Genomic DNA, 112,164 nt, shown 5'->3' with positions numbered 1-112,164 from the left:
GGGCACACCGATTCCGGAATTGTCTGGGTGGCGGTACGCACGGAGATGCCGCGCGTGACCGCCGCCATGTGGGATTGGTGGTTCGGGTGGCATCTGGCCGAATCCGCCCGGTACAAGCTGTGGCATCCGGATGCGCACATGTACGCGGAGGTCGCGGCCGACCGGACGGGAGGGGCGATGCCGGACCGGCAGCGGTATGTCGGCAACATCTCCTACGTCGATGAATACATCGGCCCGAAGTTGCAGCAGCTCGCCATCGCCTTCCACGATCCGGTCGCCTACGGGTTCACCGTCCCCGACGACCACACCGTGGTGCTCGGACGGGTCGGCAGCAGCGTCGCGCCCGTCGACCTGGGCTGGCTGGCCCACCAGGTCCGCCCCGTCGCCGGTGGATGCGAGATGCGCAGCCGCTTCTATCTGCGCATCTACGGAGTCCACACCCTGGATCCGGTGCACACCGCGCGTGCGGTGCAGCGCGGTGCCGCCGCCGACGTAGACGACCTCGTACCAGGACTCGGCCTCGCTCGTGATCTGCTGTTGCACTGCGGGCAGGAGATGAACCATCTGGCTCGTTTCCTGCCCGAGCTGTACCACGAATTCGCTTGACGGATTCGGCAGTCACAATGGTGGAGTGCCGGATTCGCAGATCTGCCCCGCCGTCGCCGCGCTGATCCGCTGGCAGGACAGCGGTGGCGTCTGGCGCGTGCTGGGCAGGCGCGGCACGCACGTGACCATCGGATTGTTCGAATGCACCGGCGGAGACGAGGTGGACCGCATCGTCTCCGCGGACCCGGCCCTGCGGGCGTTCGTCGGGCAGCGCGGCAGCAGCGAGGACTGAACCCGCCGGTTCGGCGCCATTTTCCGGCCGCAGGGACTACGGTGTGCGCGGCAGCGCATCGATTCCCCCTACAGCTGCGGCGAAAGGCGGCGCGATGGCCGGTACCGGTGAGGCGAATCGCCCCCTGGCCGAGCGATATCCGGGCACCGAGCCGGTCGATTGGCGCGGTCTCACGGTCCATCCGATGTACTCGCAGCGCCTGGGAGCGGAACCGACGGTGGTGCGGTTGTCGCTGCGCGCCGCGGCGCCCCCGTCGGGATTGCTGGGCCTGGGCATCGGGTTGTCGGTGATCGACGGCTCTGTGATGGTGCGCGGAAGCAGGCTGGCGGGCGTCGATGTGTGGAGCGATGCCCTCGCCGAGGGGATCGATCTACGCCTGTCGGGAACCGGCCCGGCGGCCGCCTACACCCTCACCCCGGTGTGGATGACGGCCGCGGGCGCGGTCGAATCATGGACGGGCAACTACGGACTCGTCATCGAACGCGGCTCGGGTGCGACCATGGTGCTGCGCTGCAGTACCGGTGTCGGCGAACCCGATTTCGGCGAATTGGTGGTGGCGGTTACCGCCACCGTCGACGCCGCCGGCGATCAGGACCGGTTCCGGTCCGCGCTCTACCACCTCGGCGTGGAGGCGCACACTCGCGGCGACCTCGACCAGGCCCGGCGGCTGTGGCGGCAGGCGGCCGATCTCGGGCATACCGGAGCGGCCTACGATCTCGGCGTACTCGGTTATCGCACACGCGAATTCGACGAGGCGCAACGCTGGTGGCGTGTCGCGGCCGAGCAGGGCGACCCGCGCGCGATGGCCGGTCTCGCGGAAGTGCTCGAACGCCGGGGTGATTCGGATGCGGCCCGCCGGTGGCGTGCACAGGCTCAGGACGGCTGAATCCCCAGTAGCTGCCCCGCACCCAGCACCAGCGCCGCGAAAGTCAGCAGGCCGAACACGAGGACCCACAGCCGCGCGGGAATGCGGGTGAGCCAGGCCAGCTGATCGGCATCGGATCCGTCGCCGCGCACCGACACCTGCCACAGTTCGATCACCGCGCGCACGCCGCCGAACAGCAGGAACCACGTGACCACATAACCGAAGACACCCTGCCACACCGCGGTTCCGTACCAGGACACCGCGAAGGCGGCCCCGCCCACGCAGATCACGGCGAGGAAGCCGAACAGGTTGCGGATCACCACGATCAGCACCACCAGCGCCGCGATGAGGATCCACAGCATCATCGTCTGGCGTCCGGTGCCGAGCAGGATCGCGAATCCCAGCCCCACCGCCGAAGGGGCCGGATAACCGGCCAGAGTGGTCAGCACCATCCCGAAACCTCTTGGCTTGCCGCGAGATACGGTCACCCCCGAGGTGTCCGAATGCAGCCGGATACCGCTGAGGGTGCGGCCCGTGCAGATCGCCACCACCGCGTGGCCGATTTCGTGGGCGATCGTCACACAGGTCCGCAGCACTCGCCACACCGGCCGGTAGAGCACAACCACCAGCGCCGCCGCTGCCGTCGCCAGCACCACCCATACCGGCGGCTGCGGAGAGATCGTCGTCAATTTATCGGTTACCGACGACACCGCATCGGCCGTTCGAGACAGCTGCACCGCCGTAGGGTAGCGGTCCGTCCGATTCGGCCGGATACGACGGGGTATTCGGCCGGTGAACGCTTAGGCTTGCGGTCGAATTGCCGGGATCGGCCCGGCACGCGGCCTCGACGAGGAGACCAGATGACACCCAGGGCCCATCGCAGCATCGCCGCGCTGTTCGGCACCATCGCAGCGGCCGCGGTGACCGCGGGCCTGCTGAGTGGATGCTCGGACGTGCAGCGCGCGATCAACAAGGGTGGCGACACCCCGTGCAGCGACTACGTCAAACAGGACGCCGACACCAAGCGGGTCACGATCACCAAATTCGTGAAACAGCAGACGAACAACGATCACGAGCCCGCCGGCACCCAGGTCGACGCCACCATGGCGGCGGTGGACTTCCTGTGCGCCAACCAGCGCAACGCCGACACACCGATCAAGAACGCGAATCTGACCGGAATCTTCTTCAACCAGTAGGTGCGCGCCGGGTCGGTCACCGGGGGCTCCGGTGACCGACCCGGTGTCGCTCAGCGTCCCGGTAGGTAGCGGAAGCTGCGCGCGAGCGTCATCAGCAACGCCTGCCACTTCGACTGCGGAATCCCCAGCGGCGCATCCAGATTCATTCCGCGGGTGACGACCACCGTCTGCGGTTCGGTGAACTTCAGCAGGCCGTCGGGGCCGTGGCGCCGACCGACACCGGAGATGCCCATACCTCCCATCGGTGCGCCGGTGCTCCCCCACGCCGGTGCGTAACCTTCGTCGACACAGACGGTTCCGGTGCGCAGCCGGGCCGCGATGGCCTGCCCCTCGGACGCGCTGCTCGCCCATACGCTGGCGTTGAGCCCGTATTCGGTGTCGTTGGCGCGGGCGATCGCCTCCTCGACATCGGCGACCGGATAGATCGAGACCAGCGGGCCGAAGGTCTCGTTGCGGCCGCATTCCATCTCGTCGGTGACCTTGCTCAGGACGGTCGGCTCGAAGAACAGCGGCCCCAGATCGGGGCGCGCGTTGCCGCCGGCGAGAATTTCGGCGCCCTTGGACGTGGCATCGGCGACATGCTTGGTGACGGTCTCGAGCTGCGCCGGTGAGATCAGGCTGCCGATATCGGTCGAGAAGTCGTAGGCCGCACCGAGTTTCGCGGCGCCGACCGCCTTGACGAACTTCTCGCTGAACTGCGCCGCGATCGACTCGTCGACGTAGATCCGCTCGATCGAGATGCACAGCTGGCCGGCGTTGGAGAAGCAGGCACGCACGGCCGCCTTGGCGACCTTGTCCAGATTCGCGCCGCGGGCCACGATCATCGGGTTCTTACCGCCGAGCTCGGCGGAGAATCCGATCAGCCGCTTGCCGCACTGCTGGGCCAGTTCGCGCCCGGTGGCCGAGGAGCCGGTGAACATCAGGTAGTCGCACCGGTCGACGATCGCGGTGCCGACCACGCCGCCCGGGCCCGGAATCACCTGCAGCACATCGCGGGGCAGACCCGCGCGCAGCAGCAACTCCACGCTGGCCAGCGACGAGTACGGTGTCTGGCTGTCGGGTTTGACCACGACCGCGTTGCCGGCCAGTAGCGCCGGGATCGAATCGCCGATCGACAGCACCATCGGATAGTTCCACGGCGCGATGACGCCGACCACACCCTTGGGCTGGGTGCGTACCTGCGCGCGGTTGAGCACCGGGAACGCACCGGGCACCGAATGCGGTGCCAGCAATTTCGGCGCGACGCGCGAGAAGTAGCGGGCCGCGAACATCATGCCCAGAATTTCTTCCTGCGCCGCCCACCGGGCCTTGCCGGTTTCGGCCTGGATCACGTCCATCAGGTATTCGCGCTCGCTGATGATCAGTTCGCGGAAGCGTTCCAGCACCGCCGCCCGTTCCTTGGGCGTGCGTTTCGCCCATTCCGCCTGCGCGGCGCGGGCGCGGGTGAACGCGGCGCTCACATCATCGGCGGTACCCACCGGCACCTCGCCCAGCGGCTGCCCGGTGAACGTCTCGGCGATGGTCTTGTTCGCGTGTTCACGGGAACCGTCGACGGACGCGAACGCCCGCAGACGCTCGAACACCGCAGCTTCCGGCACGGGCATCGTCGCCTCCTACTTGTGAGTAATGTAACCCTCCGATACACATAATCTACCGCGCGCTGCGCGGGAATATCTCCGCCCTGGGACGGATATTGTGCGACGCCCTCGAGCCCGACGGCTCACAGGGTCAGCAAGGCCTTGACGGCGCGGCGTTCGTCCTGGCCCGGTGGCCTTCGACGGCGTCCCCGAGCGGAAGCGTGAGGTCGAAGACCTTGCCCGGGTCGATGGTGCGGTCCCGGATCAGCCGGATCAGTTCGGGCAGGAAGCGCCGCCCCGGGGCGGGTTCACCATGCAGGTGCTTCCTCGCCGCTCGAGGCCAGGATCATCGGGGTGTCTTTCCGCCGGCGCGCTGGAAATGCGAACGACAGCGGTGGACGGCCGATGGGGAGGATTATCCGGGCCAACCGTCATCGCGCAGCCATCATCACCAGGTCGCGGTATGGCAGCGTGACAATTGGCAATGTATCGATACTCAGCTCGAGCTCGACCTGCTCGAGGTGCGCGGCTGCGTCGTGCGGGTCGCTCGCGCAGACCTCGGTTTCGACGAATTCGCCCGCGCCGATGACACTGTCGAGAGCGACCACTGTGTCCTCGCGATCGGGATAGCGGAATACGTACCGATTCTTCTCCACGACCGCGAGTTCTCGCATCCCGACAGCCTCGAGCAGCGCGCGTGCCGCGTCGCTGTCCGCGACTCCCGCGAGAGCGACATTGATTTCCCGTTTGGCGATGATGTGGCTCGCGCCGTGAGTGCCGGAATTCGACGGCGGTTTGTAGGTGATCTCGCAGAAGTCGCCACGGCGGCGTACTCGAAGGCATTCGACGGTCTGCATGTAATCCACATCGGGCCTGCTGTAGTAGACGTCGGTCTCGGTGACTCGGGCGTTCTCGCAGTAGCCCAGCGCGATGAGCCGGTCGCGCAGGGCGGGAGCGTCGGTCAGGACGCGTTTGCGCTCGACCTCGATCAAATGCATTGGGGTTCAGCCTTTCCAATGGATGGCAGTATGCAGCCGGGCGACGTTGGGCTTGGAGCACAGCTGTTGCAGCGTGGCCAGCGCTCGTTGCATGGTGTGGATGTCGTGGGTCGGGATGTTTTGAAACAAGATCAGCTGTTTCGCGTCGACCAGAGGGTTCGCAAGCCGCTTGGCGAGAAAACGATTGTAGTAGAGGCGATCTCGCGTGAACACGTCCTCGACGGAGACCGGCATCAACACCGTGTCTTGATCCGGCCGACCTTCCAGCGAGTTCACGGCGAACGCGGTGAGTAGGTCGTCTGCGGTCAGGTACGCGTAGGTCTCGTGGCCTTCGCGTGCCAGCCATCCACGCCATGTCGGTTCACATCGGGAGTCGGCGAGTTCGGCACCAGAGAGGAATGCCATGAGAGCAGCGTCGGTGACCGCATCGAAGATGTCGCCGTCGATCACGTAATGGTCGCTGTACCGCTCACTGACCGCGAGCAGCGCGTCCGGATGCGGTGAGACCATTTCCGAGTCCGTGAGGGTGTAGTGAACGCGCTTGTGACCGGAACGGAAATCAACCCAGTCCACCGACAACTCGCCGTCCAGTATCGGCGTGAACCCGAGTATCCCGGACCTCCAGACATGGTCGCGCAGGGTGATGTAGTGGCGCTGCACCTCCCGGAACACCCCAACCGGTGCCTCGATGACGGCGCATACGTGGGTGTCGAGTTCTGCGACGGGCACTATCCGCGAGTTCTGTCGCGCGACGACCTCGTCGTCGTGGTGATGGTAGGGATGCGCGCCTTCGACGAGGTAATGAGGTACGAACATCCGCAGGAACTGCAGCCAGGATTGCGAGCTGTAGCAATGCACGACACGTTCGTGCAGGGTCGGCGCGTCGACGGCATAAACGTCGCGGTAGACGAAGAATCCGTAATGCCGGATCACGGTCGGCAGCACCCGCATCATCGTGTGAAGCCCCGTGTACGCACCCCCATAGGAGTACACCTCGTGCATGAGCGCCGAGGCGCTGATCACATCTACAGGGTCGGCGATCAGTGTAGAAAGGTCCTTCGCCCAGCCTTGGACAAGATGACAGGTGCCCACAGCCGCGAATGCTTCCATGGCTTCTCCCAGCGAATGTGATGTCACCCCAGGGGCCTCGATCAACGTGAGCCGTGCCCGACTGTCGGCGGTGAGTCTCGAGGCAAGGTATCGCACGGCTGCGCCCCCACCAGGTCCGATTTCGACCAGGTCAGGTTCGGCCGTCTGCAGACGTGTGATGGCATGGTGGACGAGTGCGCCTTTCTCGTCGCCGTGATCGTTCGCGGCGATGTCGAGGTAACCAGCATCCGATTTCTGTTGATGGGCAAACGTATTCACTGTAGGCATCGGTTCTTCCTGAACTGAGAATTGTGCAGGGGAATCTCTCAGCGGAGCTACGGCTCCTGGGGCCTGGATTCGTGGCGGTCGCGTTCGCTCCATTCATCGAGCCCTTGCGCGACGCGGATCAGCAGCGCTGCGGACGCCAGCGTGGTTGGGTAGCGCTGGAACCCGGATTCACCGGGCTCGCGGCGTGGAAGCTGCTCGGTCATCGCGACGGCCCCTCGGCTTCCAACCGTGCCAACCTGTCAGCGGTTTCGGAGCCGGCACCAGGGGCACGACGCTGCGGCATGTCGATCACGGAGGACGAGTCCGAACGATTGCGGTATGCGCCGAGACACGTTGGGGTGCAGAAGACACGACCGTCCGCGCGAAGCGGTTCGCCGGGGATCTCGAGGGCGCACCAGTCGCACCAGTCGTCGGCGGTTGTGGCGTTCACGCCGTCACCTCCGATGCCCACGACAGGGCTGCCAGGTACTGGGGGCATCGCGCCCCGTGATCGGCATGAACTGTCAGAACGCGACGAGCCTCTTCCAGACTGTTGATCGGAGCAAGGCAGTCTTCGCAGAACCGGTGGATGATGTCCGACTGCGGGAGCTGATGCGCGACACTCGGGCTCACCGGATGCCCCCGATGAGGGGCACACGCGGGTGAATGCGACCTGCGTCGACCAGGACCATCCAGGCCGCGTCTTTGCGCGCACAATCACCACGGCGGCACTCGCGGTGGAGTTGCATCTCCAGGTGCGCTTGGGCCTCGGTGAACAGCATCAGCGGTGCGTGGTGTGGATACTCCGGATCCTGCGGGTTGTCGCAGGCAAATGTGGTGGGACGCGGTCGTGCCGGCATGAGGTAGGCAGCGGCGGCCAGCCCTATCCGTACGGCGGCGAGACCGCCGATCAAGAGCGATGTCGTCAGCATCGGAACCTTCGGTTTGTGTGTCGGCCGGATGGACTCTCCCGATGCCTGGCCCGCCGACCAATTCGAAGTTATAAACTCGATCGGTGCCGGAAACCCCTGTGGGGCTGAGGCATTGGGCATCGGAAGCTGGAACCAAGCGTGGCTCGGGGAATTCCGCGACAGAAGGTGCACGCGGTACATGGCGGTATACGCTGGGTTCACGGTGGTATACGCACCCAGCACCGAGGGGCCAGGATTGGGTATGCATGTCACGTGGACAGGTGCCGACGCAACCGCGTTGCGGAAAGCCCTGGGACTCCCCCAGAAGCGATTCGCCGACCGGCTCGGGATTCATGTACAGACAGTGAAAAAATGGGCCAGCCGAGGGACAACAATCCGACTGGACGAGTTTTACGCGGGTCTGATGACGACACTGCTCGACGGCGCTACCCCGGAACAACGCGGGCACTTCTATGCGAGACGGCCAACAGGTCGCAACGCCTGAACCTGGCGTTGCCGAAAAGAGTCTGGATGTCGCCGAGTGGGATCCGACATCGTGGAGTACCGATTGCGCCACCGTGACGGCAGAACTCACCAGGAGAGATTTGATGTTGGACCGACGCCAGGCAACCCGCGCCCTGATCGGCGTGGTGGTCGGTGCGAAGCTGATCGAACCGCTGGAACAGTGGCTACAGCGCGTAAGCGACGAGCCGGTGGCCGCTATCGGCCGCGGCAATATCGGCCTTCAAGAGGTCGAGCAGCTGGAGAACGCGGCGCAGATGTTTCGCGAGTGGGACGACCAATTCGGCGGCGGGTTGCGCCGCAAGGCCGTGATCGGTCAATTGAGCGAGGTCAATGAACTGCTGCAAGACAGCCATCCAGCAGAGATCCGGCGCCGACTGCGGCGTGTATTGGCCTTGCTTGCCGAAACGGCAGCGACGATGTCCTGGGATTCAGGGCTGCAGACGGCGGCGCAGGAGTACTACATGCTGGCCGTGGGGGCGGCGAAAGCTGCGGGCGATCCAGCTCTGTGCGCGAACGCGATGGCAGGCATGGCCAGACAGCTCCTGTCTCTGGACCATTACGGCACAGTGTCCAGGCGCAGGAACCTCGTACATCAGCGCGCGATGGATGCGCTGGAGATAATCCGGCTGGCGCAGGACGAATTCGGTGATGTGGTGACGCCAAGGGTGCAGGCGATGCTTTACGCCCGCGAGGCGTGGGCGTACGGGAAACTCGAACGACCGTCGGCGTTCCGCCGGACATGCGATAAGGCCTATCGGGCATTTGCCCGCGCCGACACTGCCAGTGATCCGTACTGGATTCGGTACTTCGATGCGGCCGAGCTTTCTGGGACGTTGGGCGGAAGGCTGCTCGAGATGGCTCGCCACGACTCGTGTTTCGCTGCGGAGGCCGCGTGTGAAATCGAGCGTGCGATCGAGTTGAGGGTGCCAGGGCGGTTGCGCAGCTCGGCTCTGGACAAACTGGGGATCGTGGAGGCGCGCCTACTCCAGGGCGAGTTGGACGAGGCGGCACGGCTCGGGCACGAGGCTTTGAACATGGTTGAGCAGACCGCGTCCGATCGCGTTCGAAAGAAGCTGTGGAACGTGTACGGCCGCACCGACCAACTCGCGGGGGTACGGTGCGTCGCCGAGCTGAGGGATCGAGTGCGTCCACTGATCATCGACACGGTGTAGAAATCTTGCATGGTTCGAATCGGTGTCACCGGACATATGGACATCACTGACGACACACGGCGTCTGGTGTACGGGGAGATCACCAGCCTGCTGGCTCGCTACGATGATGTGACGGGCATCAGTTGTATTGCGAGGGGCGCTGATTCCGTATTTGCCGAGGCGGTTTTGGACTCGGGCGGCCAGCTCGAGGTGGTGATACCGTCGCGAAACTATCGCGAGAAGAAGGTCAAACCCGACCATGCGCCGGTGTTCGATGAGCTGTCCAAGCGCGCCGAAGTGGTGAGCGTGATGCCGTTCGATGACACAGGACCGGAAGCGTATGGGGCCGCCAATGAGGCCGTGGTGGGGACATGCGATCGTCTCGTGGCGGTGTGGGACGGTCAGCCTGGCGAGCGCAGCGGAACTGGTTCTGTGGTGAAGTTCGCGCGGGAGAGAGGTGTGCCGGTGGACGTGGTGTGGCCCGAAGGCGCACGGCGCGTAGGCCGGTAGCCGAGCCGAGCAGCCCGCCCGCCGATTCGCTGAGCCTGCTAGCCAGCTGGACGGCCACCCATCTGGGTGCCGCGCCGAGTTCTTCGCTGCCCTCCGACCCGCGCTGACGTACTTCCGGTCGTTCCCGCTGTCTCGGCCGCGTTCCGATGCGATCATGGAGCCGTTCGGGGCGGCAGATCGGCGACGACCGGAGGCGGTTCATGGCGGCTCGGCGGGTGGCGCGGGCTGCGGCTGCGCCGCTGAGCGCCTGGGGCTTCGTCGTCCGGTTCGGCATCGTCAGCTTGCTGGCCGATTTCGTGTACGAAGGGGCGCGGTCGATCACCGGACCGCTCCTCGGGTCGCTGGGGGCGTCCGGGTTCGTCGTGGGCGTGGTGACCGGGGTGGGTGAGGCGGCCGCGCTGGTGCTGCGTCTGGTGTCCGGCCCGCTCACCGACCGGACCAGACGGTTCTGGGGGTGGACCATCTCGGGGTATGCGCTCACCGTGGTCAGCGTCCCGCTGCTGGGTGTGGCGGGGGTGTTGTGGGTTGCGGCCGCCTTGGTGATCGCGGAACGGGTCGGCAAGGCGGTGCGCAGCCCGGCCAAGGACACGTTGCTCTCACATGCGACCGCGGTCACCGGGCGTGGTCGGGGCTTCGCCGTCCACGAGGCGCTCGATCAGGTCGGCGCGGTCGCCGGGCCGCTGACCGTCGCGGCGATTCTCGCCGCCACCGGCGACGGTTTCACTCCCGCCCTCACGATGCTCGCGATACCGGGTGCGGCGACGCTGCTGTTGTTGGTGCGCATCCGCATTCGCGTCCCCGATCCGGCGCGATACGAACCGGCCGCGGCACCTCGGTCCGGAATCGCGAGAGTTCCCCTGCCCCGCCGGTTTTGGCTGTATTGCCTGTTCACCGCCGTCTCGATGGTCGGCGCGACCACCTACGGCGTGCTGTCGCTGCATATGGTGGCGGCCGGGGTGTTCACGACGGCGACGGTGCCGGTGGTCTATGCCGCGGCCATGGCCGCCGACGCCCTGGCCGCGCTCGCATCCGGCTGGCTGTATGACCGCGTAGGCGCGAAAACGCTCCTCGTTCTACCGGTTTCGACGGCGCTGGTGCCGGTCTTCGGTTTCGCGGGTGGCGTGGGCGCTGTGCTGGCGGGTGCACTGCTGTGGGGTGCGACGGTCGGTGTACAGGAATCCACGCTGCGCGCCGTGGTGGCCGATCTGGTTCCGGCCGATCGCCGCGCCACCGCCTACGGCATCTACGCCGCCGTCCTCGGCGCCGCCACCGCCGCCGGCGGCGCGATCACCGGATTCCTCTCCGACACATCGTATTCGGCATTGATCGCCACCGTCGTCGTGGTCGAGTGCGCGGCCGTGGTCGTCCTGTCCGCCCTCGCCGCCCGCCGCCGCCCAGCGGCGGGCCGGTGACAGAACACGCTGGCTCACTGCGGTATTCGAGCGCAGATATACCTAACACTGTTCAAACGTGTGACTTGCCACAATGTCTCGACGGCGGTCATCTTCGCCACACTTGATAATCCGCCCCTGAACTGCAAACTCATACCGGGCCGCAAAAGTCAATATAGGTCTCGCTCAGTGGCATCCGCCCTGAAGTTTGAAACATCGCCCGTTATGTTGTGCCGATGTTGAGAGCGAGGCTCGGTATCCGAACCCGCATCCTGGCCATCGCCGTGATTCCGAGCTTGACGTTGCTCGGAATCGGTGTGGGCACAGCGGGTTATCTGGTACGGGAGGGGCAGCACGCCAAGGACTGGGCATCGATCCTGGGCAATGCCAATGTGCACACTCGCGAGATGATCGCCGCGGTCGAACAGGAACGGATGCTGTCGCTGTGGCATCTGGCCGGTGAGCACGGCGACCCCGCCGCTCTCGGCGCGGCGCGCACGCGAGTGGACAACGCCCTACAGGCCCTGGCCGCCACCGAGAACAAACTGATGACCAGCGGTTCGAATCCGATGGGTGACGACACCGGCGGATTCGAAACCCTCAAGAAGCAACTTCCGGCCATTCGCGGCGGGATCGACGCGGGCGCGCTGCCGATTCCCGAAACCTACGCCATCTACAACCGCATTCTGGATGCCGTCGTCGTCGGCACCAATCTCACCATCCCGACCGCGCCCGACGCCGCGGTCGCCCAGCAGCTCGCCGGCGGTCTGCGCACGCTGCACGCGATGGAGGGCATGTCGCGCAGCGCCGCCCTGACCGCGGCCGAACTCAACGGCCAGATCCTGGCCGGGCAGATGCGCGACGACTATCGTAACCTGGTCGGCTACTACCGCACCGAACTCCCCCAGCTCGCCGCGGATCTCACCGGGCCCCCTGCGGACAAGATCAAGACCGTCATCGCCTCCCCGGCCTGGCAGCAGCTGGCCGCGATGGAGGACTACCTCATCCATCCGCCGGCGCCCAGCAAGAATGGCGAATTGCCGCCGCCACCGATGAGTTTCGCCGATTGGCGCACCTCGGCCGAACAACTCGGCGACCAGCTGCTCGCCGCCTGGCAGTATCAGAACGACCACGCCAACCAGACCGCCGTCGACGACGGCGACCGCACCGCGACCAACTCGCTGTGGGCCGGCGCCGGCGTGCTGGCGATCGCGATCATCGCCTTCCTGCTCTCGCTGTGGCTGGCCAACCGATTGATCGGGCGGCTCAAGCGGCTGCGCACCGAAACCCTCGCGCTGGCCGAGGTGCGTCTGCCCGAAACGATGCGCCGCCTGAGCGAGGGCGAGAACGTCGATCCCGAGATCGAGGCGGCCCGGCTGGACTTCGGTCACGACGAGATCGGTTCGGTGGCCAACGCGTTCAACCGCGCCCACACCGCGGCCGTCGCCGCCGCGGTCACCGAGGCGCGCACCCGTGAGGGTGTGCGCGCGGTATTCCTCAACATCGCGCACCGCAGCCAGATCGTGGTGCACCGCCAGCTCGAGATTCTCGACGAAGCCGAACAGCGCCAGGAGGATCCGGCGCTGCTCGAGACCTTCTTCCGGCTCGACCACCTGGCCACTCGCGAACGCCGCAACGCCGAGAATCTGATCATCCTCGGCGGCGGCGAACCCGGCCGGCAGTGGCGGCGCCCGGTGCCGCTGGTCGAGCTGGTACGCAGTGCGATCGGTGAAACCCTCGACTACGCGCGGGTTCGCGCGCATCGGATGCCGCAGGTGTTCATCGTCGGCAACGTGGTCGCCGACCTCATCCACCTGCTCGCCGAGCTGGTCGACAACGCCACCTCGTTCTCCCCGCCGCAATCGCGGGTCGAGGTGAGCAGCAACGTGGTCGGCAAGGGCGTGGCGATCGAGATCAGCGATCAGGGCATGGGCATGCCCGCCGACGAACTCGAACGCGCCAACGAGATGCTGCGCAACCCACCGGATTTCGGTGTGGCCACACTGTCGGCCAATTCGCGCCTGGGCCTGTTCGTGGTCGCCCAGCTGGGTGCTCGCCACGGCATCACCGTGCGGCTGTCGGAATCCGACTACGGCGGCATCCGCGCCATCGTGCTGGTGCCGACCGCCGTCGTCGCCGCCGATGCGCCGCTGGCCGACCATCTGCCCGAACGCTTCGCCGGCCGCCGTCCCGAGCCCGCGATGACCGGTGAGATGCCGGCCATCCCCGCGGCCGAAACGACCTCGGCCGCAACGTCGCTGGCGACCCTGTCGCCGCCGCAACCGCAGGCCTGGTCCGATTACCCGCGCACCGACAGCGCGCCACGCACCGACGACCGGAGCTGGGCCGACACCCCGGCCCGGCGCGAGGCTCCGCCGCGCCACGAGCTGCCCGCGACGCCCACCGACCAACCGGCCCGTCGCAGTCCGCAGCGCCCGTCCTACACTGGCAGCGATGCTCGCCCACCGTTGCCCCGCCGTCGCCGACAGGCCAGTCTGGCACCGGAATTGGCGCACGACCCCCAACCCGACGCTGCGTCCCCGCAGCGGCCGCGCTCGGCGGAACAGGCACGAGACCTGATGTCCGCCATCGAGAACGGAACCAGGCAGGGGCGGCGATCGCAGCCCGGCCCCACCCCGGACGAACAGGAAGGCGAAGGTGACTTCTTCCAACGCAGGTGATCTGAACTGGCTGCTCGACGATCTGGTCGATCGCCTGGCCGGGGTGCGCTACGCGGTGGTGCATTCCACCGACGGGCTGCTGCTGGGCCGATCCACGTCGATGAGCCGCGAGGACGCCGAACACTTCGGCGCCATGTCGGCCACGCTGTACGGGCTGGCGCGCAGCGCCGGAAACCGGTTCGACGGGGGCGGCGTACGCCAGGCCGTCATCGAACTCGACCGTGCGGTACTGTTCGTCACCGCGGCCGGTGACAACGCATGTATCGCATTGCAGGCCAACGAGAACGCGAATCTGGGTATGGTGGCCTACGAAATGAATCTGACCGTGCAGCGAGTCGGTGGTTACCTGTCCACCGATCCGCGTAACGGTCTGGCCGAGCACGTGGAGCATAGATTGTCATGACGCGCTTCGGTCAACCGTGGTTCGACGATGCGGCCGGCCCTCTGGTCCGACCGTACGCCGTGACGCGGGGCCGCACCATGGGGGCGGGACACGATCTGGACATGCTCACCCTGGTGGTGACCGTGTCACCGGGTCCGCCGCTGCGGCGCGTCGAACCCGAATACGCGGAAATCGTTCGGCTGTGCCGGACTCCGCAATCGGTAGCCGAAGTCTCGGCGAGACTCAAGCTACCGTTGGCGGTGACCAAGATCCTCGTCGGTGATCTCATCGGCGAGGGTTTGCTGAATTTCCGGGCCCCCGCCCGGACCGACACCGATACCGGCGGGACCGGCGAACTGAACATTTTGCGAGCAGTACTCGATGGAATCCGAAAGCTGTAGAACACCGTGCCTGATATTTCGTCCTCGGCCGACCTGGCTGCCTCGGTCAAAATCCTCGTAGCCGGCGGTTTCGGCGTCGGGAAGACCACCATGGTGTCCTCGATCAGCGAGATCACGCCGCTGCGCACCGAGGAATTGATCACCGAATTGTCCACCGGCATCGACGATCTGTCGGGCGTGGAGGGCAAGACCACCACCACCGTGGCGCTGGACTTCGGTCGCATCACCATCGACCAGAACCTGGTGCTGTACCTGTTCGGCACACCCGGCCAGGACAGATTCTGGTTCCTGTGGGACGAATTGGCGCGCGGCGCTCTCGGCGCGGTGGTCATCGCCGACACCCGCCGGCTCGAGAACTCCTTCGCCGCCATCGATTTCTTCGAACGGCGCGGACTCTCGTTCGCGGTCGCGGTGAACTGCTTCGACAACGCCCCGGTCTACACCACCGAGGAGGTGCGCGACGCGCTCGATCTCGACGCCCACATTCCCGTGGTGCTCTGCGATGCGCGCGACCGCAGCTCCTGCAAGACGGTGCTGATGACGCTGGTCGAACATCTCATCGCGCGAGCCACCAGCTCGGTGGCCTGAGCGTTCCGAGCGTCGGATCGGCGCGGCCGCTCAGCGGGCGGCCGCGACCGGATCCAGCTCGGCGAAGCTGCCGATCCACCGATGCGGCGGCTGCGGCGCATTCGGCTCCCCGGCACGGGTGACGCCGACCGCTTGCCAGCCCGCGGCCACCGCGGCATCCAACTCGTCGGGATGGTCGGACAGGAACAGGATCTCCGCCGCCGGCACGCCGATCGCCGCCGCGATGCGGCGGTAGGACTGCTCCTCGCGCTTCGGCCCGGCATTGGCCAGGTCGAACCAGCCGCTGATCAGCGACGCCAGCTCGCCCCCGCGCGCATACGCGAACCAATCCTGTTGATTGCGTACCGAACCCGACGAATACACCCACAGGGTGAGTCCGGCGCCGTGCCAGGCACGCAGCGCCACGGGTGCGTCGGGGAAGAACTCGCCGAACAGGGCGCCCTCCCGGAATCCCCGTGCGCAGATCACCCCCTGCGCGGTCTTCAGCGGCGCCGCCTTGACGTCGGAATCGAGCCAGCCGCACAAGATGCCGGCGATCTCGTCGAGACCGGCGTCGGGCCGCCCGGCCAGGTCACGGGTCTGCTCGATCACGGTCTTCGCGGTGCCGTCGGAGTCCTCCGCCAGCCACTGCGGCAGTCGGCGGCGGGTGTAGCCGTACAGATCTTCGCGGACCGAGCTGGTGGGGCTGGTGGTGCCCTCGATATCCACGACGACCGCCCGGATCGGCCGTGCCCGGCTGTCGTCTCGATGCTCGTCGCTCATGCGGCGACGAGCTCGTCCAGCGTCGGAAAGCCCTGTGCGATGGGATCGCCGGTGAAATCGCCGATCCAGCCGTCGGCCTCTTCGAAGAACCGGATCGCCACGAAGTCCGGCCGGGTTCCCATATCGAACCAGTGTCGCGTCCCCGCGGGCACCGACACCAGATCACCGCCCTCGCACACGACCGCGACCACCTCCGGTTCCAGGTGCAGATAGAAGCAGCCGCGACCGGAGACGAAGAAGCGCACCTCGTCCTCGGCGTGGCGATGCTCGGACAGGAACTTCTGCCGCGCCGCGCGCGCCTGTTCGGGCCACTGCGGATCGCTGTCGTCGGGATGCAACCGGGCCAGATCGATGTGGCGGTAGCGGCCGTCGGCGTTGAGATCGCCGATGCGATCCCGGTAGTGGCCGAGGATCTCCTCGGACGCGATGTCGGCGGTCACGGCCTGAGCGGGCCAGCGGTCGAAAACGATTCCGCGCGTGGCGAGCTCGGCCGCGATGCGGTCCGGGTCGGTGGTGTGCAGGCGCGCGTCGGCCGGATCGGTATCGGCCGCGATATGCAACAGGGTCATTGCGGTTGCTCCTCGAGAATGCGATCGGTGGAGATGTCGCGGCGCCCGGTGAGCGACACCAGTTCGCACAGGGCTTCCAGGCATTCCGCGCGGTCGCGGGCCTGCGCGAGATCGGCGCCCCAGGCGGTGATGCCGTGCCCGGCGATGAACAGCACCGGCGGGGCCGCCGGATGTGCACGCAGATACCGGTCGATCTCCGCGCCGATCAGCGACACGTCGGCGTGGTTGGGAAATACCGGAATGTCGATGGTGTCGCCGGAGCGCAGACCCTTGATCAGTTCGAAACCGGTGAACCGCATCGGGTTCGGGGCGCCGACGGAGGCCGCGGTCGCTCGCGGTGAATGTACGTGCACCACCGCCGCGGCCTCGGTCGTGCGGTAGATCGCGGTGTGGATCGCGGTCTCCGCGGAGGGACGGCGGTCTCCGGCGATCGGTTCGGAGTTCTCGATCCGCACCCGGACCATATCCGCGGCGGTCAACTCGCCTTTGGACAGGCCGCTGCCGGTGACAACCGCGGTGGAATCCGGGGCCGTATTCGATGCCACGCCGGAAGCGCCGTCACGGACGGAGATGTTGCCGGCGGTGCCCGGCATCCAGCCGCGGGCGTAGAGGTCGCGCGCCAGGGTCGCGATCGCGGCGGCGTTCGGCGAATCGGCGGGGTCCTGGGCACCGGAATCGGCGGCGCGGGGATCGGGGGGCACGATCGCCTGCGCCGCAAGCGGATTCGCCTCGTCGATCAGGCCGTTCTCGGTGACCACGGCCGTCACCAGTTCGGGCGGTGTGACGTCGAAGGCCGGGTTGAAGACCGCGGTGCCCTCGGGGGCGGCCGCGTAGTCACCGACGTGGGTGATCTCGGCCGACCCGCGCTGTTCGACGACGATGCCGGCGCCGGTCGCGGTCGCCGCGTCGCGCGTGGATTCGGGGGCCACCACGATGAACGGGATGCCGTGATGGCGAGCGGCCAGTGCCAGTCCGTATGTGCCGATCTTGTTGGCCACCGAGCCGTCGGCGGTGATGCGGTCCGCTCCGACGATCACGCAGTCCACCTGCCCGGTCGCCATCGCCCAAGCGGCGGCGGAGTCGACCGTGAGCCGATGCGGAATGCCGGCCTCGGCCAGTTCCCAGGTGGTCAGGCGCGCGCCCTGCAGCAGCGGGCGGGTTTCGTCGACCAGGACGCTGTCGATCACGCCGCGCGCGTGCAGCACCCGCAGCGCTCCGATCGCCGTGCCGAACGCGGTGGTGGCCAGGCGGCCGGTGTTGCAGTGGGTGAGCATCCGCAGGGGACGGTCCGGGCACAGCCGTTGCACCAGGTCGGCGGCGTGTTCGGCGGCGGCCCGGTTGACCCGGCCGTCTTCGGCGAGCAGAGCCTGCGCCTCCGCGAGCACCCCCGCCGCGCCGCCGTCGTCGAATTTCGCCAGGGCTCGTCGCACGCCCCAGGACAGATTCACCGCGGTGGGTCGGGCGGCCTCGATCCGGACGGCCTCGGCTCGGACCTGTTCGGGATCGCCGGGATGGGCGAGCGCGGCGAGGGCGACTCCGAAAGCGCCGGTCACGCCGATCGCGGGGGCGCCGCGCACGGCCAGGGTCGCGATCGCGTCGATCACCTGGTCGACCGTCGTCAGCCGCAGCGTGCGCACCTCGTGCGGCAGCGCGCGCTGATCGATCGTCACCACGGCACCGTCGACCCACGTGATCGAACTTTCACCCATTCCGCGCACAACCCTCACCACTCGACCCTGCTACCCCTCAAACGGTAGCGAATCAGAGGCCATCGGCCCGCACCAGGTTTACCCTCGCCCGGATCCGATCCCCTGGCTGCCGGCGGCGGTCGTGAGCACGCCCGACAACGGCAGTGTGTGCAAACGTGCACCGCGTGCACGGCGGCAGGGGGTCCGACTCCGCTGTGGCGCTCGTCGCGAACCGTCGCCATCCGGAATGTGCGTGCAGCGAGTGGCCGTGTGTACCCGTCGGTGCGCACCGCAGTGACGGCGTCGGCAACCGCCCGGCGCGGACCGCAGTGACAACGTCTGCGGGACACCTCGGCGGTACGCGCCGGCGGCGCGACCCAGTGCTGCCGGCACGCCGATCTCGCCGGGCGCACTCGTCGGCCCCGGGTGATGCAGTCGGCGGCATCACGGTCGACCGGCCCCGAACCTCCCGTCCGCCGACCTCGCTCGAAGATGCTGCCGGTCAGTGTTTTCCGTCGCCGTATGGGCGAAATGTCGTGCCGTTACCGCAGTTCCGGAGCGGTTTTCCACAGTCGGCGTGTCATCCACAACAATCGGTGGACAAGCGTGAACAGCGGTTGTTCCACATCGCCGAAGCTGCCGCGGTTCCAAGACCTCAAGCGCGTCCGAATGCGAGTGTGACGTTGTGTCCTCCGAAGCCGAAGGAATTGCTCAACGCCTGTGAGATTCGCTGTGGACGAGCGATCCCGTGCACGATGTCGAGTTCCACGCCGGGGTCCGGATTGTCGAAATTCAGTGTGGGAGGCACGGTCTGGTCGCGCAGTGTGCACAGGGTGAGGATGGCCTCGAGCGCACCCACCGCACCGATGGAATGGCCGAGCGCGGATTTCGGCGCGTACACCGAGGCGTGCTCGGCCACGGCCGCAATGGCATTGGCCTCCGAGGCATCACCGATCGGTGTCGAGGTGGCGTGCGCGTCGATGTGGTCGATATCGGCAGCGGTCAGCTCCGCGGTGGCGATGGCCTTGCGCATCGCCCGGGCCGCGCCCGCGCCGTCGGGGTCGGTGCCGGTGATGTGGTAGCCGTCGGAAGTGATTCCCGCGCCGAGAATTCGGCCGTGCACGGTGGCCCCGCGGGCCCGGGCGAACTCCTCCGATTCCAGAACCAGCAGCGCCCCCGCCTCTCCGAAGACGAACCCGTCGCGATCGCGGTCGAACGGCCGTGAGGCCAGGCCGGGTTCGTCGTTGCGGGTACTCATCGCCCGCATCATGGCGAAGCTGGCGATCGGGATCGCTTCGATATATCCCTCCACGCCACCGGCGATCACCACGTCGGCCTCCCCCGTGCGAATCAGCCGCCACGCGTGCGCGATCGCTTCGGCACCCGACGAACACGCCGAGGTCGGCGCGTAAACGCCTGCCTTCGCGCCGAATTCGAGCCCCACCCGGGCGGCCGGCCCGTTCGGCATCACCATCGGCACCGTCAGCGGCGGCACCTTGCGATATCCGCCCTCGCGCATCGCGTCGACCGCCGTGAGAAAGGCATCGCCGCCGCCGAGTCCGGTGCCGACGGCCACCGCCAGGCGTTCGGCGTCGACCTCCGGTGTCCCCGCCTCCGACCAGACCTGGCGGCCCAGTACCAGCGCCAGCTGCTGCACATAGGAGTGCCGGCGCTGTTCGATGCGGGTCAGGTGAGCGCCCGGATGTTCGGTAAGCCGCCCGCCGATCCGCACGGGCAGGTCGTACCGCGTCACGAACTCGTCGGTGAGCGGGCCGATCCCGCTCTTGCCCGCCAGCAGTGCCGACCAGGTGCTGTCGAGGTCGGGGCCGAGGCAGGTGGTGGCGGCCATGGCGGTGACGACGACGCTCCGCGACGTTTGTGTAGCAGTCGTTACACTCATGCGGATATGAATACCCGTAGCGACCGCTACAGTCAACATGTGCCTCGACCACTCGACCAGGCCCGGCGCGCGGAGCTGCTCGCCGGGGTGATCGCCTATATCGGCGAATACGGGTTGACCGAACTGTCGCTGCGTCCGCTGGCGGAATATCTCGGAACCAGCTCGCGCATGTTGATCCACTATTTCGGGACCAAGGAGCAGATGCTGATCGCGGCGCTCGAGACCCAGCGCCCCGATATCGCGGGCATGTTCGCCGACGTTCCCGATCTGCCGGCCCTGCGCCGCCGCCTCATCGAATCGTTCAGCGTCAACATCACGACCGAATGGGTGTCCAGCACGCGGGTGCTGTTGCAGGTGATGGGGGTGGCCGCGGTGCCCGGCAGCCCGTTCCGTTCCTACGGCGAGGACGCCGTGCACGTGCTGGTTACCGCACTCACCGATGTGCTGAGAAGCTTCGACCCCACCGTCGCCGATCCGGAATCGACCGCCACTCTGCTCGTTTCGGGCGTGCGTGGGTTGCTGCAGGATCGGTTCGTCACCGGCGACACCGCCCGCGTGTCACGTGCGGCGCGGTTATTGATCACCCAATCGCTCACACTGCCCGAACCCGGCGCCGGCCGATGAGCGGGCCCGCGGTATCGCTGATGGAACAAGTTTCAGTATTGTTGCCGCCATGGCTTTCGTGATCGATGACACCGTGGAGATCGACGCACCCGCCGAGGTGGTGTGGAAGGTGCTGAGCGACCTGGGCAGCTACGGTGAATGGAACCCGTTCGTCGCCGAATGCCGCAGCACGCTCGAACCCGGCGACCCGATCGAGATGCATGTGCGGCTGGGTTCGCCGAAGCCGCGCAAGCAGGTCGAATACGTCCGAACCCACACCCCCGGAACCGAATTCAGCTACAGCATGAAACCGGTACCGCTGGGCATCCTGCACAGCCTGCGCTCGCACACCGTGACGCCGCTCGACAACGGGCGTACCCGGTACCGGTCGCATTTCGAACTGGGCGGCCTGCTGGGGCCGGTTGTGACGCTGGCGCTCGGCAAGGCGCTGCATTCCGGTTTCGGCGGCATGACCGCGGCGGTCAAGCAGCGCGCGGAATCGCTGCGCTGAGCATCGATGCGCGCAGCGTCGCGGGCGGTCGACTTCTGGGGCCGGGCGCTCAGGCCTCGAACGGGATCGTGTTGCCCGCGGCGTCACGGTTGCCGCGACCGGCGTCGATCGCGCTGACGAGTTCGGAGACGTCGATCCAGGTGCGGGCGGGTTCGCCATCGAGATTGCCGATGTGATACCAGGTTTCGGTATCCCGATAGCGAACCAGTCCCCTGCCCTGCTCGTCGACGGTGACATCGAGTTCGCCGGACACCGTCCCTTCCTCGTCGGTCATGACGGCGGCCTTCCCGGTGATTTCGATGATGTCGCCTATGTGAACTCTCCTCGGTGGAGGCAGTCGTCGACCGCGGTGCGCAATGCGGTCTGTTCCGCCGTGTCGATGGTCAAACCGTATTTTACCTTGATGCGAATGTAGCGCTGAACGTACTCGCACCGGAACACGCCGGGTGGCAGATAATTCGCCGCATCCTGGTCACCCTTGGACCGGTTGGCCGACGGGTCGGAGGCGACCAGATTGATCGCGTCGTTGGCGATATTGCGGCGCGTATCGGTATCGGCGGATTGCGCGCCGGAACGCCAGGCCTCGGCCAGCGGGACGATATGTTCGGCGTCGACTCCGGCGGGGTCGGTGATCCATTTGTAGGGCTTGAGTTTTCCGGTCTTGGCGTCGAGTACGCCGTAGCGGTCGCGCCAGCCGCCGTCCTTGCCGAGAGTCAGTTTGCAGGTCGCGGCGTCGAGGGTCACCGATCCGGTGGCATCGCGCAGCATCATCACATCGCGGGTGGTGCATTTGGCGTACTGGGCGTATTTGTCGCCGAATCCGTGTTCGGGAGTGTTCTGATCCCAATGCGGGAATTGTTCGCGGCTGTACCCGGTCATCGGCGCTTCCGTTGCGACCACGAGTTTGCCCAGCAGGGCGTTGACTTCTTTACCGGAAAAGGTCGCGGCGGCAGCGGAATCGGGTTTCGGATCGTTCTTCTTGCCGGTGTCGTCGATGAAGCTGTACACCACGGCCAGCACTACGGCGAGGAGGACGGGCGCCACGATCGCGGCCAACCGGCGCATACCGGGAGAGGATATCTTCACCACCGCGCCCCGATCGTGTCGCCGGTCGCGCACCGGGGGCCGCGGAATGCCCGGGGCCGGAAAGCGGTGCCTTCGAGCGCAGTCCGAGCAAACTTCCGGACGGTGGGGTTCTGATCAACTTGCCGGCCGCATTCGTGCCGTTCACCATATGTACTTCTCATCGCGCATACAGAGTGTCAACCGGCACCGGCAAACCGCAAGTGCACCAGTTGCTTCCGTAGCCGCTTCGATATGGAGTCCAGGCCGGAGAGAACTGTCCGGCAGGGCGCGGCGGGCTCTGCCGGACAGGCTTGTTCAGCTGTTGAGCTTGTTCAGCCGCTCGCAGGCCTCGAGGTATTCCTCCATCAGGCGCTGCATGACGTCGGAGGTCCGCTCGACCTTGTTCATCATGCCGACGACCTGGCCGACGGGGTTGAAGTTGACGTCCTTGGCCGCCTCGGGATAGCGGTGGCCGCGCTTGACGCCGTCGAGGGCGACCATCATCTGCAGCGGCATGCCCAGCGGATCCGGGGTGTCCGACCGCTCCCACGCCTCGGTCCAGTCGTTGCGCAGCATGCGGGCCGGCTTACCCGTCCACGCCCGCGACCGGACGGTGTCGTGGCTGGTGGCATCGATGTAGGTCTGCATCTGCGCGGGCGGCACATTGGCCTCCTCGACGGTCAGCCAGATCGAACCGGTCCACGCACCCGCGGCGCCCATCGCCATGGCGGCGGCGACCTGGCGGCCGTTGCCGATACCACCGGCGGCGAGCACCGGCAGATCGCCGACGGCGTCGATCACCTGCGGCCACAGCACGAGAGAGGAGATCTCACCGCAGTGGCCGCCGCCCTCGGTGCCCTGGCAGACCACGAAGTCCAGGCCGGCGCGCTTGTGGTTGAGCGCATGCTTGACCGAGCCGCACAGTGCGCCGATCAAACGGCCGGAGTCCTGGACCTTCTTGATGATGTCGTCGGGCGGGGTGCCTAGCGCGTTGGCCACCAGCTTCGCCTTGGGGTGTTTCAGGATGACGTCGACCTGCGGACCGGCCGTGGTGGCGGTCCAGCCCAGCAGCTGCTCGTGATGTTCGTCCTCGGGCAGCTTCGGGACGCCGTGGTCGGCGAGGATCTTCTCGGCGAAATCCCGGTGGCCCTGCGGAACCAGTTTGGCCAGTTCGGCTTCCAGCTGCGCGGGGCTCAGCCCATCGATGCCCTTGCCCTCGTACTTGGACGGGATGACGAGGTCGACGCCGTACACGCCGTGCACATGTTCATCGAGCCAGGCCAGCTCGACCTCCAGCTCCTCGGCGGTGAAACCGACCGCCCCCAGGACGCCGAGCCCGCCGGCGTTGCTCACCGCGGCGGCCACGTCGCGGCAATGGGTGAAAGCGAAGATGGGGACATCGATGCCCAGTCGTTCGCAGATCTCGGTATGCATGGCGGGGTGACTCCTCTGGTCTTCCGGCGCTGGAACTTCGCCACAACACTAGAACACGTTTCATATTCAGACTAGTGACTCATCGGTCAGGAATCGAGAGCTGAGCCGAAAATGCCGGTCGACGGCGGTTACACGCCGTTGTCGAGGAGGGGGTCATCGACCCGTTTTCGTCATTCAGTGTGGGCAACATGTTCTAGTTGGTGGTTGATCGACCGCTATGTCGAGTCTGCGCCATCCAGACGCGCGGCAACCTTTGCCGACCGGCCGGTTCCGCCTGCGCCGCCCGGAGACGTGGAATGCTCGTGCCATGGATGTGATCGGGCCGGGGGTGTGCCGGTGACCTACGAATCGGAATTGGATCCGGCCGCGGTGGAGATCGGCGGGTTCTTCCCGCACCCTCCGGCACTGGTGTGGCGGGCGCTGACCGAACCGGATCTGGTCGAACGCTGGCTGATGCGGTCGATCGGGCTCGAACCGGTGGTGGGCACACATTTCATCTTCGCCGTCCCGACCGAGCCGAGCACGGAGATCGCGTGTGAGGTGCTGGCGGCCCGCGCGGGTGAGCAACTGACCTACACCTGGATCGACCTGCGGGCGAAGTTTCCCGCCCGGTGGGTGGTCGACTGGGTGCTCGAGGCGCAGGGGCGTGGGACGCGAGTGTTGTTGACGCAGACCGGTTTCGACATCGGCGATCGGCGGCAGAAGATGGCCCGCAACGCGATGGAGCGGGGATGGCGGGGCACCTTGAACCGGCTGCACGAGGTGCTCGACGAGGTCGAATCCTGACCCGGTCGAATTGTGTGCTCTGCCGGGTGAACGCTCAGCGCCGCGGCGGCGCGGGCTCCATGTGCACCACCTTGGTGGTGGTCATCTCGTCGAGAAGTTCGGGGCCGTAACCGAATCCGGTGCCGGACGTGCCGCGCGGTTGTGCCGCGCCGCCGGGTGCGCCACCGAAGACCGAGTTGATCTTCACCGTGCCCACCGGCAGTGTGCGCCAGGCCTGTTGCATATGTTCCATCGAGTCGGTCAGGACCGTCGCCGCCAAGCCGTAGTCGTCGCGGCATGCCGCATCGAGGCCCGTCGCGAAATCCGCGACCACCTGGACGGGTGCGATCGGCCCGAAGGTCTCCTCGCGGACGACGCGCATTCCGGGGCGGCAGTCGGTGAGCACCGTCGCCGGATAGGTCGTGCCGGGTCCCTCGGGAATGTGCCCGCCGACCAGCGCTTTCGCGCCCGCTGAGAGCGCCTCCCGCACGTGCGCGTGCACCTGCGTACGCAACCGCTCGTCGACCAGCGGTTGCGGATCGAGATTCCACCGCCGCGCCTGTTCGCACAGTGCCGAAACGAACTGCTCGGCGACATCGCGATGCACGTAGATCCGCTCGACGGAGACGCAGATCTGCCCGGCGTTGGCGAAGGCGCCCAGTGCGGCCTGCTCGGCGGCCCATACCGGGTCCACATCGGCGTCGACGATCAGCGGATCGTTGCCACCGTTCTCCAACAGCACTTTCGCGCCCGTGCGCGCACCGGCCGTGGCGATGGTGCGCCCGGTGGCGGTGCCGCCGACGTGGGCCACCACATCCACGCCGGGCAGCCCGGCCAGTGCCGCGCCCACCCGTCCGTCGCCGCGCACGGTCTGCAATACGCCGTCGGGGCAGTGCGTCTCGAGCAGTCGCCCGAACAGCTCACCGGTTCGGGGGCACCGTTCACTGGGCTTGTGCACCACCGCGTTTCCGGTGGCGAGCGCGGCACCGACCAGCCCCGCCGCGATGGCGACCGGATCGTTCCACGGTGTCAGGGCGACCACCACGCCGCGCGGCTGCGCGATCATGAAATCCGTTGCGTCCCAACTGCCCTGCAGAGTGTGGCCGCGATGGACCTGCCCCAGCTCGGCGTACTGGTCGAGCGTGCCGGCGCCGGCCAGCACCCCCTCCCGGCCCGAGGCCGCCGGGCGGCCGGTCTCGGCTTCGAGGGTGGCGGCGAGCTCGTCCGCGTGCTCGCGCAACGCGGCAGCCCCGGCGCGCAGCGCCTCGGCTCGGCTCGCCGCGGGCGTGCGGGCCCAGCTCGACTGTGCGGTGTGCGCGGCGTCCACGATGGTCATCAGGTCCAGGTTTCCCGTCACCGACTCGGCCTCGATGCGGGTCGCGTTGTCGATCTCGGTCATGGGCGTGGAGTACCCCGGCGTTCTCCGGCAAACTTCTCGGCACCGGGGTGTTGCCCAATGCCTCGGCCACCTCGGTCATCACCTGCCGCACGGCGCTGTTGCGACGACGCTGCGAATTCGGGCATTCGGTGGCCGCCAAGCCGGCGGCGGATTCCGCCCTTGGCCACATAGTCGAATCGCATCTCCTTCCCCGAGACCCGGACCTGTTCGCGCAACAGCGTGGCCACGCTGCGGGTGCCGTTCTCCTCGGCGTATTCCTCACCGCCGATGCGGAAGACGCCGCGGTCGAGCAGGCCGATCGCGACGGCCTCCACGCGGCGCCGATCCGAGCCGGAACGCCGCAGCTCGGCGCCGACCTGCTCGCGCAGGCTCGGTAGCTGTGCCGCCACCCCGAGCATGCGGTCGACTTCTCCTCGTCGCGTTCTCGCCGCCACTGTTCGTGATACAGGTACTGCCGCCGCCCCGCCGCGTCCACCCCGACCGCTTGAATGTGCCCGTGGGCGTGCGGGCAGATCCACACCTTCCGCCAGGCCGGCGGGATCACCAGGTCGTCGATGCGTTGCATCGCTTCGGGATCGGTGACCGCGACGCCGTTCTCGTCGACATAAGCGAAGCCCTTGCCCCGCCGGACCCGGCCTATTCCGGCACCGTAGGGCGTGCTGCGCCGCAACCGCATCACGACACTCCTCTCGTCCCGCGCATCGCGCGATACCCGCGCGGGACGCGATCATGCGAGTTCGGTGGAACCGCGGTCGCCGCCGCGGGGCGCCGGTGGCTCTTGTTCGAGCGTGCGGACGAGAGCCGCGGCGAGCAGAGCGACCGTCCGATCGTCGTCATTCATCAAGGGCCGCAACGTATTCAGTGCGAGGGAGCCGGGCAGCTCGGCCAGCGCCTGGGTGAGCCGGAGCCGCACCGGTGAACCCGGCGGGTGCGCGGCCAGCTCGCCGGCCAGTGCATTCAGAATGTGATCGGCCCATTTCGCGTCCCGGGCCAGCGATCCCAGGAGTTCGGCCGCCTCGACATCGTTCGGGCCCTCGATCACGGTGGCGACGAGTTCCGGAACCGCTCGGGTCTCCCCGCGCGCGCCGAGGGCGAGGGCGGAGATCCTGCGGACGGTCGGGTCCGCGTCGGTGAGCGCGTCCAGCAGCACCGCGCCGGCCTCCTCCCCGGGTATCTCGGCGAGTGCCGAGGCCGCCCGCCGCCGGACCTCGACATCGGCGGAGTCCAGGCCGGAGGCCACGTGCAGCACGCCCTCCGCTCCGGCCCGGGCGAGCGCCCACCGCAGCGCTCCGGCGACATAGGGATCGGATTCGGTGAGCACCGCCTCGGCGAGCAGTTCGGCCGGCATCTCCTCGGCCGGGGCGAGGACGGCCTGCTGCCGCCGGGCGGCATCGGACGACCCCAGTCCACGCAGGAGCTCGACGATGCGCAGCGCGTCCTGCCAGCCGGAGGGTTCGGCCGCCTCGACCGCACGCAGCCGTTCGAGCAGCTCCCGGTCCCGGCTCAGCCGCTCTTCGGTCGCCCGCACGAGGTCGCCGACCAGTGCGGACGGTGTGAAGCCGGGGTCGTCGAGGGCGCGCCCGATCTGAGTCAGGGACAAGCCCAGCGACCGCAGACCCTCGACATGGAAGATCCGACGGATGTCCTCGACGGAATATTCGCGATAGCCGCCGACGGTGCGGCCGGTCGGCCGCACCAGCCCCAGGGAGTCGTAGTGCCGGAGCATGCGGGCGCTCACTCCCGAGTAACGGGCCACCTCGCCGATCAGCACGCGGTCGACTCCTCCCGGTCCGGTCCGAGCGCACGAACCCGTCTGGCCTGGTCGATCGCGAGGTCGAAACCGGCGTCCGGATCGTGCAGCAGGACTTCGGTGGCGCGCGCGTGTGCCCGCACCACCGGATCCGGGTTCGTCATCGCCGACCGCAGGACCGGCTCGACGAGCTCGCCCAAGGCGACCAGGGCGCGGCTCAGACTCAGCCGCACCTCGCGGTCACCGCGGCCGAACTGGGTCGCCAACGTCTGCGCCAGTACGTCCTTGTCGGCGTCGGGCACCAGGACGACGGCGGCCCGCCACGCACTGCGCGCGACGTCGTCGTCGGCGTCCTGCAACAACGACCGCGTGATCGCGGGCCAGGCGCTGCGGTCCCCGATCTTGGACAGGGTATGCAGCGCCTGGCTGCGTGCCTGGGGACGGTCCGAACCCAGTTGCGCACGCAGCTTCGGAACCGTCACCGCAGCCGGAAACCGGGTGAGCGCCCAGGTGAGCATGTCGCGCACGAAGAAGTCCGGCTCGATCGCGCACCGCTCGACCAGCGCATCGACGGCGTCGGCCGCGGGACGGGTGCCGAGCGCGAGCGCCGCCTCGAGCCGTGTCGACGAGTTGTCCGCCGCCAGCGCGTCGCGTAGTCGCATGTTCTGTGGGTTCCTGTGTGTCGAAGTCATCGGGACCACCTCCGGCAGTCAAGTGAAGACCTTGTCACGATGGCAAGGTCAAGTACACGCACCGGACCGAGAGAAGAAGAGGCAACAGACCATGAGCGGACGCACGCCCAGCCAGTGGGAAGAGATCACTGCGGCCGATCCGGCACATTCGACGTGGTACGTGGAGCGCTTCCGGGCGATGGCGGCCGAGGGCGCGGACATCGTGGGCGAAGCGCGCCTGATCGATGCGATGGTCGGGCGCGGTAGCCGGATTCTGGACGCCGGATGCGGGCCGGGGCGGCTGGGCGGCTACCTGTATCGCGCCGGACATGTCGTGGTCGGAGTCGACGTCGACCCGGTGTTGATCGCCGCGGCGGAACAGGACCATCCCGGTCCGACCTGGCTGGTCGGTGACCTCGCCGAACTGGATCTGCCCCGTCGCGGGATCGAAGCCGGCTTCGATGTGATCGTGTGCGCGGGCAACGTGATGACGTTCCTGGCGCCCTCCACCCGAGGCGCGGTGCTGTCCGGTTTCGCTCGCCATCTGGCGCCGGCCGGGCGAGTGGTGGTCGGGTTCGGCGCCGACCGCGGTTACGACTTCCCGCAATTCCTGGCCGACGCCGAAGACGCCGGACTCCGGGTGGATCTGCGGCTTTCGACGTGGGATCTGCGCCCGTTCACCGACGACTCCGGCTTTCTGGTGGCGGTGTTCTCGCGCGCGGAGTGAGACCGAGCCTGCCCGGTTCGCGACGCACGACGCTGTAGAGTTCGACCGACACACTCGCGGAGGAGTTCGCCATGACCCACACAGTGGACTTCACGACGGTATCGACCGAAGGCCTCGAATCTTCCCCGGTCGCGGACGCATTGGCCGGCCTGCGCGCCAACGAGGCCCGATACTTCAAGAACAAGTACGACCACGTCTTCACCGTGGAGCCGGCCAAGGAGGCCCAGTCGACCGTCGACTGGGTCAGCCGGATCCTCGAGGACGAACGCGGCATCGTCATCGCCTCCCGTCCGCTCGAGGCCACGGCCTTCGAAGCGGACGGCATCCGCTTCGCCTACGTCTTCTACGAAAGCGGCCTGTCGATCAACGTCATGTATTCGATCGACGATTCCGGTAAGCGAGCGGTGGGTTTCAAGCTGTCCGACGGGATGGAAATCCCCACGGAACTCTCGTCTTTCAAGTTCGCGAGGCAGAAGTCGAAGCTGGCGGGCACGATCCGCGGCTCCTACTTCGTCATCAAGAACCAGTACTGATTCGCGGTCAGGCCAGGCGGACATCCGCCGTGGCAAGGCCGAAAACCTTGCGGCCCGCCGACTTCGCGACGATGACGACGACCGCCGTCCTGTTCTCGGGATCGATCGACTTGATGCGGCCCGTGAACTCCACCGTGCCGGCGGCGTCGGCCTCGATAACGGTGTAATTCGACAGCCTGACACCGTATCTGATCACCGCGCCCGGGTCACCGAGCCATCCGGTGACGAAGCCGGCCCCCAAACCCATCGTGAGCATGCCGTGCGCGATCACGTCGGGAAGTCCCGCGAGCGCGGCGATCTCGGCATGCCAGTGGATGGGATTCGCATCCCCGGAGACCCCGGCGTAATTCACCAGATCACCGCGCGTCAGGTTCACCGACCGCGCGGGAAGTTCGGCACCGACGGTGATGTCCTCGAATCGAAGCGCGGTATGCGGGGTGCGCGTGCGTGAGACAGGCGAAAGGCGCACCGCGGCACCGGAATCCGGGTCTGCCGACGGCACGTTCACCTCCGCGGCAGCGGTCGTGATCCGGGGAATGGTGTCGAGACCGCTCATGACGACGCGTTCGATCGTCTCGCTGATCTCGGCGCCGACGTCCGCACCGGTGAGGCCGAGGACGGTCGTGTGCATGATCTGCGCGATGTCACCGAATCCGTCGGTGAAGGTGTTGGTGATGGTGAGCAGATCCCTGCCCCCGATACGACGCACCGAGGACAATTCCACATCGCTGACCAAGCGGTCGCCGGTGAGCACCGGCTTGTACATCTCGAATACCTGGTCCGTCTGCACGACCACGTCGTAGCCGTTCATGACGTCCTCCAGCAGCCGGCGATTGGCCAGCATCGCGACGGTGGAGATGAAGGTGGTCGGCGCGATGAGCCCGGCGTATCCGAGCCCACGGGCGGCGTCCTCGCTCCAGTGTGCCGGGTGGAAGTCCTGTACCGCTCGCGCGTACTCGCGGATCTTCTCCCGCCCCACCTCGTAGAAGTCGTCCGTGCGATAGCGATGCCCCACCAGCCCGGTCACATCGAACGTCGCCTCCACCAAGGCCTCTCCTCCATTCGGATCACGTCGACACTCGCACCGGCAGCACCGGATTCACGAGTGCGACATCACCTTCTCACACGACACCGGCTTCGGCGCGCGGCGCGAAGCTCACTCGGTAGACCTCGTCGGGCGGTCGGTCGACGGCGCAGCAAGGTCCGCACCCGTGCGGCCTCGCGGGTGAGGTGGTCACGCTCCGGCACGCTGGTGGCGGCGGCCGATGCCGCGGCGTACAGGTCGGCTGCCCGCCCGCACCGGGCGCCGCGGACAACTCACCGGCCAGTTCGAGCGCCCACTCGATGATCGACTACTCGCCGGGGTCTGCAGTCGTGCGGCGAAGTCTTCCATGTATTGCATGGGCGGTGATCTCCTCCGGGGCCCACTGATCCATCGGTACGTCGTTGACCGCCGCGGGCGCACCCCGATAGTGCTCGAGCAGTGGGTATTCGGGCATCATCGTCTCCTCGGTGGGCACGGCACGGAACCGGCCGTGGTGGTCAGGCCCGCTGACGTTCGGCCCGCTGCCGGACCAGTTCCTCGACCGCACTGGGCAGAGTGTTGTCGAAGTCGATGAGCTTCACCCAGGTCGGGGTGATGACGATCCGGACCATGCCGTCGTAGAGCGAGCGGACTTCCGCCTCCCACTCCACGCGCTGTTCGGGGGTCATCTCGTAGCTGCCGTTCATCTGCAGGTATTCCTCGGGGATGCCGTCGACGACGTCGAGTTCGGCATGTCCGCGCAGAAGAAGGATCTTCGGCGGATGAACCTCGGTGTCGATCGTCAGCGCGACCTGAGGATTGTGCCGCAGCGAGTGCAGTTTCGGGGCGTTCTTCGTCGTGCAGAGCACGATCTGCGAGCCGTTCCAGGTGAACGCGATCGGGACGTTGCGCGGGGTGCCGTCCTTGGCGACGTACGCCAGACGCAGCAGGTCGCGGGCCAGCAACTCCCGGCTGATCGGGCGGTCGAGGATTTCGGTGATCTCGTGCTGTTCCATGACTGTCGCTCCTGTGTCGGTGTGGTCGAGCGCGCCGTTCTCGGTCGCTCGTATCTCTGGGACGGAGCCGGTTCGGCGTTCTCGACATCGGTGGCGAATGTTTGACGAAATCTTTTCGAGGCGTCCGTTGCATCCGAGTCGGTCGATCCCGTGCGTTCCGATGCTCGCACGCCTGGGACGGAGCCGCCCGAGACCGTAGGCGGCGCCACGAGAGTGGTCTAGCATCGAACATGTGTTCGCATCGGATGAGGGGGCGGAGGAAGGGGGCCGTCAGGGGCGGGCGGCGATTTTGCATGCCGACCTGGATTCGTTCTACGCGTCGGTCGAGCAGCGGGACGCACCGGAGTTGCGGGGAAAGCCGGTGATCGTCGGGGGCGGGGTGGTGCTGGCGGCCAGTTACGAGGCGAAGGCGTACGGGGTGCGGACGCCGATGAATGCGCGGCAGGCGTTGCGGCTGTGTCCGCATGCGGTGGTGGTGCCGCCGCGGATGTCCGCCTATGCGCAGGCGAGCCGGGCCGTATTCGAGATCTTCCGCGACACCACGCCGGAGGTCGAGGGCATCTCCATCGACGAGGCCTTTCTCGATGTCGCTGGGCTACATCGCATTTCGGGCGCCCCGATCGATATCGCGGCCGGATTGCGGGCGCGGGTGCGGGCCGAGGTCGGACTGCCCATCTCGGTCGGCGTGGCGCGAAGCAAATTCCTCGCCAAAGTGGCCAGTGCGGTCTGCAAACCCGACGGCCTGCTGCTGGTGCATCCCGAGGCCGAACTCGAATTCCTGCATCCGCTGCCGGTCGAACGGCTCTGGGGGGTGGGTGAGGTGACCGCCCGGACATTGCACGAACACGGCATCACCCGGATCGGGCAACTGGCCGATACCGACCCGATGGAGTTGTGTGGTCTGCTCGGTCGCGCCGCCGGCCGGCATCTGCACGCCCTGGCCTGGGCACGCGATCCGCGCCGGGTCGACACCGGTCGCCGGCGCCGATCGATCGGTGCGCAACGCGCGCTGGGGAACCGGCCTCGCACCGATGCCGAGATCGAGGCCTACCTGCACGGCCTGGCGGATCGGCTCGGGCACCGGTTGCGGGCGGCACGACGGATCTGCCGAACCGTGGTGCTGCGCTTACGGTTCGCCGATTTCGGTCGCGCGACCCGTTCGCACACCCTGCCGACCGCCACCGACGATGGGGCGACGATCCTGCAGGCCGCCCGCACTCTGCTCGGCGCCGCTCGCCCCCTGATCGAGGAACGCGGCATCACCCTCATCGGCCTCGCCCTGACGAACCTGCAGAATACGGATCCACGGCAGCTGATGCTGCCGTTGGACGCCCGCCCGGACACCACGCTCGACGCGGCACTGGATGCGGTGCGCGACCGCTTCGGCGCCGGAACCGTCACCCGGGCCGCACTGCTCGGGCGCGGTGAGGGCTTGTCGGTGCCGCTGCTCCCCGACTGATTCGCCGGGCCACGGTCACTGCGCCGGTAGCAGTCCGCGCGCCACCAGATCATCGAACAACACCTGGTCGACAGGCGGCACCGCGGCCCGGTCGGCGTAGGTGAACCAGGCGATTTCGGCGATTTCACTGCTCGGCTCGATGGTGCCGGCGTAGTCCGCGGTGTAACAGCTCATTCGCACCGAAACCTCGGTGGTGCCGGGCAATTCGGCCTCGTAGGTGCCGACGTGGGCCACCGATTCCGGAATCAGCACCACGGTGAGCTCCTCGGAGATCTCCCGGATCAGCGTCTGCCGATCGGTCTCCTCGCCCTCGCGCTTGCCGCCGGGAATGTAGAACTCGTCCTTGCCGTCCGGGCGGGCGCACAGGATCCGGCCGTCCTCGATCAGCACCCATGCCACGGTATCGATGAGGCGTCGTGACGATTCGATCCGCATCCGCGCAGCCTACCCGGGTGTACCCGACCACCCGAGCGTCGGACGACGCCTCCGCGGCCGCGTGATAGACAGAGCTGAACGCAGTGATCGGAAGGTGTGGTGCGATGCCGGACAGTACGCAGCCGACGGGTCCGGTGGATCTGATCGCGCAACGCTTCCGCCGCGGCAGCGCCGCCGGCGAGCATCGCGATGGGGCCCGCCTGGCCCTGGTCATCGAGGGTGGCTCGGCCCGCGGTGTCTATTCGCACGGCATGGTGACCGGTCTGGAAGAACTCGGGGTGCTGCGGTGTTTCGACGCGGTCTACGGCGCCTCGGCCGGCGCGCTGAACGGGGCGTGGCTGCTGTGCGGGCGAGCGGCGCGGGCGCGGCGCGCCTGGCATTCCGATGTGGTGCGGCGGGTGATCTCCCCGGCCCGGGCGTTGCGCGGCGGTCGGGTCGTGGACACCCGATATCTGGTGCACACCGTGTACGAGCGCGTCGTCCCGATGGATTTCGCGGCGATCCTCGGCAATGCGGTCACCTTCCACCCGATCGGCACCGATATCGCCGACGGCAGCGCCGTCGATCTGCGCCCACACATCAGCGATATCCCCACCCTGCAGCGCGCGCTGCGCGCCAGCACCTGCATGCCGGTTCTGGCCGGACGTCCCGTGGCGGTGGGCGACGGGCGCTACGTCGACGCCGGACTGTCCGAATCGGTGCCGATCACCACCGCCCGCGCCCAGGGCGCCACCCACATCGTGGTGCTGCGCACCCGGCGGGCCGATGAGAAGCCCAGCGTCCCTTCGGATTTCGAACGGCGCGTGGTCGCGCAGGTGCTCGGCGCTTCGGGCCCGAAAGTGGCCGAGAGCTGGTTCGCCCGCGCCGCGCAGTTCGCAGCCGACGAGCACCGCATGACGGCCGACCCGTCGATTCTCCAGATCCGCCCACCCCTGGGCGCGCCAACGATCGGCCGGGTCGCCCGCGATTCCGCGGTTCTGTTGCGCGCCTTGGACCTGGGGCGCGCGGCAACCTTGGCGGCGCTCGGCGGCGCGCTCGAATCCGCGGGAAACGTGGCAACCTGAGTCGGCGCAACTGTCGAATCCACCCGAATCCCGGCAACGACCTGCGGCAACTCCCCTTGCGGATCGAGCCGGCTTACCTGTTCCGGGGCCAAGTCGGGGTTCCGGTAGCAACTGCCGAAAAAACAACGGATATGGCGTAGCCGCGGTGGGCCGAGGCTGAATCACGGGTTCGGTCTGCGGTGATCGCTGGTTGCTGGTTGGGTTGGCTCCCAACGTTATTGGTTGGTGCCGGAGCTCAGGATTCGTGGCAACGCGGGTGTTCGCGGATGGGGATTTGGCGCGGCTGCGGGAGTTCCCGGAGATCAGCCGCGAGGAGCTGTTTCGGTACTTCACCCTGTCGCCGGCCGATGCCGCCTTCATCGATCCCGGGCGTGGTCGCGGTCCGGCCGATCGGCTCGGGATTGCGATCGCGTTGTGCACGCTGCCGTAGTTGGGTTCGGGCCCGATCGCGTGGTGACCGCCCCGCGGGTGGCGGTGGCGCGGCTGGCCGAGCAGTTGAAGTTCCATCCCACCGAGTCGGGTGATCCGACCAGGCCCGGTGAGCATGGTCGAACGCATCGCCCACGCCCGTGCGCAGGCCCAGCGCGAGACCTACGACCGTCTGGCCCCCGAGTTCACTCCGGCCCGCTGCGTCGAGCTGGACGCGGCTGCTGGTCACCGATGCGTCGCTGGGGGGGTCACGCCGCCGCGGTGGTCCTGCGGCGAACGAGATAGATCGCGGCGCCGAGCACAACGACCGCGCTGCCGGTGAGCACCGACAGCGCTGGCAGCGTGCAGGCGAGGACCAGGCAGCCGACCAACCCGACCACGGGGATGAGCCGCGCTGGCCGGCCCTCGGATGGGGTCAGTGTCCAGGCGGCCGCGTTGGCGATCGCGTAGTAGAGCAGTACGCCGAAGGACGAGAACCCGATCGCGGCACGGACATCGGTGGTTGCGGCGGCGATGGCGACGATCGCGCCGACTGCCAGTTCAGCGCGATGCGGCACGGCGAATCGGGGATGGACCGCTGCCAGGGCGTGCGGTAGATGCCGGTCGCGGGCCATCGCCAGCGTCGTGCGCGAGACTCCGAGGATCAAGGCGAGCAGCGAACCGAGCGCGGCGATCACGGCTCCGATGCGCACCACCGGCTCGAGCCAGCCGACACCGGCAGCCGCCACCACGCTCGACAGCGGAGCGATCGTTTCCGACAATCCTTGCGGCCCGAGCACACTCAGTGCCGCGACAAGCACAACCGCGTACACGAGCAAAGTGATTCCCAAGGCGAGCGGAATCGCGCGGGGAATCGTGCGAGCGGGGTCGCGGACCTCCTCACCGAGGGTGGCGATCCGCGCGTATCCGGCAAAGGCGAAGAACAGCAGTCCCGCTGCCTGCAACACCCCGACAACGGTGATGTCCGAACCCCATTGCAGCCGTGCGGCATCGGCGGTGCCGCAGGTGGAGGACGCGACCACCACCGCGGCGAGCACGGCCAGCACGATCGACACGATCACCCGGGTCAGCAGGGCCGACTTCTGTACACCGCGATAGTTGACCGCGGTCAGCGCGATGACCGCCGCGGCGGCGACGGCGTGGGCCTGCTGCGGCCACGCGTACGCGCCGACAGTCAAGGCCATCGCCGCACATGACGCGGTCTTGCCGACCACGAAACACCATCCGGCCAGATATCCCCAGAACGCGCCGAGCCGTTCGCGCCCATACACATACGTGCCACCCGAGGCCGGATAACGTGCGGCCAACCGCGCCGAAGAGGTCGCATTGCAGTACGCCACCACCGCCGCGACCGCGAGCCCGAGCAACAGGCCCGAGCCCGCTGCCCGCGCCGCCGGACCCAGGGCGGCGAAGATCCCCGCCCCGATCATGGCGCCGAGCCCGATCACGACAGCATCGCTCAGCCCCAAGCTGCGACGCAGCTCCTCCGTCGCGACCGACCCCGATTTCCTGGACACCATGCTCCTGACGCAGACCGATTCGTAAATACATCAAATACAGTTGATGTAATCGCTGCTATCCTCAGCCTATGACGTCGACCCGTCAAGCGGTCCCACCGTTTGTTCATCTCGCCGCGCACCCGCTGCGCTGGCAGTTGCTGACCGAGCTGTCGGACAGCGACTATCGCGTGCGAGAGCTGGTGGCCCGCGTGGGCGAGCCACAGAATCTGATCTCCTACCACCTGCGACTACTACGCGACGGTGGCCTCGTCACCGCCACGCGCAGCAGTCACGACGGCCGAGACAGCTACTACCACCTGGACCTGGACCACAGCGCCGAGCTGCTCGCCGGAGCCGGGACAGTACTGCACCCGGCCTTGCGAATGACGCCCGCGCCCACCGCATTCGAACCCGCGACGCCGTTCGCGGTGCTGTTCGTCTGCACCGGCAACAGCGCCCGCTCCGCGATCGCCGAAGAGCTGTTGCGCTTGCGCACGGGCGGCCGAGTCGAGGTGTTCAGCGCCGGAAGCAATCCGAAGCCGGTCATGCATACCGACACGGTGCGAGTGCTGCGGCAAGAGTACGGCATCGACCTGGCCGGCCGCCTTCCCCGCCGCCTCGACACCCTCGCCGATCATCGCTTCGATGCGGTGATCACCCTATGCGACAAGGCCCGGGAGGTCTGTCCGGACTTCGGTGACGACCCTCGATGGATCCACTGGAGCATCCCCGACCCGGCGGCCTCACACGGCAGCGACGACGACACGTACCCGAGGTTTCAAGCCACGGCCGCCGAAATCGACACCCGCATCCGCTATCTGCTGCCGACTCTCACGAAAAGGACTGCCTGATGACACCATCCACCACCGAATACGCCAGCGTCCGCTACCTCGTCGATGACGTCCAGGCAGCGGCCGACTTCTACACCGGCCACCTCGGTTTCACCCTGCACACCTACGCCATCCCCGCTTTCGCCGACGTCGTCCGAGGTCCACTGCGCCTATTGCTTTCGGGCCCAGCCAGTTCCGGCGCACGCGCCACCCCCGCTGACGCCGCCGGACCAGGCGCCAATCGCATCCACCTCGTCGTCGCCGACCTCGACGCCGAGATCGAACGCCTCCGCGCCAGCGACATCGAATTCCGCAGCGACCTGGTCAGCGGCCCAGGCGGCCGCCAAATTCTGCTCGCCGACCCCGCCGGCAACCTGATCGAACTGTTCCAACCGGCCACCGCGGTCAGCAGCACGCCGCGGTGATCGGTCCGGCAGGCGACGCCGTATTACCTTCCTGTGATCGCGCACCCAGTGCACTACTTGGTGGCAAAACGTGTGCTGTCCCGGTCAACTCGGTCGCACCTTCGACGGATATCTGCTCATGCCTGCGGGTTCAACAGCGTCGCCCGAATGCCTGCTATACCCCGGATAACGGGCTGTTATCCGGGGCAACCCAGGCGAAGGCGGGGGGATGGCGGCGAAGGTGACCCGGCTGCGAACCCGCCGGCACGGACTCTGCGCTGCGCGGCCGAGGCGTTCCTGGACACCATCGGATCGCCCAACACCCGTCGCGCCTACGCCATCGCGATCGTCAAGACCGTCGACGCCCTCGACGAGCCCGGCCCGATCGGGCGCTCACGCGCCCTGGAACTCCCGGCGCGCCGCGGTCGGCAAATGGCTGCACTGGTGCGCTCGCGCAGAGGAACTACTCCAGCTCAACATCGAAGACCTGGACCAGACGGGCCGACGCGCCCCGGTGAAGTCCAAAGGCGCCAAACCCCGCACCCGCCGCCGCGGCGCCGCCCGCCACAACCGACCGCCGACGCTGAGCTGCGTCTTTTCCATATCCGTTGTTTTTTCGGTGATTGCTGCTGGGACCCCAAGTCGTGCCGATGCAGCGCTGGCCGACCGGCAGCGGGAGCAGCTCTCGAAGAGCTCAGCCCAGGTTCAGTTGGTCGCGGCCGGTGGCGCGGGCGAGATGGACGGCTTCGGCCCGGAGTAGCTCCGAGTCGACATGTTCGTCGTCGAACATGCTCACGGTGAGGGTGTTGTCGATGGTTTCCCACGTTCCGGCGATCCGGCCACCGACGAGGACCAGGGGCGAGATCCAGCCGGCGGTCCGGCTGACCTTCGTGCGATGGGCCGGAGGGAGGAGGACCGGATCCGTGGTGCCGGGGCCGAGAACGTATTGGTCGAAGGGACCGAGCAGGCGGACGCTGTCGGTGGGAGTGGTGGCGGCCGGATCGGCGGCGTCCTCGGTGCGGATCCAGGTCCGGCGGCCCTCGACATCGACTTCGGTGAGTTCGGATCCCAGATCGGAGAACCATTGGCGCACAGTGGTTTTGCGCAACACGCCACGGATGAGCCAGGCGTTGAACGCCTCCGGTGTGCCCGGACCGTAGGCGCCGAGATAGGCGTGGATCAGGCGTGACGCCGCGATGTCGGCGGGCGGCAGGCCGCTCCAATCGCTCACCGCATGCGCCGGGGCGGTGAAGGTCACCGATGATCCGCGAGCGGGCCCGTAACACAGCGCCCCTTGCCAGGCCAGCGGTTTCAACAGCGCGCCCCAGCCGGACCGCAGCTGCTCACCCATCGCCGCGAAGCGGCGGTCACGTACCAGTTCGTCGACCAGTTCCGTCCGGCTCAGCACGGCGCCGCCGTCGAGCAGTTCGGCGACCGCGTCGGTCAGCGCCTTCACTTCCCCGGGGTCGGCGCCGAAATTGCGTTGCCACGCGGGCTTCTCCCACGTGCGCGCCGAGGCGATCAGAGCCAGCGCGGCGGCCGCGGTGTCGGGTGTCATCGCGTGCAGCGTGCCGCGCATCGCCCACGTCTTCAGCAGCTCGCCGGCGTCGAGAGCGCGGACGAGCTCTCCGGGCGCTCCCCCGCGCCGCACGGCCACCGCGGTCTCCGCCGCGGACGTCACCTGCGCCTGCACCCCGGCCAGTCGCCGCGCCACCGCGACCGCATCCCCGCCCTCACGCGCTTCGACGAAGCCTCGCCGCAATCGCCACGCGAACACCTGACCCCATGTGACCTTCACCGCACCTCCCACGTCCGCACACCCGCCGATCCGCGCGCTCACCTTACGGCTCACCACCGACAACCACGGAGGCGTGACGCCTCGCACACCTCGAGGGCAATTCATGCGTGTTTGTGCATGTATTGCTAGTCTGTTGCCGTGACTCCGAAATCCGAAGACTCCCCCGAGCCGTTCTGGACGCTGGAGACCCGGCTCGCCTCGGCACTGCTGATCCTGGCCGGATTCGTGGGCGCGGCCGCCTACACCCACTCCGAGGGCTATTTCGTCACGTTCATGACCGGCAACACCGAGCGTGCCGTCATCGGCGGATTTCTCGGCGACTACACCCTCGCGGCCGGCGCCTTCGCCCTGATCGTGTTCTTTCTCGCCGGCGTCCTGGTGGCCTCGATCTGCCGCCGGCACTGGTGGCGCAATCACCCGCACGGCGCGACCATGCTCGCCACCGCCGCCCTCACAGCGGCCGCCGTCCTCGACACGATTCTCTACCGGCACGACTCCGATCTCGGACTGGTGCCGATCCTGCTCGTCTCGTTCGGGATGGGGTCGCTGAACACCTCGTTCGTCAAGAAGGGCGAGGTGTCGATCCCGGTCACCTACGTCACCGGAACCCTGGTGAAATTCGCTCAGGGCGTGGAGCGGCATATGGCCGGCGGCACCCATCGTGAATGGCTGGGCTACGCGGTGCAGTGGCTGTCGTTCGCCGCCGGCGCCTTGATCGGCGGTCTGGTCTCGCTGGTCGTCGAGGGCGGCGACATGCTCTACACCGCCGTCATCGCCTCCGCGATCGTGGCCGCCTACACCTGGCGCGCGGACCTCAGCTGGGTGCAGCGCCATCCCTCGTCGGACTGACGGGCACTCCTGCGAGTAACGGGCGCGGCCGTGGTATCTGCGCGACCGGCGGCACCGAATCATAGATGTCAGGTCGTCTCGCCGGCCGCGTTCGCGCTGTCGCCGACCCGCCCGGACCTGGGTTGCGGTGGATGTAGGTCTCAGAGGGTTCGTATCAGAGGGTCAGGCGTCGGAGAAATGAGGTTCCGGTGAACACTGCTGCCGATATCGACGAGATGGGTCCGATCGACTATCTCGTCATCGAGTTTCCCGCCGACCGGCAACCGGACGGATCGGCGTTGCCGCTGCTGCGAGATCTGGTGGACCGCGGTGTCATCCGAGTCCTGGATCTGGCCTTCGTGCACAAGGATGCCGACGGTTCGCTGAGCGGGATCGACATCGCCGACGTCGGGTTGACCGGAGACCTGGATGTGACCCTGTTCGCCGAGGCGGCGACCGGGTTGCTCGACGAGGGTGATCTGCGCGAAGCCGGTAACGCCTTGGAGCCCGGCCATTCGGCCGCGGTCCTCCTCTACGAGAACGCGTGGGCGGCCCCACTGGCGGTCGCGTTGCGGCGCAACGGCGCCGAACTCGTCGCGTCCGGCCGCATTCCGGTGCAGGCCATCCTCTCGACCCTCGACAAACTCGAGGCTGATACCTAAGGAGAAGCAGCATGCCCGGACTACTTCGTGGCGTCGCCCGCACCGCGGTGGTCGCCGGAACGGCCACGGCCGTATCCAATCGCGTGTCGCGCCGTCAGGGCCAGCGCTGGGCCGCGCAGGAGGAGTATCAGTACCAGCAACAACCGCCGCCGCCCGCACCGAGCGGCGGGGGCACCGACCGCATCGCCGCCCTGAAGCAATTGGGCGAGTTGAAGGCCCAGGGGGTGCTCACCGAGCAGGAATTCGAATCGGAGAAGGCGCGCATTCTCGCGTCGTGACCACCGGGCGCCACCACACGGAGATCAGGAGAAGCAGCATGAAACTCGTCAAGGCGGTAGCAGTGCTGGCGACCGGTGCGGCAGCGCTGATTCCGATCGCCGCATGTTCCTCGGACAACAACAGCAGTCCGGCCACGGTCACGACCACGGAGCACGGCGAGCACACCGATATGCGAAGCAGTCTCGCCACCACGGCCTCGTCGGTGGTCGGCTCGGCCCTCAACTCCGCGCAGCAGGCGGTGCAGAACGCGATCAACGGCGTCCTGTCCGCGGCGCCGATCACCTTCGACAAGGGCAGCTCCGATCTGAGCCCGACCGACGTCGCCACGATCAAAGCGGTGGCGCTTCCGCTCAAGGGCAACGACACCGCGGTGAAGATCGAAACCTACGCCGTCGACTCGAACTCCGGGGCGGCCGACTCGCTCGCCGAGGCGCGGGGCAACAACGTCGCCACGGCCCTGCAGAACGAGGGGATCGACAAGGGGCGCATCTCCGTCCACGCGGAGGGCAATCCGATCGAGTCGAACGTGCAGATCGATCAGGCGACGATCTCCGTCACCATGAAATAGCCGTCACCGTTCGGCGGCCGGCTCGCCGCCCTCCGCCTCCGTGCGCGTCGGGCCGGGCATCAGCACCTTGGTGATCGTCGCCGCCCCGACCACCACCAGCGACAGCACGAAAAGCCAACTGATGGCGGTGAACACCGGGCCCAGCAGCCCGAACTTGGCCTGCGCGGACGCCGTGATCTTCGGCAGTACCAGACGTCCCGCCGCCCGGACCGCCGTCAGTCCGACAGCTGTCAGGGCCCCGGTCGTCCACAGTGCCGGCCCGCGCAGCTTGCCCAGCGTGAGCAGGTACGCGCAGAGGGTCCACACGATCATCCACACCAGCAACTCGCCGCCGACGGTGAGAGGCAGTCCGAAGTAGCGCAGTCCGGCGAGTTCGCGCACGGCCCCGATGGTCGCCGCCGAGAATGCGACGACAAGCAGGACCACCGGCCAGCGCCAGGCATCGCGCAAACCGATCGCCGGCACATCCCACAGCTTGCCGTAGATCCGGGCGAGGGTTTTGGCGAACGAGGCGCCGCTGATCACGACCATCAGCAACCCGACGACCCCGAACGCGGCGAATGTCGGATCGCTTGCCGCGACGACACCGAAGGCGGACCGGAACGTCGCCCGGTCCAGGCCCAGTTGGTCGTCGATCGCGCGGGTCGCGAGATCCAGCTGGGAGAAGACGGACCCGGCGATGATCACGGGCAGCACGCAGGTGAAGATCTTGGCCGCCAGCGTCATCGATCGATCCACGATTTCGATATCGGCGAATTCGCCGATCACCTGCCGGAGCGGCCCGGACCAGGAACCCGGTGAACCCCGGCGCGCCGCGGCCGTCGTGGCGCTCAGATTCATCGACCACATAGCGTCGATTCAACTCCGGCCGATGCGTGTGCGCGAGCGCCGAAACACCGATATTCGTGGCCGGGTTATGCGCGCGGGCCGGGTCGCTTGTCCATCAACCGCAGAATGAGCGGGGTGAAGATCAGCTGCATCGCCAGATCCATCTTGCCGCCCGGCACCACGATGCAGTTCGGGCGCGACATGAACGAATCGTGCAGCATCGACAGCAGATACGGGAAATCGATCACCTTCGGATCGGCGAAACGGATCACGACGAAACTCTCGTCGGCGGTCGGAATGCTGCGGGCGGTGAACGGATTCGAGGTGTCCACGGTCGGCACCCGTTGAAAATTGACGTACGTGCGCGAGAACTGCGGGCAGATGTACTTCACGTAGTCGGGCATGCGCCGCAGGATCGTATCGATCACCGCCTCGCTGGAATAGCCTCGCTCGGTCTTGTCACGAATGACCTTCTGAATCCATTCCAGGTTCACTATGGGCACCACACCCACCAGCAGATCCGCGTAACGCGCCACATCGACGGTGCCGGTGACCGCGGCGCCGTGCAACCCCTCGTAGAACAGCAGGTCGCTGCCGGGGGCGATTTCCTCCCACGGCGTGAACGTGCCCGGTTCCAGTCCGTAGGGTTTGGCCTCGGTCTCGTCGTGCAGATATTTGCGCACCAGGCCGACGCCGGACTGGCCGTAATCGCGAAAGAGGCTTTCCAGTTCGGTGAGCAGATTGGCCTCCGGGCCGAAATGCGAGAAATGCAGGTTCAGATCGGCTTCGGCCTCGGCCATCGCCGCCTGCATTTGGCCGCGATCGTAGCGATGGAACGAATCCCCCTCCACGATCGCGGCATTGATGCCCTCCCGCCGGAAGATCTCCTGGAAGGTCCGGGTGACGCTGGTCGTTCCGGCGCCGGAGGAACCGGTAATGGCGACCACGGGATGCTTGCGCGACATGACGTCTCGATTCGATCAGCCGGCGTTCAATGGCGCGCCGGTCGGAACAGGGTGCGGGTGCCGAACAACGACGCGTCGAACGGTGGCCCGGCATCGGGTTCACGGTGATAGCGCTCGATCCGGCGCACCTCGTTGAGCGATCCGAAAACCAGCGGGATCTGCTGATGCAGGTGCTCGGGAATCACCTCGAGCACCCGTTCATGGCCGGTAGTCGCGGCACCGCCGGCCTGTTCGATGACAAAGGCGATGGGATTGGCGCCGTAGAGCAGCGAGACCCGCCCCGGCCGGCCGGGATCGCGGGTGTCGTACGGATACAGGTAGACCCCGCCGCGGGTGAGGATATGAAAGGCGTCGGCGACCAGCGACGCCACCCAGCGCATATTGAAGTCGCGCGACCGCGGCCCCTCCACCCCGTCGAGACATTCGTGCACATAACGCCGCACCGGGCGCTGCCAGAACCGCTCGTTGGCGGCATTGATCGCGAATCCCGAGGTGTCCTCCGGAATGCGCATGCGGGGATGAGTGAGGACGAAGGCGCCGATCTCCCGATCGAGAGTGAATCCGTCGACTCCGCTGCCGGTGGTGAGAACCAGCATCGTCGCCGGGCCGTACAGCGTGAATCCCGCGCACACCTGCCGTACGCCCGGTTGCAGAAAATCCGCCGCCTGCGGCGCCCGCCCGTCCTCCGGTGCGCGCAGCACACTGAATATCGTGCCGACCGGCAGGTTCACGTCGATATTCGAGGAGCCGTCCAGGGGATCGAAGGCCAGCATGTATTTGCCGCGGCGCACCTCCCCCGGCACCGGATGGAATCCGTTCATCTGTTCCGACAGCAGCGCCGACAACGGCCCGCTCGATTCGGATTGCTCCACCATGATGTCGTTGGCGATGGCGTCCATGCGTCGATGCAGGCTCACCGGCGGATCCGTGCCGTCGGATGCGCCGAGCGCGCCCACGATGCGACCGCGGGTCACCTGATTGGCGATGATCTTCGCCGCGGTGGACACCACATTCAGCAGCGCGGAGAATTCTCCGGAAGAACCGGGATGCCGATGTTCCTGTTCGATCGTGTAGCGGGTGAGGGTTTTCATTCCGTCGGGCATGCCACCTCCTCCGCGGCACGCGCACCATCGCCGAAAACGCTGCTGCCGTAGATGTCTTCGGCCGTCAACGTCGTCAGATCGGCCTTGCCGAGCGGGCGATGCTCCTGCACGAGCCGATTGGCCTGGCGCAGCCGGCACCGGTCCACGGCGTTGCGGACACTGCGCGCATTCGCGAACCGCGGCCGCGCCATCCGCACCTCGAGGTAGTCGTCGAAGGCCGCTGCCGCCGAATCGCCGAACCGGAAATTCTGCTGTGCCACCATCACTTCCGCGATCGCCAGCAGTTCCTCGCGCGTGTAGTCCGGGAATTCGATGTGGTGGGCCACGCGCGAGGACAGACCGGGATTCGCGGAGAAGAACGTCTCCATCCGGTCCGGATATCCGGCGAAGATCACCACCAGGCTGGAACGTTCGGTCTCCATCTCCTGCAGCAGGATCTCGATGACCTCCTGTCCGTAGTCCCGTTCGTTCTCCGGCCGGAACAGGTAATAGGCCTCGTCGATGAACAGCACTCCCCCCGCCGCTTTGGCCAGTGCTTCCTTGGTCTTGGGTGCGGTGTGGCCGATGAACTGGCCCACCAGGTCGTCGCGGGTCACCGTGTGCACCTTCGGTTTCCGGATGTAGCCGAGGGCGTGCAGCATCTCCGCCATCCGCAGGGCGACCGTTGTCTTCCCGGTGCCGGGACCGCCGGTGAAACTCATGTGCATGGTGGGACGGTCGGCCTGCAATCCGAACCGCTGCCGGGCCCGGTCGATCAGCAGCAACGCCGCGATCTCGCGCACCCGCTGCTTGACCGTGGCCAGCCCGATCAGTTCCGCATCGAGGCGGGCCAGGGTGTCCTCGACGTTCTTACCGGCCAGATCCGTCGACAGATCGACGGTCGCGTCGTCGGCCAGCGTGATCTCCGACGGGTCGGGATCCGCGGGCGGCTCGATGTGATTCGCACCCGCACCGCTCGCCCCGGGCCGGTACATCCGGAATCCCGATCCGCTGCCCGGTGTGCCGCCGGACATCGCCGGCCTCCCGTCCACCATCGCCTCAGTCCCGGTAGCGCGCGCCCGCGGGCACGTCGGTGGCGTAGGACCGCAGGCCGTAATGCTGCCGGCGATCCTCGGTCTCGGTGCGTACCACCAGGAAGCCCGGTTCGTCGGTGGGCCGCTGCACCAGGAAACTCAGTGCGGTCGTCTGCCGGCCGTAGCTCGCGTCGTAGGCGTTGACGCGGATGTAGTGGTGCGGGAACGTCGAACGGCAGGCGTTCACCTCGGCGAGCACACCGTCGGGTTCGTCGAGGTCGAACAGCGGCAACCCCCACATCTCCCAGTAGACGTTGCGTGGATGCGGATCGTCGGTGTACTCGATCGAGACGGGCCAGTTGTTGAGCAGCGCATAGCGGATCTGAGCGCCGATTTCGGTATCGGCCAGGTCGGGCAGATGGGAGAACGTCCCTTGACGCAGATGCATTGCGTCTCCTTGTGTGTCGTCGGGTCGATCGGGCCGGGCGGTCAGGCGGTGACCGTCGGTACCGCGTCGGGGGCGTCGGTGGAGGTGTAGTCGAAGGTGACATCGCCCCAGGTCGCGAGCGCGACGTCCAGTGACGGACAGATCTTCGCCGCGGCGCGCAGGGCGTCGGGACCCTCCTTCAGCAGATCGCGACCTTCGTTGCGCGCCTTGACCATTGCCTCCAGGGCGACCCGGTTGGCCTCCGCGCCCGCGGCGATACCCATCGGGTGGCCGATGGTGCCGCCGCCGAACTGCAGGATCGCGTCGTCGCCGAACAGATCCAGGAGTTGATGCATCTGCCCCGCGTGGATTCCGCCCGATGCCACCGGCATCACTCCGGGCAGACTCGCCCAGTCCTGGTCGAAGAAGATGCCGTTGCGCGGATTGGCCGGAATGTGGTTGTCGCGCAACGTATCGTAGAAACCCTTCACCGTGTGCGGGTCCCCCTCGAGCTTGCCGATGACGGTGCCGGCGTGCAGGTGATCCACGCCGATGAGGCGGCACCATTTCGCCAGCACCCGGAAGCTGACACCGTGGGTCTTCTGCCGGGTGAACGTCGAATGCCCGGCCCGGTGCAGATGCAACAGCATGCCGTTGCGCCGCGCCCACTTCGACATCGACTGCATCGCCGTGTAGCCGACGGTGAGGTCCATCATCACGATCACGCTGCCGAGCGATTTCGCGAACTCCGCGCGCTCGTACATATCCTCCATCGTGGCGGCCGTGATATTGAGATAATGACCCTTCAATTCTCCCGTTTCCGCGGTTGCACGGTTCACGCCCTCCATGGCGAACAGATAGCGATCGCGCCATCGCATGAACGGCTGCGAGTTGATGTTCTCGTCGTCCTTGGTGAAATCGAGGCCGCCCTTACACGCCTCGTACACCACCCGTCCGTAGTTGCGCGCCGAGAGGCCGAGTTTCGGCTTCACGGTCGCCCCCAGCAACGGCCGGCCGTACTTGTTCAGATATTCCCGTTCCATAACGATTCCGTGCGGCGGTCCCTGAAAGGTCTTGACATAGGCCACCGGAATACGCATGTCCTCGAGCCGCAATGCCTGGAGCGGTTTGAAACCGAAGACATTGCCGATCACCGAGGACGTGAGATTGGTGATCGAGCCCTCTTCGAAAAGGTCCAGATCATAGGCGATATAGGCGAAATACTCTCCCGGCCGCCCCGGTACCTCCTCGACCCGATAGCATTTGGCCCGGTAGCGGTCGTGCGCGGTGAGCCGGTCGGTCCACACGACAGTCCATGTGGCAGTGGAGGATTCGCCGGCCACGGCAGCTGCCGCCTCGATCGGGTCCACCCCCGGTTGCGGCGTCACCCGGAACACCGCCAGCACATCGGTATCGCACGGTTGATAGTCCGCGTCGTAATAGCCCATCGACGCATACGAGTGCACGCCCGGATCCCAGCGGTCACGAGTCGATTCGTCGGTCATCGGTCCTCCTGTATTTTGCGGGACACCCGCACCCGGTCGGCGTCGCGAGCCGCTGCGCGAATCTCACCTGCGACACTTCTTGGGATGGTGCGGCGAGTGCGCAGATTCAGGATGCGGGCACCGCCCGGCGAGGACAATTCGATTGTTTCCGGTCTCGCTCAACCGAATCGTTGAGTTTGCTACCGTCTGTAGATGGGAACGGTGAGTGCGGTCCGAATGGAAACGTTCCTGGCTGTGGCCCGGCACAACAGCATTCGGCGCGCCGCTGCGCAACTGCACATCACCGAGGCGGCCGCATCGGCGGCGGTGGCACATATCGAAAAGCAGCTCGGCGCGAAACTGATCGCGAAATCCGGACGCGGTATCGCACTCACCGAGGCGGGGCGGGTCTATGCCGAATACTGCCGCAGCATCCTGGGTTTGATGAAAGAGGCGCATGCCGCGGTCCGCCGCGCCGAAACGGGGCGGTTGCGTATCGGGGTGGTGGCGACCGCCGGGGAATACGTGCTGCTGCGGCTGCTGGTGTCGTTTCGCGACCGCTACCCCGAGATCGAACTGGGTCTGTCGATCCACCCGCGCGATCTGCTGTTCATCGAATTACAGCACCACGAAACCGATCTCGTGATCGCCGGGCGTCCGCCGCGCGACACCGGACTGGTGGTGCGGGCGCGCCGGCCCAGCCGCCTGGTCGTGGTGGGAGCGCCGGGACGATCCCACGATCCGCGCACCACGACCTGGCTGTTGCGCGGCCCCGGCTCGGGCACCAGGGACACCACATTGGCCCTGCTGGATCGGCTGCAGATCCGCCCACCCGCCCTCACCCTCGGCACCCACGGCGCCGTCCTCGCCGCCGCCCGGGAAGGGCTGGGGATCACGCTGATTCACAGCGACGCGGTGGAAGCCGATGTGGCGCAAGGCAATCTGGTCGTCGTGCCGGTCGAGGGAACACCGCTGGACCGGCCGTGGCATGCGGTGACGACCGGCACCCCGACTCCGGCGGCGCGCCTGTTCGTCGCGCATATGGTCGATCCCGACCGGGTGGGTGACCACGCCTTCCACCCGACCACCGACCACCCCGCCGGCCCCTTGCCGACCACCTCCGCCGCCCCCGACCCGGCCCCGAAGCGTCATTCGGCCACGCGACGCCCCGGCACCGGACCGGAAGTGTCTCCACGGCCGGAGCCGTAGCGTTACGGCTGCCAGGGATCGGCGCCCATCTCGGGCTTGAGATGGTGCAGATTGGTGATCCGGCGTGCGGATTCCCGCAACTGGCGCCTGTGCTGCTCCAACGCGGGGTCGTTGGTCACCACCGACCGGTGATATCTCTCCGCGATCGCCAGGTGGTTCTCGGCCAATCGGTTGCCGATGTAGTAGCGGGTGTCGCGACCGGCATTGTTCCACTGGTCCGGAGTGATCCGGCGTATCGCCGTCTCGGAGTCCCAGGATCGCTCGACCAGCCGCACGAAATTGTGATCGATCGCGGCGCCGTCCTCGGGAGCGTTGGCGTGGCGCCTGAAGTTGGCCGCGGCCACCACCGCCTGCGCGGAGAAGGCCTCGTGCGCGCGATCGCCGACGTGGTTGTCGACGGCCATCGACGCGGCGAGCGCCTTTTGCAGCGGGGCGAACCCGTACGGCGACGCGTCCCGGAGGCTCGCCTTCTGCACGGCCAATGCCCGCAGCGCGTCGATGACTCCCTGATCGGTGGCTCCGGTCGCCAAAAGGGTGGGAGCGAGGTACAGATCCGGCACCCGGCTGTCGGTCAACCCGTCCAGCGCGTTGGCCACGCCGAGGGTCGACTCCAAACCGTCGCCGCCGGCGCGCGCGAGCGCCTTCTCGCGCCAGTTCAGCCGGTTCAGCTGGAGCCATTGCGCACCCTCGCGGTTCAGGGGCGCGCTGTCCATATTCGCCAGATCCGCGCGCTTGCGCCGTAGCGCGAACGGATTCAGCGGTCCCATGGTGCGCCCGGCGGCCCAGGCGGCGATCGGTGACGAGTTCAAGGTGTTCAGGGCCGCCACGGTGGTCAAAAGCTTCGTCGGAGAATGCCCGCCGGATCCGCCACCGGGCATGCCGAGGGCGGTCTTTCCCCCGGCCCCCGTGGCGAAGCCACCCTGGGTCGCGAGTGCGAATCGGTTGGCGATCCAGTCGTTTCCTCTGTCCAGGTTGAAATCGAGGCGGCGCAGCTGCGTGATCGCGATGATCTCGACACACACGACGATTATCAGAACCGCGAACACCTGGCCCTGCGCCTGGTCGAACAGGCCGCCGAGAAGGACGAGATATATCCCGAGAAATATAATGAAGGCCACCATTTTGAATCCGGACACGAAGGAATGCACGAGACTTCGCACCAGATGCGTCTGGGTGGGTCCGTATATGAATCCGCCCGCGGCGAACCCGAATATCGTCATGAACGCGTAGTAGATGGCGTCGAACGCCGTGCGCATGATCTTGAGTGCCATGTAGACGCCGAACAGGATTGTTATCAAGCCGCAGAGGATCAGCACCAGGCCGGTACCGACCTGCGACATCGTCGGATGGTCGATGCGGTGGATCGCATCCATGTCATGACAGTTCTCCAGGCCCGAGTGCAGCAGATTCTTGCTGCCGGCCGTGATTCCGGCGGTCCACGCGTTCCGGCACGCGGAATTGCCGTCGATGACATGTCCGAAATTCCATACCTGCACCGGCTTGCGTACCAAGTTGTCCGCCAGGCCGCTCTGGATGTTCTTCACAAATTCACCGGCCGCGGGCATGGATCGGCCTTGCAGGCCTGCTACCACGGCAATGCCGAGGTCGCGGCCCTGGGCCATCAGTCCGTCGGAGGAGAGGACATCGGCCAGCGGGTTCGCCAGGAAGAACGGTCCGGCTATGCCGATGAGAATCATCGTTACCGCTTGTGACGTGGCTTTGGAATGGAATCCGCGCACGACGAACCAGGCCACGACGAGTGCGCCGATGGTTGCCGCGGTGACGAGCATCATCGGAGTCGCTAGCTGTTCGGTGAGTGCGGAGGCCAGCCCGCGCAGCGGGTTTGCCAGCATATCCAGCCATTTGAAGCTGAGGGCCATGCCGATGAGCCATATGGCGGTCGTCATGATGACGACGTACAGGATCAGTTCGAACCCGAGAGCCGACCACAACACCGTGGTGCCGGGATGCAGTATTCCGGGGTCTTTCGTGGCGAATTGATAGTTCGCCAGCGGGGCCCCGGTGGAATCGTGTATCTGCATCCAACTGACGGCATCCACGGATGAACTGTCGTCTCCGGTATCGGTACCGGGTTGCGCCCGCGCCATTCCGATCATGCCAGGCGGTGCGAGGACGGCCAGCACCGAGAGAAACAGGAAAAGAAAGAGCCGGCGGCGTATCGGCGAAATGCCGGGCTTCGACGGACTCGCCATCGGCTGTGAAGCTGCGGTAATGCGATCGATTCTCATCGGTCGTGCCAACTTCCGGTAAGAGAGCAGCGTTGTAGCCGTGCCGAAAGCCGCCCTTCGACTCGGGGCGTTTTTTTACATGCTCGGACTACCCGCCGCTCGCATTGTCGAGGGGGTTCACACAGGTGATGCGCGGCCGGAACCCGAGCCGCCGCAGACAGAATTCGCTACGGAGCCCAGCGATCCGGCTTCGATATCAGTGCTGTTGCAGACTGCGATGCCGACAACCAGTGCAACGCAGACGGAAAGGCGTGATCACCCGAGTCGCGTCGTCATCGCAAGCGACGGCGACCGCGTCTCCAGGCGGTGAAACGGCGATCGACGTTACATCGCGAGCTCAGCTCGAGCGCCGGCGTCCCACTCGGGGTTTCGAGTGGTCGAAGCGCTGTGTTGCGCGCGGAGTTCGTTAGCCGCTGTGTTCATCGCCGTCCTGAGTCCGTTAACCCATTATTCAAGTCCAAGATACCCTGTGCCCGAGGCATTTTCGACCCTCCAGGCCTGGGACGCCGGGCCCGGAACGTCCGCCGTCGATCCGGCCGGCAGCGTGTCGCGCGGGAACAGTGCGCAACCGCCACGCGGAACGCGGCCGGGTCGGCCGAAGAAACACGCGGCGCCGTCGATGAGCAGGCCGAACGCGTCGGGATCGAGCGGGAGGGCATACTTACTGAATCGGATATCGCCGACGGTGCGGCTGCCGACGGTCCCAGCACACGCGTAGGAGCGACAACGCCCATGATCCAGCAGGAGCGCGCACGCAGCGCGGAGGAACTTGCCGAGGCGGCGGATCTGTATTTCGCGCTCGGCAGGATCACCCGGCTCCTGCGGCGCTCCGGCGACCTGGGTTCGCTGAGCCCCGGTTCGGCGGCGGCACTGGGCACGCTGGTGCGCAGCGGTCCGATGCGACTGGGCGATCTGGCCGCCGCCGAACACGTCACCGCCCCCACGATGTCGCGCATCGTGTCGGGTCTGGAGAAGTACGGATACCTCGAACGCACCGCCGACCCGGCCGACGGCAGAGCTCAGTTGCTGACCGTCACCGAACAGGCGAAATCACTGGTCAACGGACTCACATCGGCCCGGATCCAGCGCTTCGCCGCCGCCCTCGACGATATCGATCCGCAGCAGCGCCGCACGCTCGGCGACGCACTGGCCGTGCTCGTCGCACGGCTCGACGACGACGGCTCCCGGTAACGGCTTGACTTGGAGCACACTCCAAGTCGTAGCGTCGGCCTCGTGAGTTCGCAGGGACTCACCATCCAATCCGATGGCACCTCAGGAGGACCGCTCGCATGATCGCGACCAGGAAACTCGGCGAATTGACCGTCGGCGCACAGGGACTCGGCTGCATGGGCATGAGCCAGGCCTACGGTGTGCGCGACAACGACGAGGAGTCGATCGCCACCATCCATCGCGCCCTCGACCTCGGGGTGACCCTGCTCGACACCGCGAACGTCTACGGCGCCGGCGCCAACGAGGAGTTGGTGGGCCGGGCCATCGCCGGTCGGCGCGACCAGGTGGTCCTCGCGACCAAATTCGGCATCGTGTGGGGCGAGGGCGGGAGCATGGGCGCCCGGGGCGACGCCGCCTACGTCGCGCAGTCCTGCGACGAATCGCTGAAGCGCCTCGGCGTGGACCACATCGACCTGTACTACCAGCACCGCGTCGACCCGAATGTGCCGGTCGAGGAGACCTGGGGCGCGCTGTCGGAGCTGGTCACCGCGGGTAAGGTCCGCTACCTCGGCATCTCCGAGGCTTCCGCGCAGACCATCCGCCGCGCGCACGCCGTACATCCGGTAACCGCACTGCAGAGCGAATGGTCGCTGTGGACGCGCGGTATCGAAGCGGAGGTTCTGCCCACCTGCCGCGAACTCGGCATCGGAATCGTGCCGTTCTCCCCGCTCGGGCGCGGCTTCCTCACCGGCTCGATCACCTCCACCGCCGATCTGCCCGCCGACGACCTGCGCCGCGCGCTGCCCCGATTCGCCGACGACAACATCGACCGCAACCTGGCCGTCGTCGCCGAACTGCGTGCGATGGCGGAGGAAAAGGGCGTGACCGCAGGGCAATTGGCGCTGGCCTGGGTCCAGTCCCGCGGTGACGACGTGGTCCCGATTCCGGGCACCAAGCGCCGCACCTATCTCGAGCAGAATGTGGCGGCCACCGAGATCGAGCTCAGCGCCGAGGATCTGGCGCGGATCGAGGCCGCCGCCCCGGCCGACGCCTTCGCCGGAGCCCGGTATCCCGAGCACCTGGCCCGCGCCGCCGGCAAGTAGCGATCAGTGCGGGACGTCGACCGTCAGCGTGACCGAGGTGTCCGCGGCGACCGGCGTCCCCGCCTCCGGCTGCTGTGCGGTGACCGTCCAGGGGGTCGTCGCAGCGCCCGGATCATGCATCACGTCGCGTCCGTCCGCGGTGGTGATACCGGTGACGTCGAAGCACAGCGCCGCACCGACCACGGTCTGTCCCAGTGGCTTCCCGCGGAAGTCGGGTAGCGGACGAGGCCACGGTTGCGCGCCGCAGTCCTGGCCGGCCGCCGCCGCGACGGAACTCGATTGCGCCGCAGCGGATGTCGCGGTGGCGCCGCTCGTCTGGTCGCCGGAGGAGCCGCCGCAGGCCCCGACGGTACAGGCGACAGCGAGCAGGGACGCGGCGAATGCGATGCGGCGCATGAATGTCCTTCGGATCGAACGGCGTGTTCGGCGCCGCCGACCAGCGAACGGACGCGCGTGCAACGCACCCTAATACGCGATCGGTCACCGATCGAATCGGCCGGATCACCGCCCGGATATGCGACGTGGTCGGCGGCCGTTCGGAACGCTCCACAACGCAGACGCCGGGCGGTGAGCTCCGAGGGACAGCGCACGTCTCGAACCCCACCCGATACACCCGATGCCGGCATCGGCGACCTCGTGGTTCCGAACGAACCGCCCGAGGGAATTCTGCTCCGAAACGGCGCGCGCAGATAACCTTTCGTGGTTACGAACCGGTGAATATCCAATCACCGTGCGGCAATGACGGATTCGGCGGCCGCCGTCACGATGCGGTGGCGAGGCTCGACACCCTCACGTCGATCGCGGCGAACATCGTCAGCCTGCTGCAGGCGTGGGGCCTGGCCTGATTGTCACCGGCACCGACCGTGCCCGCGTCCCGGTGGGCCCGGGCACGGTGCTGTCGCGGCCGCACGTACGGCCGGATCCGGACCGGACACTCAACCCTGCAAATATTGCTCGAGGTGCTCGCGCTCGTCCTGCAACTCCGAGATCGCGCTCTTGACCACGTCTCCGATACTGACGATCCCGACCATGCGCCCGTGATCGACGACCGGCAGATGCCGGATCCGATGTTCGGTCATCGTCGCGCGCAAACTCTCCACCCGATCCTCGGGCGAGCAGGTGTGCACGATCGCGGTCATGATGTCGGATACCGGCCGGGTCAACAGCTGCGCACCCTGTCTGTGCAGGCAGCGGACCACATCCCGCTCCGAGACGATCCCGTCCAACGCGCCGCCGCCACCACACACCACCACCGCGCCGACATTGTGTTCGGCCAGCACCGCCAGCAATCTGTCGACCGTCGCCTCGGGCGCGATCGTCACCACATCGGCCCCCTTGTTGCGCAAAACCTCCGAAATTCGCATCGTCCACCGCCCTGTCGAGCCTGTCGTTGTTACGCCCTGCCGGGACAGTTCTGCCACCGAACTGCCGCCGGTTATAAGGATCGCGCGTTTTCTTCGCGGTGACCAGCAACGATTCCGATCGGCACGATCAACCTGGCGGTGAAGCGGGCGGCGAGCGCCACGCCCGGCGCGGGGACCGTCGCCGCCCAAGCTGCCACCGCGGCCGATCCGATGGACGTAGCATCCCAAGCGTGGCCGATGCGAACCGTCCCGCGCTGCGGGTTCTCGTCTACAGCAGCGATGCCGACACCCGTCGCCAGGTGATGCTGGCGCTGGGCAAGCATCCGCATCCCGACCTGCCGCAGTTCGACTACCGCGAGACCGCCACCGCGCCGGTGGTGATCGAACAGCTCGACGCCGGCGGGATCGACCTGGCGATTCTCGACGGTGAGGCCACACCCACCGGCGGAATGGGGCTGGCCAAACAGCTCAAGGACGAAATCGCCGACTGCCCGCCCATCGTGGTGCTGACCGGCAGGGCCGACGATGCCTGGCTCGCCGCGTGGTCCCGGGCCGAGGCGGCGGTCGCGCATCCGCTGGACCCGTTCCAGCTCACCTCGGCGGTCACCACGGCTCTGAACGCTCGCCCCGCCGCCTGATCAGCGCTTTCCCGGTCGGCCGACAATCTCGTCGGCCGACCGTTTTTCGTGCGCGCCGAGGGTCGCGGCGCGCCCGGCTGCGGGGAGGCCATTGCGCTGTTTCGGTCATAAGTGACAGTTCCGAATTCGATCAAACACCGGGGCGGAACCGTGAGTATTCAGAAAGAGCAGTTGTAGGCTGTGCTGTAGCTCACACGAGCGTGGCTGTTGATATGAATGGCGCCCTGCCTGCCCTGTCGTCCCGCGCTCGAGCTGCGCTTCGGGGTGAGACTGGCCCGGCAGACGACGATGTCAGCCCCGCCTCGGCAGTTGCCGGCGAGGGAGAGGGGTTGTGCCGTTGTGAATACCCAGGTGCCGACTCTTGTGCTCGGTGCGATCGCTGCCGCGTTCGCGCTGGGATCGGTGTTGCTGGCGGCCGTGATCGGCCCCAAACGCTACAACCGCGCCAAACTCGAAGCCTACGAATGCGGTATCGAACCCACCCCGCACGCCATCGCCGGCGGGCCGGGAAATGCTGCGGGACAACGCTTTCCGGTGAAGTACTACCTCACCGCGATGCTGTTCATCATCTTCGACATCGAGATCGTATTCCTCTATCCGTGGGCGGTGCACTTCGATGCCCTCGGCGTCTTCGGGTTGGCGGCCATGGCGCTGTTCATTCTCAACGTCTCGGTTGCCTACGCCTACGAGTGGAGGCGCGGCGGCCTGAGCTGGGACTGAACGCGGGCGGGCCGCTCGGCCCGTCGGCACCGCATACCCAACCCGTCGTCCCGGCGTCCGCCGGGACCGAGGATTCGCACACGGAAGTGAGAGTTGATCCGAGATGGGGCTCGAGGAGAAATTGCCCAGCGGCTTCCTGCTGAGCACGGTCGAACAGTTCGCCGGATACCTGCGTAAGGGCTCGCTGTGGCCCGCGACGTTCGGGCTGGCCTGCTGCGCGATCGAGATGATGGCCACGGGAGCCGGTCGCTTCGACAGCGCCCGCTTCGGGATGGAGGTCTTCCGCGCCTCCCCCCGGCAGGCGGACCTGATGATCGTCGCCGGCCGGGTCAGCCAGAAGATGGCGCCGGTGCTGCGCCAGGTCTACGACCAGATGACCGAACCCAAATGGGTGCTGGCGATGGGAGTCTGCGCCTCCTCCGGCGGCATGTTCAACAACTACGCCATCGTGCAGGGTGTCGATCATGTTGTGCCCGTGGATATCTACCTACCCGGTTGCCCACCGCGCCCGGAGATGCTGCTGCACGCCATCTTGACACTGCACGAGAAGATCCAGCAGATGCCGCTGGGTGTCGACCGCGCCGAGGCCGTGCGCGCGGCCGAGGCCGCCGCGCTCGCCTCCACCCCCACGATCCGGATGGAGGGATTGCTGCGATGAGCCTGGACGCACCGCGCAGCGCCGGCGATCCGCCCGACAGCCCCGCGGACACCGAATCCTCCTCCGGCGCGGGCGGTTCCGGCCCGGCCGGCGAACCGGCGATCGAACCCGAATCGCGCGGCCCCTCCCCCGACCGTCCCGACGACGAGGTCATCGGCGTGCGCCGCGGCATGTTCGGCGTCCGAGGCACCGGTGACACCTCCGGGTACGGACGGCTGGTGCGGACCGTCGCGCTGCCCGGCAGTACCCCCGCGCCCTACGGTTCCTATTTCGACGAGGTGGTCGCCGCCCTGGCGCAGTCGGTGGGAGACGAGGTATTTCGCGCCGCGATCGAGAAGATCGTGGTCTTCGCCGGGGAACTGACCCTGCACGTGCGGCGGGAACGGGTGGCGGAGGTGGCGCGCGCGCTGCGCGACGACGCGGCGTTGCGCTTCGAACTGTGCCTCGGCGTGAACGGCGTGCACTATCCGGACGACACGGGACGCGAACTGCACGCCGCCTATCACCTGCTGTCGATCACGCACAATCGCCGGGTGCGGGTCGAGGTGTCGGTACCGGATTCGGATCCACATATGCCCTCGCTGTTCGCGGTGTATCCGACCACCGACTGGCACGAGCGCGAAACCTACGACTTCTTCGGCATCGTCTTCGACGGGCACCCGTCGCTGACGCGGATCATGATGCCCGACGACTGGCGTGGACATCCGCAGCGCAAGGACTACCCGCTCGGCGGGATCCCGGTCGAGTACAAGGGCGCGCGTATTCCGCCGCCGGACCAGCGGAGGACCTACAGCTGATGAACCACACCGAAATCACCGGCGCCGCAACGGATCCGGTCGCCGAGAGCCCGGCGGTCACGGTCGTCGGACAGGACTGGGACGATGTGCGCGAGGCCCTCGACGGCGCCGCGGAGGAGCGCATCGTCGTCAATATGGGGCCACAGCATCCGTCCACGCACGGCGTGCTGCGGCTGATCCTCGAGATCGAGGGCGAAACGGTCACCGAGGCGCGCTGCGGAATCGGTTACCTGCACACCGGCATCGAGAAGAATCTCGAGTTCCGCAACTGGGTGCAGGGCGTCACGTTCGTGACCCGGATGGACTACCTGTCCCCGCTGTTCAACGAGACGGCCTACTGCCTGGCCGTGGAGCGGCTGCTCGGCATCACCGACGATATTCCCGAGCGGGTGAACATCGTCCGCGTCATGCTGATGGAACTCAACCGCATCTCCTCGCATCTGGTCGCGCTGGCCACCGGAGGTATGGAACTCGGCGCGCTGACGCCGATGCTGTTCGGCTTCCGCGAGCGCGAGCTGATCCTCGACATCTTCGAAACGGTCACCGGACTGCGGATGAACCACGCCTACATCCGTCCGGGCGGACTGGCACAGGATCTGCCGCCCGACGCGGTGGGCAAGATCCGGGATCTGCTGGCGCTCATGCCGAAACGGCTGCGCGATATGGAGTTGCTGCTCAACGAGAACCCGATCTTCAAGGCGCGCACGCGCGGCATCGGATATCTCGACCTGGCCTCGTGTATGGCTCTGGGAGTGACGGGCCCGGTCCTGCGCTCGACCGGACTGCCGCACGACCTGCGCAAGTCGCAGCCGTACTGCGGCTACGAGGACTACGAGTTCGACGTCATGACCGACACCGGATGCGACTGCTACGGCCGCTACCTGATCCGCATCAAGGAGATGAAGGAGTCGCTGAAGATCGTCGAGCAGTGCCTCGACAAACTCCGCCCGGGCCCGGTCATGGTGTCGGACAAGAAGATCGCGTGGCCGGCCGATCTGAAGCTGGGGCCCGACGGCCTCGGCAATTCCGCCGAACATATCGGCACCATCATGGGCACGTCGATGGAGGCGCTGATCCACCATTTCAAGCTCGTCACCGAGGGTATGCGGGTGCCGCCCGGCCAGGTGTACACATCGGTGGAGTCCCCGCGCGGCGAACTCGGCGTCCACATGGTCTCCGACGGCGGAACCCGGCCCTACCGCGTGCATTTCCGCGATCCCTCGTTCACGAATCTGCAGGCCGTGGCGGCGATGTGCGAAGGCGGCATGGTCGCCGACGTGATCGCCTCGGTGGCCAGCATCGACCCGGTGATGGGTGGTGTCGACCGATGACAGCCGAACCGATTCCCGCGACCGGTCGCGACCCGATCCTGCTGCAGTTGTCGCAGCGGCCCGTCCCCTACCCGCCGCAGGTACAGGAGAATCTGCGGGCGGAGGCACGGGAGATCATCGATCGCTATCCGCACTCGCGCTCGGCGCTGCTGCCGCTGTTGCATCTGGTGCAGAGCGTCGAAGGATATGTCAGCGGCACCGGGATCGCGTTCTGCGCCGAACAACTCGGGCTCACCGACGCCGAAGTGACCGCGGTCGCCACCTTCTACTCGATGTATCGCCGCACCCCGACCGGGGACTATCACGTCGGAGTCTGCACCAATACGCTGTGCGCGGTCATGGGCGGCGACGAGATCCTGGCCGCGCTCACCCGGCATCTGGAGATCACCCCCGGGGAAACGACCGCGGACGGGTCCATCACGCTGGAACATCTGGAGTGCAACGCCGCCTGCGATTACGCCCCGGTCGTCATGGTGAACTGGGAATTCTTCGACAACCAGACCCCGGAGTCGGCCCGCGCGCTCGCCGACGCGCTGCGAGCCGGACGCGAGGTCACCGGCACGCGCAGCGGCGCACCGTTGTGCAGCTTCCGCGAAACGGCCCGCATCCTCGCCGGATTCCCGGATCGGCGGCCCGACGCCAACGAGGGCACCGCCGGAGAAGCCACGCTCGCCGGTCTGCGCGTGGCGGCCGAGCAGTCGACACCTGCTGCGCCGCAGGGTGATTCGGATAGCGAACAGGGGGAACGGTGATGACGCTCGCGCCCGTACTCACCCGCTACTGGGATCAGCCGCAATCGTGGACCCTCGACACCTACCGGGCACACGACGGCTATCGCGCCCTGTCCCGGGCGCTGGGCATGCATCCCGACGAGGTCATCGCCACGGTGAAAGACGCCGGGCTGCGCGGCCGCGGCGGCGCCGGATTTCCCACCGGCATGAAGTGGGGTTTCATCCCGCAGGATCCCGAGGGATCGCCGGCGGCCGGTAAGCCGCACTACCTGGTGGTCAACGCCGACGAGTCCGAACCCGGCACCTGCAAGGACATCCCGCTGATGATGGCGACGCCGCATGTGCTGGTCGAGGGCGCCATCATCGCCGCCTACGCCATCCGCGCCGCCCATGCGTTCATCTATCTGCGTGGCGAGGTCGTGCCGGTGCTGCGCCGGCTCCAGACCGCCGTCGAAGAGGCTTACGCCGCAGGCTATCTGGGCCGCAACATCCTCGGGTCGGGCTTCGATCTCGACCTGATCGTGCACGCCGGGGCCGGCGCCTACATCTGCGGTGAGGAAACCGCCCTGCTGGATTCGCTCGAGGGCCGCCGCGGCCAGCCTCGTCTGCGTCCGCCCTTTCCCGCCGTCGCCGGGCTGTACGCGTGCCCGACCGTGGTCAACAATGTGGAGTCGATCGCGAGTGTGCCGGCCATCCTGCACAACGGCGTCGAATGGTTCCGTTCGATGGGGTCGGAGAAATCGCCCGGCTTCACCCTGTACTCACTGTCCGGGCACGTCACCCGGCCGGGCCAGTACGAGGCGCCGCTGGGGGTGACGCTGCGCGAACTTCTCGGCCACGCCGGCGGTGTGCGCGCCGGGCACACGCTCAAGTTCTGGACACCCGGCGGCTCCTCCACGCCCTTGTTCACCGCCGAACACCTCGATGTGCCACTGGACTACGAGAACGTGGGCGCGGCCGGATCCATGCTGGGCACCAAGGCATTGCAGATCTTCGACGACACCACCTGCGTGGTCCGCGCGGTCCTGCGCTGGACCGAGTTCTACGCCCACGAATCCTGCGGAAAATGCACCCCCTGCCGGGAGGGCACCTACTGGCTGGTGCAGCTGCTGCAACGGCTGGAGTCCGGCGGCGGTACCGACGCCGACCTGGACACCCTGCTCGATATCGCCGACAACATCAACGGCAAATCGTTCTGCGCGCTCGGCGACGGTGCGGCAAGCCCGATCGTGTCCTCTCTCGAATACTTCCGCGACGAATACGCCGAGCACATCCGGCTGGGCCGGTGCCCGTTCGATCCCGCTCGCTCGACCGCCTGGGCCGCCGCCACGGCCGCGACCGCCACCGCAGCGACGCCTGCCGAAGGAGTGCGATGACCGCGACAGTGAGCCACGACAGCAGTGGCGTCATCCCTCAGGACATGGTCACCGTCACCATCGACGGCACGACGATCGCGGTGCCCGCCGGAACGTTGCTCATCCGGGCGGCCGAACTCGTCGGAATCCAGATCCCCCGGTTCTGCGATCATCCGCTGCTCGATCCGGTCGGGGCGTGCCGGCAGTGCCTGGTCGAGGTGGAGGGGCAGCGCAAGCCCGTCGCCTCCTGCACGATGGCCGTCACCGACGGGATGATCGCCCGCACCCAGATCAGTTCGCCGGCCGCGCAGAAGGCGCAGGCCGGGGTGATGGAACTGCTGCTGATCAACCATCCGCTGGATTGCCCGGTCTGCGACAAGGGCGGGGAATGTCCGCTGCAGAACCAGGCGATGTCCAGCGGCCGGCCCGAATCACGCTTCGAAGGGGTGAAACGCACCTACCCCAAACCGATTCCGCTCTCACCCGCGGTGCTGCTGGATCGGGAGCGGTGCGTACTGTGCGCCCGCTGCACCCGGTTCTCACAGCAGATCGCCGGTGATCCGTTCATCGAGCTGATGGACCGCGGCGCACTGCAGCAGGTCGGGATCGCCGACGGCGAGCCGATGGACTCCTACTTCTCCGGCAACACCGTCCAGATCTGCCCGGTCGGCGCCCTCACCGGCACCACCTACCGCTTCCGCGCTCGCCCCTTCGACCTGGTCTCGAGTCCGGCGGTGTGTGAGCACTGCGCCGCCGGTTGCGCCCAGCGCACCGACCACCGCCGCGGAAAAGTGCTGCGCCGCTTGGCCGGTGATGATCCGCAGGTCAACGAGGAATGGAATTGCGACAAGGGCCGGTGGGCCTTCACCTACGCGACCGAACCCGACCGGATCACCACTCCCCTGATCCGCGACGACAGCGGCGTCCTCGTTCCGGCCTCGTGGTCGGAGGCGCTCGCGCGAGCGGGTGCGGGACTGGCCGCCGCCCGCGGGAACGCCGGAGTGCTGGTGGGCGGCCGGGCCACCGTCGAGGACGCCTACGCGTACGCCAAATTCGCGCGTATCGCACTGGGCACCAACGACATCGATTTCCGTGCTCGCGCCCATTCCGCCGAGGAAGCCGAATTCCTGGCCGCGGCGATCGCCGGACAAGGGGTGCGGGTGGACTACGGGGCGCTGGATTCGGCGCCGGTCGTCCTGCTCGCCGGACTCGAACCCGAAGAGGAATGCCCGATCCTGCATCTGCGGCTGCGCAAGGCCGCCCGCACCTCGGCGACCGCGATCTATTCGCTGGCCGCCTACGCGAGCCGGGGGCTGCGACGGCTATCGGGCCGGTTGATCCCAACCGTGCCCGGTGACGAGGCGCGGCTGTTGCAGGCCCTGGCGGTGGCGGGCGCCGGATACGAATGCCCGCCCGATCCGCCGGGACTCGACGAACTCGCCCGCGCGCTGCGCCGCCGCGGCGCGGTGATCCTGGCCGGCGAACGACTGGCGACGCTGCCCGGCGCGCTGTCGGCGGTGGCGGCACTGGCCGAGACCACCGGCGCAACGGTCGCATGGGTGCCGCGCCGCGCCGGAGAACGCGGCGCGCTCGAGGCGGGCGCGCTGCCCGGTCTGCTGCCGGGCGGCCGCCCCATCGCCAATGCGCGTGCGCGCCGGCAGGTTCAGCGACTCTGGCAGGTCGACGAACTGCCGGCCGCACCCGGACGCGATATCTCCGCGATCCTCGACGCCGGCCGTCACCCCGGCGCGCTGCTGATCGGCGGTGTGGAGATCGCCGATCTGCCCGATCCCCGCGCCGCCCGGGCCGCCCTCGAGGCCGCCGCCTTCGTGGTCAGCCTGGAATTGCGGCACAGCGAGGTCACCGAGCGGGCCGATGTGGTGTTCCCCGTCGCCTCGGCCATGGAGAAGGCGGGAACATATTTGACCTGGGAGGGCCGGCCGCGGCCGTTCGGCGCCGCTCTCGGTGATGCGACGGTGCGGCGGCAGGCTGCTCCGCTGGCCGATCATCGCGTGCTGCATTCGCTGGCCGACGAGATGGGTGTGCGACTGGGCTTGCCGACGGTGGAGGCCGCCCGCGCGGAATTGGACGCCCTGGGTGTCTGGGACGGGCCGCGGCCGCAGCCCCCGGCGCATCCGTCGGCCGCACTACCGGATACCGAAACCGGCACCGCCATCCTCGCCGGCTGGCGCATGCTGCTCGACAACGGCCGCATGCAGGACGGTGAACCGAATCTCGCCGGCACGGCACGGCCCGCGGTGCTGCGGCTGTCGCCGGCCACCGCCGCCGAAATCGGCTCGGCCACCGGCGATTCGGTGCGGATCAGCACCGGGCACGGTCGCATCGTGCTGCCGCTCGAGATCACCGAGATGCCCGATCGCGTCGCCTGGCTGCCGTGGAATTCGGCGGAGTCGACGGTCAACGACCGGCTCACCACCGCCCTCGGTCACCGCGTGCGCATCCAACGGGAGGACCCCCATGAGTGAGATGTCACCGGCTGTGCTGGTCTCGGCCCCGGCCGATCTGTCCGCGTTCGGCCACGACCCGTGGTGGCTGGTCGTGGTCAAATCCATCGGTATCTTCATCTTCCTGCTGCTCATCCCGCTGCTCGCGGTGGTGATCGAGCGCAAGGTGGTGGCCTGGATGCAGATGCGGGTCGGACCCAATCGGGTCGGGCCGCGCGGTTCGCTGCAATCCATCGCCGACGGGGTGAAGATGCTCCTCAAAGAGGACATCGTCCCGGCGATGGTCGACAAGCCCATCTACATTCTGGCGCCGATCGTCGCGTTGATTCCGGCGGTGATGGCGTTCGCGGTGATACCGCTCGGACCGGAGGTGTCGATCTTCGGCACCCGCACACCGCTGCAGTTGACCGATATGCCGGTGGGGGTGCTCTATATCCTCGCGATGACCTCGATCGGGGTCTACGGCATCGTGCTGGCGGGATGGTCGTCGGGATCGACGTATCCGCTGCTCGGTGGTCTGCGGTCGACCGCGCAGGTGATTTCCTACGAGATCGCGATGGCGGCCTGTTTCGCGGCGGTGTTCCTGCTGGCCGGGACCATGTCCACCTCCGGCATCGTGGATCGGCAGTGGGGCACCTGGAACATATGGCTGCTGCTGCCGTCGTTCGTCATCTACGCGGTGGCGATGGTCGGCGAAACCAACCGCGCCCCCTTCGATCTCCCCGAAGCCGAGGGTGAACTCGTCGGCGGTTTCCACACCGAATACTCGTCGCTGAAATTCGCGATGTTCATGATGGCCGAATACATCAACATGGGCACCGTCTCGGCGCTGGCCACCACACTGTTCTTCGGCGGCTGGCACGCACCCTTCCCGCTGAACCTGTGGGACGGCGCGAATTCGGGCTGGTGGCCGCTGCTGTGGTTCACGCTGAAGGTCTGGACGTTCCTGTTCGTCTTCATCTGGTTGCGCGGGACGCTACCGCGGTTGCGCTACGACCAGTTCATGAATCTCGGCTGGAAGTTGCTCATTCCGGTGTCGCTGCTGTGGGTGATGATCGTGGCGACGCTGAAGGTGGTGCAGGACAACGGCCACGACGTGCAGACCACGGGCCTCGTGATCGCCGGGGTGATCATCTCGGTGGGCCTGCTGGCGACGATGCTGCGCGCCGGGCGTGCCGGTGACAATATCGCACCGGAAACCACTGGGACGCAACAGTTCTCGGACTTCCCGGTGCCGCCGATGCCCGAGACCGCGCCGCCTGCCACCAAAGCCGGTCTGCTGGAACCCATCGGCGGATTCTGGGTCACCTTCGTCACGATGTTCAAGAAGAAGAACACCGAGTTCTACCCCGAGGAGAAGGTGCCGACCGCGCCGCGCTACCACGGCCGCCACCAGCTCAACCGCCATCCCGACGGCCTGGAGAAGTGCATCGGCTGCGAACTGTGCGCGTGGGCCTGCCCGGCGGACGCGATCTACGTCGAGGGCGCCGACAACACCGACAGCGAGCGCTACTCCCCCGGCGAGCGCTACGGCCGCGTCTACCAGATCAACTATCTGCGCTGCATCGGCTGCGGACTGTGCATCGAGGCGTGCCCCACGCGGGCATTGACGATGACCAACGAATACGAGATGGCCGACGACAATCGCGCCGATCTGATCTACGAGAAGGACCGGCTGCTCGCCCCGCTGGGCGACGGGATGATCGCCCCGCCGCACGCCGCCTATCCGGGCGCCACCGAGGAGGACTACTACCTGGGCGCCGTCCCCGCCGCCCCCGGCACCGACCGCGATACCGGGCTCCGTCCCACCGGCACCATCGCCGCGGACACCGGTCTCGAACCGGCCGCCACCGGTGCCCAAGGAGGTGCGCAATGACCCCGGCCGCGAATGTGCTTGCCGCCGAAGCTGCCACCCGTACCTCGACCGGGGAGGCGGTGCTGTTCTGGGTCCTGGCCGTGGTCGCGGTGGCGGGTGGTCTCGGCATGGTGTGTGCCCGCAAGGCCGTGCACTCCGCGCTGTGCCTGGCGGCCACCATGATCACCCTGTCGGTGTTCTACATTGCCCAGGACGCTTTGTTCCTGGGCGTCGTGCAGATCGTGGTGTACACGGGCGCGGTCATGATGTTGTTCCTGTTCGTCCTGATGCTCGTCGGCGTCGATTCGGCCGAATCGCTGCGGGAGACGTTGCGCGGGCACCGCATCGCCGTCGTCGTGGTGGGTGCCGGATTCGGGCTGCTGCTGATCGGGGCGATCGCCCGGGGCGTGCGCGACGATTCGGTCGCGGCCACCGGTCCCGGATTCGGCGCCGACCCGATCGGCGCGCTGGCCGAGCTGATCTTCGTGCGTTACGTGTGGGCCTTCGAACTCACCGGCGCGCTGCTGATCACCGCCACCATCGGCGCGATGATCCTCGCGCATCGGGAACGGTTCGGTCCGCGCACCGGGCAGCGCGAACAATCGCAGCGGCGCCTGCGCGAAGGCCACCGCATCACGCCCCTGCCCACCCCCGGTGTCTATGCCCGCCACAACGCCGTCGACGTGCCGGCCCGGCTGCCGGACGGCTCGTTCGCCGAACTGTCGGTGAGCACCATCCTGCGCCATCGCCGCCGCCGCGCCCACACCGAGGACGCGGTGATCGGTATGGGAGAAGGCAACGGCGGCAACGGCACCGGATCGAACGGCAGTGAATCGAACGGCGGTGGCGAGAACGGACGCAGCGACAGCAACGGCGCCCATGCGACCGGCGACAACGAGAGGAAGGCTCCGCGGTGAATCCGGACAACTACCTGTATCTGTCCGCCCTGCTGTTCACCATCGGCGCGGCCGGGGTGCTGGTGCGGCGCAACGCGATCGTGGTGTTCATGTGCATCGAATTGATGCTCAACGCGGTCAATCTCGCCTTCGTCACCTTCGCCCGGCAGCACCACAACCTCGACGGGCAGGTGTTCGCGTTCTTCACGATGGTCGTCGCCGCGGCCGAAGTCGTCGTGGGCCTGGCGATCATCATGACCATCTTCCGCACCCGCCGCTCGACCTCGGTCGACGACGCCAACCTGTTGAAGTACTGACGTGGGTACCGGGAATCTGCTCTGGCTGCTGCCGGCCCTCCCCGCCGCCGGCGCGCTGATCCTGCTGCTGGCAGGACACCTGAGCGACCGCTGGGGGCATTGGCTGGGCTGCGCGACCGCGGTCGCCTCGTTCGGCGTGGCGGTCTGGGCGTTCGCCGAGATGCTCGGCCGCGCCGGCGCCGATCGAGCGGTGTCACACAACTTCTTCAGCTGGATACCGGTGGCCGGACTGCAGGCGGAGTTCTCGCTGCAACTCGATCAGCTGACGATGTGTTTCGTCCTGCTGATCACCGGCGTCGGCTCGCTGATCCACATCTACTCGGTCGGCTATATGAGCCACGATCCGGCGCGGCGGCGGTTCTTCGCCTACCTCAATCTGTTCCTGGCCGCGATGCTGATCCTCGTCATGGCCGACAACTATCTGGTGCTCTATCTCGGCTGGGAGGGCGTGGGCCTGGCCTCGTATCTGCTGATCGGGTTCTGGCACGAGAAGCCGTCCGCGGCCGCGGCGGCGAAGAAGGCCTTCGTGGTCAACCGCGTCGGCGACATGGGGCTGGCGATCGCGCTGTTCCTGATGTTCGCCACCTTTGGTTCGGTCGATTTCGGGCACGTGTTCGCCGGTGTCCCGCAGGCGAGCGAAGGCACCCTCACCGCTCTGGGCCTGCTGTTGCTGCTCGGCGCGTGCGGCAAATCCGCGCAGGTGCCGCTGCAGTCCTGGCTCGGCGACGCGATGGAAGGCCCGACTCCGGTGTCGGCCCTCATCCACGCCGCCACCATGGTGACCGCGGGTGTGTATCTGATCGCGCGGTCGAACGCGATCTTCGACGCGGCCCCGGCGGCGCGCGCGGGCGTGCTGGTGGTGGGCGCGGTGACGCTGCTGTTCGGCGCCGTGATCGGCTGTGCGAAGGACGACATCAAGAAGGCGCTGGCGGCGTCCACGATGAGTCAGATCGGCTATATGGTGCTGGCCGCCGGACTGGGGCCGGCCGGATATGCCGTGGCGATCATGCATCTGCTCACCCACGGCTTCTTCAAGGCCGGATTGTTCCTCGGCGCCGGATCGGTCATGCACGCGATGAACGACGAGACGGATATGCGCCGTTACGGCGGGCTGCGAAAGTACCTGCCGATCACGTTCGTCACCTTCGGGCTCGGCTATCTGGCGATCATCGGGGTGCCGCCGTTCGCGGGGTTCTTCTCCAAGGATCGGATCATCGAGGCCGCGTTCGGCTACGGCGGCGCGAACGGCATCACCCTCGGCGCCGCCGCGCTGCTCGGCGCCGGGATCACCGCCTTCTATATGACGCGCGTGATGTTGTTGACGTTCTTCGGCGAAAAGCGTTGGGCTGCTGACGATTCCGAGCCTCAGCCGCATCCGCACGAAGCCCCCGCGGTGATGACCGGCCCGATGATCGTGCTGGCGATCGGCTCGGTGTTCTCCGGCGGAGTGTTCGTCTTCGGATCGTCGCTGCAGAACTGGCTGGCACCGGTGGTCGGCACCGAACACGCCGAAAGCGTCGTGCCGGCGTGGGCGGTCACCGTGGCCGCGCTGGTCGTGGTCGCGATCGGTGTCGCGGTCGCCTACCGCCAGTACGCGCGACGGCCGGTGCCGCGCACCGCCCCGCAGGAGGTCACACCGTTGACCGTCGCGGCTCGCCGCGATCTGTACGGCGACGCGTTCAACGAAGCCGCGTTCATGCGTCCGGGCACCCACCTGACCCGCTCGCTGGTCTTCCTCGACAACCGCGGTATCGACGGCATCGTCAACACCACGGCCGCGGTGATCGGCGGCCTGTCGGCGCGAATCCGGCGCGTGCAAACGGGTTTCGTGCGCTCGTACGCCCTGTCCATGTTCACCGGCGCGGCCCTGGTGGTCGCGGCCCTGCTGGCGGTGAGGTTGCTGTGACGGAGTATCCCTGGCTGACCACACTGTGGGTGCTGCCTCTGGCCGGCGCCGTCGTCGTGCTGGTCGTTCCGGCCGGCCGGCGCACGATGGCCCGGGTGACCGGACTGGTGTTGTCGCTGGCCACCTTGGCCGTCGCGATCGTGGTCGCGGTGCGGTTCGATCCCGGCGGCCCGCAATACCAACTCGTCGAATCACACCGCTGGATACCGGCTTTCGGCGCCGGCTACACCCTCGGCGTCGACGGCATCGCGCTGGTGCTGCTGCTGTTGACCGCCGCACTGGTGCCGCTGCTGATCCTCGCCGGATGGAAGGACGACCGCGAAGCGGGCGGCGGGCGGCGGGTCGCGCACATCTACGTCGCGCTCACCCTGATCGTCGAGTCGATGGTGCTGATCTCGTTCGTCTCGCTCGACATCCTGCTGTTCTACGTGTTCTTCGAGGTCATGCTGATCCCGATGTATTTCCTCATCGGCGGATTCGGGCCCCGTACCAGCGGCGGTGAATCGGCGGCCGCGGAACTGGCACTGCGGCAGCAGCGTTCGCGCGCGGCGGTGAAATTCCTGCTGTACAACCTGTTCGGCGGCCTGATCATGCTGGCCGCCGTGATCGGGCTCTACGTACTCACCGCACGGGCGCATCTCGGCGGTGCGGGTGGCACCTTCGATTTCCGGGCGGTCACGGCGGCGGCGAATTCCGGGCAGCTCGGCGCCGGTCCGGCCGTGCTCAACGCGCTGTTCCTCGGCTTCATGTTCGCCTTCGCGGTGAAGGCGCCGCTGTGGCCGCTGCATACCTGGCTGCCCGGCGCGGCGGTGTCGGCCACACCGGCGAGCGCGGTACTGATGATGGCGGTGGTCGACAAGGTCGGCACCTTCGGCATGCTGCGCTACTGCCTGCTGCTGTTCCCGGCCGCCTCGACCACCTACGCGCCGATGATCAGCGTGCTGGCGGTGATCGGCATCCTCTACGGCGCGCTGCTGGCCATCGGGCAGACCGATGTGATGCGCCTGATCGCCTACACCTCGATCTCGCATTTCGGCTTCATCATCCTCGGCATCTTCGCGATGACCAATCAAGGCGGGTCGGGTGCGACGCTGTACATGGTCAACCACGGCATCTCGACCGCGGCGCTGTTCCTCATCGCGGGATTCCTGGTGTCGCGCCGCGGAACTCGGGTGATCGCGGAATTCGGCGGGGTACAGAAGGTGGCGCCGGTACTGGCGGGCACCTTCCTGATCGCGGGCCTGGCGACGCTCTCACTGCCCGGCCTCGCGCCGTTCGTGAGCGAATTCCTCGTCCTGGCCGGCACGTTCACCCGCTATCCGGTGGCGGCCGTGTTCGCCACCGGCGCACTGGTGCTGGCGGCGCTGTACGTGCTGTGGATGTACCAGCGCATGATGACCGGACCGGTCCGCAAGGGCAATGAGCGATTGCAGGATCTGCTGCCGCGCGAACTGCTGGTCGTGGTGCCGCTGCTGGTGGCGTTGCTGGTCCTCGGCGCGTATCCGAAACCGGTTCTCGACCGGATCAATCCGGCGGTGGCCGGCACGCTCACCACCATCGGCAAACACGATCCGGCGCCCACGGTCGCGCCGGATGCCGCGACCGTACCGGCCGCGACCACTCCGAGCGGAGGTAACCACCGGTGAATCAGCTTCTGGCCGCGACGGTTCCGGCTCCTTCGATCGAATATCACGCTTTGGCACCGATGCTCGTCGTCTTCGGTGTGGCCGTCGCCGGGGTGATCGCCGAGGCGTTCCTGCCCCGGTCGTGGCGCTATCCGGTCCATCTGGTGCTCGCGCTGGGCGGTTTGGTGGCGGCGTTGGTGGCCGTGATCGCGCTCGCCGGCACTCATGCCACGGTGGCCGTCGGCGCGGTCGCCGTCGACAACGTGACGCTGATGCTGCAGGGCACCATCCTGGTGGTGGCGATTCTCGCGGTCGCGCTGATGGCCGAACGCGGCATCGAACCGCGGCTGGCGCGCGAAAGCCGGGAGGGCCCCGGGAGCTGGAGCCGGGCGGCCGCGGAGGCTTCCGGTGCGGTCGTCGTCGACGCCTTCACTCCGCAGGCCGCGGCGGTGCCGGGCAGTTCGGACGAGATCGCGGCGGCGCGGGCCGGCATCACCACCACCGAGGTGTTTCCGCTGACTCTGTTCGCGGTCGGTGGCATGCTGCTGTTTCCCGCGTCCAACGATCTGCTGTCGATGTTCGTCGCTCTCGAGGTGCTGTCGCTGCCGCTGTATCTGCTGTGCGGGCTGGCGCGGCGGCGTCGGCTGCTGTCGCAGGAGGCGGCGCTGAAGTACTTCCTGCTGGGCGCGTTCGCCTCGGCGTTCTTCCTGTACGGGATGGCGCTGCTGTACGGCTACGCCGGCACGGTCCGCCTCTCCGGGATCGCCGACGCCGTGGCGCGCGATTCCGGCTCGAAAACCCTTGCGGTGCTGGGGGTGGCGATGCTGGCGGTGGGGTTGCTGTTCAAGATCGGCGCCGTGCCGTTCCAGTCGTGGGTGCCCGATGTGTATCAGGGGGCGCCGACCGCGGTGACCGCGTTCATGGCCGCGGCGACCAAGATCGCGGCAGTGGGAGCTCTACTGCGCATCCTGCAGGTCGCGGTGCCGGGACTGAGTGCGGACTGGCGTCCGATCCTGGGCGCCGTGGCGGTGGCCACGATGGTGCTGGGCGCGATTCTCGCCGTCACTCAGACCGATGTGAAGCGCATGCTCGCCTACTCCTCCATCGCGCACGCCGGCTTCATTCTCACCGCGCTGGTGGCGGCCAATTCCGACGGGGTCTCGTCGGTGCTGTTCTATCTGGCCGTCTACGGCGTGAGCACGGTGGGCGCGTTCGCGGTGGTCACGCTGGTGCGCGACCGCGTGGGAGACGAGGCCACCGCACTGTCGGCGTGGGCCGGGCTCGGCCGCCGTTCACCATGGCTGGCAACGGTTTTCGCGTTGTTTCTGCTGTCGTTCGCGGGCATTCCGCTGACCAGTGGCTTCGTCGGGAAATTCGCGGTGTTCTCGGCGGCCGCCTCCGGACATGCGGCGTATCTGGTGATCGTCGGTGTGATCTCGAGTGCGATCGCCGTGTTCTTCTACATTCGCGTCATCGTGCAGATGTTCTTCACCGATCCCCCGGAGGCGCCGCCCGCCGTGGTCACCGCGCCGGTGACCACGATGGTCGTCATCGTCACCGGCGCCGCCACCCTGGCGCTGGGTATCGTGCCGCAACCGCTGCTCGACCTGGCGAACCGCGCGGTCGGATTCGTCAGCGGATGATGCCGGAGGCCGCTTCGGGGACAACGGTTCTCGTCGAGGCCGCACCGAAACGTCAACGGTGGCTCTAGGATCGAGTCCGACGACAACCTCCGCGCACAGAAACTGGTGTCATGACCGACAGCGCCGCACAGGTGGATCAATCGAAGCCGAGCATCGCCCGCGTGTACGACTATCTGCTGGGCGGGCGCGACAATTACGCCGTCGACCGCAAGGTCGGTGACTACTTCATCAACGATCTACCCGGTTCGGTCGCCATCGCCTATGCCAATCGGCAGGCCATGATTCGCGCGGTCGCCGATATCGCCGAATCCGGTGTGCGCCAGTTCATCGATATGGGCAGCGGGTTGCCGACCGTCGACAACGTGCATCAGGTCGCGCAGCGTCACCTCGACACCGCGCGCGTGGTGTACGTGGACAACGATCCGATCGTGCTGGCCCATGGTCGCGCCCTGCTGTCCGCCGACGACAACACCACGGTCATCCACGCGGATCTGCGCGATCCGGAGGCCATCTTCTCCCATCCGGACCTGCGGCGGCTGATCGATTTCGACGAGCCGGTGGCGGTGATCTTCAGCGCGATCCTGCACCACCTCAACAACGACGAGAATCCGGCCGACCTGGTGAAGTGGTGGACCGACCGGATTCCGGTGGGCTCACAGATCTACATCTCGCATTTCCGCTCCGGCTTCAACGAGGAGACGCAGGCCGCGGAGGAGAAGCTCCAGGCGACCTTCGGGCGTGGCCGCTGGCGTTCGGACGAGGAGATCCTCGATCTGTTCGGCGATCTCGAGGTGCTCGAGCCGGGGCTGGAGATCTGCGCCCGGTGGCGGCCCGCCGAAGCCGACGCCTCGGTCTCGCGCATCGGCCCCGCCGAGCGCGAACCCACGCTGTGGGAACAACTGATCGCATGCGCCCTGGCCCGTAAGTCGTAGCGGTCATACGTCGCGGGGCACTAAGCTTCCGGGCACCATGTGCGCACCTCGGATCGTCCGGATCGCCCACGACGGTGCCGATTTCGCGACGGCCCCGTCGCGGCGCGCGTTGGCGGGCGCGGCCGGCCTCGCGGCGCTGGCGGTGGCGGCCACCGCACCCGTCGCACGCCCTCGCGCCGGAGCCGTCGTCGATCTCACCCATCCGGTGGGCCCGAATACGCCGATGTGGCCGGGCAATCCGCCGTTCGCGATGGTTCCGGTGGCATGGCATGCGCTGGGCGGTTTCGACCAGAACACGATCGCGCTGTGGGAGCACACCGGAACCCATGTCGATGCGCCGCTGCGCCGCGCCTCCGGCGGGGCGTCGGGCGGCACCTTCTCGGTGCGTGATCTGGTGGCTCCGCTCATCGTGATCGACATCAGCGCGAAGGCGGCGTTCGATGTCGACGCGACGGTCACGATCGACGACATCGATGCGTTCGAGCGAATCTACGGCCGTATTCCGCCCCGGGCCTTCGTCGCCATGTTCTCCGGGTGGGAACGCCGGCTCGCGCATCCGGCGGCCTTCGTCAACCTCGACGTCCAGGGCACCCCGCATGCGCCCGGCTTCTGCGCCGAGGCCGCGGATTACCTTGTGCGCCAGCGCGATATCGTCGGCGCGGGGGTGGATACACTCAGCCTCGACCATGCGGCCGATCCCGACTACGGCGCACACACCGCCTTCCTCGGCGGCGGTCGCTACGGCGTGGAGATGGTGGCCAATCTCGGCTCGGTCCCGCCGACCGGTGCCACCGTCGTGGTCGGCGCGCCCGAACACATCGGCGGTACGGGCCGACCGTGCCGAATGCTCGCCTACACCTGAGGCCCGGCATCCCGCGTGCTCGAATCGCCTCAGCCGGTGACCGGATGCACCTCCAGGGCGCAGGTGTCGATGGTGGTGTGCACCGTGCGTGTGTCGGTCGAATCGGGAGCTGTCACATCGAGACTCGTGTACAGCGGGCAGTCCTCGCCGGCCGGGCCCATCGCGGAGCCTTCCACGACCGCGCGGGCGGGGCGACCGGGCAGCACCGTGACGACGGGTGGAGTGTCGTCGTCGCGGGGAAGGCCACCCATGTATCCGCGCGGGGTGCGTCGGGCGTGCAGGACCGGGCCGCCCTCGTCGGTGTCGACGCCGGGATAGCCGCCAATCGTGCAGGGCGGGGTGTCGGCGGCGAGGGCGAAGCTCAGTTCGACGCCGCGATGCATCATCCCCGGCGAGAGGGTGTGGGCGGTGATGTCCAGCTGGCGTGGCCGGCACGCCGCGACGGCCGCGGTGGTGGTGGGCCCCGGTGTGGGGGTGTGCTGCGGCGAAGGCGACTGCGCGGCAGGCGTTTCGGTGGCCGGTCGCGCGGAGGGTGCGGTCCCGGAATCACGTTGCGCACAACCGGCGAGGGTGGTGGCGGCGGCCGCGCCGAGCACCACCACCGCAGCCGTCCGATATCCGTATCTGCCGAATCTCACCTCGACTCCTTCCGATCGCACGCGTGCGCGCTCAGTTCACCGCTACCTCCGGCACTACCCCCGCCGTCGCGCGCCCTCCGCATCGGTCCAGCTCACCCGGACCCACCCAGGCGCGGAGACGGCCGACGGCGAGGGAACCCGATTGACGCGCACCGCGTTCGGCGTTTCCGGATCGGCGGCGGACACCTCGACGGTGCGGTGAGCAGTTCGAGTTTGCCGGGCTCGAGGGTGGTGTGGTGAACGACAGCCATGTCCCGACCCTAATCCGCGGCCCGGACGGGGGTTTGCGCGCGCGGTCCGAGCAGGCCGCGCACCCCCACCTGGTCGCCGCCGCGTTCGGGACGGCGGACGCGGACGGCCATGCGGATCTCCATCGCGCCGAGCAGGATCAGGCAGACGCCGACCAGAACCGACAGGGCCGCGACGGTGTCGATCGGCCACACCAGCACGAGGAGCCCGGCCAGCAGTGTGGCCAGGCCGTAGCCCTCACGCCGGCCCGGCTTCGGCAGGTCCTCCGACCAGGCCGCGACGATCGCCTGCACGATCCCGCGGATCATCCATCCCATGCCGACCCACATCGCCAGCAACGCCACCCAGTCACCGCTGCGCATGCACCACAGCGCCAGCAGCACCGACAGGGCCCCGGTCCCGAATTCCAGCGCCTTGAGCCCGCCGCGGATGCGCGCGCGGAAGGCGACCGTGAACTGCCAGGCGGCGGTCAGCAGCAGGGTCGTTCCGAGCAATAGTTCCGCTACCGGAACGGACTTATCGGGCCAAACGAGCAGAATCACCCCGACGGTGATCGACGCACAGCCGATCGCGCACGCCAGGTGCCAGGCATCACCAGCGAAGACATCCCTGCGTCCGGCCGCTCGGAAGGTGGGCATGGCCCCGATGATATGGCCCCGGACGGTGCACCCTGCGCAATTTCCCGGGTTCGGCCCGGCCGATCCAGCTATCGGACAGCCGCCCACTGCTCATGGAACATGTGTGGTCCGGTAACGGTTACCGGGCTACCGTGGGGTGGATATCGGATCTCGCACCGCCGCGGACCGTCGGGAGGTAGCCCCATGACCACTGTGTTCCCGCCGGGTCCCCGGCTGCCGCGGGTGGCGCAGACGCTGTTGCACGCGAAGTGGCGGGGCTGGTTCGCCGGGGTGGCCTCACGCCGCTACGGCGATGTCTACACGATGCGCATGATCGCACCGTATGCCGAGAATCTGGTGGTGTTCTCGCGTCCGGAACACATCCGCGAGATCTTCGCCGGCGCCCCGGCGGATCTGCATGCCGGCGAAGGCAATCGGGTGCTGGAGCCGGTGATGGGACAGCATTCGCTGTTGCTCACCGACGAGGACGAGCACGCGCGAGCCCGCCGGCTGCTGATGCCGGCGTTCACCGGCTCGGCGCTGCGCGGCTACCGCGACCTGGTCGAGGCTATCGCCAAACACCACATCGACCAGTGGCAGCCGGATACCACGCTGGTGACGCTGCCACGGATGAACGAACTGACACTCGATGTGATCATGCAGGTGGTGTTCGGCATCAGCGAGCAGCGCGGACGTGCCGAGCTCGCGCCGCGGCTGCGGTACCTGGTCGATGTCGGCCCGCTGATCTTCCTGGGCTGGAAATGGCATCGGCTGCAGCGTTTCGGCCCGTGGAAGCGTTTCGCCGACAACAAGAATGCGATCGACGCGCTGCTCTACGAGGAGATCGCGCGCCGGCGCGACGAGCCGGATCCCGGTGAGCGCGCCGACGTGCTGGCCGGGTTGCTCGCGGTGGGCGCGGAGGCCGGCGACGAGCCGCTCTCGGATGCCGAACTGCGCGATCAGTTGGTGACCCTGCTGCTGGCCGGGCACGAAACCACCGCGTCGGCGCTGTCGTGGGCGATGTTCGAATTGGCCGCCCATCCCGAGGTGCAGCAGCGGGCGCGCCGCGCGGCCGCCGAGGGCGACGACAAATATCTGGAAGCGGTGCTCAAGGAGGCGATGCGCCGCCATCCGGTCATCGGCGGCACACTGCGCCGGCTCACGCGCGAAACGACGATCGGCGGGTACACCCTGCCCCGCGGCACCGTCGTGCAGACCTCGATCGTGCTGGCGCATGCGAATCCGGACAATCATCCCGAACCCGAAAGTTTCCGTCCCGAACGCTTTCTCGACGGCAGTGTGGCAGCCAACACCTGGCTGCCGTTCGGTGGCGGTGTGCGTCGCTGTATCGGCGCCGGATTCTCACTCATGGAGGGCACGGCGGTGCTGTCGGAAGTGCTGGGCCGATTCGCCCTGGCGCCCGTGCGCACCCATGAACGCGGCCGCATCCGCAACATCACCAATGTGCCCGCCCACGGTGCGCCGGTGCTGCTGCGACCGCATCCGGGCACGCTCTGATCCCACAACCGATCCCGCAGCGCCGATTCCGTAGATCCCGCGGCACTCCGGCCCGCTACTGCACTCGTTCCCAGCCGCGCGGCGGCCGGTGCGCCCCGAGCGACACGTCCCGACTGCGATACACCAGATAGGGCCGCGTCAGATAGCCGACGGGCGCCGAGAACACGTGGACGAGCCGGCTGAACGGCCAGAACGCGAACAACGCACAGGCCGAGAGGGCGTGCAGCTGGAAGCCCAGCGGCGCCGCGGCCATCAGTTCGGGGTGCGGATCGAGGTAGAACAGCGACCGGAACCACGGCGAGACGTCGGTGCGGTAGTTGTGTGGATTGCCGGTCGCATTGCCGTAGACGGTGGCGGCGAGCCCGAGCACCAGAGTCACGCCCAGCAGTACGTACATGATCTTGTCGTTGCGGGTGGTCGCGGAGAACACCGAACCCACGGTGCGTCGGCGGTAGATCAGGATGGCCAGCCCGGCCACGGTCGCGATGCCGGCGACGGCGCCGAGGCTGAACGACACGATGTGATAGGTGTTTTCGCCGATACCGACCGCCTCGGTCCACGACTGTGGGATCACCAGGCCAAGGACGTGACCGAGAAAGACGAACACGATGCCGTAGTGGAACAGCGGGCTGCCCAGCCGCAGCAGCCGGTTCTCGTACAGCTGCGAGGAGCGGGTGGTCCAGCCGAATTTGTCGTAGCGGTAGCGCCAGATCAGCCCCACCACGCAGATCGCCAGCGCCGCGTACGGCACCGCCACCCACAGCAGCACATCGGTCGCGCTCACGGTCATCGGCGGCCTCCGATCGGCGTCGGCATGTAGGTGGGCGGTGCGAACGGTTCGGTGCCGACCTCCTCACCGGGCGGGCCGGCGGCGATGAGCCGGGCGACGGCCTCGCTGTCGCTGCCACGCAGCGGCGGCAGGGTGGCCGAGACCGAATCCAGGACCCCGGCCCAGGGGGATCCGTACTCGCGCAGGGCTGCTCGCATCACCTCCACACCGGCGCGATGGTCGGTGAGTACCCGCAGGCCGGCTTCCGGTTCGGTGGCGGCGAATTCGAGTACGACCGCCAGATGGTCGGGAAGTTCCGCGTCGTCGAGTTGCCACCCGGCGCGGCGGTAGAGCTGCTCGAGGCGCAGCAACGCCATCCCGCGTTTACGGGTGTCGCCGTGGGAGAAGTAGGTGAGATAGGGGCTGAACCGTTTGCGGTGGTCGAAGGTGTCGACGTATTCGCCGCCCAGCAACATCGGCGGAGTACTCGCGAGGTGGGACAGCAGCGGACGCACGGGTGCGCCGACTGCCACCGGCAGCGCCGCCGTGGCCCGGGTGAGCAGCGGCAGCGAATCCAGCAGCGCCGCATCGGGATAGCCGAGCAGCAGCGATTGGATCTGCCACGCCGCGCAGCGTGTCGTCGTGCGGGTCATGTGCGGTGCCTCCCGCCCCGGCGCCGCGGTAACAGGCCTTCCGGGCGCCCGCGTCCGTCCCAGTTGAGCTGCGAATCAGCGCCGCCGTCACTTCGGAATCCAGGGCCGCGCCGTCCCCGCGTGCGGTACGTGCCATCTGCCCGCCTCTCGCCCGGATCGCGGCGTCCCGCGCGATCGCCTCACCCCGTCACACGCACACTGGCACCGCAATCGCTAATCATTGGCAATCGTCGTATTTCGGCGACAACGGATACGGAGTCGAAATCGGTGACGAGCAGCGATCACCCAGCATGCCGTGCCATCGCGCACCCGGGCGCGGGACGTTTCGGCGCGGAGTCCACAATCGGCAGTGGACCGCACTCGCCGACAGAGAGGTGATCGCTCGTGAAGGTATTCCAGATCGGCGCGGCGGGCGGCGTGGGCCGCCGCCTCGCGCAACGGCTCGCGGACCGCGGTGACCAGGTCACCGGTATGCATCGCAATCCCGAACAGGCCGAGACCGTCGCGGCGACCGGGGCGACGCCGGTGACCGGCGATCTGATCCACGACACGGTGGAGAAATTGGCGGCCGAGATCGCCGGGCACGACGCGGTGGTGTTCTCCGCGGGCGCGCACGGCACCGGCCCCGACAAGACCACCGCCATCGACGGCGCCGGACTGGAGAAGGCCGCCGCGGCCGCCGCGCAGGCGGGCGTCTCGCGCTTCGTGCTGGTGTCGGTATTCCCCGATGCCGGGCGCGACCGCGAAACCTCGGAAGGGTTCGAGCACTACATGCGGGTGAAGAAGTCCGCGGATGTCCATCTGACCCACACCGCGCTGGACTGGCTCATCGTGCGTCCGGGAACGCTGCTCGACGATCCGGGGTCCGGCACCGTCACCGCCGGCCTGGCCATCGAATACGGTTCGGTCTCCCGCGAGGACGTCGCCGCCTTCATCGACGCGGCTCTGCACGAACCGGCACTGAACCGGGTCATCGTCGAGCTCACCGGCGGCAGCACTCCTGTCGCCGACGCGGTGGCCGAACTGGTGGCCGCGACCACCCCGCGCAAAACCGTGTGACAGCCGACGCCGCCCGGCCTAGCGTTCTCGGGCATGTCGAGGATCGCGCCCGAGGTCACCGCCAGGGACCGGCTGGGTTCGGGCACGGGGTGCGCGGTGGTGTCGGCGGTGTCGTTCGCACTCTCGGGCCCCTTGGCGCGCGGCCTGATGAACGCCGGCTGGAGTTCCGCGGCGGTGGTGATCGTGCGCGTCCTGGTCGGCGCCGCGGCGCTCGTACCGATCGCGGCCGTCGAACTGCGCAACAACTGGAAGTCGGTGCGCGGCAACGCGGCTCTGATCCTCAGCTACGGGCTGGTGGCGATCGCCGGAGTGCAGCTGGCGTATTTCACCGCCGTATCGCGTCTGGCGGTGGGGATGGCGTTGCTGATCCAGTACACCTCGCCGATCGCGGTGGTCGGTTGGTTGTGGCTGCGTCGCCGGCAACGTCCGGCCGGGCCGACGGTGGCCGGAGCTTTCCTCGGCCTCACCGGGTTGTTCTTCGTGATCGATCTGCGGTCGGGCGCGGCCACCGACTGGATCGGCATCTGCTGGGCGCTGCTGGCCATGGCCTGCGGGGTGGTGTACTTCCTGCTCTCGGCGCACGGCCACGGCACCTTGCCGGGAACCGTCCTGGCCACCGGTGGGCTGCTCGTCGGCGGACTCGGACTGCTCGCCGCCGGAGCGACGGGCGTCCTTCCGCTGCGAGCCACCGCGAATCCCGTTGTGTATCAAGGTGTCACGATGCCGTGGTGGCTGCCGATCGCGATCCTCGGCACCGTGACCGCTGCCCTCGCCTACGTCGCCGGCATCGCCGCCACCCGCCTGCTCGGCTCCCGGGCGGCGGCGTTCACGGGGCTGCTCGAAGTGGTGGCGGCCCTGATCGTCGCGTGGGCGCTGCTCGGTGAGGCCCCGCACCCCGCCCAGTTGCTCGGCGGCGTGCTGGTCCTCACCGGCGTGCTCATCGTGCGCCGCGGCGAGGCGGCCGTAACTACACCGATCAGTCGGTGAGCCGCTGCTCGGCGTAGACGGCCATCGCGTCGCGCTGGTATTCGGCCAATCCGGCCGCGATCCGCTCGTAGTTCGCCTTGAACCGTTCGTCGTCGACATACATCTGGCCGAGGCAGGTGTACGCGCTCCGGTTCGGGGTCCAGAAACGGCGAATCCCCTCGTACTGAGCGTGGATTTCGGCCTGTACCGCCGCATCCTCGACCGGTGTTCCGGCGGCCATGAATTCGGCCATCCGGATCATCGCCGCGGTCAGTTCCCGCTGCATGCGCTCGACGTCCTCGGCGGTCATATCTGCGGTCGCCTGCCGCGACTGCTCGAACTGTTCGGGCCAGCGCTCCCTGGCCTCGTCGTCGTACTGCGTGTGGTCGAAGCCCGCGAACAGATTTTCCGGGCGGTTGATCTGCACTGACATCTCCTTGTTCCCTTCGAGTTCGGCGATGGTGCGCGCCACGGTCTCGGCCATCCGTCCCAGCCGGTCGCGTTCGGCGAGCAGCCGGGCGTACTGGCGTTTGAGCGCCGCCAGCGTGTCCGGTTCGGAGTCGACCGCCTCGGCGATCTCGGCGAGACCGAGCCCCAGCTCGCGCAGCACGAGGATTTGCTGCAGCCGCAACAGACTCTGCTCGTCGTAGTAGCGATAGCCGTTGCTGCCCACATGAGCCGGGGTGAGCAGACCGATGTCGTCGTAGTGGCGCAAGGTGCGGGCGGTGACTCCCGACATCTTCGCCACCTCCGCGATCGACCAGCTCATGGTGCTTCCCATCTGTCCTGAGGCCGGTCGCTCCGGCCTCGTCTTCGACGGTAGAAGTTGCCGTAACGTGAAGGTCAAGCCGAAAATTCGGCGGCCGGGCGCAGCCCGAGCAGGGTTTCGGCGATCTGCCGCATCTCGGCGAGATACCGGGCGCGTTCGGGCGCCGGATCGGCCCGGCGGGCGAGCATGCCACTGGTCAGCGCATAGCCGACTGTTTCGGCGACCACGCGAACCGGCGCCGCGGGGGTGACGGTCCCGGCACGGTGTTCCCGGTCCAGGTAGCGGGCGAAGCGGCGGATCGGACGTTCGGAGATTTCGGCGGCCAGCTCGCCGATCTCGGGGTCGACGGCGCCGCGCTCTTCGATCAACCGCAGCAGCGGGCCGGCGTGCAGGACCGCCTCGGCGAACGATTCTATGGTGGCGCGCAACATCTCTCGCGGATCGGAATCGGCCAGTTCGGGTTCCTGGGCGGCGAGGAATTCGTCGCGAACCCGGGTGGCGAGCGCGTGGAAGATCTCGTCCTTCGAGGCGAAGTAGACATACAGCGTCGCGCGGGAGACACCGGCCCGGGCGGTGATCGCGGCCACCGTCGTCGCCGCGTAGCCGCGTTCGATGAAAACGTCGGCCGCGGCATCGAGCAGGGCCCGATGCCGGTCGGTATCCGAGCGCTCCCGGGCCGCTCGCACACTCCACGACGAGGTCATACCGTCCAGCATATTGACGTTGACGTCAATGTCAATCAGACTGGCGGCATGCAGGTGGCGGTGGCGAACCGAGGTGAAGTGGCGGTCCGTGTGTTGCGAACGGCGCGAGAGCGCGGCTACGGCACGTGGGCGTTGTCGACGGCGGACGAGCCGGACGCGATGCCGGTGCGGCTGGCCGACGAGGCGGTCCGGTTGCCGGGCTCGGGCGCCGCGGCCTACCTCGACATCGACGCCGTCGTCGCGGCCGCCGGCAGTGCGGGGCCGGGCGCGCTGGTACATCCGGGCTACGGATTCCTCAGCGAGAGCGCCGATTTCGCCGCCGCATGCGCGGCAGCGGGACTGGTGTTCGCCGGGCCGGCTCCGGAGGTGCTGCGGACCTTCGGCGACAAGGTGGCGGCCCGGCGTGCCGCGGAACAGGCCGGTGTCGCGGTGCTGCCCGCGACCGCCGGCGCCGCCGGGCCCGAGCAGATCGAGGCCCTCCTCCTCGCTCACCCCGAAGGCGTGATGATCAAGGCAACGGCCGGTGGCGGCGGACGCGGGATGCGCGTGGTGCGCCGTCGCGAGGAACTGGCGCAGGCCTACGCCCACTGCCGCGCCGAGGCTCGCGCGGGTTTCGGTGACGACACCGTCTACGCCGAGGCGTTGGTCGAACACGCCCGCCACATCGAGGTGCAGATCGTCGCCGACGGTTCGCGCGCGGTCGCGGTCGGCGATCGCGATTGCAGCGTGCAGCGGCGCCGCCAGAAATTGATCGAGATCGCGCCCGCGCCCTCGCTCGCGCCGGATATGCGCGAGCACCTGCATGCCGAGGCGGTACGGCTGGCCGAAACGGTCGGTTGTCGTGGCGTGATCACGGTCGAATTCCTGGTGCGCGGCGACACCGCGTGGTTCCTCGAGGTCAATCCGCGGCTGCAGGTCGAGCACACCGTCACCGAGGAGGTGACGGGCCTGGATCTGGTGGCCGTACAGTTCGACCTCGCTCAGGGCCACACACTGGACGATCTCGCGCTGTCGCACGCCTCCCGCGGATATGCGGTGCAGGTGCGTGTCAATGCCGAAATTCTCAGCGCGACAGGCGATGTGCTGCCCAGTACCGGCGTGCTCACCCGGTTCACTCCCCCGACCGGATCCGGTGTGCGCGTCGACACCGCCGCCTACAGCGGGATGCGTCAGGGCGCCGGCTTCGATTCACTGCTGGCCAAGATCATCGCGCGCGGACCGACCTGTCCGGCGGCGCTGCGGCGCGCCGCCGACGCGCTGGCCGAAACCACGATCGACGGCGTCGACACTACGGTCGCCCTGCAGCGCGCCGTCCTCGACGCCTTGCCCGGCGACACCACGGTCGACACGCTGTGGTTCGAACGCCACAGCGCCGAATTGGCGCGCCGGGCCGAGGAATCGGCTCCCCCGCCGACACCGCCCGCGGCCGGTGCCCCGGCCCCGGCGGAGCAGTTCGACGACGGCGAGCAAGTCTTGCGCTCACCCCTGGGTGGCACGGTCATCAGCGTGGTGGAACCCGGCACGGTGGTGGCCGCGGGCGCCGAGGTCGCCGTCGTGGAGGCGATGAAGATGCATCACGTGGTCCGCGCCGGACAGTCGTTGCGAGTGGTGCGGGTGCTGGCCGAACCCGCGACGGTCGTGGATCCGCATGCGGCACTGCTGGTGTGGGACGACGCGGACCACGACGGCGAACACGCCGACCTCACCGCCGTGGACCTCGACGCCGAACGCGAGGATCTCGCGGAGGTGCGGGCCCGCCACCGTGCCGGACTCGACGACGCACGCCCGGAGGCGGTGGCCAAGCGACACCGGCTGGGGCGTCGCACCGCCCGCGAGAACATCGCCGATCTGGTCGACGACGACAGTTTCGTCGAATACGGGGCGCTGGCGGTGGCGGCGCAGCGTTCCCGGCGCAGTATCGAGGATCTCATCGCGAATACGCCGGCCGACGGGCTCGTCGCGGGCGTGGCGACCGTCAACGCCGGACGATTCGGTCACGATCGCGCCCGGGCGGTGGTGATGTCCTACGACTACACGGTGCTGGCCGGTACCCAGGGCATGCGCAATCACGCCAAGACCGACCGCATGCTGGAACTGGCACGCGAACAACGACTTCCGGTGGTTTTCTTCACCGAGGGCGGCGGCGGCCGGCCCGGCGACACCGATCACTCGGGTATCTCGGGTCTGGACGTGACGACTTTCCGCGCGATGGCCGCCCTCTCGGGCACGGTCCCGCTGATCGGTATCGTGTCCGGGCGCTGCTTCGCCGGAAATGCCGCGCTGCTCGGCATGTGCGATGTCGTCATCGCCACGCCGGACGCCAATATCGGCATGGGCGGGCCCGCGATGATCGAGGGCGGTGGCCTGGGGGTCTACGCACCGGAAGAGATCGGGCCCGTGCGGGTGCAGCGCCGCAACGGTGTGGTGCACATCGTCGCGGGCGACGAGGCCGAGGCGGTGGCGATCGCGCGTGACTACCTCGGCTATTTCCAAGGGGCCCTCGACACGTGGGAGGAGCCGGACCCGCGGCTGGCCCGTCATGTGGTGCCGCAGGACCGGCTGCGCGCCTATGACATCCGCGCGGCCGTCGCCGCGGTCGCCGACACCGATTCGGTCTTGGAATTGCGCCGCGATTGGGGCGCGGGCGTGGTCACCGCGCTGATCCGCGTGGAGGGCAGGGCTTTCGGGCTCATCGCCAACGACTGCCATCACCTGGGCGGCGCCATCGACGCCCCGGCGGCCGACAAGCTCAGCGCCTTCCTGCGACTGTGCGACGCACACGGACTGCCCATCGTATCGCTGTGTGACACACCGGGTTTCATGGTCGGGCCGGAGGCCGAAACCCATGCCACCGTCACGAAGTTCAGCCGCCTGTTCATCGACGCGGCCGCCATGTCGGTGCCGTGGGGCACCGTCATTCTGCGCAAGGGCTACGGATTGGGTGCGCAGGCGATGGCGGCCGGATCGTTTCGCGCCCCGCGGTTCGTCATCGCCTGGCCCACCGGGGAAATCGGTGGAATGGGTCTGGAGGGAGCCGTACGGCTGGGGTTCGCGAAGGAACTCGCGGCGGTCGAGGATCCGGTGCAGCGGGCCACCGCATTCGACAATCTGGTCCGCGCCGCCTACGAGAGCGGGAAGGCGCTCACCGCCGCGACGGTGCTCGAACTCGACGACGTCATCGATCCGGCGCAGACGCGCCGCTGGATCGGCACCCTGCGCTGACGCGCGGGTGCCGATCCCGGTGCGGCTCAGGCGGATTTGCGGGCCAGTCCGGCGACGATCAGTTGCTCCCACACGCTGAGTTCGCGGCCACTGCCGGAATCCTCGGCGGCCGAGCGCGGCCACCAGCGCGCGCACGGCTGCAGGCCCGGATCGATCAGTTCCAGGTCGCCGAACAGCGCCTCGATCTCGTCGTCGTTGCGCCAGCGACCGCGCCCGAAGGCGTCGAGCACCTTCCGCTCGGTGGTGTTGGTCTCGCGGTTGTGCCCGGAGCGGAAATGGGAGATGTAGACCTGACTGCCAGCCGGAACACGGGCGGCCCAGTCGCCGACCACACCGGCGGGATTCTCGTTGTCCTCCACGAAAGCCAGCACGACCCCGAACAGCAGGCCCACCGGCTCGTCGAAGTTGATCAGCCGCTGGACGTCGGCATGGTCGGCGATGTCGGAGACCTGGCACAGGTCACGACCCAGCACCGCGATCCGATCGTCGACCGACAGCAGCGCGCGGCCGTGGGCGACGACGAAGGGATCGTTGTCGACGTAGACGATCGGCGCGTCGGGATGCTGGCGGCGCACCACGTCGTGCACGTTCTCGGTGGTGGGCAGTCCGCATCCCAGATCGATGTATTGGCGAATTCCATTGGCGCACATGCTGCGTACGGCGCGCAGCGTGGCCGCGCGAGCGGTGATCGCGACCTGTTCGGAACCGGGCAGGAAGTCGATGAAGTAGTCCGCGAGGTTCTGGTCGACTCCGTAGTTGTCCCGTCCGCCGAGGATGTAGTCGTATACCCGTGCCACGCTCGGCCTTGCTTGCCGCGCTCGCATGGCGTCGTCGTTCACTTGTCACCTCTCGATTCCCACGACGCCCGTCGCAGCCGTGGCTGATTAGTTGTCGAGCATAGCGGTCGGCCCCCACCGAAGCCGACGATCGACTCGGTCTCGGCGTGGTTTCCAAGCCTGTCGCCGGTTGATTGCGTGATTGATCACCACGTCAGCGGGGATCGGCCATTTCTGGTGCGCCAGTGCCTGATTCGCTCTCCCGCGCGGTGCGCGTGCCGGTCCGCCGCGACAGTTCGGCGTCGAGTTGCGCCTCGGCCCGTTCGGCCCGGGCCAGGGTCTGGCGGCGCGCGTCCTCGACCGCCGCGAGCCGGGCCGCGGTCTGCTGCGCGACGTGTTCTGCGGCCGCGGCGGCTTCGGCACGCACGGCGGCGATATCGTCGGCGGCACGCTGTTGTGCCGCATTCGCCTCCGCCCGCATCCGGTCGATCTCGCCGCGGGCGCGGGCCAATTCCGCCTTGGTCTCCTCCAGGGTCCGGTTTCGTTCCGCGACGGCCGATTCGGCGCGTTCGATGGCGCGTTCGGCGTCGGCGGCGCGCTGGACGGCCAGGTCACGTTCGGCGCCGGCGGCGGTGATGCGCTGGGCACTGTCGCGACGCACCTGTTCGAGTTCCGCGGTGAACGTGGTGCGCGCCAATTCGATTTGCTCGGCGGCCTGCCGCCGCGCCTCGTCGACGTCGTGCGCGCACTGCGCGCGAACCGCGCGGATCTCGGCGTCGGCCTCGGTGCGTGCGGCGAATACGTCGTCAGCCGCCTGTTTGCTGACGCGCTGCACTTCCCGCAGTGCGTCGTCGCGTGCGGTGAGTGCCTCCGCGATACGTGCTTCGGCCGTCTCGGCGGCCGCGGCGGCGTCTTCGGCCGCCGATTCCGCTGCGTCGCGGGCGTCTTCGGCCTCGCGCCGCGCCTTCTCCGCTGCCACGGTGGCGACCTCGGCCTCCGCGATGCGCCGCGCGGCATCGGCCTGCACGGCTTGGACCTGCGCCTCGGCCACCGAAGGGTCGGCCAGGGTCGACAATTCGGCCACGGCAACCGACAGCGTGTTGCTCAGCTGGTCGGCCAGAGTCCGGAACTGAGTGAGCATCTCGTCGGCTCGCAACCGGGCGGCGGTCACCGGACCTGGTTGCGTCACAGTGACGTTCGTCTCCGTCCCCTCACCCTCCTGCTGACGACGCTGTCGCTCCCGCCATGCCCGCCATCGCGTGTGATCGGGATGGTCGCAATATTCCGACGGCCGTCCCGGAGTCCCGCCGCGGGTGATGGTGCGCGTACAGCCGGGGTAGTTACAGATGCTCGACACACGGGAATCGTAACGTTTGTTTCGTTGGATACAACGGAATGACACGAAACGAAAACTGGGAAGCGCCAGCGGATCCCATACTTTGCTGACCTCCGATAAGTGAACCTTATCGGAGGTCAGCCCTGCGCTTCGCTCCGAAATCCCCTCCGGCTTTTACGTTTACGTTTGGTCGCACTCAACTAAACGTAACTACAACGCAACCCGCCGAAAACTGTGCTCGGCGGTACGGCCGTACCAATCGGCCTTTCCGCGTTGGATACGTGCGCTGCTCCACTGACGAACCAGCAGTTCGCCGAACACCCTGACCGCCATGTGATCTGACGGCTGGAGTGCTGTCGTCGTTCGCTATTTAGCTATAGTGCTAAACTCCGAATATGACCGAGATCGGGCCTGAAGAGGAAGCCGGAGTGTTCCGCGCGCTGGCCGACCCCACGCGCCGACAGATCCTCGAGGATTTGCGGTTCGGCGAGTTGACCGCAGGGGAAATCGCCGCCAAGTTTCCGATCAGCGGTCCGTCGATCTCCCGGCATCTGGGCGTACTCAAGGCAGCCGGGCTCGTCCGAGAGCGACGAGCCGGCAATCGCATCTTCTACTCGCTTGTCGAGGAACGACTGGCTTTGTGTGTCGGCAGGTTCCTGAGCGCGATCTGCCCGGAGCAGGTCATCGTCAGACAGCGCAGACCCCGAACCACCGAGAACAGGGGAACCTGATGAGACCTCCGCGGATGTCCAGCGTCGTCGAGCGACGCCTTCTGGTGAACTACCGCGTCGACCCTGAGGCTGCCGCGAGCTTGGTGCCGTCGCCGATGCGGCCTCAATTGGTCGGCGGCTGGGCGGTTGCCGGAATCTGCCTGATCCGCCTGGGGCAGTTGCGACCCAGTCGGCTACCCGGCTGGATCGGGCTGCGCAGCGAGAACGCGGCACATCGCGTCGCGGTTGAGTGGGATGGTCCGCAGGGGCGCTCGACCGGTGCGTACATCTCGCGTCGCGACAGCGGCTCGGTGATCAATGTCCTTGCCGGTGGCCGACTGTTTCCGGGTGAGCACAGTCTGGCGCGGTTCGACGTGCGGGAGACGACGCAGGACCTGCATGTGGCCTTCGCCAGTCATGACGGGTCCCTCTCCGTGAGCGTGGATGTCCGGACCGCCGAGCGGTTCCAGGGAAGCGAACTGTTCGCCGATCTGGCGCAGGCATCGGACTTCTTTCGGCATGGCTCTGCCGGATTCTCGGCCACGCGTGGCGGTCGATGCCTCGATGGGCTCGAGCTCCAGACGAACTCGTGGCACGTCGAGCCGGTCGAGGTCTGCTCGGTTCGGTCCACGGTCTTCGACGACCGGGACCGGTTCCCGCCCGGCACCGCAGTGCTCGACTGCGCCTTGCTCATGCGCCAGGTGCCGGTGTCCTGGCGCCCGCTTCCGCCCCTGCGGGTCGATGCCGGCTCCGTGCCGGCGGGGGAAAGCGCACATCCGGAATAACTGCTCTGCGGCGGCCGCGCCACGAATCTCTTCCGCCCGCGACAAGCGGACACAACCCGACCTAGTTCGCTGCGATCGTTGGTATCGGAATCGACAACGACCCGAAAGGACAACGATGACCACCGAGAACACCCCGGCGTCCGCACTCGACGGCGAACGCGCCGATCTGCTCGCCCAGCTCGCCGCCACACGCAGCGCCCTGCGCGGCACCGTCGACGGGCTGACCGACGAGCAGGCCGGCGCGCATCCCACCGTCAGCGCCCTGTCGCTGGGCGGGCTGGTCAAACATGTCGCGGCGATGGAGGACAACTGGCTGCGGTTCGTCGTGGAGGGCCCCTCGGCCATGACCTACGAGCTGCCCGAGGGGGTCACCTGGGCGGACTTCGCCGCCGGCACCGCGCGGGAGTATCCGCAGTGGGCCATCGACCACCGCAACACCTTCGTCATGCTGCCCGGCGAAACCCTCGCCGGCATCCTGACCCGCTACGAGCAGATCGCCGCGCGCACGGAGGAGATCATCGCCGCCGTGCCCGATCTCGCGGCCACGCATCCGCTCCCCGACGCGCCGTGGCACGAGACGGGTGCGGTGCGCAGCGTGCGCCGGGTGCTGATGCATCTGATCCAGGAGACCGCGCAGCACGCCGGGCACGCCGACATCATCCGCGAGTCACTGGACGGCCGGACCGCGGGCTGACGCCCGGACCATCACCGGGCTCACGCGGCGGGCGCATACCGGCCGCCGCGTGGGCCCGGGCGAAGGTGGCGCTTTCAGCGCCCGGCGGTGACGCGGTCGCGCAGCCCTTCGGCGAAGGTGCGTGCCGCGTGGAGGTCGGCGGCGTCGGGATGTCCCTTGCTGATTCCGCCGACGATTCGCATCGGCAGCCAGGTATCGAGGCCGCGGCAGGTGAAGGTGTCGAGCACGGTGAAGCCGCGCTGGCTGAGAAGTGTTGCGAGCGAACGGGTATAGCGGCGCAGGGGTGTTTCCGGCATACCGCTGGTGGCGTAGACGAACGCCTTCGTACCGGACTGCGCCGGCAGCGCGCGGATCAGCTCGCGCAAGCGGGGATGGAAGTTCATGGTGAAGATGCCGGACCCGAATCCCACGAGGTCGCAGGAGGCGAGTTCGGCGGTGTCGAGTTCCTCGGGCCCGACGACGCGGGCGCCGAGCACTTCGCCCATGGCCTCAGCGATCCGCCGGGTATTGCCGTGCGATACCGAGACACATACGATGACGGCCTTCATGCGGGCTCCCTTGCTCGTCCGGTTCGACTCGGATTCCCGGATCGTATCGACCGCGCCCTCCCTTACGATGACGCCATGGCGGAGATCACGGTGGAACGGCGCGATGCGGTCGCGGTGGTGACGGTATCGGACCCGCAACGCCGAAATGCGTTGACACTCGGGCTGTCCGAGCAGCTGGCGGCGGCGATCGCGGAGGCGGAAGCCGATTCCGGGGTGCACGCGGTGGTGATCACCGGGGCTCCGCCGGCATTCTGCGCGGGCGCCGATCTCAGCGCACTCGGCGAGGCGGCGGAGGAAGGCTTGCGGGCCATCTACGCGGGATTCCTCGCTGTGGCCGAATGCTCGCTGCCCACGGTCGCGGCCGTCGGCGGGGCCGCGGTCGGCGCGGGGCTGAATCTGGCGCTAGCCGCCGATGTGCGCCTCGCCGGACCGCGCGCTCGGTTCGATGCGCGATTCCTGCGGCTGGGTATCCATCCCGGCGGCGGCATGACCTGGATGTTGCAGCGCGCCGTCGGGTCGCAGCAGGCTGCGGCCATGACGCTGCTGGGCGAGATCCTCGATGCCGACGCGGCCCACAGTGCGGGCCTCGTGCATCGTGTCGTACTCGGCGACCATGACGACTTGCTCTCCGCCGCAGTCGAATTGGCGGCCGGTGCGGCCGAGGCGCCGCGCGATCTGCTGATCACCACCAAACGCACCATGCGCCACACACGCACCCTGGACGCGCATGCCGAGGCCGTCGACGCGGAGATCGTGCCGCAGGTGGCATCGCTGGATTCCGAGGAATTCGCCGCCCGGCTCGCCGCGATGAAGGCGCGCATCAGCGCCCCGCGGTAGCGGGATGAGAATGCGATTCTCCTTGAAGTAGAATCAAATCGCTCGTGTGTGGCCCGGCCGGGACGCACCGGACCGGAGGAGATGCCGTGAGTGTCGAAAGCAGACTGTCCCCGCGCCGCCACGTGCTGCTCGAACTCGGCTTCGCTACCCGGCGCGCCGGTGACGAGGTGCACGGTTCCGCGACCATCGTGCCGGAACTGCACGCGCCGGGAACCGCGCATCTGCGCACCTCCATTCTCGCCACCTGGGCCGATACCGTGGCCGGGTTGCTGGCGTCGCTGGTGATGCATCCGCGGGTCCCGGTGACCCTGGAACTCGACGTCAACCTCTACCGGCCCGCGCCCGCGGCCGAACAGCTCGAGGCGATCGGCCGCACCGTGAAGGTGGGCCGGTCGGTCTTCGTGGCCGAGATCGACTTCGCCGTCGACGGCGAACCGCTGGCCTTGGCCGGCGCCTCCTTCATGGTCGCGCCCGATCCGGACCTGCAACTTCCCCGCGCGCTCAGCATCGACATGCCGGCCGGCCGCGATCGGCTCACCACTCCCCTGGCCGAACGCCTGCGCTGCGAACGGGCGCGCCCCGGCGTGGCCGTTCTCCCGCGCACCGACGAGGTGCTCAACGCCGCCGGCAGCGTCAACGGCGGCCTCATCGCCGTCGCGGCCGAGGAAGCCGTGCTGTCCCTGGCTCCCGGTGACAGCCTCAGCTTCCTCGGCCTGCGTTATCTGCAACCGGCCAAGGTGGGCCCGGTGACGGCCACCGCGACGCTGCGGGGCGGTGTCGGACGGGTCGATCTGCGCGACACCGGCGCCGACGACCGCCTCGCCACCATCGCCACCGCCCGCACCTTCGGTGTCGTGGCGCGACCGTAGATCCGGCGGCCGATCAGGCCGCGCCGAACCAGGTCGGGAGATGGGCGAGCAGATCGTCCTGGTCGTCGCCGACCCACGCCACATGCCCGTCCGGCCGTAAAAGAACTGCGGGAACATCCAATTCGTCGCTGACATCGGCGACGTGATCCACCCGGTCGGCCCACCCCGCCACCGACAGCCGGCCGGTCTGATCCAGCAGCAGTCCGCGGCCCGCGTGCATCAACTCGTAGAGGCGTCCGTCCTTCAACCGCACGTCCCGCAGGCGCCGGCCGAGCAGTTCGTGCCCGTCACCGAAGTCGTAGCGGATCGCCGTGCCGGTGATCTTCTCGGTCAGCCGCCGGTTGACCTCCTCGATATCGATGAGCTCGGTGAGCAGCCGCCGCACCGCACGGGGCCCCGGCTCGAGCGATATCAGCTCCATCTGCGCGCGCGTGTTGTCCAGCACGTCGGCGGCGACCGGGTGCCGCTCGGACTCGTAGCTGTCCAGCAGCCCGGTGGGCGCCCAGCCGGCGACTTCGCCGGCCAGCTTCCACCCCAGATTGAACGCGTCCTGGATGCCGAGGTTGAGACCCTGACCGCCGACCGGCGGATGGACGTGCGCGGCATCCCCGGCCAGCAGCACCCGTCCGGACCGATACCGCGCGGCCAGCCGAGTCGCGTCTCCGAAACGCGAGAGCCAGCGCGGTGAATGCACGCCGAAGTCGGTGCCGGCGGTGGCCACCAGCTGTCGCTTCACCTCCTCCATCGTCGGTGGCACCGTACGGTCCTCGGACAACCCCTCGGCCGGCACTACGAAGCGGAACGTCCCGTTGCCCGACGGCCCGACCCCGAAACGCCGCTGGGTCTTGCGGACCTCGGTCACCACCGCGGCCACGGTCTCCAGCGGCGCGTCCAGCTCGACCTCCCCCAGCAGCGTCTCCACCCGCGTCGGTTCACCGGGGAAATCGATCCCCGCGAGTTTGCGCACGGTGCTGCGTCCGCCGTCGCAGCCGACGAGATACCGTGCGCGCAGCCGGCTGCCGTCGGCCAAGTCGACGGTCACACCCTCCGCATCCTGGGTGGCGCCGACCACCTCGCAGCCGCGCCGGATGTCGACGCCCATCTCGGCCGCATGGTCGGCGAGCAGCCGATCGGTGACGGTCTGCGGAATGCCGAGCACATACGCGTGCGCCGAGTCCAGCTCCGGCTGCGGTGCCGTGATACCGGCGAAGAACCCGCCGACCGGATATTTCGTGCCCAGCTCGAGGAAACGCTCCAGCAGCCCGCGTTGATCCATGACCTCGATACTGCGCGCGTGCAGGCCCAGCGCGCGGACAACCTTCGTCGGCTCGGTCTCCTTCTCCAGCACGACCGGGTTCAGGCCGTGCAACCGCAATTCGCACGCCAGCATCAGACCGGTAGGCCCGGCGCCGGCAACGATCACGTCAATCATGAAACCCCATTCGACACGGTGGTGGCCGAGCCCGCGGAACAGCCGATTTCCGCAGGTCATGGCGTTGGCTCGACGATTGTGCAGCACACCCCCGGCCTTGCCGCAAGACCCCCTGTGCGATATATATTGATAGTGGAAGGGAGTTCGGGGGAACTTCGCGCAATCCGATTCCGGGGCGCAATCCGATTCCGGGCTACTACTGTTCCCGCGCTTCCGCCTCGTCCGCAGCTCACACCGCGCGCGTCATGAAGACACTCGTCCCGTTGTCGAGGTAGTCGCCGAACGCGCCGCACCGCACGAACCCGCACCGTTCGTACAGCGTGCGCGCAGGCCGAAACGCTTCGCCCGCACCGGTTTCCAGACTCACGCGCACCCAGCCGCGGGCGCGTGCCAGCTCGAGCAGATGCGTGACGATCGCGGCGCCGACGCCGTGCCCGCGCGCCGCGTCGACGGTGTGCATCGATTTCAGTTCCCCGTGCCCGCCACCGAGATCACGCACCGCGCCTATACCCAGCAGCAGACCGTCGCGCCGAGCGGTGACCAACGTGAGTAATGGATCGGCCCATCCGCCCTGGTCGAGCGCGAAGACGGCCTCGGCGGGGGTATGGGCCCGCGCGAAGGCGAGATGGCGGGCGGCCAGAGCCCGCACGTCGGCTCGGGCGGGATCGTCGGCGGCGACTGTCACGGACGGCACGGTCGATCATTCTTCCCGGCGCGGGCGGGCGCGGCGAACGTCGTTGCCCGGTAGCCTGTCTCGCGATGAGCGTCTCACCGGATCCCGTGGTCGTCGATATCGCCGTGCCGGAGGCGGTTCGCACCGAATTACGGCGGGGTGTGCGCAGTGTGCTCGTCGACACGGTCGCCCTGCGGATGGTGCGGGAGCGCTTCGACACCGAGCAAGCCGGGGCACTGGGCCGTTATCTGGAGGCTTCACAGTCGCCGAACACGGTGCGCGCCTACCGATCCGACTGGATCGGATGGTCGGCGTGGTGTGCGGCCGAGGCGCGGTGCGCACTTCCCGCGGACGCCCTGGACGTCGCGGTATATCTGGCCGCGGCCGCCGATGCGCGAAAACCGTCCGGTGAGTGGGCATTCGGGCCGGCCACACTGGAACGCAAGAGCGCCGCCATCGCCGCGGTCCATGCCGCCAACGGCCTGCCCTCCCCGACCCGATCCGATGTGGTGCGGCTGACCCTGCGTGGCATTCGCCGCACCCGTCGCAGCGTGCCCAACCGTAAGCGTCCCGTGCTGCTGCACACGCTCGAACAACTGCTGGACGGATTGCCGGCCCCGGGCTGGCCCACCGAGCCGGCCCGCCGCCGAGACCGGCTGATGCTGCTCGTCGGCTTCGCCGGGGCACTGCGCCGTAGCGAACTCGCCGGACTACGCGTCGGCGATGTGGCGGTCACCGTCGATCACCGCACGGGCGAGCCCGTGCTGCTGGTGCGGCTGCCGGCGACAAAAACCGATCCGACCGGCGCGGGCGCCCAATCGGTGGCCCTGCCGCGTGGGGCACGACCCTCGACGTGTCCGGTGTGCGCCTTCGCGGAGTGGATCGACCTGCGCGACATCCATTCCGAGGGCGGCGCCGACGATCTGCGGTCCTGGACTGAGCGCACTACCGCCGCCACCGACATCCACCGCTGCCACGGCTTCACCGGCGCCACCCGGGTCGATCCGCAGGCCCCGCTGTTCCCGCCGGTGTCGCGGCACGGCGGCATCGGCGCGCAGCCGATTTCCGGGCGGGCGGTGGCGGAACTGGTGAAACGCTATGCCGCACGGGCGGGACTCGATCCGGCCCTGTTCTCCGGACATTCGCTGCGCGCCGGATTCGCCACCCAGGCCGCATTGGGCGGCGCGAGCGACCGCGAAATCATGCGCCAGGGCCGCTGGTCCAATCCACGCACCGTGCACGGCTACATCCGCACCGCGAACCCGTTGGAGGACAACGCGGTAACGAAACTCGGGTTGTGAGGCCGAGTCGAACGGTCTGCGGCAGAAGTGGAAATACGGCAGCCATTGTGACATCTATCCCGTTGTCTGAAACGGCATTTCATGGCTTGCGCCGGCAAAGCCGGGGCGCTGTCTGCGTCATGACCTGGGAATATGACAGAACGAATGCGTTGATTTGCCCTGCAAGTGGCCTCGTTCGAATTTCCTCTTTGCGCGAAGAGGTATTTTATGCCCCCTGCCGCGGACCAATACCTTCCGATTCATGGAGTGGAACTTTCAGTCGGCCGAAGAAATTGCGGCTGCCTTGCGTGCCGGTGTGGTGACCTCGGTCGAGCTGACCGACGCGGCGATCGCCCGTATCGAGCGCGACGACAAGGCGATCAACGCGATCTGTGTGCCGGACTTCGACAATGCGCGGGCCGCCGCGCGCGCTGCCGACCGGGCGCGCGCCCGCGGCGAGGACCGCCCGCTGCTCGGTATTCCGGTGACGGTCAAGGAGTCCTACGATATGGCCGGGCTGCCCACGACCTGGGGGATACCGCAGCACGCCGACTATGTACCGACCGAAGACGCGGTACAGGTATCGCGGTTGAAGGCCGCCGGTGCGGTGATCCTCGGCAAAACCAATGTGCCGCTGATGCTGCGAGATATCCAGAGCTTCAACGAGATCTACGGCACCACCAACAATCCGTGGGATCACGGCCGCACGTCGGGTGGGTCGTCCGGCGGTTCGGCGGCGGCCCTGGCATGCGGATTCGGCGCGCTGTCCATCGGCTCCGACCTTGCCGGTTCGTTGCGGACCCCCGCGCATTTCTGCGGCATCTACGCGCACAAGCCGACACTCGGGCTGGCACCCACCCGCGGGATGGTCGCGCCGCCCGCGCCGGCACTGCCGGTGGACCTCGACCTCGCCGTTGTGGGGCCGATGGCGCGCACCGCCCGCGACCTCACACTCCTGCTCGACGTGATGGCCGGACCGGACCCGCTGACCCACGGCGTCGCCTACGACGTCGTATTGCCGCCCGCGCGCCACGACCGGCTCGCCGACTTCCGTGTGCTGGTCGTCGAGGAACATCCGCTCATTCCGACCGGGGCGGCGGTGCGGGCGGGCGTGAACCGGGTCGCCGAGGCGCTCGTGGACGAGGGTGCCCGCGTGGAACGGCACAGCCCGCTGCTGCCCGACCCGACCGAAGCGGCGACACTGTATATGCAGCTGATGCTGTCGAACGCCGCAGCAGGTCTTCCCCTCGACGCGTACCGGCAGCTGCAGACCCGCGCCGCTGTCCTCAGCGAGGACGATCGGGGTCTCGACGCGGCGCGATTGCGCGGCATGGTGCTCAGCCACCGCGACTGGGTAGCGGCGAACAACGGTCGCGAACTCCACCGCCACGGTTGGCGGCGACTGTTCTCCGAGTTCGATGCGGTGGTGTGCCCCGTCACGCCCACTCCCGCCTATCCGCACGACCACAATGGAGATCTGGAGGACCGGCACATCGACATCGACGGCGTCGAGTACCCGTACTTCGACCAGCTGGTGTGGGCCGGCATGGCCACCATGCCCGGCCTGCCCGCCACCGCCATACCGGCGGGCCGCTCGCCCGAGGGCCTGCCGGTGGGAGTGCAGCTCATCGGCCCGATGTTCGAGGACCGCACTCCGCTGCGGCTGGCCGAACTGCTCGAGCAGAAGATCGGCGGCTTCCGGGCACCGTAGTGCGGGCGCTGAGTCGGACCAGTGCGTCGGCGCCGATGCCCCGGCCGGCGCTGCGCACTCGAGACTCTCCCATCGAGTGGGGCCGGAATCCGCACGATGTCGATACCGCTGCGCCACCGGTCGCGTTTGTGCGGTGCGCGGGTCTGAGTGGCTGCGCGGCCGGAAATTGATGTGCGCGTGGCCGTTCGCCCGCACTATCGTTGCCTCTCCGGTGATGGTGCCGGTGCGCTTCGGGGCGTGGCTTGGTCGCAGCGGGCGACAGGGCGTACGGACGGGGGTGGGCAGGTGGAGAATCTGCTGTTGGAGGGCGTCGTCGGGTCGCAGGCGTACGGCTTGGCAACGGCGATGAGCGATACCGACTATGCCGGGGTCTACGCGGAACCGACGAGTGCGTTGCTGGGTTTGCATCCGCCGGCGCGAGCCAGCCGCACCGGCCGCGGTGGCGACGACGCCGTCTACCACGAAATCGGTAAGGCGATGGCCCTGATGCTGTCGTGCAATCCGACGGCCTACGAATTGCTGTGGCTCGACACCTACACGGTCACAACGGCTTTCGGGCGGGAACTCGTCTCGCTGCGTGGGTGTTTCGCGTCGGCGAGGCGGGTCCGGCGGGCGTATGTCGGGTATGCCGCCGCGCAGCTGCGTGATCTGGAACAGCGCCCGCATCCGTCGCCGGGCCGGCGCGCCAAACAAGCCCGCCACACGTTGCGGCTGCTGTGGCAGGGACATCAGCTCTACACCACCGGCTTCCTGCCGATCCGGGTGCCGGATCCGGAGCGCTACCTCGAGTTCGGGCAGCGGGCCGCGGCCGAGGGGGCGACTCCGGTGCGGGCGGTGTTCGCCGAGTACGAGGCGGCATTCGCCGAGGCGACCTCGGCCCTGCGGAAGGAGCCCGACGAAACGCCGATCGAGTCGCTGCTGCAACGGATCCGACGTGCCTATCTGAACGAGGAGACAACATGAGCGAGGTGTGGTTCCTCGCCGATCCGCACGTGGGGCATCGGCTGGTGTCGGGCCTGCGCGGGTTCGACACACCCGAGGCGCACGATGCCGAGCTCGCCGAGCGGTGGGACGGCAGGGTCGGCGTCGAGGATCAGGTCTGGGTGCTCGGCGACATCTCGGTCGGTGGCACGAAGGCCCAGATGACCGCACTCGAGTGGATGTCGCGGCGGCCGGGGGTGAAGCATCTGGTCGCGGGCAACCACGACGGCTGCCACCCGATGCGCTCGCGCGCCGACCACTGGCAGCGCAACTACCTGGCCGCCGGATTCGCGTCCGTGCAGTCGGCGGCCACCCGCAAAATCGCCGGGCAACGAGTCCTGTTGTCGCACTTCCCGTTCGCGGGCACCGCCGACGGCGACCACACCCCGGAAAACCGGTTCGAGGAGTGGCGGCTACCCGCGACCGGCGACAACGCCGGCCGGTGGCTGCTGCACGGCCACACCCACAGTTCGGTGCGGATCCGCGGCCGGATGATTCACGTCGGTCTCGACGCCCATGAGCTGGCGCCGGTGCCGTTGGAGTGGGTGCGCCGAGTCATCGCGGGTACGGAGAAGGAGTCGGAAATCCGGTGGCCGGGCCGGTTCGCCGATCGTTAGGGTCGTCCTGTGGTGGCGCGTGATCATCTGCTCGAATTCGCCGGATTGGCCGCACTGCTCGTCGTCGTCCCCGGGCCGAGCGTCCTGTTCGCGATCACCCGTGCGATCACGGTCGGGCGGCGGGAAGCACTGTTCACCGTGGCCGGCAACGCGGTCGGTGTGTACCTGCAGGTCGCCGCGGTCGCGTTCGGGCTCGGGACCGTGGTCGCGGCGTCGGCCACCGTGTTCACCGCCGTCAAAGTCCTGGGCGCGACCTACCTGATCTATATAGGGCTCCAAGCGATTCGCCATCGAGCTCGGCTGGCCGACACCTTCACCGCTGAGGTGACCGCACTCCGGCGTGGTCCGCTCACCATGCTGCGCGACGGGCTGATCGTCGGATTCGCCAACCCGAAGTCCCTGGTCTTCCTCGCCGCGCTGCTGCCGCAATTCGTCACCCCGGAAAACGGCTGGGTTCCGGTGCAGATGCTGATACTCGGCATGTGTATCCCGATGTTCGGGTTGATCTTCGACTCCGCGTGGGCACTGACCGCCGGGACAGCGCGCGCCTGGTTCGCGCGCTCGCCCCGACGACTGGCCGCCGTCGGAGGTGCCGGTGGGCTCATGATGATCGGACTCGGTACCAGCTTGGCGTTGACCGGCCGAAAAGACTGAGGCTGGAGCCCGGCACATGGGCGTGCACCGCACCCGCCGGATGTCGTTGTCCGGCAGGCGATTAAGAGCAAACGTCCGATGAGGCCGAAACGATCCGCGGTGGGGTGAGCACCGTCAGGTTCGGGACCGCGCCGTGATAGGCCTCGATCTGCACGAGCGCCAGTTGTCCCGTACTGCCCTGGCTCAGCGTGGAGGAGGGGCGGTCCGCGGTGAGCACGTTCGGGTTGCCGTGCCGGCAGAACGACGGATCCGCGGGATCCGGATCGTACCACGCGCCGGTGGACAGTTGCGCGATACCCGGCGCGACCGCGTCGTCGACGACGAGTCCGGCCAGGCAGGAGCCCCGGTCGTTGTACAGGCGCACGATATCGCCGTCGGCCAGACCACGGGAGTGGGCCTCCGATGGATGCAGGCGCACCGGTTCGCGGTCGCGGATCTTCACCGATCGGCTGTGGGCGCCGACGTCGAGCTGGCTGTGCAGTTTGGTGCGCGGCTGGTTGGCGACCAGTTGAAGCGGAAAGCGTTGTGCCGCAGGGCTGCCCAGCCATTCATCCGGTTCGAGCCATATCGGGTGGCCGGGGCAGTCGGAGTAGCCGTACCCGGCGATGGTTTCGGAGAAGATCTCGATGCGACCGGAGGGGGGCGGTAGCGGATGCGTCCCGGGGTCGGCGCGGAAATCCGCGAACACCACCTGCGGTGGGTCGGCGACGGGCAGGTCGAGACCGGAACCGGCCCAGAACCGGTCGAAGTCCGGGAAGCCTCGTCCGCGTTCGCCGAGGTCGGACAACCATTGCTCGTACAGGTGCCGCAGCCATTCGCCTGTTGTGCGTCCCTCGGTGAATTCCTTGCCGGTGCCGAGTCTTTCGGACAATTCGGCGAGGATGTCGTAGTCGTCGCGGGCTTGCCCGTACGGGCGGGTGAGGGCCGGCATCGGGAACAGGACGCCGTCGTTGTCGCCGGTGCCGTAGTCGTCGCGTTCGATGGTCATGGTGGCCGGCAGCACGATATCGGCGTGGCGGGCGGTGGCGGTCCAGAACGAGTCGTGGACGACGATGGTGTCGGGCCGATCGAAGGCGCGGCGCAGGCGCGCCAGGTCCTGATGGTGATGGAAGGGGTTGCCACCGGCCCAATAGACCAGGCGGATATCGGGATAGCGCAGCTCACGTCCGTCGTATCGGAACGGCGTGCCGGGTGCGAGCAGCATATCGGCGATGCGCGCGACGGGGATGAATCGGTCGATCGGGTTGGCGCCCTGGGGAAGTCGCGGCAGCGGCAGGGTGCGGGTGGGTTCGCCGACGCTCGCCGAGGATCCGTAGCCGTGTCCGAAACCGCCGCCGGGCAATCCGATCTGGCCCAGCATGGCGGCCAGCACCACGCCCAGCCACGTCGGTTGCTCCCCGTACTGCGCCCGCTGCAGCGACCAGCTCACCGTGACGAGCGTGCGCGCCGCGGCCATCTCGTGTGCCAGCGCCCGGATGCGTTCGGCCGGCACCCCGGTGATCGCGGCCGCCCAGACGGGATCCTTCACCACCCCGTCGGCCGTGCCGCGTAGATAGTGCGCGAACTGTTCGTAGCCGACGGTGTGGGAGTTCAGGAATGCGGTGTCGGCCAGGCCGTCGGCGTCGAGAACCTGGGCCAGCGCGAGCATCAGCGCGGCGTCGGTGCCCGGGCGCGGGGTGATCCACTCCGCCTCCGCGACCTCGGCGGTGTCGTCGCGCAGCGGGGCGACGGTGACGAACCGGCAGCCACGCCGCCGGGCTCGCTCGATCCAGTCGCGGGTGTGGTGGCGCGAGACACCGCCCGGATTGACCGCGGCGTTCTTCGGCGAGATACCTCCGAACGCGACCACCAGTTCCGTGTTCTCGGCGATCACCGATTTGGCGGTGAAGCGTCCCAGCAGCGCGAACAGCGGACCCAGCACATAGGGCAGCAATACCGTGGAGGTGCCCAGGCTGTAGCTGTTGACGTGACGGACGTAGCCACCCAGGCAGTTCAGGAACCGGTGCAACTGGCTCTGGGCGTGATGGAATCGTCCCGCGCTGGCCCAGCCGTAGGAACCGCCGTAGACGGCTTCGGGGCCGAATTCGCTGTAGACCCGGCGCAATTCGCCGCTGAGCAGATCCAGCGCGCGGTCCCAGCTCACCGGGACATAGGAATCGCTGCCGCGGCCGGAGGCTCCCGGTCCGTGTTCGAGCCATGATTTCCGGACGTAGGGCCGGTCTATGCGGGTTGGGTGATGCTGCGCCGAAGCCACATTGCCGATCAGCGGGGTGGGCTCGGGATCGCCGGGCCAGGGCCGTACGTCGGTCAGCCGTTCGCCGTCGCTGACGGCGTCGAACGCTCCCCAATGCGTCATGTGCGTGGCCATGGCCGCCACCCTAGCCGCGCGCACCGACAGTGTTCGACCGAATTACGCAACATCTGGACACTTGCCCAATTGCGGGTGAGAATGACTGCGCCGCAACCGGCCGTACGCGAGTGGTGACCGGGTTACCGTTGCCGGAGCGTGCCCCACCGGATACCGAGGAGTTCGATGCGCAACGTCAGTCGCCGCCAGGCTTTCGGTCTGCTCGCCGCCGGGACCGCCGCCGCCGTGGCCGGTCCCGCCGCCTTCGCCCGGGCCCGTCCCGCCGCGCCGGCCACCGTGCCGAATCTGGGCGGTGACTTCCTGTGGGGTGTGGCCAGCGCCGGATTCCAGTGCGAAGGCCATGCGCCCGACAGCAACTGGCTCCGGTACGTGGCCTCGCATCCCGACTTCGACCGTTACCACGATGCGGTCGATTTCTTCACCGGCTATCGCTCCGATATCGGACTGGCCGCCGGCCTCGGCGTCGGCGTCTACCGCATCAGCGTCGAATGGGCACGGGTGCAGCCGCGGCCCGGCGAATGGGACGCGGCCGGATTCGCCTTCTACGACAGCGTTCTCGACATGATGGCCGCACACGGCATCCGCCCGATGCTGACCCTGGACCACTGGGTGTATCCCGGCTGGGCCGCCGACCGCGGCGGCTGGGCGCATCCGGCGATGCTCGACGACTGGCTGGCCAACGCGCGAACGGTGGTGCAGCGCTATGCCTCTCGCAATCCGCTGTGGGTCACGCTCAACGAGCCGGCAATGTACATCGTCAACGAAACCCGCAACGGCGGATTGTCGCCGGCGGACGTCCCGGCGATGCAGCTGCGACTGATCCAGGCGCACAACACCATCTACGACGACATCCACCGGATGCAGCCGGGCGCCATGGTGACCAGCAACCTCGCCTACATCGTCGGCACCGCGGAACCGGTGGTCAACGGTCCGATGATCGATGCCATCGCCGCGAAACTCGACTATGTCGGCATCGATTACTACTACGGGCACACCCCGCAGGACCTGGCCCGGCTGTCGCCGGGCGACCTCGAGCAGCTGTGGAAGATGCCCCTGCAACCCGAGGGAATCTACTACGCGCTGGAATACTATTCGCGTCGATTCCCCGGTAAGCCGCTGTACATAGTGGAGAACGGCATGCCGACCGAGAACGGCGCGCCCCGCCCCGACGGTTACACCCGCGGCGACGATCTGCGCGACACCGTGTACTGGCTCCAGCGCGCCAAAGCCGACGGCATCGACGTGATGGGCTACAACTACTGGTCGATCACCGACAACTACGAGTGGGGCAGCTACACACCGCGCTTCGGCTTGTACACCGTCGACGTGCTGACCGACCCCGCTCTGACCCGCCGCCCCACCGACGCCGTGGACGCCTACCGCGCGATCACTCGGGCCGGGGGTGTTTCCGCGGACTACCGTCCCGCGCGCGGACCGGTGGCCTGTTCGCTGGTCGACATTCCGGGCAGCTGTGCCGATCCGGTGACCGTGCCGCACTGATCGCACCCACCCGGTATGCGGGCGCGCGGCACTGGGGCTAGTTTCAGAGGGGCAAATGTTGCGGTCCGGTCACGGACCGACGAAACACCCTGATGGAGGACAGCTCGTGCGCATCCTGTTGGTCGCCAGCGCATTCAACAGTCTCACCCAGCGAGTGCATGCCGAATTGCGGGAACGCGATCACGAGGTCGGCGTCGAGTTGGCTCTCGGCGACGATCTACTCCGTGCCCGGGTCGCCCGCTTCCGGCCGGATCTGATTCTGGCGCCGATGCTCACCACGGCGATTCCCGAGGATGTGTGGACCGAACATCCGGTGTTCATCGTGCATCCGGGACCGATGGGCGATCGGGGGCCGTCGTCGCTGGACTGGGCCATCACCGAGGGTGCGACCCGCTGGGGTGTGACGGTGCTGCAGGCGGTGGCGGAGATGGACGCCGGTCCGATCTGGGCGTCGGCGGGTTTCGATGTGGCGCCGTGCGGTAAGAGCGAGCTGTATCGCAACGAGGTGTCCGACGCGGCGGTCGAGGCGGTGCTGACGGCGGTGCGCCGTTTCGCATCCGGCGACTACGTGCCCGAACCGCTGGATTACGACCGCCCCGACGTCACCGGCCGGCTGCGGCCGTTCCTCACCCAGCAGGTACGCCGCATCGATTGGGCCAGCGCCGATACCGCCACGGTGATCCGCACCCTGCGCGCGGCCGATTCCCAGCCGGGTGTGCTGGACGAACTGTTCGGCCGCGAATACTTCGTCCACGGTGGCCATTACGAGGACCGGCTGCGTGGCGAACCGGGCGCGGTGATCGCCACCCGCGACGGTGCGATCTGCCGGGCCACCGTCGACGGTGCGGTGTGGTTGCCGCAGCTGCGCCCGCGCCGCGTGCCGGGCGGACCGGTGACGTTCAAGATGCCGGCCACCGACGCGCTGGGCGCCGATCTGCCCGCCGGAGTCCCCGAGGTGCCGGTCTCCCCCGCCGAGGCGGCGGTGCGCGATACCTGGTCGGAGCTGCGCTACCACGAGGACGCCGGCGTGGGATATCTCGAATTCGCCTATCCCGGTGGGGCGATGGACACCCGGCAGTGCCGGCGGCTGCTGACCGCGTATCGCGAGGCCTGCGATCGACCGGTGGATGTGCTGGTGCTGGGGCCGCGGCGCGACTTCTTCTCCAACGGCATCCATCTCAACGTGATCGAGGCGGCCGCCGATCCGGCCGAGGAGTCGTGGCGCAATATCAACGCGATCGACGATGTGGTGGAGGCGATTCTCACCACCACCGACAAACTGGTGATCGCGGCGCTGTCGGGCAATGCCGCCGCCGGTGGGGTGATGCTGGCCCTGGCCGCCGACCACGTGTGGTGCCGGGAATCGGTGGTGCTCAATCCGCACTACCGGCTGATGGGCCTGCACGGTTCGGAGTATTGGACCTACACCTTGCCGCAACGGGTGGGCACGGAGATGGCGGAGCAGCTGACCAGCCGGACCCTGCCGGTCGGCGCGCGGGCCGCGGCGCGAGTGGGTTTGGTGGACAAGGTGTTCGAAGGCTCCACCGAGCAGTTCCGGGCACAGGTTCGGCGCGAGGCCGAAAACCTCGCGGCCGCACCGGAACTGCAGAATCTACTGCTGGCGAAGAAGCAGCGCCGCGCGGCCGACGAGGCGGTGCGGCCGTTGGCGCGGTATCGGGCCGAGGAGCTGGCGCATATGCATCGCAACTTCTTCGGCGACGGCGAGTCCTATCACCGGTTGCGGCGTGAATTCGTCGCCAACACCAAACCGCTGGCGACGCCCGCGCATCTGCTGGGCTGAGGTCCCGGGCCGTCCGGTCGCGTGCGCTGCCGCGACCGGACGGTGTTCCGCGCGAAGATGTTCAGGCGGAACGGGATTCGACGACCGGGCGAGCGGCCGCCGAACCGGTGCCGAAGCGCAGGATGCCGTCTTCGAGGTCGGCTTTGCGCAGCAGCGCGCGGTCGCGGTAGTAGTTGTTGATCACCTTCCACGGGCCGCGGCGGCCCTGGCGCGGCATGACCGCGTCGCCGCGGGCGATGTAGCCGGAGGTCAGCGCGCCGCCCATCATCGATTCCGGCGCCCGGTCGGCTTCCTCGGCTTCGGCGACGAACGTCGAATACCCCTCGGCCTTCATGTGATTGAGCAGGCGGCAGAAGTATTCGGCGGCGAGATCGGCCTTCAGCGTCCAGGAGGCGTTGGTGTAGCCGATGATCATCATGGCGTTGGGCAGCCCGCTCATCAGCGCACCCTTGTAGGCGACCAGATCGCGGGTGGCGATCGGGGTGCCGTCCACATCGATCGCCGCGCCGCCTAGCATCTGGATGTTGAGGCCGGTCGCGCTGATCACGATGTCGGCCGGCAGTTCCTCGCCGGATTCCAGGCGGATGCCGGTTTCGGTGAAGGTCGCGATCCGGTCGGTGACGATGGAGGCGCGTCCGTTGCGCAGCACCTTGAACAGATCCCCGTTGGGAACGATGCACAGCCGCTGATCCCACGGGTTGTAGCTGGGGCTGAAGTGGCGCATGTCCACGTTCGGCCCGACGGCGACCCGCACGGCCTGCAGGAGCAGTTTCCGCGACAGGGCGGGGTTGCTGCGGGAGAGGGCGAAACTGGCGCGCTGCAGGGCGATATTGCGGGCGCGGCCGGTCTTGTAGGCCAGCGCGGCGGGCAGTTTGGCCTTCTTCATGCCGACCGCGACGGGGTCCTCGGCCGGCAGCGGCGCGATGTAGGTGGGCGAACGCTGCAGCATGGTCACGTGCGCGGCGTCCTCGCTCATGGCCGGGACCAGCGTGATCGCAGTGGCGCCGGAGCCGATGACGACGACCCGCTTGCCGCGGTAGTCCAGGTCCTCGGGCCAGTGCTGGGGGTGCACGATCTGCCCGCCGAAGTTCTCCTCACCGGGGAACTGCGGGCGAAAGCCCTGGTCGTAGTCGTAGTAGCCGGTGCAGCCGACCAGGAAGTTGCTGGTGTAGGTCTCGGTGTCGCCGGTCTGTTCGTCGAGCGCCTCGGTGGTCCACAGCTGTTCGGTGCTGGACCAGCTCGACTTCACGACCTTGCGGCCGAAGCGGATGTGGCGGGTGACGCCGTATTCCTCGGCGGTGTCGGCGATGTACTGGCGGATGTGCGGTCCGTCGGCGAGCACCTTGGTGCCGATCCAGGGGCGGAAGCCGTAGCCGAAGGTGAGCATGTCGGAGTCCGAGCGGATGCCCGGGTAGCGGAACAGGTCCCAGGTGCCCCCGATCGCGCTGCGCCGTTCGAGGATCGCGTAGCTGCGTCCGGTGTTCTCCCGGCTGAGATGGCAGGCCATCCCGATGCCGGACAGGCCCGCACCGATGATCAACACGTCGACATGCCGCGTCATTGAGGTATCCGTTTCGTCCGAATGTCAGCCCGGACCTCGCCGTCCGGATACCCGAAGGTTACGTGTTATTTCTGGTTACGTCTAGTCGCGGCAGCGGCGGAGGGGCGATCAGTGCATGGCCGCGCCGAGGATCTCCCCCGCGCCCGCGGTGGTCAGCCCGATCGCGACGACGCCGACGGCCACCCGCGACACCGTGGCCCGCGCGACCCCGCGCCGACTCGCCAGATGGACCCAGCAACCGACCGCGATCGCCGTTGCCAGCAAATGCAACCAGATGAGATTTCGAAGCAGTACCGTCGTCACCCCCGCGCCCGGTGGCGCCTGCGGCCCCACGTTGTCCAACTGAGCCGTAAAAATGTCGTGAACAGCGTTGACAGTCATCGCGGGCACGCCCTTCCCCTCGCCCGTCCGGTCGGGCGCACCGCTGCGGACGCACCCATCCGTGACCCTCAACGGTACCCCCGCGGCAAATTTCTAGCATCCCCATTTCGGGTCCTTCGTGAGCGGTCGGAGGCTACGCTGACCGAGGCGCACCACCGCCCCCGCGGCGGGGTCGGCCGGCCGATGACGGCGAGGTCGTCGGCGGTCGCCGGTGCCGCCGAGTTTCGTGTCCGGGGAAATGAGGGACCGACAGTGAGGAATCGACGACCGTGCGTACGCTCGATACCAATTTCAACACCCGCAACGGCGGCTTCCGCGAGGTAGTCGTCACCGCGATTGAGATCACCACCTCCATCGGCGCCGATACCGAAAGTACTTGGCAGGCGCTACTTTCCGGCGCCAGCGGGATCAAGGTCCTCACCGACGAGGACATCATCCGCCAGGATCTGCCCAATGCGATCGGCGGCAAACTGATCCACGACCCCACCACCGATCTGGACCGGGTGCGCAAGCGCCGCATGTGCTACGTCCAGCAGATGTCGTACGCGATGGGTCAGCGGCTGTGGGAGACCGCGGGGACACCGGAGGTCGACAAGGACCGCCTCGGCGTCTGCATCGGCACCGGCCTGGGCGGCGCCGACGTCATCGTCGAAGCCCACGACACCATGCGCGAACACGGCTACCGCAAGGTGTCCCCGTTCGCGGTGCCGATGAGCATGCCCAACGGCGTCTCGGGCGTGGTCGGACTGGACATCGGGGCGCGCGCGAGCCTGGTGACGCCGGTGTCGGCGTGCGCCTCGGGCAACGAGGCGCTGGTGCACGCGTGGCGCTCGATCGTGCTGGGCGATGCCGACATGGTCGTCGCGGGCGGGGTGGAGGGCTACATCAACCCGATGGCGATCGCCGGATTCACCATGGCCCGCGCGCTCAGCTCCCGCGTCGACGAACCCGAACGAGCGTCGCGGCCCTTCGATCGCGACCGGGACGGTTTCGTCTTCGGTGAGGCCGCCGCGCTGCTGCTGCTCGAATCGGAGGAGCATGCGCTGGCGCGCGGGGCGACACCGCTGGCCCGGCTGCTCGGCGCCGGATTGACCGCGGACGGGTACCACATGGTCGCCCCCGATCCGGAGGGGCTCGGCTGTGCCCGGGCGATGCGCCGAGCCATCGAGACCGCGGGGGTGAGCGCCGTCGATGTCGATCACGTCAACGCTCACGCCACCGGCACCTCGATCGGCGATCTGGCCGAGGCCAAGGGCATCGCCGCCGCCATCGGCACCCATCCGGCGGTCTACGCGCCGAAGTCGGCACTCGGGCATTCGGTGGGTGCGGTGGGCGCGCTCGAGGCCGCGATCTCGGTGCTGACACTGCGTGATCAGGTCATCCCGCCGACGCTCAACCTCGACAATCAGGACCCGGGGATCGAGCTCGACATCGTGCACGACAAACCGCGGCACACCGACGTCGAGTTCGCGATGAACAACTCCTTCGGATTCGGCGGCCACAACGCGGCGGTACTGTTCGGCCGCTACTGACCGAGCAGATCCGGGTGCGTCTGCCCGGTTCGCCCGATCGCACCGGGATTCACGGCAACGCCCGAGGTTCGGACAGGAGGTCACCGGATCAGCTGAGATGCTCTCCCGGAGAAATTCCCACAGCAGGGAAGACGCGCCGAAACACCTACTATCGGCCCGTGGGCGACTTGGATTTGGGGAATGGCAGAAGCCTGCCGCTCTATCTCGCCCCCGACTCTTTCGATTCGGCTGTCCTCGGGGTGGTCTTGACCTACGACAGCCTGACGAGACTGCTGAACAACTTGGAGAACACCGTCATCGACGGCTCCGGTCTGGGTGACAGCACGGTGGCGGCGGCGTGCGCGGACTTCCGAAGTGCATGGGAGACCGAAACCGAAATTACCGCCAAAGCCGTCGGCATCATCGTGGACTTGCTACCTCGGGTCAAACGCGAGTACCAGGACGCCGACCAGGATGCCGGCATGAGCATCGGCGGCACCGATCCGACGCCGTCGCTGGTACCTTCGGTCACCCAACCTTCGGGCCGTCCACCGAGCGGATGACCGGCGACCGGCGCTTCGATGCCGAACTGCGCACCCTGGATGTCGCGTCGGCGGTGGCTGGAGCGATGTCGAACACCAGTGACGATCGAGGCATCGCGCTCGCCGACGCGGCGGTGGCCGCCGCGGTGCAACTGGGGGATGTCGGGGTGGGGCCTGATCCGGTGGCCTTCCTCGCCGGCTGCGTGCGTGCCGTGGGGCTGCCCGATGCCCGGCGGCTGCCCGAACCACTGGTCGGCACCGAACCGACGGCGATGGTTCGTTCCTGGGTGGCGGCGGCATGCCCCGACGCCGAACCCGATGTCGCTCGCGACGAGGCGTTCGCACGGTGGTTGGAGATGGTGGCCGCCGTGCTGCGATCGCGGCGCACCCTCGGCCGCGGCGCCTCCACGCCGTGGAGCCCCTTGTGATCAGCAAGACCTGGCAACGCGTCGGCGCCGGGTTGCTCGGCGGCGCTATCTCGCTGGCCCCCATTCCGGGCGCAGCACTCATCGGCGGAGCAGTCGGCGGCGTTCTCACCGGGATGATCGACGGCCAGTCCGGTACCGGCCTCTTGGTCGATGCCGGCGTGGGTGCTCTGGTGGGGCAAGTCGGCAAGGTGGGCGGCCGGGCGCTACCCGGTTTGCTGGGCAAATTGCCCGGCGTCGCCAAACTTGTTTCGCCACTCGCTGCCCGACTGCCCGGGAGTATCGGCTCGGTGGCGAGCACGCTGGCCCAGGTCGCGGTGGTCGGTGGGCTCAGTACGGCATATGCCTATTCATATGACAAATTCTCGGAGATCCCATCGGACCTCACGCTGCCCGCGAAAAGTGAACGGCTGAAGGCGCTGGAGTTGGCGTTGGAGTCGATGCAGCTGGGCCTCAACAGAAGTCATCTGCGGGCCGCGATCGACATCGCGCTCAAGGTGCCGGCGTTGCCCGGAACCACGACAGCCGTCGATGCCCAGGCCCGTGCTTTCGCCGACGCCGCTTCGGCGTACAAGCTCATGCACAGCGATCTCGAGAGCGTCGCAAAAGACAAGCTGCCGGACTCGTGGCGTGGTCATGCCGGCGAGACGGCCGCGGACGCAGTGTCGACCTTCGCCGGTGCCGCGTGGCATGCACACGAGGCGTTCACCTGGGCCAACGACGCGCTTCGCATCTGGTCGGACGCACTGGTCGAGACACAACGGCAAGACACCACGGGAGTCGACGGACTCACGAAGGCACACACCCAGCTGAACAACAAACCTGACGAAGAGGTCCGCAGGCACGCCATCGACAGCTGCCGAACCCGGATCACCGCGACGAAGGCATACGAAACCGCGGCAACAACGTGTGCGTCGTCGGTCGGCGCAGCAGCCCGGACGGCACGGGCCAGGACCGTCGAAGCGCCCGGTATGGACCCGGTCGATGCCGAAACCCTCGCCTACACCGGTCAAGCCGGCGGAGCGCCCAGCACCGCCGACGACATCCTCACTCCGACGGCATTGGTACGTGCCTCGCAGCGGCTCTCGGCGATGTCATCCGATGATCGGTCCTCGTTCGAGAAGCTGGTGAGCAACGCCAAGTCTCCGCAGGAGGCGGCTTACCTGTGGGAGGCACTGTCGGCGGGATACTCGCTGCCCGATATCACCGCGTTCGATGAACAGATCCACGAGCACGGGAACGACCGCTATTGGCTCTGGAAACATCTGCACGTCAACGACGTCGCGAACAACCGAACCGTGCGCGACGGACGGCAGGAGCTCAGCTACGCCCCCGACGACGTGGCCAAGGCCGCCACCTACGCCCAGGACAGGGGGAACTGCACCTCGGCATCCACCGTGATCGCCCGGCTGGATGCCGATCCGGTGCTGATGCTGGGTGTCACCACAGGCACCGGCCCCGCGGCGGTGAGCGGCCCGGCCGCAGGCAACGACAGCCCGAAGGCATTCCGGGACCGGCTCGTTCGGGTATTCGACGACAACTTCGATCCCGACCTCACTCCCTATCCACGAGGCGACCAGAAGATGGTGAACAGCCTGCTCAACCCCGTCACCGGCAGCACCTATCACATGGCCGAATTGTCCACCGAGGAGGCGCGACAAGCTGCCCTGCCACGGATCGAGGCCGCGGTGGCTGCGGGCAAACCCGTCCCGATCGGGCTCGCTCCGAAGGGCGACGGTGACGGTCACCAGGTGGTCGTGGTTGCCACCCGGCCGGGCGAACTGCAGATCTACAACCCGTGGGGCTTCACCCAGTGGGTGACCACCGAGCAATTCGTCAAGTCCGAGATGCCCGATATCGAGCGTCCGGATGACGTCATGCTCCCGGACTGAGAATCACCTACGCGCGACAACGGGTTTCGACGCCCGATTCGCCCGATCGCGCCGGACTCACAGCAATCTCCAAGGGTTCGGACAGGGTGGTCACCGGATGGGCTGAGACGCTCCCGCGGTGACAGTGACGACTGCCGACACCGCCGTGCCCGTATCGCCCGAATCGGCGCGTCCGCCGGATCCGGATCCGCCACCGCCGCGGCGCCGGGACCGGCTCGCGCTGGTGGTACTGCTGGCCGCCACCGCGGCCGCGTATCTGTGGAACATCACCGTCAACGGGATGGGCAACGGGTTCTACGCGGCGGCGGCGTGGTCGGGGTCGCGGGACTGGAAGGCGCTGCTGTTCGGGTCGCTGGATCCGGCCAACTTCATCACCGTCGACAAACCGCCGGTCTCGCAGTGGGTGATGGGGTTGTCCGGGCAGTTGTTCGGTTTCTCCAGTGCCTCCATGCTGGTTCCGCAGGCGTTGATGGCGGTGGCGGCGGTCGCGCTGATGTACGGCGCGATCACCCGCGCCACCGGCAGCCGCGGCGCGGGTCTGCTGGCCGGTCTCCTGCTGGCGCTGACACCGGTGGTGGCGTTGATGTTCCGGTTCAACAATCCGGATGCGGTGATGGTGCTGCTGATGACAGCCGCCGCCTACTGCACCGTGCGCGCGTTGCGCCACGCGAGCCCGCGCTGGCTCGTATCGGCCGGTGTCGCATTGGGTTTCGCGTTCCTGGCGAAGATGCTCGAGGGCCTGATGGTGCTGCCCGCACTGGGTGTGGCGTACCTGGTGGCGGCGCCGGCGGGTTTCGGTAAACGGATCGCGCACCTGCTGGCCGCGGCGGTGGCGCTGGTGGTCTCGTCGGGGTGGTATGTGCTGCTGACGATTCTGTGGCCCGCCGATTCGCGCCCCTATCTGGCCGGTTCCAAGGACAACACGTTCATGGATCTGGTGCTGGGTTACAACGGTTTCGCCCGCTACCTCGGACACAACCACGCCGGGCGCAAACCCTTCGAACTGCCGCCGGGATACGAGTTGCCGCATATGGGTGGCGGCGGCTTCAACGGTTTCGGGTCCGGCCCGCAGCGGTTGTTCACCGGCGAGATCGGCTTCGAGATCTCGTGGCTGCTGCCGGCGGCCGTGCTGGGGTTCGTCGTCGTGCTGATCACGCGCCGGAAGTATCCGCGCACCGACCTCGTGCGCGGGGCGGCATTGGTTTTCGGGCTGTGGCTGCTGATCGACGGGGTGGCGTTCTCGGCGATGAAGGGCGGCATGCACGCCTACTACACCCTGGCCATCGCGCCCGCGGTGGTCGGCAGTTTCGTTCTCGGCCTGGCCGAGGTGTGGCGTTGCCGGGATCGGATGTGGGGCCGGGCCGGGGCGGCGGGACTCGTTGTGGCCGGCGGCGTGTGGGGCTTCGTCCTGCTCGATCGCAATGCGGA

Annotated in this window: 110 protein-coding genes and 4 pseudogenes (2 of these 114 only partly in view); 67 read left to right on the top strand and 47 right to left on the bottom strand. The window is 67.8% G+C overall.

Annotated features, from left to right (window positions below):
* From ACPCUW_RS14725 to ACPCUW_RS14715, 3 genes are all read left to right on the top strand, one after another.
* Positions 1-606, top strand: partial view of a DAPG hydrolase family protein gene (locus tag ACPCUW_RS14725; protein WP_227463151.1) — the 3' portion only. 312 nt of this gene lie to the left of the window's left edge; only the last 606 of its 918 coding nucleotides appear in the window; the start codon falls outside the window, past its left edge; the stop codon is at positions 604-606.
* A gap of 25 nt (positions 607-631) precedes the next feature.
* The gene (locus tag ACPCUW_RS14720; protein ID WP_423425364.1) at positions 632-838 is read left to right on the top strand and encodes a hypothetical protein; all 207 of its coding nucleotides are present in this window, start codon (positions 632-634) and stop codon (positions 836-838) included.
* Positions 839-932: 94 nt separating this feature from the next.
* Positions 933-1,724: a tetratricopeptide repeat protein gene (locus ACPCUW_RS14715; RefSeq protein WP_064903512.1), complete on the top strand. Its 792-nt coding sequence runs from the start codon at positions 933-935 to the stop codon at positions 1,722-1,724.
* Here the strand turns inward: ACPCUW_RS14715 and ACPCUW_RS14710 are convergent.
* Positions 1,712-2,440, bottom strand: a complete 729-nt coding sequence (locus tag ACPCUW_RS14710) for a M50 family metallopeptidase (protein WP_197516613.1) — start codon at positions 2,438-2,440, stop codon at positions 1,712-1,714. The genes ACPCUW_RS14715 and ACPCUW_RS14710 overlap by 13 nt on opposite strands.
* A 123-nt stretch (positions 2,441-2,563) precedes the next feature.
* Here ACPCUW_RS14710 and ACPCUW_RS14705 point away from each other — a divergent pair, with 123 nt between their 5' ends.
* Positions 2,564-2,899, top strand: coding sequence for a hypothetical protein (locus ACPCUW_RS14705; protein WP_051755615.1), 336 nt, complete (start codon positions 2,564-2,566; stop codon positions 2,897-2,899).
* Between the two features lie 50 nt (positions 2,900-2,949).
* On the opposite strand, the gene ACPCUW_RS14700 is transcribed toward ACPCUW_RS14705, so the two are convergent.
* The 6 genes and pseudogenes from ACPCUW_RS14700 to ACPCUW_RS14675 all read right to left on the bottom strand — a co-directional run bounded on the left by ACPCUW_RS14700 (position 2,950) and on the right by ACPCUW_RS14675 (position 7,762).
* Complete coding sequence (locus ACPCUW_RS14700) at positions 2,950-4,503, bottom strand: succinic semialdehyde dehydrogenase (protein WP_423425361.1); 1,554 nt, start codon at positions 4,501-4,503, stop codon at positions 2,950-2,952.
* A 116-nt stretch (positions 4,504-4,619) separates the two neighbouring features.
* Positions 4,620-4,798, bottom strand: a pseudogene (locus ACPCUW_RS14695) (IMP dehydrogenase); the annotation flags it as partial.
* 109 nt (positions 4,799-4,907) lie between these two features.
* Positions 4,908-5,474, bottom strand: coding sequence for a class IV adenylate cyclase (gene cyaB, locus ACPCUW_RS14690; RefSeq protein ID WP_423425359.1), 567 nt, complete (start codon positions 5,472-5,474; stop codon positions 4,908-4,910).
* A 6-nt stretch (positions 5,475-5,480) separates the two neighbouring features.
* On the bottom strand, positions 5,481-6,851 hold the full coding sequence (locus ACPCUW_RS14685) for a hypothetical protein (protein ID WP_423425357.1): 1,371 nt from the start codon (positions 6,849-6,851) through the stop codon (positions 5,481-5,483).
* A 47-nt stretch (positions 6,852-6,898) separates the two neighbouring features.
* Positions 6,899-7,054 carry a hypothetical protein gene (locus tag ACPCUW_RS14680; RefSeq protein ID WP_423425355.1) on the bottom strand — a complete coding sequence of 52 codons (156 nt, stop codon included), beginning with the start codon at positions 7,052-7,054 and terminating at the stop codon, positions 6,899-6,901.
* Between the two features lie 405 nt (positions 7,055-7,459).
* Positions 7,460-7,762, bottom strand: coding sequence for a hypothetical protein (locus tag ACPCUW_RS14675; protein ID WP_063030555.1), 303 nt, complete (start codon positions 7,760-7,762; stop codon positions 7,460-7,462).
* A gap of 28 nt (positions 7,763-7,790) precedes the next feature.
* Here ACPCUW_RS14675 and ACPCUW_RS14670 point away from each other — a divergent pair, with 28 nt between their 5' ends.
* The 8 genes from ACPCUW_RS14670 (at position 7,791) to ACPCUW_RS14635 (ending at position 15,370) form a co-directional block, all read left to right on the top strand.
* Complete coding sequence (locus ACPCUW_RS14670; RefSeq protein WP_423425353.1) at positions 7,791-8,246, top strand: helix-turn-helix domain-containing protein; 456 nt, start codon at positions 7,791-7,793, stop codon at positions 8,244-8,246.
* Positions 8,247-8,349: 103 nt separating this feature from the next.
* On the top strand, positions 8,350-9,438 hold the full coding sequence (locus ACPCUW_RS14665; RefSeq protein ID WP_423425351.1) for a hypothetical protein: 1,089 nt from the start codon (positions 8,350-8,352) through the stop codon (positions 9,436-9,438).
* A 9-nt stretch (positions 9,439-9,447) separates the two neighbouring features.
* A complete protein-coding gene (locus ACPCUW_RS14660; RefSeq protein ID WP_063030557.1) occupies positions 9,448-9,927 on the top strand; it encodes a hypothetical protein in 480 nt (159 codons plus the stop codon).
* A gap of 200 nt (positions 9,928-10,127) precedes the next feature.
* Entirely contained in the window at positions 10,128-11,339 is a 1,212-nt protein-coding gene (locus ACPCUW_RS14655; RefSeq protein ID WP_423425349.1) for an MFS transporter, read from the top strand.
* Between the two features lie 215 nt (positions 11,340-11,554).
* Positions 11,555-13,999 (top strand): sensor histidine kinase, encoded by a 2,445-nt coding sequence (locus ACPCUW_RS14650; protein ID WP_063014804.1) that lies wholly within the window; start codon positions 11,555-11,557, stop codon positions 13,997-13,999.
* Positions 13,977-14,402: a roadblock/LC7 domain-containing protein gene (locus ACPCUW_RS14645; RefSeq protein ID WP_030514365.1), complete on the top strand. Its 426-nt coding sequence runs from the start codon at positions 13,977-13,979 to the stop codon at positions 14,400-14,402. The genes ACPCUW_RS14650 and ACPCUW_RS14645 overlap by 23 nt, the downstream gene beginning before the upstream one ends.
* Positions 14,399-14,782: a DUF742 domain-containing protein gene (locus ACPCUW_RS14640; RefSeq protein WP_030514366.1), complete on the top strand. Its 384-nt coding sequence runs from the start codon at positions 14,399-14,401 to the stop codon at positions 14,780-14,782. The genes ACPCUW_RS14645 and ACPCUW_RS14640 overlap by 4 nt, the downstream gene beginning before the upstream one ends.
* A 6-nt stretch (positions 14,783-14,788) precedes the next feature.
* Positions 14,789-15,370, top strand: a complete 582-nt coding sequence (locus ACPCUW_RS14635; protein WP_030514367.1) for a GTP-binding protein — start codon at positions 14,789-14,791, stop codon at positions 15,368-15,370.
* A gap of 30 nt (positions 15,371-15,400) precedes the next feature.
* On the opposite strand, the gene mtnC is transcribed toward ACPCUW_RS14635, so the two are convergent.
* The 4 genes from mtnC to ACPCUW_RS14615 form a co-directional block, all read right to left on the bottom strand.
* Positions 15,401-16,132: an acireductone synthase gene (mtnC, locus tag ACPCUW_RS14630; RefSeq protein ID WP_423425345.1), complete on the bottom strand. Its 732-nt coding sequence runs from the start codon at positions 16,130-16,132 to the stop codon at positions 15,401-15,403.
* Positions 16,129-16,701, bottom strand: coding sequence for a 1,2-dihydroxy-3-keto-5-methylthiopentene dioxygenase (locus ACPCUW_RS14625; RefSeq protein ID WP_423425343.1), 573 nt, complete (start codon positions 16,699-16,701; stop codon positions 16,129-16,131). The genes mtnC and ACPCUW_RS14625 overlap by 4 nt, the downstream gene beginning before the upstream one ends.
* Positions 16,698-18,410 carry an S-methyl-5-thioribose-1-phosphate isomerase gene (gene mtnA / locus ACPCUW_RS14620; RefSeq protein ID WP_423425341.1) on the bottom strand — a complete coding sequence of 571 codons (1,713 nt, stop codon included), beginning with the start codon at positions 18,408-18,410 and terminating at the stop codon, positions 16,698-16,700. Before mtnA ends, ACPCUW_RS14625 begins: the two co-directional genes overlap by 4 nt.
* Before the next feature lie 634 nt (positions 18,411-19,044).
* Entirely contained in the window at positions 19,045-20,289 is a 1,245-nt protein-coding gene (locus ACPCUW_RS14615; protein WP_423425339.1) for a KasA/KasB family beta-ketoacyl-ACP synthase, read from the bottom strand.
* A 39-nt stretch (positions 20,290-20,328) separates the two neighbouring features.
* On the opposite strand from ACPCUW_RS14615, the gene ACPCUW_RS14610 reads away from it, so the two are divergent.
* A complete protein-coding gene (locus ACPCUW_RS14610; protein WP_063014853.1) occupies positions 20,329-20,913 on the top strand; it encodes a TetR/AcrR family transcriptional regulator in 585 nt (194 codons plus the stop codon).
* A gap of 49 nt (positions 20,914-20,962) precedes the next feature.
* The gene (locus tag ACPCUW_RS14605) at positions 20,963-21,403 is read left to right on the top strand and encodes an SRPBCC family protein (RefSeq protein WP_423425337.1); all 441 of its coding nucleotides are present in this window, start codon (positions 20,963-20,965) and stop codon (positions 21,401-21,403) included.
* A 49-nt stretch (positions 21,404-21,452) separates the two neighbouring features.
* Here the strand turns inward: ACPCUW_RS14605 and ACPCUW_RS14600 are convergent, their stop codons facing one another.
* The 3 genes from ACPCUW_RS14600 to ACPCUW_RS14590 all read right to left on the bottom strand — a co-directional run bounded on the left by ACPCUW_RS14600 (position 21,453) and on the right by ACPCUW_RS14590 (position 23,902).
* Positions 21,453-21,677 carry a hypothetical protein gene (locus tag ACPCUW_RS14600; RefSeq protein ID WP_423425335.1) on the bottom strand — a complete coding sequence of 75 codons (225 nt, stop codon included), beginning with the start codon at positions 21,675-21,677 and terminating at the stop codon, positions 21,453-21,455.
* Between the two features lie 35 nt (positions 21,678-21,712).
* Positions 21,713-22,468, bottom strand: coding sequence for an HNH endonuclease family protein (locus tag ACPCUW_RS14595; protein ID WP_030514375.1), 756 nt, complete (start codon positions 22,466-22,468; stop codon positions 21,713-21,715).
* Between the two features lie 315 nt (positions 22,469-22,783).
* Positions 22,784-23,902: an NAD(P)H-dependent flavin oxidoreductase gene (locus tag ACPCUW_RS14590; RefSeq protein ID WP_030514376.1), complete on the bottom strand. Its 1,119-nt coding sequence runs from the start codon at positions 23,900-23,902 to the stop codon at positions 22,784-22,786.
* Positions 23,903-24,238: 336 nt separating this feature from the next.
* On the opposite strand from ACPCUW_RS14590, the gene ACPCUW_RS14585 reads away from it, so the two are divergent.
* Positions 24,239-24,688, top strand: a complete 450-nt coding sequence (locus tag ACPCUW_RS14585; RefSeq protein WP_423425332.1) for an SRPBCC family protein — start codon at positions 24,239-24,241, stop codon at positions 24,686-24,688.
* Between the two features lie 34 nt (positions 24,689-24,722).
* Here the strand turns inward: ACPCUW_RS14585 and ACPCUW_RS14580 are convergent, their stop codons facing one another.
* From ACPCUW_RS14580 to ACPCUW_RS14565, 4 genes and pseudogenes are all read right to left on the bottom strand, one after another.
* A complete protein-coding gene (locus tag ACPCUW_RS14580) occupies positions 24,723-26,066 on the bottom strand; it encodes an aldehyde dehydrogenase family protein (protein ID WP_423425330.1) in 1,344 nt (447 codons plus the stop codon).
* Positions 26,067-26,206: 140 nt separating this feature from the next.
* Positions 26,207-26,742, bottom strand: a pseudogene (locus tag ACPCUW_RS14575) (DNA topoisomerase IB); the annotation flags it as partial.
* Between the two features lie 51 nt (positions 26,743-26,793).
* Positions 26,794-27,837, bottom strand: a complete 1,044-nt coding sequence (locus tag ACPCUW_RS14570; RefSeq protein WP_423425328.1) for a MerR family transcriptional regulator — start codon at positions 27,835-27,837, stop codon at positions 26,794-26,796.
* Positions 27,831-28,508 carry a HEAT repeat domain-containing protein gene (locus ACPCUW_RS14565; protein ID WP_423425326.1) on the bottom strand — a complete coding sequence of 226 codons (678 nt, stop codon included), beginning with the start codon at positions 28,506-28,508 and terminating at the stop codon, positions 27,831-27,833. Before ACPCUW_RS14565 ends, ACPCUW_RS14570 begins: the two co-directional genes overlap by 7 nt.
* Positions 28,509-28,599: 91 nt before the next feature.
* Between ACPCUW_RS14565 and ACPCUW_RS14560 the strand changes: the two genes are divergently transcribed.
* Together ACPCUW_RS14560 and ACPCUW_RS14555 are read left to right on the top strand one after the other, a co-directional pair.
* Positions 28,600-29,214 carry a class I SAM-dependent methyltransferase gene (locus ACPCUW_RS14560; RefSeq protein WP_063014786.1) on the top strand — a complete coding sequence of 205 codons (615 nt, stop codon included), beginning with the start codon at positions 28,600-28,602 and terminating at the stop codon, positions 29,212-29,214.
* Positions 29,215-29,285: 71 nt separating this feature from the next.
* Positions 29,286-29,747, top strand: a complete 462-nt coding sequence (locus ACPCUW_RS14555; protein WP_423425324.1) for a phage tail protein — start codon at positions 29,286-29,288, stop codon at positions 29,745-29,747.
* Positions 29,748-29,754: 7 nt separating this feature from the next.
* Here the strand turns inward: ACPCUW_RS14555 and ACPCUW_RS14550 are convergent, their stop codons facing one another.
* The 3 genes and pseudogenes from ACPCUW_RS14550 to ACPCUW_RS14540 all read right to left on the bottom strand — a co-directional run bounded on the left by ACPCUW_RS14550 (position 29,755) and on the right by ACPCUW_RS14540 (position 31,787).
* Entirely contained in the window at positions 29,755-30,795 is a 1,041-nt protein-coding gene (locus ACPCUW_RS14550; RefSeq protein ID WP_423425322.1) for a fused (3R)-hydroxyacyl-ACP dehydratase subunits HadA/HadB, read from the bottom strand.
* A gap of 235 nt (positions 30,796-31,030) precedes the next feature.
* Positions 31,031-31,246, bottom strand: a pseudogene (locus tag ACPCUW_RS14545) (hypothetical protein); the annotation flags it as partial.
* A gap of 43 nt (positions 31,247-31,289) precedes the next feature.
* Positions 31,290-31,787, bottom strand: a complete 498-nt coding sequence (locus ACPCUW_RS14540) for a pyridoxamine 5'-phosphate oxidase family protein (RefSeq protein WP_063014779.1) — start codon at positions 31,785-31,787, stop codon at positions 31,290-31,292.
* 232 nt (positions 31,788-32,019) lie between these two features.
* On the opposite strand from ACPCUW_RS14540, the gene dinB reads away from it, so the two are divergent.
* Positions 32,020-33,246 carry a DNA polymerase IV gene (gene dinB, locus ACPCUW_RS14535; protein WP_181063943.1) on the top strand — a complete coding sequence of 409 codons (1,227 nt, stop codon included), beginning with the start codon at positions 32,020-32,022 and terminating at the stop codon, positions 33,244-33,246.
* A 15-nt stretch (positions 33,247-33,261) separates the two neighbouring features.
* On the opposite strand, the gene ACPCUW_RS14530 is transcribed toward dinB, so the two are convergent.
* Positions 33,262-33,681 (bottom strand): NUDIX hydrolase, encoded by a 420-nt coding sequence (locus ACPCUW_RS14530; RefSeq protein WP_423425319.1) that lies wholly within the window; start codon positions 33,679-33,681, stop codon positions 33,262-33,264.
* Between the two features lie 104 nt (positions 33,682-33,785).
* Between ACPCUW_RS14530 and ACPCUW_RS14525 the strand changes: the two genes are divergently transcribed.
* On the top strand, positions 33,786-34,745 hold the full coding sequence (locus ACPCUW_RS14525; RefSeq protein ID WP_423425317.1) for a patatin-like phospholipase family protein: 960 nt from the start codon (positions 33,786-33,788) through the stop codon (positions 34,743-34,745).
* A gap of 244 nt (positions 34,746-34,989) precedes the next feature.
* Positions 34,990-35,434, top strand: a pseudogene (locus ACPCUW_RS14520) (DUF4158 domain-containing protein); the annotation flags it as partial.
* Here ACPCUW_RS14520 and ACPCUW_RS14515 read toward each other — a convergent pair.
* A complete protein-coding gene (locus ACPCUW_RS14515; RefSeq protein WP_423425315.1) occupies positions 35,423-36,691 on the bottom strand; it encodes an APC family permease in 1,269 nt (422 codons plus the stop codon). The pseudogene ACPCUW_RS14520 and the gene ACPCUW_RS14515 sit on opposite strands and share 12 nt — an antisense overlap.
* Before the next feature lie 71 nt (positions 36,692-36,762).
* On the opposite strand from ACPCUW_RS14515, the gene ACPCUW_RS14510 reads away from it, so the two are divergent.
* The gene (locus ACPCUW_RS14510) at positions 36,763-37,524 is read left to right on the top strand and encodes an ArsR family transcriptional regulator (RefSeq protein ID WP_423425313.1); all 762 of its coding nucleotides are present in this window, start codon (positions 36,763-36,765) and stop codon (positions 37,522-37,524) included.
* Positions 37,524-37,928, top strand: coding sequence for a VOC family protein (locus ACPCUW_RS14505; RefSeq protein WP_104365281.1), 405 nt, complete (start codon positions 37,524-37,526; stop codon positions 37,926-37,928). Before ACPCUW_RS14510 ends, ACPCUW_RS14505 begins: the two co-directional genes overlap by 1 nt.
* A gap of 673 nt (positions 37,929-38,601) precedes the next feature.
* Here ACPCUW_RS14505 and ACPCUW_RS14500 read toward each other — a convergent pair.
* The gene (locus ACPCUW_RS14500; protein WP_423425311.1) at positions 38,602-39,705 is read right to left on the bottom strand and encodes a winged helix DNA-binding domain-containing protein; all 1,104 of its coding nucleotides are present in this window, start codon (positions 39,703-39,705) and stop codon (positions 38,602-38,604) included.
* Between the two features lie 138 nt (positions 39,706-39,843).
* Here ACPCUW_RS14500 and ACPCUW_RS14495 point away from each other — a divergent pair, with 138 nt between their 5' ends.
* The 4 genes from ACPCUW_RS14495 (at position 39,844) to ACPCUW_RS14480 (ending at position 42,042) form a co-directional block, all read left to right on the top strand.
* Positions 39,844-40,554: a YoaK family protein gene (locus ACPCUW_RS14495; protein WP_423425309.1), complete on the top strand. Its 711-nt coding sequence runs from the start codon at positions 39,844-39,846 to the stop codon at positions 40,552-40,554.
* A gap of 215 nt (positions 40,555-40,769) precedes the next feature.
* A complete protein-coding gene (locus ACPCUW_RS14490; RefSeq protein ID WP_423425397.1) occupies positions 40,770-41,195 on the top strand; it encodes a DUF6325 family protein in 426 nt (141 codons plus the stop codon).
* A gap of 11 nt (positions 41,196-41,206) precedes the next feature.
* On the top strand, positions 41,207-41,473 hold the full coding sequence (locus ACPCUW_RS14485) for an SHOCT domain-containing protein (RefSeq protein ID WP_063014769.1): 267 nt from the start codon (positions 41,207-41,209) through the stop codon (positions 41,471-41,473).
* Positions 41,474-41,511: 38 nt separating this feature from the next.
* Complete coding sequence (locus ACPCUW_RS14480; protein WP_423425307.1) at positions 41,512-42,042, top strand: OmpA family protein; 531 nt, start codon at positions 41,512-41,514, stop codon at positions 42,040-42,042.
* Positions 42,043-42,045: 3 nt separating this feature from the next.
* On the opposite strand, the gene ACPCUW_RS14475 is transcribed toward ACPCUW_RS14480, so the two are convergent.
* The 6 genes from ACPCUW_RS14475 to ACPCUW_RS14450 form a co-directional block, all read right to left on the bottom strand.
* Positions 42,046-42,882 carry a hypothetical protein gene (locus ACPCUW_RS14475; RefSeq protein ID WP_423425305.1) on the bottom strand — a complete coding sequence of 279 codons (837 nt, stop codon included), beginning with the start codon at positions 42,880-42,882 and terminating at the stop codon, positions 42,046-42,048.
* Positions 42,883-42,956: 74 nt separating this feature from the next.
* The gene (locus ACPCUW_RS14470) at positions 42,957-43,835 is read right to left on the bottom strand and encodes a phosphoribulokinase (RefSeq protein ID WP_423425303.1); all 879 of its coding nucleotides are present in this window, start codon (positions 43,833-43,835) and stop codon (positions 42,957-42,959) included.
* A 26-nt stretch (positions 43,836-43,861) separates the two neighbouring features.
* Positions 43,862-44,938, bottom strand: a complete 1,077-nt coding sequence (locus ACPCUW_RS14465; protein ID WP_104363876.1) for a class 1 fructose-bisphosphatase — start codon at positions 44,936-44,938, stop codon at positions 43,862-43,864.
* Positions 44,923-45,951 (bottom strand): AAA family ATPase, encoded by a 1,029-nt coding sequence (locus ACPCUW_RS14460; RefSeq protein WP_423425301.1) that lies wholly within the window; start codon positions 45,949-45,951, stop codon positions 44,923-44,925. Before ACPCUW_RS14460 ends, ACPCUW_RS14465 begins: the two co-directional genes overlap by 16 nt.
* Before the next feature lie 25 nt (positions 45,952-45,976).
* Positions 45,977-46,399 carry a ribulose bisphosphate carboxylase small subunit gene (locus tag ACPCUW_RS14455; RefSeq protein WP_423425300.1) on the bottom strand — a complete coding sequence of 141 codons (423 nt, stop codon included), beginning with the start codon at positions 46,397-46,399 and terminating at the stop codon, positions 45,977-45,979.
* 41 nt (positions 46,400-46,440) lie between these two features.
* Complete coding sequence (locus ACPCUW_RS14450) at positions 46,441-47,883, bottom strand: form I ribulose bisphosphate carboxylase large subunit (RefSeq protein ID WP_063030384.1); 1,443 nt, start codon at positions 47,881-47,883, stop codon at positions 46,441-46,443.
* Positions 47,884-48,075: 192 nt separating this feature from the next.
* Between ACPCUW_RS14450 and ACPCUW_RS14445 the strand changes: the two genes are divergently transcribed.
* Positions 48,076-49,071 (top strand): LysR family transcriptional regulator, encoded by a 996-nt coding sequence (locus ACPCUW_RS14445; RefSeq protein ID WP_423425297.1) that lies wholly within the window; start codon positions 48,076-48,078, stop codon positions 49,069-49,071.
* A 2-nt stretch (positions 49,072-49,073) separates the two neighbouring features.
* On the opposite strand, the gene ACPCUW_RS14440 is transcribed toward ACPCUW_RS14445, so the two are convergent.
* Entirely contained in the window at positions 49,074-51,131 is a 2,058-nt protein-coding gene (locus tag ACPCUW_RS14440; RefSeq protein WP_146098557.1) for a TcpD family membrane protein, read from the bottom strand.
* A gap of 921 nt (positions 51,132-52,052) precedes the next feature.
* Here ACPCUW_RS14440 and ACPCUW_RS14435 point away from each other — a divergent pair.
* Both ACPCUW_RS14435 and ACPCUW_RS14430 read left to right on the top strand, forming a co-directional pair.
* Complete coding sequence (locus ACPCUW_RS14435; protein WP_030514401.1) at positions 52,053-52,511, top strand: MarR family winged helix-turn-helix transcriptional regulator; 459 nt, start codon at positions 52,053-52,055, stop codon at positions 52,509-52,511.
* A 98-nt stretch (positions 52,512-52,609) separates the two neighbouring features.
* Positions 52,610-53,593, top strand: coding sequence for an aldo/keto reductase (locus ACPCUW_RS14430; protein WP_063014749.1), 984 nt, complete (start codon positions 52,610-52,612; stop codon positions 53,591-53,593).
* Positions 53,594-53,596: 3 nt separating this feature from the next.
* Here the strand turns inward: ACPCUW_RS14430 and ACPCUW_RS14425 are convergent, their stop codons facing one another.
* A complete protein-coding gene (locus ACPCUW_RS14425; protein WP_423425296.1) occupies positions 53,597-53,989 on the bottom strand; it encodes a PASTA domain-containing protein in 393 nt (130 codons plus the stop codon).
* Between the two features lie 317 nt (positions 53,990-54,306).
* Here ACPCUW_RS14425 and ACPCUW_RS14420 point away from each other — a divergent pair, with 317 nt between their 5' ends.
* Positions 54,307-54,438: a hypothetical protein gene (locus ACPCUW_RS14420; protein WP_423425295.1), complete on the top strand. Its 132-nt coding sequence runs from the start codon at positions 54,307-54,309 to the stop codon at positions 54,436-54,438.
* Positions 54,439-54,528: 90 nt separating this feature from the next.
* Here ACPCUW_RS14420 and ACPCUW_RS14415 read toward each other — a convergent pair whose 3' ends face one another.
* The gene (locus tag ACPCUW_RS14415) at positions 54,529-54,957 is read right to left on the bottom strand and encodes a CBS domain-containing protein (RefSeq protein WP_423425294.1); all 429 of its coding nucleotides are present in this window, start codon (positions 54,955-54,957) and stop codon (positions 54,529-54,531) included.
* Between the two features lie 230 nt (positions 54,958-55,187).
* Between ACPCUW_RS14415 and ACPCUW_RS14410 the strand changes: the two genes are divergently transcribed.
* The 16 genes from ACPCUW_RS14410 (at position 55,188) to ACPCUW_RS14335 (ending at position 73,688) form a co-directional block, all read left to right on the top strand.
* The gene (locus tag ACPCUW_RS14410; RefSeq protein WP_423425292.1) at positions 55,188-55,595 is read left to right on the top strand and encodes a hypothetical protein; all 408 of its coding nucleotides are present in this window, start codon (positions 55,188-55,190) and stop codon (positions 55,593-55,595) included.
* Positions 55,596-55,934: 339 nt separating this feature from the next.
* On the top strand, positions 55,935-56,315 hold the full coding sequence (locus ACPCUW_RS14405) for an NADH-quinone oxidoreductase subunit A (protein ID WP_030514407.1): 381 nt from the start codon (positions 55,935-55,937) through the stop codon (positions 56,313-56,315).
* Positions 56,316-56,418: 103 nt separating this feature from the next.
* Positions 56,419-56,973 carry a NuoB/complex I 20 kDa subunit family protein gene (locus ACPCUW_RS14400; protein WP_063014745.1) on the top strand — a complete coding sequence of 185 codons (555 nt, stop codon included), beginning with the start codon at positions 56,419-56,421 and terminating at the stop codon, positions 56,971-56,973.
* Between the two features lie 170 nt (positions 56,974-57,143).
* Positions 57,144-57,770, top strand: coding sequence for an NADH-quinone oxidoreductase subunit C (locus ACPCUW_RS14395; RefSeq protein ID WP_423425395.1), 627 nt, complete (start codon positions 57,144-57,146; stop codon positions 57,768-57,770).
* Entirely contained in the window at positions 57,770-59,101 is a 1,332-nt protein-coding gene (gene nuoD, locus ACPCUW_RS14390; protein WP_030514410.1) for an NADH dehydrogenase (quinone) subunit D, read from the top strand. Before ACPCUW_RS14395 ends, nuoD begins: the two co-directional genes overlap by 1 nt.
* On the top strand, positions 59,098-59,853 hold the full coding sequence (nuoE, locus tag ACPCUW_RS14385) for an NADH-quinone oxidoreductase subunit NuoE (protein ID WP_423425289.1): 756 nt from the start codon (positions 59,098-59,100) through the stop codon (positions 59,851-59,853). The genes nuoD and nuoE overlap by 4 nt, the downstream gene beginning before the upstream one ends.
* A complete protein-coding gene (gene nuoF, locus ACPCUW_RS14380) occupies positions 59,853-61,208 on the top strand; it encodes an NADH-quinone oxidoreductase subunit NuoF (protein WP_036523812.1) in 1,356 nt (451 codons plus the stop codon). The genes nuoE and nuoF overlap by 1 nt, the downstream gene beginning before the upstream one ends.
* A complete protein-coding gene (locus ACPCUW_RS14375; protein WP_423425286.1) occupies positions 61,205-63,673 on the top strand; it encodes an NADH-quinone oxidoreductase subunit G in 2,469 nt (822 codons plus the stop codon). Before nuoF ends, ACPCUW_RS14375 begins: the two co-directional genes overlap by 4 nt.
* 1 nt (position 63,674) lies before the next feature.
* Positions 63,675-65,528 carry an NADH-quinone oxidoreductase subunit NuoH gene (nuoH, locus tag ACPCUW_RS14370; RefSeq protein ID WP_423425394.1) on the top strand — a complete coding sequence of 618 codons (1,854 nt, stop codon included), beginning with the start codon at positions 63,675-63,677 and terminating at the stop codon, positions 65,526-65,528.
* Positions 65,525-66,424 (top strand): NADH-quinone oxidoreductase subunit J, encoded by a 900-nt coding sequence (locus ACPCUW_RS14365; RefSeq protein ID WP_423425284.1) that lies wholly within the window; start codon positions 65,525-65,527, stop codon positions 66,422-66,424. The genes nuoH and ACPCUW_RS14365 overlap by 4 nt, the downstream gene beginning before the upstream one ends.
* The gene (nuoK, locus tag ACPCUW_RS14360) at positions 66,421-66,720 is read left to right on the top strand and encodes an NADH-quinone oxidoreductase subunit NuoK (RefSeq protein WP_025350204.1); all 300 of its coding nucleotides are present in this window, start codon (positions 66,421-66,423) and stop codon (positions 66,718-66,720) included. The genes ACPCUW_RS14365 and nuoK overlap by 4 nt, the downstream gene beginning before the upstream one ends.
* A 1-nt stretch (position 66,721) precedes the next feature.
* Positions 66,722-68,626, top strand: a complete 1,905-nt coding sequence (gene nuoL, locus ACPCUW_RS14355; protein ID WP_423425282.1) for an NADH-quinone oxidoreductase subunit L — start codon at positions 66,722-66,724, stop codon at positions 68,624-68,626.
* Complete coding sequence (locus ACPCUW_RS14350) at positions 68,623-70,272, top strand: NADH-quinone oxidoreductase subunit M (RefSeq protein WP_423425280.1); 1,650 nt, start codon at positions 68,623-68,625, stop codon at positions 70,270-70,272. The genes nuoL and ACPCUW_RS14350 overlap by 4 nt, the downstream gene beginning before the upstream one ends.
* Positions 70,269-71,894, top strand: coding sequence for an NADH-quinone oxidoreductase subunit NuoN (gene nuoN / locus ACPCUW_RS14345; RefSeq protein WP_423425278.1), 1,626 nt, complete (start codon positions 70,269-70,271; stop codon positions 71,892-71,894). Before ACPCUW_RS14350 ends, nuoN begins: the two co-directional genes overlap by 4 nt.
* Positions 71,895-72,004: 110 nt before the next feature.
* On the top strand, positions 72,005-72,826 hold the full coding sequence (locus ACPCUW_RS14340) for an SAM-dependent methyltransferase (protein ID WP_423425276.1): 822 nt from the start codon (positions 72,005-72,007) through the stop codon (positions 72,824-72,826).
* A gap of 37 nt (positions 72,827-72,863) precedes the next feature.
* On the top strand, positions 72,864-73,688 hold the full coding sequence (locus tag ACPCUW_RS14335; RefSeq protein WP_423425274.1) for a cyclase family protein: 825 nt from the start codon (positions 72,864-72,866) through the stop codon (positions 73,686-73,688).
* 29 nt (positions 73,689-73,717) lie between these two features.
* Here ACPCUW_RS14335 and ACPCUW_RS14330 read toward each other — a convergent pair whose 3' ends face one another.
* Both ACPCUW_RS14330 and ACPCUW_RS14325 read right to left on the bottom strand, forming a co-directional pair.
* Complete coding sequence (locus tag ACPCUW_RS14330) at positions 73,718-74,326, bottom strand: DUF4232 domain-containing protein (protein ID WP_423425272.1); 609 nt, start codon at positions 74,324-74,326, stop codon at positions 73,718-73,720.
* A gap of 260 nt (positions 74,327-74,586) precedes the next feature.
* On the bottom strand, positions 74,587-75,213 hold the full coding sequence (locus ACPCUW_RS14325) for a DUF308 domain-containing protein (protein WP_063019012.1): 627 nt from the start codon (positions 75,211-75,213) through the stop codon (positions 74,587-74,589).
* Between the two features lie 183 nt (positions 75,214-75,396).
* Here ACPCUW_RS14325 and ACPCUW_RS14320 point away from each other — a divergent pair, with 183 nt between their 5' ends.
* Positions 75,397-76,710 carry a cytochrome P450 gene (locus tag ACPCUW_RS14320; RefSeq protein ID WP_423425269.1) on the top strand — a complete coding sequence of 438 codons (1,314 nt, stop codon included), beginning with the start codon at positions 75,397-75,399 and terminating at the stop codon, positions 76,708-76,710.
* A 55-nt stretch (positions 76,711-76,765) separates the two neighbouring features.
* Here the strand turns inward: ACPCUW_RS14320 and narI are convergent, their stop codons facing one another.
* Both narI and narJ read right to left on the bottom strand, forming a co-directional pair.
* Complete coding sequence (gene narI / locus ACPCUW_RS14315; protein ID WP_393528275.1) at positions 76,766-77,500, bottom strand: respiratory nitrate reductase subunit gamma; 735 nt, start codon at positions 77,498-77,500, stop codon at positions 76,766-76,768.
* Positions 77,497-78,132 carry a nitrate reductase molybdenum cofactor assembly chaperone gene (gene narJ / locus ACPCUW_RS14310; protein WP_423425267.1) on the bottom strand — a complete coding sequence of 212 codons (636 nt, stop codon included), beginning with the start codon at positions 78,130-78,132 and terminating at the stop codon, positions 77,497-77,499. Before narJ ends, narI begins: the two co-directional genes overlap by 4 nt.
* A 384-nt stretch (positions 78,133-78,516) precedes the next feature.
* Here narJ and ACPCUW_RS14305 point away from each other — a divergent pair, with 384 nt between their 5' ends.
* Both ACPCUW_RS14305 and ACPCUW_RS14300 read left to right on the top strand, forming a co-directional pair.
* Positions 78,517-79,191: an SDR family oxidoreductase gene (locus ACPCUW_RS14305; protein ID WP_423425265.1), complete on the top strand. Its 675-nt coding sequence runs from the start codon at positions 78,517-78,519 to the stop codon at positions 79,189-79,191.
* Positions 79,192-79,224: 33 nt separating this feature from the next.
* A complete protein-coding gene (locus ACPCUW_RS14300; RefSeq protein WP_423425263.1) occupies positions 79,225-80,178 on the top strand; it encodes an EamA family transporter in 954 nt (317 codons plus the stop codon).
* Here the strand turns inward: ACPCUW_RS14300 and ACPCUW_RS14295 are convergent.
* Entirely contained in the window at positions 80,168-80,926 is a 759-nt protein-coding gene (locus ACPCUW_RS14295) for a MerR family transcriptional regulator (protein ID WP_104362667.1), read from the bottom strand. The two genes, ACPCUW_RS14300 and ACPCUW_RS14295, sit on opposite strands and share 11 nt — an antisense overlap.
* A gap of 74 nt (positions 80,927-81,000) precedes the next feature.
* A complete protein-coding gene (locus ACPCUW_RS14290; protein ID WP_063910942.1) occupies positions 81,001-81,630 on the bottom strand; it encodes a TetR/AcrR family transcriptional regulator in 630 nt (209 codons plus the stop codon).
* 48 nt (positions 81,631-81,678) lie between these two features.
* Here ACPCUW_RS14290 and ACPCUW_RS14285 point away from each other — a divergent pair, with 48 nt between their 5' ends.
* Positions 81,679-84,852 (top strand): carboxyl transferase domain-containing protein, encoded by a 3,174-nt coding sequence (locus tag ACPCUW_RS14285; protein ID WP_423425260.1) that lies wholly within the window; start codon positions 81,679-81,681, stop codon positions 84,850-84,852.
* A 26-nt stretch (positions 84,853-84,878) separates the two neighbouring features.
* Here ACPCUW_RS14285 and ACPCUW_RS14280 read toward each other — a convergent pair whose 3' ends face one another.
* Together ACPCUW_RS14280 and ACPCUW_RS14275 are read right to left on the bottom strand one after the other, a co-directional pair.
* Complete coding sequence (locus tag ACPCUW_RS14280) at positions 84,879-85,691, bottom strand: SAM-dependent methyltransferase (RefSeq protein WP_197039809.1); 813 nt, start codon at positions 85,689-85,691, stop codon at positions 84,879-84,881.
* Positions 85,692-85,842: 151 nt separating this feature from the next.
* Entirely contained in the window at positions 85,843-86,817 is a 975-nt protein-coding gene (locus ACPCUW_RS14275; protein ID WP_064910059.1) for a hypothetical protein, read from the bottom strand.
* Positions 86,818-87,359: 542 nt separating this feature from the next.
* Between ACPCUW_RS14275 and ACPCUW_RS14270 the strand changes: the two genes are divergently transcribed.
* The 3 genes from ACPCUW_RS14270 (at position 87,360) to ACPCUW_RS14260 (ending at position 89,153) form a co-directional block, all read left to right on the top strand.
* Positions 87,360-87,695 carry a metalloregulator ArsR/SmtB family transcription factor gene (locus ACPCUW_RS14270; protein ID WP_423425257.1) on the top strand — a complete coding sequence of 112 codons (336 nt, stop codon included), beginning with the start codon at positions 87,360-87,362 and terminating at the stop codon, positions 87,693-87,695.
* Between the two features lie 14 nt (positions 87,696-87,709).
* Positions 87,710-88,459 (top strand): DUF2071 domain-containing protein, encoded by a 750-nt coding sequence (locus ACPCUW_RS14265; RefSeq protein ID WP_423425255.1) that lies wholly within the window; start codon positions 87,710-87,712, stop codon positions 88,457-88,459.
* Positions 88,460-88,574: 115 nt separating this feature from the next.
* On the top strand, positions 88,575-89,153 hold the full coding sequence (locus ACPCUW_RS14260; RefSeq protein ID WP_423425253.1) for a DinB family protein: 579 nt from the start codon (positions 88,575-88,577) through the stop codon (positions 89,151-89,153).
* Positions 89,154-89,227: 74 nt separating this feature from the next.
* On the opposite strand, the gene ACPCUW_RS14255 is transcribed toward ACPCUW_RS14260, so the two are convergent.
* On the bottom strand, positions 89,228-89,701 hold the full coding sequence (locus ACPCUW_RS14255) for a flavodoxin family protein (RefSeq protein WP_305780525.1): 474 nt from the start codon (positions 89,699-89,701) through the stop codon (positions 89,228-89,230).
* 75 nt (positions 89,702-89,776) lie between these two features.
* Here ACPCUW_RS14255 and ACPCUW_RS14250 point away from each other — a divergent pair, with 75 nt between their 5' ends.
* Together ACPCUW_RS14250 and ACPCUW_RS14245 are read left to right on the top strand one after the other, a co-directional pair.
* Entirely contained in the window at positions 89,777-90,538 is a 762-nt protein-coding gene (locus tag ACPCUW_RS14250) for an enoyl-CoA hydratase (protein ID WP_305780524.1), read from the top strand.
* An 86-nt stretch (positions 90,539-90,624) separates the two neighbouring features.
* Positions 90,625-91,407, top strand: coding sequence for a hotdog domain-containing protein (locus ACPCUW_RS14245; RefSeq protein ID WP_423425250.1), 783 nt, complete (start codon positions 90,625-90,627; stop codon positions 91,405-91,407).
* A 13-nt stretch (positions 91,408-91,420) separates the two neighbouring features.
* Here the strand turns inward: ACPCUW_RS14245 and rox are convergent, their stop codons facing one another.
* Together rox and ACPCUW_RS14235 are read right to left on the bottom strand one after the other, a co-directional pair.
* Entirely contained in the window at positions 91,421-92,839 is a 1,419-nt protein-coding gene (gene rox, locus ACPCUW_RS14240) for a rifampin monooxygenase (RefSeq protein WP_423425248.1), read from the bottom strand.
* A 229-nt stretch (positions 92,840-93,068) separates the two neighbouring features.
* Positions 93,069-93,533: a GNAT family N-acetyltransferase gene (locus ACPCUW_RS14235; RefSeq protein ID WP_423425246.1), complete on the bottom strand. Its 465-nt coding sequence runs from the start codon at positions 93,531-93,533 to the stop codon at positions 93,069-93,071.
* Between the two features lie 65 nt (positions 93,534-93,598).
* Here ACPCUW_RS14235 and ACPCUW_RS14230 point away from each other — a divergent pair, with 65 nt between their 5' ends.
* The 5 genes from ACPCUW_RS14230 (at position 93,599) to ACPCUW_RS14210 (ending at position 98,755) form a co-directional block, all read left to right on the top strand.
* Complete coding sequence (locus ACPCUW_RS14230) at positions 93,599-94,813, top strand: site-specific integrase (RefSeq protein ID WP_064922956.1); 1,215 nt, start codon at positions 93,599-93,601, stop codon at positions 94,811-94,813.
* 241 nt (positions 94,814-95,054) lie between these two features.
* Positions 95,055-96,503: an amidase gene (locus tag ACPCUW_RS14225; protein WP_423425244.1), complete on the top strand. Its 1,449-nt coding sequence runs from the start codon at positions 95,055-95,057 to the stop codon at positions 96,501-96,503.
* 285 nt (positions 96,504-96,788) lie between these two features.
* Positions 96,789-97,466 carry a nucleotidyltransferase domain-containing protein gene (locus ACPCUW_RS14220; protein ID WP_423425242.1) on the top strand — a complete coding sequence of 226 codons (678 nt, stop codon included), beginning with the start codon at positions 96,789-96,791 and terminating at the stop codon, positions 97,464-97,466.
* Positions 97,463-98,101: a metallophosphoesterase gene (locus ACPCUW_RS14215; protein ID WP_423425240.1), complete on the top strand. Its 639-nt coding sequence runs from the start codon at positions 97,463-97,465 to the stop codon at positions 98,099-98,101. Before ACPCUW_RS14220 ends, ACPCUW_RS14215 begins: the two co-directional genes overlap by 4 nt.
* 9 nt (positions 98,102-98,110) lie before the next feature.
* The gene (locus ACPCUW_RS14210) at positions 98,111-98,755 is read left to right on the top strand and encodes a LysE family translocator (protein WP_423425238.1); all 645 of its coding nucleotides are present in this window, start codon (positions 98,111-98,113) and stop codon (positions 98,753-98,755) included.
* A 61-nt stretch (positions 98,756-98,816) separates the two neighbouring features.
* Here ACPCUW_RS14210 and ACPCUW_RS14205 read toward each other — a convergent pair whose 3' ends face one another.
* Entirely contained in the window at positions 98,817-101,123 is a 2,307-nt protein-coding gene (locus tag ACPCUW_RS14205) for a molybdopterin-dependent oxidoreductase (RefSeq protein WP_423425236.1), read from the bottom strand.
* 165 nt (positions 101,124-101,288) lie between these two features.
* Between ACPCUW_RS14205 and ACPCUW_RS14200 the strand changes: the two genes are divergently transcribed.
* Together ACPCUW_RS14200 and ACPCUW_RS14195 are read left to right on the top strand one after the other, a co-directional pair.
* Positions 101,289-102,623: a family 1 glycosylhydrolase gene (locus ACPCUW_RS14200; RefSeq protein ID WP_423425234.1), complete on the top strand. Its 1,335-nt coding sequence runs from the start codon at positions 101,289-101,291 to the stop codon at positions 102,621-102,623.
* A gap of 106 nt (positions 102,624-102,729) precedes the next feature.
* Positions 102,730-104,424 (top strand): hydrogenase maturation protein, encoded by a 1,695-nt coding sequence (locus ACPCUW_RS14195; RefSeq protein WP_423425233.1) that lies wholly within the window; start codon positions 102,730-102,732, stop codon positions 104,422-104,424.
* Between the two features lie 61 nt (positions 104,425-104,485).
* On the opposite strand, the gene ACPCUW_RS14190 is transcribed toward ACPCUW_RS14195, so the two are convergent.
* Positions 104,486-105,985, bottom strand: coding sequence for a flavin-containing monooxygenase (locus ACPCUW_RS14190; protein WP_423425231.1), 1,500 nt, complete (start codon positions 105,983-105,985; stop codon positions 104,486-104,488).
* Positions 105,986-106,093: 108 nt separating this feature from the next.
* Positions 106,094-106,375 carry a hypothetical protein gene (locus ACPCUW_RS14185; RefSeq protein ID WP_195074043.1) on the bottom strand — a complete coding sequence of 94 codons (282 nt, stop codon included), beginning with the start codon at positions 106,373-106,375 and terminating at the stop codon, positions 106,094-106,096.
* A gap of 260 nt (positions 106,376-106,635) precedes the next feature.
* On the opposite strand from ACPCUW_RS14185, the gene ACPCUW_RS14180 reads away from it, so the two are divergent.
* The 5 genes from ACPCUW_RS14180 to ACPCUW_RS14160 all read left to right on the top strand — a co-directional run.
* A complete protein-coding gene (locus tag ACPCUW_RS14180; RefSeq protein WP_423425229.1) occupies positions 106,636-107,898 on the top strand; it encodes a KasA/KasB family beta-ketoacyl-ACP synthase in 1,263 nt (420 codons plus the stop codon).
* A 158-nt stretch (positions 107,899-108,056) separates the two neighbouring features.
* Positions 108,057-108,440 carry a hypothetical protein gene (locus ACPCUW_RS14175; RefSeq protein ID WP_423425227.1) on the top strand — a complete coding sequence of 128 codons (384 nt, stop codon included), beginning with the start codon at positions 108,057-108,059 and terminating at the stop codon, positions 108,438-108,440.
* A complete protein-coding gene (locus ACPCUW_RS14170) occupies positions 108,437-108,847 on the top strand; it encodes a hypothetical protein (RefSeq protein ID WP_423425225.1) in 411 nt (136 codons plus the stop codon). The genes ACPCUW_RS14175 and ACPCUW_RS14170 overlap by 4 nt, the downstream gene beginning before the upstream one ends.
* Complete coding sequence (locus ACPCUW_RS14165; RefSeq protein ID WP_423425224.1) at positions 108,844-110,736, top strand: hypothetical protein; 1,893 nt, start codon at positions 108,844-108,846, stop codon at positions 110,734-110,736. Before ACPCUW_RS14170 ends, ACPCUW_RS14165 begins: the two co-directional genes overlap by 4 nt.
* Positions 110,737-110,854: 118 nt before the next feature.
* A protein-coding gene (locus tag ACPCUW_RS14160) for a glycosyltransferase family 39 protein (RefSeq protein ID WP_423425222.1) crosses the window boundary here: on the top strand, positions 110,855-112,164 show its 5' portion. The gene runs 724 nt beyond the window's last position; the window shows 1,310 of its 2,034 coding nt (coding positions 1-1,310); its start codon is at positions 110,855-110,857; the stop codon falls past the right edge of the window.

Source organism: Nocardia sp. AB354, from assembly GCF_049538315.1.
GTDB classification, from domain to species: Bacteria; Actinomycetota; Actinomycetes; order Mycobacteriales; family Mycobacteriaceae; genus Nocardia; species Nocardia nova.
This window is presented reverse-complemented; position numbering and strand designations above follow the sequence as displayed.

Excerpts from the sequence above, each read along its gene's own strand:
- ACPCUW_RS14715 (WP_064903512.1), top strand. The coding sequence starts at position 933 with ATGGCCGGTACCGGTGAGGCGAATCGCCCCCTGGCCGAGCGATATCCG.
- ACPCUW_RS14705 (WP_051755615.1), top strand. The coding sequence starts at position 2,564 with ATGACACCCAGGGCCCATCGCAGCATCGCCGCGCTGTTCGGCACCATC.
- ACPCUW_RS14700 (WP_423425361.1), bottom strand. The coding sequence starts at position 4,503 with ATGCCCGTGCCGGAAGCTGCGGTGTTCGAGCGTCTGCGGGCGTTCGCG.
- cyaB (WP_423425359.1), bottom strand. The coding sequence starts at position 5,474 with ATGCATTTGATCGAGGTCGAGCGCAAACGCGTCCTGACCGACGCTCCC.
- ACPCUW_RS14685 (WP_423425357.1), bottom strand. The coding sequence starts at position 6,851 with ATGCCTACAGTGAATACGTTTGCCCATCAACAGAAATCGGATGCTGGT.
- ACPCUW_RS14680 (WP_423425355.1), bottom strand. The coding sequence starts at position 7,054 with ATGACCGAGCAGCTTCCACGCCGCGAGCCCGGTGAATCCGGGTTCCAG.
- ACPCUW_RS14675 (WP_063030555.1), bottom strand. The coding sequence starts at position 7,762 with ATGCTGACGACATCGCTCTTGATCGGCGGTCTCGCCGCCGTACGGATA.
- ACPCUW_RS14670 (WP_423425353.1), top strand. The coding sequence starts at position 7,791 with ATGGACTCTCCCGATGCCTGGCCCGCCGACCAATTCGAAGTTATAAAC.
- ACPCUW_RS14665 (WP_423425351.1), top strand. The coding sequence starts at position 8,350 with ATGTTGGACCGACGCCAGGCAACCCGCGCCCTGATCGGCGTGGTGGTC.
- ACPCUW_RS14660 (WP_063030557.1), top strand. The coding sequence starts at position 9,448 with ATGGTTCGAATCGGTGTCACCGGACATATGGACATCACTGACGACACA.
- ACPCUW_RS14655 (WP_423425349.1), top strand. The coding sequence starts at position 10,128 with ATGGCGGCTCGGCGGGTGGCGCGGGCTGCGGCTGCGCCGCTGAGCGCC.
- ACPCUW_RS14650 (WP_063014804.1), top strand. The coding sequence starts at position 11,555 with ATGTTGAGAGCGAGGCTCGGTATCCGAACCCGCATCCTGGCCATCGCC.
- ACPCUW_RS14640 (WP_030514366.1), top strand. The coding sequence starts at position 14,399 with ATGACGCGCTTCGGTCAACCGTGGTTCGACGATGCGGCCGGCCCTCTG.
- mtnC (WP_423425345.1), bottom strand. The coding sequence starts at position 16,132 with ATGAGCGACGAGCATCGAGACGACAGCCGGGCACGGCCGATCCGGGCG.
- ACPCUW_RS14625 (WP_423425343.1), bottom strand. The coding sequence starts at position 16,701 with ATGACCCTGTTGCATATCGCGGCCGATACCGATCCGGCCGACGCGCGC.
- mtnA (WP_423425341.1), bottom strand. The coding sequence starts at position 18,410 with ATGGGTGAAAGTTCGATCACGTGGGTCGACGGTGCCGTGGTGACGATC.
- ACPCUW_RS14615 (WP_423425339.1), bottom strand. The coding sequence starts at position 20,289 with ATGAGTGTAACGACTGCTACACAAACGTCGCGGAGCGTCGTCGTCACC.
- ACPCUW_RS14605 (WP_423425337.1), top strand. The coding sequence starts at position 20,963 with ATGGCTTTCGTGATCGATGACACCGTGGAGATCGACGCACCCGCCGAG.
- ACPCUW_RS14600 (WP_423425335.1), bottom strand. The coding sequence starts at position 21,677 with ATGACCGACGAGGAAGGGACGGTGTCCGGCGAACTCGATGTCACCGTC.
- ACPCUW_RS14595 (WP_030514375.1), bottom strand. The coding sequence starts at position 22,468 with ATGCGCCGGTTGGCCGCGATCGTGGCGCCCGTCCTCCTCGCCGTAGTG.
- ACPCUW_RS14590 (WP_030514376.1), bottom strand. The coding sequence starts at position 23,902 with ATGCATACCGAGATCTGCGAACGACTGGGCATCGATGTCCCCATCTTC.
- ACPCUW_RS14580 (WP_423425330.1), bottom strand. The coding sequence starts at position 26,066 with ATGACCGAGATCGACAACGCGACCCGCATCGAGGCCGAGTCGGTGACG.
- ACPCUW_RS14565 (WP_423425326.1), bottom strand. The coding sequence starts at position 28,508 with ATGACTTCGACACACAGGAACCCACAGAACATGCGACTACGCGACGCG.
- ACPCUW_RS14560 (WP_063014786.1), top strand. The coding sequence starts at position 28,600 with ATGAGCGGACGCACGCCCAGCCAGTGGGAAGAGATCACTGCGGCCGAT.
- ACPCUW_RS14555 (WP_423425324.1), top strand. The coding sequence starts at position 29,286 with ATGACCCACACAGTGGACTTCACGACGGTATCGACCGAAGGCCTCGAA.
- ACPCUW_RS14540 (WP_063014779.1), bottom strand. The coding sequence starts at position 31,787 with ATGGAACAGCACGAGATCACCGAAATCCTCGACCGCCCGATCAGCCGG.
- ACPCUW_RS14530 (WP_423425319.1), bottom strand. The coding sequence starts at position 33,681 with ATGCGGATCGAATCGTCACGACGCCTCATCGATACCGTGGCATGGGTG.
- ACPCUW_RS14525 (WP_423425317.1), top strand. The coding sequence starts at position 33,786 with ATGCCGGACAGTACGCAGCCGACGGGTCCGGTGGATCTGATCGCGCAA.
- ACPCUW_RS14510 (WP_423425313.1), top strand. The coding sequence starts at position 36,763 with ATGACGTCGACCCGTCAAGCGGTCCCACCGTTTGTTCATCTCGCCGCG.
- ACPCUW_RS14505 (WP_104365281.1), top strand. The coding sequence starts at position 37,524 with ATGACACCATCCACCACCGAATACGCCAGCGTCCGCTACCTCGTCGAT.
- ACPCUW_RS14490 (WP_423425397.1), top strand. The coding sequence starts at position 40,770 with ATGGGTCCGATCGACTATCTCGTCATCGAGTTTCCCGCCGACCGGCAA.
- ACPCUW_RS14485 (WP_063014769.1), top strand. The coding sequence starts at position 41,207 with ATGCCCGGACTACTTCGTGGCGTCGCCCGCACCGCGGTGGTCGCCGGA.
- ACPCUW_RS14480 (WP_423425307.1), top strand. The coding sequence starts at position 41,512 with ATGAAACTCGTCAAGGCGGTAGCAGTGCTGGCGACCGGTGCGGCAGCG.
- ACPCUW_RS14475 (WP_423425305.1), bottom strand. The coding sequence starts at position 42,882 with ATGAATCTGAGCGCCACGACGGCCGCGGCGCGCCGGGGTTCACCGGGT.
- ACPCUW_RS14470 (WP_423425303.1), bottom strand. The coding sequence starts at position 43,835 with ATGTCGCGCAAGCATCCCGTGGTCGCCATTACCGGTTCCTCCGGCGCC.
- ACPCUW_RS14465 (WP_104363876.1), bottom strand. The coding sequence starts at position 44,938 with ATGCCCGACGGAATGAAAACCCTCACCCGCTACACGATCGAACAGGAA.
- ACPCUW_RS14460 (WP_423425301.1), bottom strand. The coding sequence starts at position 45,951 with ATGTCCGGCGGCACACCGGGCAGCGGATCGGGATTCCGGATGTACCGG.
- ACPCUW_RS14455 (WP_423425300.1), bottom strand. The coding sequence starts at position 46,399 with ATGCATCTGCGTCAAGGGACGTTCTCCCATCTGCCCGACCTGGCCGAT.
- ACPCUW_RS14450 (WP_063030384.1), bottom strand. The coding sequence starts at position 47,883 with ATGACCGACGAATCGACTCGTGACCGCTGGGATCCGGGCGTGCACTCG.
- ACPCUW_RS14445 (WP_423425297.1), top strand. The coding sequence starts at position 48,076 with ATGGGAACGGTGAGTGCGGTCCGAATGGAAACGTTCCTGGCTGTGGCC.
- ACPCUW_RS14435 (WP_030514401.1), top strand. The coding sequence starts at position 52,053 with ATGATCCAGCAGGAGCGCGCACGCAGCGCGGAGGAACTTGCCGAGGCG.
- ACPCUW_RS14430 (WP_063014749.1), top strand. The coding sequence starts at position 52,610 with ATGATCGCGACCAGGAAACTCGGCGAATTGACCGTCGGCGCACAGGGA.
- ACPCUW_RS14425 (WP_423425296.1), bottom strand. The coding sequence starts at position 53,989 with ATGCGCCGCATCGCATTCGCCGCGTCCCTGCTCGCTGTCGCCTGTACC.
- ACPCUW_RS14415 (WP_423425294.1), bottom strand. The coding sequence starts at position 54,957 with ATGCGAATTTCGGAGGTTTTGCGCAACAAGGGGGCCGATGTGGTGACG.
- ACPCUW_RS14400 (WP_063014745.1), top strand. The coding sequence starts at position 56,419 with ATGGGGCTCGAGGAGAAATTGCCCAGCGGCTTCCTGCTGAGCACGGTC.
- ACPCUW_RS14395 (WP_423425395.1), top strand. The coding sequence starts at position 57,144 with ATGTTCGGCGTCCGAGGCACCGGTGACACCTCCGGGTACGGACGGCTG.
- nuoD (WP_030514410.1), top strand. The coding sequence starts at position 57,770 with ATGAACCACACCGAAATCACCGGCGCCGCAACGGATCCGGTCGCCGAG.
- nuoE (WP_423425289.1), top strand. The coding sequence starts at position 59,098 with ATGACAGCCGAACCGATTCCCGCGACCGGTCGCGACCCGATCCTGCTG.
- nuoF (WP_036523812.1), top strand. The coding sequence starts at position 59,853 with ATGACGCTCGCGCCCGTACTCACCCGCTACTGGGATCAGCCGCAATCG.
- ACPCUW_RS14375 (WP_423425286.1), top strand. The coding sequence starts at position 61,205 with ATGACCGCGACAGTGAGCCACGACAGCAGTGGCGTCATCCCTCAGGAC.
- nuoH (WP_423425394.1), top strand. The coding sequence starts at position 63,675 with ATGTCACCGGCTGTGCTGGTCTCGGCCCCGGCCGATCTGTCCGCGTTC.
- ACPCUW_RS14365 (WP_423425284.1), top strand. The coding sequence starts at position 65,525 with ATGACCCCGGCCGCGAATGTGCTTGCCGCCGAAGCTGCCACCCGTACC.
- ACPCUW_RS14340 (WP_423425276.1), top strand. The coding sequence starts at position 72,005 with ATGACCGACAGCGCCGCACAGGTGGATCAATCGAAGCCGAGCATCGCC.
- ACPCUW_RS14335 (WP_423425274.1), top strand. The coding sequence starts at position 72,864 with ATGTGCGCACCTCGGATCGTCCGGATCGCCCACGACGGTGCCGATTTC.
- ACPCUW_RS14325 (WP_063019012.1), bottom strand. The coding sequence starts at position 75,213 with ATGCCCACCTTCCGAGCGGCCGGACGCAGGGATGTCTTCGCTGGTGAT.
- ACPCUW_RS14320 (WP_423425269.1), top strand. The coding sequence starts at position 75,397 with ATGACCACTGTGTTCCCGCCGGGTCCCCGGCTGCCGCGGGTGGCGCAG.
- narI (WP_393528275.1), bottom strand. The coding sequence starts at position 77,500 with ATGACCGTGAGCGCGACCGATGTGCTGCTGTGGGTGGCGGTGCCGTAC.
- narJ (WP_423425267.1), bottom strand. The coding sequence starts at position 78,132 with ATGACCCGCACGACGACACGCTGCGCGGCGTGGCAGATCCAATCGCTG.
- ACPCUW_RS14300 (WP_423425263.1), top strand. The coding sequence starts at position 79,225 with ATGTCGAGGATCGCGCCCGAGGTCACCGCCAGGGACCGGCTGGGTTCG.
- ACPCUW_RS14295 (WP_104362667.1), bottom strand. The coding sequence starts at position 80,926 with ATGAGCTGGTCGATCGCGGAGGTGGCGAAGATGTCGGGAGTCACCGCC.
- ACPCUW_RS14290 (WP_063910942.1), bottom strand. The coding sequence starts at position 81,630 with ATGACCTCGTCGTGGAGTGTGCGAGCGGCCCGGGAGCGCTCGGATACC.
- ACPCUW_RS14285 (WP_423425260.1), top strand. The coding sequence starts at position 81,679 with ATGCAGGTGGCGGTGGCGAACCGAGGTGAAGTGGCGGTCCGTGTGTTG.
- ACPCUW_RS14270 (WP_423425257.1), top strand. The coding sequence starts at position 87,360 with ATGACCGAGATCGGGCCTGAAGAGGAAGCCGGAGTGTTCCGCGCGCTG.
- ACPCUW_RS14265 (WP_423425255.1), top strand. The coding sequence starts at position 87,710 with ATGTCCAGCGTCGTCGAGCGACGCCTTCTGGTGAACTACCGCGTCGAC.
- ACPCUW_RS14260 (WP_423425253.1), top strand. The coding sequence starts at position 88,575 with ATGACCACCGAGAACACCCCGGCGTCCGCACTCGACGGCGAACGCGCC.
- ACPCUW_RS14255 (WP_305780525.1), bottom strand. The coding sequence starts at position 89,701 with ATGAAGGCCGTCATCGTATGTGTCTCGGTATCGCACGGCAATACCCGG.
- ACPCUW_RS14250 (WP_305780524.1), top strand. The coding sequence starts at position 89,777 with ATGGCGGAGATCACGGTGGAACGGCGCGATGCGGTCGCGGTGGTGACG.
- rox (WP_423425248.1), bottom strand. The coding sequence starts at position 92,839 with ATGATTGACGTGATCGTTGCCGGCGCCGGGCCTACCGGTCTGATGCTG.
- ACPCUW_RS14230 (WP_064922956.1), top strand. The coding sequence starts at position 93,599 with ATGAGCGTCTCACCGGATCCCGTGGTCGTCGATATCGCCGTGCCGGAG.
- ACPCUW_RS14225 (WP_423425244.1), top strand. The coding sequence starts at position 95,055 with ATGGAGTGGAACTTTCAGTCGGCCGAAGAAATTGCGGCTGCCTTGCGT.
- ACPCUW_RS14215 (WP_423425240.1), top strand. The coding sequence starts at position 97,463 with ATGAGCGAGGTGTGGTTCCTCGCCGATCCGCACGTGGGGCATCGGCTG.
- ACPCUW_RS14205 (WP_423425236.1), bottom strand. The coding sequence starts at position 101,123 with ATGGCCACGCACATGACGCATTGGGGAGCGTTCGACGCCGTCAGCGAC.
- ACPCUW_RS14200 (WP_423425234.1), top strand. The coding sequence starts at position 101,289 with ATGCGCAACGTCAGTCGCCGCCAGGCTTTCGGTCTGCTCGCCGCCGGG.
- ACPCUW_RS14190 (WP_423425231.1), bottom strand. The coding sequence starts at position 105,985 with ATGACGCGGCATGTCGACGTGTTGATCATCGGTGCGGGCCTGTCCGGC.
- ACPCUW_RS14170 (WP_423425225.1), top strand. The coding sequence starts at position 108,437 with ATGACCGGCGACCGGCGCTTCGATGCCGAACTGCGCACCCTGGATGTC.